Annotated in this window: 98 protein-coding genes, 1 tRNA gene, 2 rRNA genes and 9 pseudogenes (1 of these 110 cut by a window edge); 62 read left to right on the top strand and 48 right to left on the bottom strand. The window is 62.1% G+C overall.

What is annotated here, in order from left to right; genetic code table 11:
* Window positions 1-303 precede the first annotated feature (303 nt).
* The 3 genes from AC0IX7_RS00020 (at window position 304) to AC0IX7_RS00030 (ending at window position 3622) form a co-directional block, all read left to right on the top strand.
* Window positions 304-3096, top strand: a 23S ribosomal RNA gene (locus AC0IX7_RS00020).
* 218 nt (window positions 3097-3314) lie between these two features.
* Window positions 3315-3429: ribosomal RNA gene (gene rrf / locus AC0IX7_RS00025) — 5S ribosomal RNA — on the top strand.
* Window positions 3430-3545: 116 nt separating this feature from the next.
* A tRNA-Met gene (locus AC0IX7_RS00030) sits at window positions 3546-3622 on the top strand.
* Here AC0IX7_RS00030 and AC0IX7_RS00035 read toward each other — a convergent pair.
* From AC0IX7_RS00035 to AC0IX7_RS00050, 4 genes are all read right to left on the bottom strand, one after another.
* Window positions 3579-5192 (bottom strand): recombinase family protein, encoded by a 1614-nt coding sequence (locus AC0IX7_RS00035; RefSeq protein ID WP_471813670.1) that lies wholly within the window; start codon window positions 5190-5192, stop codon window positions 3579-3581. The two genes, AC0IX7_RS00030 and AC0IX7_RS00035, sit on opposite strands and share 44 nt — an antisense overlap.
* Before the next feature lie 320 nt (window positions 5193-5512).
* A complete protein-coding gene (locus AC0IX7_RS00040) occupies window positions 5513-6820 on the bottom strand; it encodes a hypothetical protein (protein WP_333922077.1) in 1308 nt (435 codons plus the stop codon).
* A 668-nt stretch (window positions 6821-7488) separates the two neighbouring features.
* Window positions 7489-8430, bottom strand: coding sequence for an SAM-dependent methyltransferase (locus AC0IX7_RS00045; RefSeq protein WP_333922078.1), 942 nt, complete (start codon window positions 8428-8430; stop codon window positions 7489-7491).
* Window positions 8431-8737: 307 nt separating this feature from the next.
* Window positions 8738-9436: a hypothetical protein gene (locus tag AC0IX7_RS00050; RefSeq protein ID WP_471809960.1), complete on the bottom strand. Its 699-nt coding sequence runs from the start codon at window positions 9434-9436 to the stop codon at window positions 8738-8740.
* Window positions 9437-9901: 465 nt separating this feature from the next.
* Between AC0IX7_RS00050 and AC0IX7_RS00055 the strand changes: the two genes are divergently transcribed.
* The 3 genes from AC0IX7_RS00055 (at window position 9902) to AC0IX7_RS00065 (ending at window position 14289) form a co-directional block, all read left to right on the top strand.
* On the top strand, window positions 9902-13669 hold the full coding sequence (locus tag AC0IX7_RS00055; protein WP_471809961.1) for a MobA/MobL family protein: 3768 nt from the start codon (window positions 9902-9904) through the stop codon (window positions 13667-13669).
* Window positions 13670-13834: 165 nt separating this feature from the next.
* The gene (locus AC0IX7_RS00060) at window positions 13835-14071 is read left to right on the top strand and encodes a hypothetical protein (RefSeq protein WP_471809962.1); all 237 of its coding nucleotides are present in this window, start codon (window positions 13835-13837) and stop codon (window positions 14069-14071) included.
* Window positions 14072-14112: 41 nt separating this feature from the next.
* Complete coding sequence (locus AC0IX7_RS00065) at window positions 14113-14289, top strand: hypothetical protein (protein WP_471809963.1); 177 nt, start codon at window positions 14113-14115, stop codon at window positions 14287-14289.
* Window positions 14290-14501: 212 nt separating this feature from the next.
* Here the strand turns inward: AC0IX7_RS00065 and AC0IX7_RS00070 are convergent.
* Window positions 14502-15328 (bottom strand): IS5 family transposase gene (locus AC0IX7_RS00070; RefSeq protein WP_471809964.1). Its coding sequence is split into 2 segments (ribosomal slippage): window positions 14502-15178 and window positions 15178-15328, totalling 828 coding nucleotides; the frame shifts between segments, so codons are not numbered across the junction.
* Between the two features lie 396 nt (window positions 15329-15724).
* On the opposite strand from AC0IX7_RS00070, the gene AC0IX7_RS00075 reads away from it, so the two are divergent.
* The 14 genes and pseudogenes from AC0IX7_RS00075 (at window position 15725) to AC0IX7_RS00140 (ending at window position 28881) form a co-directional block, all read left to right on the top strand.
* A complete protein-coding gene (locus tag AC0IX7_RS00075) occupies window positions 15725-16222 on the top strand; it encodes a hypothetical protein (RefSeq protein WP_333922083.1) in 498 nt (165 codons plus the stop codon).
* Window position 16223: 1 nt separating this feature from the next.
* Window positions 16224-16850: a hypothetical protein gene (locus tag AC0IX7_RS00080; protein WP_471809965.1), complete on the top strand. Its 627-nt coding sequence runs from the start codon at window positions 16224-16226 to the stop codon at window positions 16848-16850.
* 108 nt (window positions 16851-16958) lie between these two features.
* Window positions 16959-17303, top strand: a complete 345-nt coding sequence (locus tag AC0IX7_RS00085; protein WP_471809966.1) for a hypothetical protein — start codon at window positions 16959-16961, stop codon at window positions 17301-17303.
* 47 nt (window positions 17304-17350) lie between these two features.
* A complete protein-coding gene (locus AC0IX7_RS00090; RefSeq protein ID WP_333922086.1) occupies window positions 17351-17869 on the top strand; it encodes a hypothetical protein in 519 nt (172 codons plus the stop codon).
* A gap of 213 nt (window positions 17870-18082) precedes the next feature.
* Window positions 18083-19317, top strand: a pseudogene (locus tag AC0IX7_RS00095) (integrase).
* Window positions 19318-19657: 340 nt separating this feature from the next.
* Window positions 19658-20155, top strand: coding sequence for a GAF domain-containing protein (locus tag AC0IX7_RS00100; protein WP_471813672.1), 498 nt, complete (start codon window positions 19658-19660; stop codon window positions 20153-20155).
* Entirely contained in the window at window positions 20065-21021 is a 957-nt protein-coding gene (locus AC0IX7_RS00105; RefSeq protein ID WP_471809967.1) for a diguanylate cyclase domain-containing protein, read from the top strand. Before AC0IX7_RS00100 ends, AC0IX7_RS00105 begins: the two co-directional genes overlap by 91 nt.
* An 8-nt stretch (window positions 21022-21029) precedes the next feature.
* Window positions 21030-21452 carry an EAL domain-containing protein gene (locus AC0IX7_RS00110; protein WP_471809968.1) on the top strand — a complete coding sequence of 141 codons (423 nt, stop codon included), beginning with the start codon at window positions 21030-21032 and terminating at the stop codon, window positions 21450-21452.
* A 522-nt stretch (window positions 21453-21974) separates the two neighbouring features.
* Window positions 21975-23189, top strand: a complete 1215-nt coding sequence (locus AC0IX7_RS00115; protein ID WP_471809969.1) for a glycoside hydrolase family 27 protein — start codon at window positions 21975-21977, stop codon at window positions 23187-23189.
* A gap of 171 nt (window positions 23190-23360) precedes the next feature.
* Entirely contained in the window at window positions 23361-25100 is a 1740-nt protein-coding gene (locus tag AC0IX7_RS00120) for a galactocerebrosidase (RefSeq protein ID WP_471809970.1), read from the top strand.
* A complete protein-coding gene (locus AC0IX7_RS00125) occupies window positions 24986-25609 on the top strand; it encodes a 3-keto-alpha-glucoside-1,2-lyase-like domain-containing protein (protein WP_471809971.1) in 624 nt (207 codons plus the stop codon). The genes AC0IX7_RS00120 and AC0IX7_RS00125 overlap by 115 nt, the downstream gene beginning before the upstream one ends.
* Before the next feature lie 923 nt (window positions 25610-26532).
* The gene (locus AC0IX7_RS00130) at window positions 26533-26931 is read left to right on the top strand and encodes a winged helix-turn-helix transcriptional regulator (RefSeq protein WP_471809972.1); all 399 of its coding nucleotides are present in this window, start codon (window positions 26533-26535) and stop codon (window positions 26929-26931) included.
* A complete protein-coding gene (locus AC0IX7_RS00135; RefSeq protein ID WP_471809973.1) occupies window positions 26925-27785 on the top strand; it encodes an ROK family protein in 861 nt (286 codons plus the stop codon). The genes AC0IX7_RS00130 and AC0IX7_RS00135 overlap by 7 nt, the downstream gene beginning before the upstream one ends.
* Window positions 27786-27970: 185 nt before the next feature.
* Window positions 27971-28881: pseudogene (locus AC0IX7_RS00140) on the top strand (ROK family protein).
* Between the two features lie 155 nt (window positions 28882-29036).
* Here the strand turns inward: AC0IX7_RS00140 and AC0IX7_RS00145 are convergent.
* The 8 genes from AC0IX7_RS00145 to AC0IX7_RS00180 form a co-directional block, all read right to left on the bottom strand.
* Window positions 29037-29447, bottom strand: a complete 411-nt coding sequence (locus AC0IX7_RS00145) for a carboxylesterase family protein (protein ID WP_333981042.1) — start codon at window positions 29445-29447, stop codon at window positions 29037-29039.
* Window positions 29399-30493 carry a carboxylesterase/lipase family protein gene (locus tag AC0IX7_RS00150; RefSeq protein WP_471809974.1) on the bottom strand — a complete coding sequence of 365 codons (1095 nt, stop codon included), beginning with the start codon at window positions 30491-30493 and terminating at the stop codon, window positions 29399-29401. The genes AC0IX7_RS00145 and AC0IX7_RS00150 overlap by 49 nt, the downstream gene beginning before the upstream one ends.
* Before the next feature lie 73 nt (window positions 30494-30566).
* Window positions 30567-31262, bottom strand: coding sequence for a GDSL-type esterase/lipase family protein (locus AC0IX7_RS00155; RefSeq protein ID WP_471809975.1), 696 nt, complete (start codon window positions 31260-31262; stop codon window positions 30567-30569).
* A 10-nt stretch (window positions 31263-31272) separates the two neighbouring features.
* A complete protein-coding gene (locus AC0IX7_RS00160) occupies window positions 31273-33237 on the bottom strand; it encodes a glycoside hydrolase family 97 protein (protein ID WP_471809976.1) in 1965 nt (654 codons plus the stop codon).
* Window positions 33237-36179: a glycoside hydrolase family 2 protein gene (locus tag AC0IX7_RS00165; RefSeq protein ID WP_471809977.1), complete on the bottom strand. Its 2943-nt coding sequence runs from the start codon at window positions 36177-36179 to the stop codon at window positions 33237-33239. The genes AC0IX7_RS00160 and AC0IX7_RS00165 overlap by 1 nt, the downstream gene beginning before the upstream one ends.
* Before the next feature lie 84 nt (window positions 36180-36263).
* On the bottom strand, window positions 36264-37718 hold the full coding sequence (locus tag AC0IX7_RS00170; protein WP_471809978.1) for a tryptophan halogenase family protein: 1455 nt from the start codon (window positions 37716-37718) through the stop codon (window positions 36264-36266).
* Window positions 37657-39252 carry a tryptophan 7-halogenase gene (locus AC0IX7_RS00175; RefSeq protein ID WP_471809979.1) on the bottom strand — a complete coding sequence of 532 codons (1596 nt, stop codon included), beginning with the start codon at window positions 39250-39252 and terminating at the stop codon, window positions 37657-37659. The genes AC0IX7_RS00170 and AC0IX7_RS00175 overlap by 62 nt, the downstream gene beginning before the upstream one ends.
* On the bottom strand, window positions 39249-40763 hold the full coding sequence (locus tag AC0IX7_RS00180; protein WP_471809980.1) for a tryptophan halogenase family protein: 1515 nt from the start codon (window positions 40761-40763) through the stop codon (window positions 39249-39251). The genes AC0IX7_RS00175 and AC0IX7_RS00180 overlap by 4 nt, the downstream gene beginning before the upstream one ends.
* 244 nt (window positions 40764-41007) lie before the next feature.
* Here AC0IX7_RS00180 and AC0IX7_RS00185 point away from each other — a divergent pair, with 244 nt between their 5' ends.
* The 3 genes from AC0IX7_RS00185 to AC0IX7_RS00195 all read left to right on the top strand — a co-directional run bounded on the left by AC0IX7_RS00185 (window position 41008) and on the right by AC0IX7_RS00195 (window position 45440).
* Window positions 41008-44388, top strand: coding sequence for a TonB-dependent receptor (locus AC0IX7_RS00185; protein ID WP_471809981.1), 3381 nt, complete (start codon window positions 41008-41010; stop codon window positions 44386-44388).
* Between the two features lie 37 nt (window positions 44389-44425).
* The gene (locus tag AC0IX7_RS00190; protein ID WP_471809982.1) at window positions 44426-45004 is read left to right on the top strand and encodes a cupin-like domain-containing protein; all 579 of its coding nucleotides are present in this window, start codon (window positions 44426-44428) and stop codon (window positions 45002-45004) included.
* Between the two features lie 91 nt (window positions 45005-45095).
* The gene (locus AC0IX7_RS00195) at window positions 45096-45440 is read left to right on the top strand and encodes a cupin-like domain-containing protein (protein ID WP_471809983.1); all 345 of its coding nucleotides are present in this window, start codon (window positions 45096-45098) and stop codon (window positions 45438-45440) included.
* 46 nt (window positions 45441-45486) lie between these two features.
* Here AC0IX7_RS00195 and AC0IX7_RS00200 read toward each other — a convergent pair whose 3' ends face one another.
* From AC0IX7_RS00200 to AC0IX7_RS00225, 6 genes and pseudogenes are all read right to left on the bottom strand, one after another.
* Complete coding sequence (locus tag AC0IX7_RS00200) at window positions 45487-47301, bottom strand: glycoside hydrolase family 9 protein (RefSeq protein WP_471809984.1); 1815 nt, start codon at window positions 47299-47301, stop codon at window positions 45487-45489.
* Window positions 47298-49824, bottom strand: a pseudogene (locus tag AC0IX7_RS00205) (glycoside hydrolase family 3 protein). The gene AC0IX7_RS00200 and the pseudogene AC0IX7_RS00205 overlap by 4 nt, the downstream one beginning before the upstream one ends.
* A gap of 86 nt (window positions 49825-49910) precedes the next feature.
* The gene (locus AC0IX7_RS00210; protein WP_471813674.1) at window positions 49911-50891 is read right to left on the bottom strand and encodes an SGNH/GDSL hydrolase family protein; all 981 of its coding nucleotides are present in this window, start codon (window positions 50889-50891) and stop codon (window positions 49911-49913) included.
* Entirely contained in the window at window positions 50795-51004 is a 210-nt protein-coding gene (locus tag AC0IX7_RS00215) for a hypothetical protein (protein ID WP_471809985.1), read from the bottom strand. Before AC0IX7_RS00215 ends, AC0IX7_RS00210 begins: the two co-directional genes overlap by 97 nt.
* A complete protein-coding gene (locus tag AC0IX7_RS00220; protein ID WP_471809986.1) occupies window positions 51001-52008 on the bottom strand; it encodes a glycosyl hydrolase in 1008 nt (335 codons plus the stop codon). Before AC0IX7_RS00220 ends, AC0IX7_RS00215 begins: the two co-directional genes overlap by 4 nt.
* A complete protein-coding gene (locus AC0IX7_RS00225) occupies window positions 52008-53366 on the bottom strand; it encodes a glycoside hydrolase 5 family protein (RefSeq protein WP_471809987.1) in 1359 nt (452 codons plus the stop codon). The genes AC0IX7_RS00220 and AC0IX7_RS00225 overlap by 1 nt, the downstream gene beginning before the upstream one ends.
* Window positions 53367-53619: 253 nt before the next feature.
* Here AC0IX7_RS00225 and AC0IX7_RS00230 point away from each other — a divergent pair, with 253 nt between their 5' ends.
* The 5 genes from AC0IX7_RS00230 (at window position 53620) to AC0IX7_RS00250 (ending at window position 57172) form a co-directional block, all read left to right on the top strand.
* On the top strand, window positions 53620-53871 hold the full coding sequence (locus AC0IX7_RS00230; RefSeq protein WP_471813676.1) for a PadR family transcriptional regulator: 252 nt from the start codon (window positions 53620-53622) through the stop codon (window positions 53869-53871).
* Entirely contained in the window at window positions 53868-54515 is a 648-nt protein-coding gene (locus AC0IX7_RS00235) for a hypothetical protein (protein ID WP_471809988.1), read from the top strand. The genes AC0IX7_RS00230 and AC0IX7_RS00235 overlap by 4 nt, the downstream gene beginning before the upstream one ends.
* Before the next feature lie 268 nt (window positions 54516-54783).
* Window positions 54784-56367, top strand: a complete 1584-nt coding sequence (locus AC0IX7_RS00240) for a TonB-dependent receptor (RefSeq protein ID WP_471809989.1) — start codon at window positions 54784-54786, stop codon at window positions 56365-56367.
* Window positions 56368-56426: 59 nt separating this feature from the next.
* A complete protein-coding gene (locus AC0IX7_RS00245) occupies window positions 56427-56858 on the top strand; it encodes a hypothetical protein (RefSeq protein WP_471809990.1) in 432 nt (143 codons plus the stop codon).
* 122 nt (window positions 56859-56980) lie between these two features.
* On the top strand, window positions 56981-57172 hold the full coding sequence (locus AC0IX7_RS00250; RefSeq protein WP_471809991.1) for a hypothetical protein: 192 nt from the start codon (window positions 56981-56983) through the stop codon (window positions 57170-57172).
* A gap of 141 nt (window positions 57173-57313) precedes the next feature.
* On the opposite strand, the pseudogene AC0IX7_RS00255 reads toward AC0IX7_RS00250, so the two are convergent.
* From AC0IX7_RS00255 to AC0IX7_RS00265, 3 genes and pseudogenes are all read right to left on the bottom strand, one after another.
* Window positions 57314-58890: pseudogene (locus AC0IX7_RS00255) on the bottom strand (alpha-L-fucosidase).
* A 56-nt stretch (window positions 58891-58946) separates the two neighbouring features.
* Window positions 58947-59630 carry an SGNH/GDSL hydrolase family protein gene (locus tag AC0IX7_RS00260; protein WP_471809992.1) on the bottom strand — a complete coding sequence of 228 codons (684 nt, stop codon included), beginning with the start codon at window positions 59628-59630 and terminating at the stop codon, window positions 58947-58949.
* A 112-nt stretch (window positions 59631-59742) separates the two neighbouring features.
* A pseudogene (locus AC0IX7_RS00265) lies at window positions 59743-62023 on the bottom strand (glycoside hydrolase family 31 protein).
* Window positions 62024-62360: 337 nt separating this feature from the next.
* Here AC0IX7_RS00265 and AC0IX7_RS00270 point away from each other — a divergent pair.
* The gene (locus AC0IX7_RS00270; RefSeq protein WP_471809993.1) at window positions 62361-64004 is read left to right on the top strand and encodes a DUF5597 domain-containing protein; all 1644 of its coding nucleotides are present in this window, start codon (window positions 62361-62363) and stop codon (window positions 64002-64004) included.
* A 755-nt stretch (window positions 64005-64759) separates the two neighbouring features.
* On the opposite strand, the gene AC0IX7_RS00275 is transcribed toward AC0IX7_RS00270, so the two are convergent.
* Complete coding sequence (locus AC0IX7_RS00275) at window positions 64760-65077, bottom strand: hypothetical protein (RefSeq protein ID WP_471809994.1); 318 nt, start codon at window positions 65075-65077, stop codon at window positions 64760-64762.
* Between the two features lie 237 nt (window positions 65078-65314).
* Here AC0IX7_RS00275 and AC0IX7_RS00280 point away from each other — a divergent pair, with 237 nt between their 5' ends.
* Complete coding sequence (locus AC0IX7_RS00280; protein WP_471809995.1) at window positions 65315-65614, top strand: hypothetical protein; 300 nt, start codon at window positions 65315-65317, stop codon at window positions 65612-65614.
* Here AC0IX7_RS00280 and AC0IX7_RS00285 read toward each other — a convergent pair.
* Window positions 65565-66185 carry a hypothetical protein gene (locus AC0IX7_RS00285; RefSeq protein ID WP_471813971.1) on the bottom strand — a complete coding sequence of 207 codons (621 nt, stop codon included), beginning with the start codon at window positions 66183-66185 and terminating at the stop codon, window positions 65565-65567. The two genes, AC0IX7_RS00280 and AC0IX7_RS00285, sit on opposite strands and share 50 nt — an antisense overlap.
* On the opposite strand from AC0IX7_RS00285, the pseudogene AC0IX7_RS00290 reads away from it, so the two are divergent.
* The 4 genes and pseudogenes from AC0IX7_RS00290 to AC0IX7_RS00305 all read left to right on the top strand — a co-directional run.
* Window positions 66138-66320, top strand: a pseudogene (locus tag AC0IX7_RS00290) (SDR family NAD(P)-dependent oxidoreductase); the annotation flags it as partial. The gene AC0IX7_RS00285 and the pseudogene AC0IX7_RS00290 sit on opposite strands and share 48 nt — an antisense overlap.
* Window positions 66321-66430: 110 nt before the next feature.
* Window positions 66431-66853 (top strand): hypothetical protein, encoded by a 423-nt coding sequence (locus AC0IX7_RS00295; protein ID WP_471813972.1) that lies wholly within the window; start codon window positions 66431-66433, stop codon window positions 66851-66853.
* A complete protein-coding gene (locus AC0IX7_RS00300) occupies window positions 66850-67269 on the top strand; it encodes a hypothetical protein (protein ID WP_471809996.1) in 420 nt (139 codons plus the stop codon). The genes AC0IX7_RS00295 and AC0IX7_RS00300 overlap by 4 nt, the downstream gene beginning before the upstream one ends.
* A complete protein-coding gene (locus tag AC0IX7_RS00305) occupies window positions 67263-67475 on the top strand; it encodes a hypothetical protein (protein ID WP_471809997.1) in 213 nt (70 codons plus the stop codon). The genes AC0IX7_RS00300 and AC0IX7_RS00305 overlap by 7 nt, the downstream gene beginning before the upstream one ends.
* A 99-nt stretch (window positions 67476-67574) precedes the next feature.
* Here the strand turns inward: AC0IX7_RS00305 and AC0IX7_RS00310 are convergent, their stop codons facing one another.
* The gene (locus AC0IX7_RS00310) at window positions 67575-67940 is read right to left on the bottom strand and encodes a DUF4440 domain-containing protein (protein ID WP_253070044.1); all 366 of its coding nucleotides are present in this window, start codon (window positions 67938-67940) and stop codon (window positions 67575-67577) included.
* Window positions 67941-68174: 234 nt separating this feature from the next.
* Between AC0IX7_RS00310 and AC0IX7_RS00315 the strand changes: the two genes are divergently transcribed.
* Window positions 68175-68714 carry a DUF937 domain-containing protein gene (locus AC0IX7_RS00315; protein WP_471809998.1) on the top strand — a complete coding sequence of 180 codons (540 nt, stop codon included), beginning with the start codon at window positions 68175-68177 and terminating at the stop codon, window positions 68712-68714.
* Between the two features lie 394 nt (window positions 68715-69108).
* On the opposite strand, the gene AC0IX7_RS00320 is transcribed toward AC0IX7_RS00315, so the two are convergent.
* Entirely contained in the window at window positions 69109-69519 is a 411-nt protein-coding gene (locus tag AC0IX7_RS00320; protein WP_452656965.1) for a DUF3597 family protein, read from the bottom strand.
* Between the two features lie 153 nt (window positions 69520-69672).
* Here AC0IX7_RS00320 and AC0IX7_RS00325 point away from each other — a divergent pair, with 153 nt between their 5' ends.
* Window positions 69673-70263, top strand: a complete 591-nt coding sequence (locus tag AC0IX7_RS00325; protein WP_471809999.1) for a DUF4142 domain-containing protein — start codon at window positions 69673-69675, stop codon at window positions 70261-70263.
* A 396-nt stretch (window positions 70264-70659) separates the two neighbouring features.
* On the opposite strand, the gene AC0IX7_RS00330 is transcribed toward AC0IX7_RS00325, so the two are convergent.
* Window positions 70660-72006, bottom strand: a complete 1347-nt coding sequence (locus AC0IX7_RS00330; RefSeq protein WP_471810000.1) for an MFS transporter — start codon at window positions 72004-72006, stop codon at window positions 70660-70662.
* Window positions 72007-72760: 754 nt separating this feature from the next.
* Here AC0IX7_RS00330 and AC0IX7_RS00335 point away from each other — a divergent pair.
* Together AC0IX7_RS00335 and AC0IX7_RS00340 are read left to right on the top strand one after the other, a co-directional pair.
* Window positions 72761-73738, top strand: coding sequence for a TerC family protein (locus AC0IX7_RS00335; RefSeq protein ID WP_187503152.1), 978 nt, complete (start codon window positions 72761-72763; stop codon window positions 73736-73738).
* 160 nt (window positions 73739-73898) lie between these two features.
* On the top strand, window positions 73899-74732 hold the full coding sequence (locus AC0IX7_RS00340; RefSeq protein ID WP_279628956.1) for a MipA/OmpV family protein: 834 nt from the start codon (window positions 73899-73901) through the stop codon (window positions 74730-74732).
* Here AC0IX7_RS00340 and AC0IX7_RS00345 read toward each other — a convergent pair.
* A complete protein-coding gene (locus AC0IX7_RS00345; RefSeq protein WP_471810001.1) occupies window positions 74722-75219 on the bottom strand; it encodes a hypothetical protein in 498 nt (165 codons plus the stop codon). The genes AC0IX7_RS00340 and AC0IX7_RS00345 overlap by 11 nt on opposite strands.
* A 1194-nt stretch (window positions 75220-76413) precedes the next feature.
* Between AC0IX7_RS00345 and AC0IX7_RS00350 the strand changes: the two genes are divergently transcribed.
* From AC0IX7_RS00350 to AC0IX7_RS00375, 6 genes are all read left to right on the top strand, one after another.
* Window positions 76414-76566, top strand: a complete 153-nt coding sequence (locus AC0IX7_RS00350; protein WP_321163344.1) for a DUF465 domain-containing protein — start codon at window positions 76414-76416, stop codon at window positions 76564-76566.
* A 92-nt stretch (window positions 76567-76658) separates the two neighbouring features.
* Window positions 76659-77108 carry a hypothetical protein gene (locus tag AC0IX7_RS00355; protein WP_055876914.1) on the top strand — a complete coding sequence of 150 codons (450 nt, stop codon included), beginning with the start codon at window positions 76659-76661 and terminating at the stop codon, window positions 77106-77108.
* Window positions 77105-77848, top strand: a complete 744-nt coding sequence (locus AC0IX7_RS00360; RefSeq protein ID WP_471810002.1) for a TorF family putative porin — start codon at window positions 77105-77107, stop codon at window positions 77846-77848. The genes AC0IX7_RS00355 and AC0IX7_RS00360 overlap by 4 nt, the downstream gene beginning before the upstream one ends.
* 787 nt (window positions 77849-78635) lie before the next feature.
* Window positions 78636-80048: a sensor domain-containing diguanylate cyclase gene (locus AC0IX7_RS00365; RefSeq protein ID WP_187503153.1), complete on the top strand. Its 1413-nt coding sequence runs from the start codon at window positions 78636-78638 to the stop codon at window positions 80046-80048.
* 560 nt (window positions 80049-80608) lie between these two features.
* Window positions 80609-81283: a hypothetical protein gene (locus tag AC0IX7_RS00370; RefSeq protein ID WP_333922095.1), complete on the top strand. Its 675-nt coding sequence runs from the start codon at window positions 80609-80611 to the stop codon at window positions 81281-81283.
* 115 nt (window positions 81284-81398) lie between these two features.
* Window positions 81399-82073 carry a hypothetical protein gene (locus tag AC0IX7_RS00375; protein ID WP_471810003.1) on the top strand — a complete coding sequence of 225 codons (675 nt, stop codon included), beginning with the start codon at window positions 81399-81401 and terminating at the stop codon, window positions 82071-82073.
* Between the two features lie 885 nt (window positions 82074-82958).
* On the opposite strand, the pseudogene AC0IX7_RS00380 reads toward AC0IX7_RS00375, so the two are convergent.
* Window positions 82959-83293 (bottom strand): annotated as a pseudogene (locus AC0IX7_RS00380) (HPP family protein); the annotation flags it as partial.
* A gap of 519 nt (window positions 83294-83812) precedes the next feature.
* On the opposite strand from AC0IX7_RS00380, the gene AC0IX7_RS00385 reads away from it, so the two are divergent.
* The 4 genes from AC0IX7_RS00385 (at window position 83813) to AC0IX7_RS00400 (ending at window position 87006) form a co-directional block, all read left to right on the top strand.
* Entirely contained in the window at window positions 83813-85123 is a 1311-nt protein-coding gene (locus AC0IX7_RS00385) for a cation:proton antiporter (protein ID WP_471810004.1), read from the top strand.
* Window positions 85124-85296: 173 nt separating this feature from the next.
* Window positions 85297-85701 carry a DUF3617 domain-containing protein gene (locus AC0IX7_RS00390; RefSeq protein WP_471813678.1) on the top strand — a complete coding sequence of 135 codons (405 nt, stop codon included), beginning with the start codon at window positions 85297-85299 and terminating at the stop codon, window positions 85699-85701.
* Between the two features lie 49 nt (window positions 85702-85750).
* A complete protein-coding gene (locus tag AC0IX7_RS00395; RefSeq protein ID WP_471810005.1) occupies window positions 85751-86212 on the top strand; it encodes a hypothetical protein in 462 nt (153 codons plus the stop codon).
* On the top strand, window positions 86209-87006 hold the full coding sequence (locus tag AC0IX7_RS00400; protein ID WP_471810006.1) for an SHOCT domain-containing protein: 798 nt from the start codon (window positions 86209-86211) through the stop codon (window positions 87004-87006). The genes AC0IX7_RS00395 and AC0IX7_RS00400 overlap by 4 nt, the downstream gene beginning before the upstream one ends.
* 119 nt (window positions 87007-87125) lie before the next feature.
* Here AC0IX7_RS00400 and AC0IX7_RS00405 read toward each other — a convergent pair whose 3' ends face one another.
* Window positions 87126-87278 (bottom strand): hypothetical protein, encoded by a 153-nt coding sequence (locus tag AC0IX7_RS00405; RefSeq protein WP_471810007.1) that lies wholly within the window; start codon window positions 87276-87278, stop codon window positions 87126-87128.
* A gap of 106 nt (window positions 87279-87384) precedes the next feature.
* Here AC0IX7_RS00405 and AC0IX7_RS00410 point away from each other — a divergent pair, with 106 nt between their 5' ends.
* Window positions 87385-87822: a hypothetical protein gene (locus AC0IX7_RS00410; protein WP_471810008.1), complete on the top strand. Its 438-nt coding sequence runs from the start codon at window positions 87385-87387 to the stop codon at window positions 87820-87822.
* Window positions 87823-88065: 243 nt separating this feature from the next.
* A complete protein-coding gene (locus tag AC0IX7_RS00415) occupies window positions 88066-88500 on the top strand; it encodes a pyridoxamine 5'-phosphate oxidase family protein (protein WP_056418705.1) in 435 nt (144 codons plus the stop codon).
* A gap of 203 nt (window positions 88501-88703) precedes the next feature.
* Here the strand turns inward: AC0IX7_RS00415 and cueR are convergent, their stop codons facing one another.
* Together cueR and AC0IX7_RS00425 are read right to left on the bottom strand one after the other, a co-directional pair.
* A complete protein-coding gene (cueR, locus tag AC0IX7_RS00420) occupies window positions 88704-89087 on the bottom strand; it encodes a Cu(I)-responsive transcriptional regulator (protein ID WP_471810009.1) in 384 nt (127 codons plus the stop codon).
* A pseudogene (locus AC0IX7_RS00425) lies at window positions 89084-91344 on the bottom strand (heavy metal translocating P-type ATPase). The gene cueR and the pseudogene AC0IX7_RS00425 overlap by 4 nt, the downstream one beginning before the upstream one ends.
* Before the next feature lie 572 nt (window positions 91345-91916).
* Here AC0IX7_RS00425 and AC0IX7_RS00430 point away from each other — a divergent pair.
* The 7 genes from AC0IX7_RS00430 (at window position 91917) to AC0IX7_RS00460 (ending at window position 97882) form a co-directional block, all read left to right on the top strand.
* On the top strand, window positions 91917-92603 hold the full coding sequence (locus AC0IX7_RS00430; RefSeq protein ID WP_471810010.1) for an NAD(P)H-dependent oxidoreductase: 687 nt from the start codon (window positions 91917-91919) through the stop codon (window positions 92601-92603).
* Between the two features lie 47 nt (window positions 92604-92650).
* Complete coding sequence (gene adhP, locus AC0IX7_RS00435; protein ID WP_471810011.1) at window positions 92651-93688, top strand: alcohol dehydrogenase AdhP; 1038 nt, start codon at window positions 92651-92653, stop codon at window positions 93686-93688.
* Entirely contained in the window at window positions 93685-96090 is a 2406-nt protein-coding gene (locus AC0IX7_RS00440; protein WP_471810012.1) for a phosphoketolase family protein, read from the top strand. Before adhP ends, AC0IX7_RS00440 begins: the two co-directional genes overlap by 4 nt.
* A complete protein-coding gene (locus AC0IX7_RS00445) occupies window positions 96087-96965 on the top strand; it encodes an acetate kinase (protein ID WP_471810013.1) in 879 nt (292 codons plus the stop codon). Before AC0IX7_RS00440 ends, AC0IX7_RS00445 begins: the two co-directional genes overlap by 4 nt.
* Window positions 96962-97162: a hypothetical protein gene (locus tag AC0IX7_RS00450; protein WP_471810014.1), complete on the top strand. Its 201-nt coding sequence runs from the start codon at window positions 96962-96964 to the stop codon at window positions 97160-97162. Before AC0IX7_RS00445 ends, AC0IX7_RS00450 begins: the two co-directional genes overlap by 4 nt.
* Before the next feature lie 156 nt (window positions 97163-97318).
* Window positions 97319-97528, top strand: coding sequence for a hypothetical protein (locus tag AC0IX7_RS00455; protein ID WP_471810015.1), 210 nt, complete (start codon window positions 97319-97321; stop codon window positions 97526-97528).
* Between the two features lie 105 nt (window positions 97529-97633).
* Window positions 97634-97882, top strand: coding sequence for a hypothetical protein (locus AC0IX7_RS00460; RefSeq protein WP_471810016.1), 249 nt, complete (start codon window positions 97634-97636; stop codon window positions 97880-97882).
* 62 nt (window positions 97883-97944) lie between these two features.
* Here AC0IX7_RS00460 and AC0IX7_RS00465 read toward each other — a convergent pair whose 3' ends face one another.
* The 9 genes from AC0IX7_RS00465 to AC0IX7_RS00505 all read right to left on the bottom strand — a co-directional run bounded on the left by AC0IX7_RS00465 (window position 97945) and on the right by AC0IX7_RS00505 (window position 105738).
* On the bottom strand, window positions 97945-98355 hold the full coding sequence (locus AC0IX7_RS00465) for a low affinity iron permease family protein (RefSeq protein WP_471813679.1): 411 nt from the start codon (window positions 98353-98355) through the stop codon (window positions 97945-97947).
* 54 nt (window positions 98356-98409) lie between these two features.
* Entirely contained in the window at window positions 98410-100071 is a 1662-nt protein-coding gene (locus AC0IX7_RS00470) for an oleate hydratase (RefSeq protein WP_471810017.1), read from the bottom strand.
* A gap of 117 nt (window positions 100072-100188) precedes the next feature.
* The gene (locus AC0IX7_RS00475; protein WP_471810018.1) at window positions 100189-100608 is read right to left on the bottom strand and encodes a response regulator; all 420 of its coding nucleotides are present in this window, start codon (window positions 100606-100608) and stop codon (window positions 100189-100191) included.
* Between the two features lie 84 nt (window positions 100609-100692).
* Window positions 100693-101322, bottom strand: a complete 630-nt coding sequence (locus AC0IX7_RS00480; RefSeq protein WP_471810019.1) for a response regulator transcription factor — start codon at window positions 101320-101322, stop codon at window positions 100693-100695.
* Window positions 101315-102802: a PAS domain-containing sensor histidine kinase gene (locus AC0IX7_RS00485; RefSeq protein ID WP_471810020.1), complete on the bottom strand. Its 1488-nt coding sequence runs from the start codon at window positions 102800-102802 to the stop codon at window positions 101315-101317. The genes AC0IX7_RS00480 and AC0IX7_RS00485 overlap by 8 nt, the downstream gene beginning before the upstream one ends.
* A gap of 194 nt (window positions 102803-102996) precedes the next feature.
* On the bottom strand, window positions 102997-103128 hold the full coding sequence (locus AC0IX7_RS00490) for a hypothetical protein (RefSeq protein ID WP_471810021.1): 132 nt from the start codon (window positions 103126-103128) through the stop codon (window positions 102997-102999).
* Between the two features lie 103 nt (window positions 103129-103231).
* Window positions 103232-104221 (bottom strand): 2-hydroxyacid dehydrogenase, encoded by a 990-nt coding sequence (locus AC0IX7_RS00495; RefSeq protein WP_471810022.1) that lies wholly within the window; start codon window positions 104219-104221, stop codon window positions 103232-103234.
* 54 nt (window positions 104222-104275) lie between these two features.
* Window positions 104276-104455: a hypothetical protein gene (locus tag AC0IX7_RS00500; RefSeq protein ID WP_471810023.1), complete on the bottom strand. Its 180-nt coding sequence runs from the start codon at window positions 104453-104455 to the stop codon at window positions 104276-104278.
* The gene (locus AC0IX7_RS00505) at window positions 104455-105738 is read right to left on the bottom strand and encodes an MFS transporter (RefSeq protein ID WP_471810024.1); all 1284 of its coding nucleotides are present in this window, start codon (window positions 105736-105738) and stop codon (window positions 104455-104457) included. The genes AC0IX7_RS00500 and AC0IX7_RS00505 overlap by 1 nt, the downstream gene beginning before the upstream one ends.
* 388 nt (window positions 105739-106126) lie before the next feature.
* Here AC0IX7_RS00505 and AC0IX7_RS00510 point away from each other — a divergent pair, with 388 nt between their 5' ends.
* The 5 genes and pseudogenes from AC0IX7_RS00510 to AC0IX7_RS00530 all read left to right on the top strand — a co-directional run bounded on the left by AC0IX7_RS00510 (window position 106127) and on the right by AC0IX7_RS00530 (window position 111343).
* On the top strand, window positions 106127-106477 hold the full coding sequence (locus tag AC0IX7_RS00510) for a hypothetical protein (protein WP_471810025.1): 351 nt from the start codon (window positions 106127-106129) through the stop codon (window positions 106475-106477).
* The gene (locus AC0IX7_RS00515) at window positions 106396-107079 is read left to right on the top strand and encodes a L,D-transpeptidase family protein (RefSeq protein WP_471810026.1); all 684 of its coding nucleotides are present in this window, start codon (window positions 106396-106398) and stop codon (window positions 107077-107079) included. The genes AC0IX7_RS00510 and AC0IX7_RS00515 overlap by 82 nt, the downstream gene beginning before the upstream one ends.
* A complete protein-coding gene (locus AC0IX7_RS00520) occupies window positions 107076-107867 on the top strand; it encodes a P-type ATPase actuator domain-containing protein (protein WP_471810027.1) in 792 nt (263 codons plus the stop codon). The genes AC0IX7_RS00515 and AC0IX7_RS00520 overlap by 4 nt, the downstream gene beginning before the upstream one ends.
* Window positions 107816-109704 (top strand): annotated as a pseudogene (locus tag AC0IX7_RS00525) (cation-translocating P-type ATPase). The gene AC0IX7_RS00520 and the pseudogene AC0IX7_RS00525 overlap by 52 nt, the downstream one beginning before the upstream one ends.
* Window positions 109697-111343 carry a SulP family inorganic anion transporter gene (locus AC0IX7_RS00530; RefSeq protein ID WP_471810028.1) on the top strand — a complete coding sequence of 549 codons (1647 nt, stop codon included), beginning with the start codon at window positions 109697-109699 and terminating at the stop codon, window positions 111341-111343. Before AC0IX7_RS00525 ends, AC0IX7_RS00530 begins: the two are co-directional and overlap by 8 nt.
* Window positions 111344-111353: 10 nt before the next feature.
* On the opposite strand, the gene AC0IX7_RS00535 is transcribed toward AC0IX7_RS00530, so the two are convergent.
* The 7 genes from AC0IX7_RS00535 to AC0IX7_RS00565 all read right to left on the bottom strand — a co-directional run.
* Complete coding sequence (locus AC0IX7_RS00535; protein ID WP_471810029.1) at window positions 111354-111704, bottom strand: hypothetical protein; 351 nt, start codon at window positions 111702-111704, stop codon at window positions 111354-111356.
* A gap of 38 nt (window positions 111705-111742) precedes the next feature.
* A complete protein-coding gene (locus AC0IX7_RS00540) occupies window positions 111743-112141 on the bottom strand; it encodes a CBS domain-containing protein (RefSeq protein WP_471810030.1) in 399 nt (132 codons plus the stop codon).
* Between the two features lie 106 nt (window positions 112142-112247).
* Window positions 112248-112715, bottom strand: coding sequence for a glycoside hydrolase family 130 protein (locus tag AC0IX7_RS00545; protein ID WP_471810031.1), 468 nt, complete (start codon window positions 112713-112715; stop codon window positions 112248-112250).
* 35 nt (window positions 112716-112750) lie between these two features.
* Window positions 112751-113398 (bottom strand): glycoside hydrolase family protein, encoded by a 648-nt coding sequence (locus AC0IX7_RS00550; protein ID WP_471810032.1) that lies wholly within the window; start codon window positions 113396-113398, stop codon window positions 112751-112753.
* Between the two features lie 101 nt (window positions 113399-113499).
* The gene (locus AC0IX7_RS00555; RefSeq protein ID WP_471810033.1) at window positions 113500-114366 is read right to left on the bottom strand and encodes a universal stress protein; all 867 of its coding nucleotides are present in this window, start codon (window positions 114364-114366) and stop codon (window positions 113500-113502) included.
* Between the two features lie 49 nt (window positions 114367-114415).
* Window positions 114416-115141, bottom strand: a complete 726-nt coding sequence (locus AC0IX7_RS00560) for an alternative oxidase (RefSeq protein ID WP_471810034.1) — start codon at window positions 115139-115141, stop codon at window positions 114416-114418.
* 81 nt (window positions 115142-115222) lie between these two features.
* A protein-coding gene (locus AC0IX7_RS00565) for a GNAT family N-acetyltransferase (RefSeq protein ID WP_471810035.1) crosses the window boundary here: on the bottom strand, window positions 115223-115343 show its end. Its footprint extends 464 nt past the window's final position; only the last 121 of its 585 coding nucleotides appear in the window; the start codon falls outside the window, past its right edge — the gene reads right to left on this strand; the stop codon is at window positions 115223-115225.

The raw sequence follows: 115343 nt of genomic DNA on the forward strand, positions 1-115343 counted from the left end.
CGTGCGAGAGCACGGTGATTGACAGGTACGCCCGTCGTATTTGACATTGTGAATGGGTTTTTAAAATCGATGCCGTGAGGTGCTCGATTTTGGAGACGAGGATTGCTTCGGCGGTTCGTGAGGCACTTCTGTGCAGCGCGATCTCGACGAGCAGTTCAAGACTCCAGATATCGACATCATCATAACTAATAATCTGGCTGAGATTATAATCATCCGCACCTGACAAAGGCCAACGCGCACTGCTCTGCCGAGTTGGTGACCTCTTCGGAGGCACCCAGTGATGTCGTTGGTGGTGTGGACTCTCAAGCGTGAGGTAAGGGCAATTCGTGGATGCCTTGGCACATACAGGCGATGAAGGACGTGGCACGCTGCGATAAGCGTCGGTGAGCTGTGAGCAAGCATTGACCCGACGATTTCCGAATGGGGAAACCCACCTATCCCGATTAATTCGATCTTAGCGGCAACGCTTAGATGGAGTTAATTAGGTTAGGTATCACTTAGCTGAATACATAGGCTTCGTGAAGCGAACCCGGCGAACTGAAACATCTCAGTAGCTGGAGGAAAAGACATCAACCGAGATTCCGTTAGTAGTGGCGAGCGAACGCGGACCAGGCCAGTGCCTGATGGTGAATTAGCAGAAGCTTCTGGAAAGTAGCGCCATAGCGGGTGACAGCCCCGTATGCGAAAATGAAACATCAGGACTCGAGTAGGGCGGAACACGTGAAATTCTGTCTGAACATGGGGGGACCACCCTCCAAGCCTAAATACTCGTATGTGACCGATAGCGAACTAGTACCGTGAGGGAAAGGTGAAAAGCACCCCGATGAGGGAGTGAAACAGTACCTGAAACGGATTGCCTACAAGCAGTTGGAGGGCTTTTATGGCCTGACAGCGTACCTCTTGCATAATGGGTCTGTGACTTAATGTATCAAGCAAGCTTAAGCCGATAGGTGTAGGCGCAGCGAAAGCGAGTCTGAATAGGGCGCTAGAGTTTGATGTATTAGACCCGAAACCCGGCGATCTAGGCATGACCAGGATGAAGGTGCAGTAACATGCACTGGAGGTCCGAACCGATTAACGTTGAAAAGTTACCGGATGAGTTGTGTTTAGGGGTGAAAGGCCAATCAAGCCGGGAAATAGCTGGTTCTCCGCGAAAACTATTGAGGTAGTGCCTCGCACGAACACCTTAGGGGTAGAGCACTGGATGGGCTAGGGGGTCGCGAGATCTACCAAACCTAACCAAACTCCGAATACCTAAGAGTGATATGCGGGAGACAGACGGCGGGTGCTAAGGTCCGTCGTCAAAAGGGAAACAGCCCTGACCTACAGCTAAGGCCCCCAAATCGTATCTAAGTGGGAAAGCATGTGGGACTTCCAAAACAACCAGGAGGTTGGCTTAGAAGCAGCCATCCTTTAAAGAAAGCGTAACAGCTCACTGGTCTAAACAAGAGGTCCTGCGGCGAAGATGTAACGGGGCTCAAGATACGTGCCGAAGCTTAGGGTGTGCCACTTATGTGGTACGCGGTAGCGGAGCGTTCCGTAAGCCTGTGAAGCGATCTGGTAATGGGTCGTGGAGGTATCGGAAGTGCGAATGCAGACATGAGTAGCGATAAAGAGGGTGAGATGCCCTCTCGCCGAAAGACCAAGGGTTCCTGCGCAAGGCTAATCCGCGCAGGGTGAGCCGGCCCCTAAGACGAGCCCGAAGGGGTAGTCGATGGGAACCACGTTAATATTCGTGGGCCTGGTGGTGTGTGACGGATCATGTGTGTTGTCATCCCTTATCGGATTGGGATGGCTTCGAAATGGTTCCAGGAAATAGCCCCACCGTATAGACCGTACCCGAAACCGACACAGGTGGTCAGGTAGAGTATACCAAGGCGCTTGAGAGAAGTGTCCTGAAGGAACTCGGCAAATTGCCTCCGTACCTTCGGAAGAAGGAGGCCCTCACTATGCGCAAGCACTTTGAGGGGGCACAGGCCAGGGGGTAGCGACTGTTTAGCAAAAACACAGGGCTCTGCTAAGTCGGCTTCAAGACGACGTATAGGGCCTGACGCCTGCCCGGTGCCTGAAGGTTAAGTGGAGGGGTGCAAGCTCTGAAATGAAGCCCAGGTAAACGGCGGCCGTAACTATAACGGTCCTAAGGTAGCGAAATTCCTTGTCGGGTAAGTTCCGACCTGCACGAATGGCGTAACGACTTCCCCACTGTCTCCAGGACATGCTCAGCGAAATTGAATTCTCCGTGAAGATGCGGAGTACCCGCGGTTAGACGGAAAGACCCCGTGCACCTTTACTGCAGCTTCAGAGTGGCATTAGGAAGAAACTGTGTAGCATAGGTGGGAGGCTTTGAAGCATCGGCGCCAGCTGATGTGGAGCCATAGGTGAAATACCACCCTGTTTGTTTCTGATGTCTAACCTCGTTCCGTAAGCCGGAACAGGGACCCTCTGTGGCGGGTAGTTTGACTGGGGCGGTCGCCTCCTAAAGAGTAACGGAGGCGCGCAATGGTGGGCTCAGGACGGTCGGAAACCGTCTGTTAGAGTGCAATGGCATAAGCCCGCCTGACTGCGAGACTGACAAGTCGAGCAGAGACGAAAGTCGGTCATAGTGATCCGGTGGTCCCTCGTGGAAGGGCCATCGCTCAACGGATAAAAGGTACGCCGGGGATAACAGGCTGATAACCCCCAAGAGCTCATATCGACGGGGTTGTTTGGCACCTCGATGTCGGCTCATCACATCCTGGGGCTGGAGCAGGTCCCAAGGGTTTGGCTGTTCGCCAATTAAAGTGGTACGTGAGCTGGGTTCAGAACGTCGCGAGACAGTTTGGTCCCTATCTGCCGTGGGCGTCGAAATTTGAGAGGAGTTGACCCTAGTACGAGAGGACCGGGTTGAACATACCTCTGGTGTACCAGTCGTTCCGCCAGGAGCGCAGCTGGGTAGCTATGTATGGACGGGATAACCGCTGAAAGCATCTAAGCGGGAAGCCTCCCTCGAGATAAGATTTCATAGAGCCGTCGGAGACCACGACGTTGATAGATCGGATGTAGAAGTGCGGTAACGCATGGAGCTAACCGATACTAATTGCTCTATTCGCGCTTGAGAGTCTCACACCATCAATGACAACACTGGGCAACCAGCTAGCCATTCGATAGTGCGGATGATTAAGACGACGCCAGATTGCCAATCCCCTCGCCGTCGAGGGATTGGTCGAATACCACTACAAACCTTGCACGGTATCGATTTTAAACCCTCAGCCACGCTGCAAAGCAAAGCTGAGGGACCCAGATATGACGCAACGCATGTCGCACCGGCTCCATTGCCTGGTGGCTATAGCGTCGGTGTCCCACCCGATCCCATTCCGAACTCGGCCGTGAAACCCGACTGCGCCAATGGTACTATCGCTCAAGCGATGGAAGAGTAGGTCGTCGCCAGGCATTGAAGCCCGTGCAACATGCAGCACATATCGAAAACCCATTCACAAACGTCCCATACACCTATTCCCTCACGGGAACTCGGGCCCCATTAAAGTAACACTTTAATGGGATCTCGGCGCGGGGTGGAGCAGCCCGGTAGCTCGTCAGGCTCATAACCTGAAGGTCACAGGTTCAAATCCTGTCCCCGCAACCACCACCATAGAACTCGACATGCCGCCCTCACGGGCGGCGTTGTCGTTTGTGGCAAAGGCGACAAGGTCTGCGACCTTCGCGACGACCTCCGCCTCCGGGCCATCCGTGCCGTTCGGGTAGATCGTCACGCTTTCGATGAGCGTCGACAAGATCTCTGCCGCCTCGCCGCGGACCGTTTCAGCGTCGAGCGCCTCGCGCAAGCGGCTGACCTTTTCCTCAAATAGTTGCTGCACTGACGGACGCGACAGAATCGTCGCGGAGGGCGCGACCGCCATTGGCGTATTCAACTGTCCTTCAAGGCGCGCTTTCTCGGCCTCGCGGTCGCCAAGGAGCTTCAGCAGGGCGGGGCTCGCCACCGCGGCCAGCATGTTGGCGGCCAGCGTGTCGATCTCGCGGGTGACTACGGCGAGGCGGTCGATGATCGATTGATCCTGCCTCGCCGACGTGCTCGTCAGCCGCGCCAGCTCCCGCTGGAACTCGTCCGCGAACAACCGCGCATGATCCTCGGTCAGCAACTGGTGTTGCAAAATCGAGAGGGTCGCCGTTTCGAGAGGGCCCTTTCGGACCGAGACCGTGTTCGAGCAGGTGCCGCGCTCCTTCTGGCCGGCGCAGCGATAATAGTCCTTGCCCGAAATAGTGTAGCCCGACCCACAGCAGCTGCAGCGGATGAGTCCCGACAGCAAGTGCTTCCTGCGGTTCTGACGGGCGATCGGAACATCGTTGCTGGGACGCGAACGCTGCTCGATCTGGGTCTGAACCGCGCTCCACTGTGCGTCATCGACGATGCGCAGATCAGGTACGGCGACCTCGATCCATTCTGAATGTTCGCGTAGGCGATAGCGTCGCTCGCGCTTCTCGCTGTCCGGGTTGCGACGCCATTGCCGGCGTCCCCATACCAGCCGGCCAACATAAAGCGGGTTGTTGAGAATGCCGGTCGCCTTTTTCGGGTCGCCGCGGACCGTCGAGGCATTCCATTGCCCGCCGCGCGGACCGGGCACGCCGTCGGCATTCAGACTGGTCGCAATCTGGATGGAAGACGCTCCGGCCGCGAACTCGGTAAAGATCCGCTCGACGATTGCGGCCTGTGCCTTGTCGACCTCCAGCAGGCCGCGAACGCGCTCGCCGCGGTCGTCGAGGCGGATGACCCGCTTGTAGCCATAGGAGCGACCGCCGGCACACCGTCCCGCAAGCACCGCTGCCTCCATGCCGCGCAAGGTCTTGTCAATGAGGTGCTTGAGGAAGATCGCGCCCAGCAGCCCGGCGACGGCGAACTTGATCTCGTCGACATGCCCCTCGCTCACCGTGTGCAACTGCACCCGGTGGTATGCCAACTTCTTGCCGAGCCACGCCACATCCTCCGCGTCTCGCGCAAGCCTGTCGAGCGCTTCGCAGACGATCAAGTCGACTGTTCCCGACTCGATGTCCGCCAGCAGTTTCCTCAGGCCGGGCCGATCACGGCGATAGCCGGACTGCTCGGGGTCGTGATAGGTCGCCATCACCGCGCCGCCAACATAGGCGACAAGTTTCATGCACGATTCTGTCTGATCAATACTCGACGTAGCCGTTTGCATCGCGGTCGAGTGGCGCCCGTAGAGGACGATGCGGGGGCAGGGCGCATCAGCATGGCGGAGGAGCACCTTGTGTCAGGAGTACATTAAGCAGCGGGTGTGTCGGGATCATTGGTTGCCTGCGAGGCGGATGCGCAGCGTGCATAATGTTCGGCTGCCGCCTGCCTCGCCATCAGTCGGACGAGCTTTGTCATGCCGATGGCGAAGGCTGGATTGGCAGCGTGCGATGGGTTGGCGGGAGCAGGAGTGGCAGCGGGTCTCATCCATGATGGGATGAAGGCTCGGACGATGAGCGGACAGGGTACCTAAAACTGCTGCGGCGATCATCGCCGCAGCCACTCCGCGGGCGAGATCTGAAGCAGGGCCGCACCGTGCGGCGGCTTCGAGTCTGCCAAGAGCTTAATGACCCGCTGATGCAGTTTTCTGCCCGCCTTGTTGTCGGGGTCGGTGCTCGTATCGCCGATATGCCGGTCGCAAAGGCTGATCGCCTTCAGCGCGGTGGCAGTCCGGCGCACGCGGTTGGCGGTGCCAGGCAAGGCAGGCGGTGCCGGCGCCGCCATCGACACCTGCTGTCCTTCGTCGATGGCGCGGAGTGCCGCATCCAGTCGGCCGGGCAGGGCGATAAGGTTCATGGCCAGGACGGTAACGGCCTCGGGAACCGACAGTCCGAGCTGTGCCTGCGCGAAGCTCTCCTTACCCATCCCATCGGTGCGAAGCATCTTCGGGGTGATAGCGGTCAGCGGCGCGATCTCGGTCTGGATGCTTGCAGCTATGCGCAGATTCGCTGTGGCGACGAACGCGGCGGGACCGATGCGCTGGTAGATGCGGCGTGCCATCGAAAGGAGCCGATGATCATAGGCGAGCCGGCCGCTGGCGATCGCGCGATCCAGCGTTTTTCTACCCGAGCCGCCCCCTGCCATGCCGAGAAACTGGTCTAGGCGTCTAGAGGGTTTGACGAGCCGATCAATAAGAAGGGTGCCTTGCCTCGCCCAAGCTGGATCGTCATCGACGAAGCGCGGACCCATCGGCTCGGTCGCAAGGCGTCGTAGATACTCGGCGAGGAGTCGGGCGCGGACGACACCGAGGAGCAGTGCGTGGTCGCGTACGACTGCGCGGAGAAGCGTTCGCTGGTCGGGTGAGTCAGGTGCCAGCAGGTAGAGGCCGGCAAGATCACCTCGAAGGAGAAGCCGCCAGCCGATGGCAGACGAGGCGCGAAGTGCCTGCAGGTTTACCGTGTGCCGCACGATGTCGAACCCGAGATCCTTCTGTAGTTGGTCGACGTCGGCGATCGTCGTTCCGCCCGTCAGCATGCGCGTTACCCATACGCCGATGCTGCCGGGCAGGCGATAGTGGCGGGGAAATACCAGCGGCTTGAGAAGCAGCTCGCCGGAAAGATGGCGAAGGTCTCGCTGCCGGCCCTCGACAGCAACCTTCAGTGTGTATTTCCTCCAGGTGACGTCGGCGCGAAGGGCGGAAGGCGCCACCGGCTCTTGTCGCTGATCGTTCAGGACCGAGGAGATATAGGCAGCCGCCAGATCCTCGATACGGCTCAAAGGAGTGCCGCTGGAGAAGAGGGCGTGGTTTACGAGGCTCGCGGGGCGATGACGACCGACGAACGGCACCGTGTTCAAGTATGTGTTCATAGAGAATACTCAGGTCAGCGCATGCGGTCCCTGGAACCGTATCGATCAACCCCGAAGGGCGTTTGCTGACCCGCACTCGCAGCGGCGGGAGACGGAAAGGCGGGGTTGATAGCGCGCCCCGGCGACCTGCATGCAGCCGCTCCAGGTGGCGACCATGAACCTAGTGCTTCGTTCGCGCATCTCAAAACGAAGCGCTGGATCATTAATACGTGAGACGCCTCATGTCTACAGGCGATAAATCTTAGTTGCGCCAAAAGCACTTGGCGGACTGCATCCAAACGCAAGACGGGTAAAAAAAGTGCCACCGCAGGGTCGAACGTGATCGCATGTTATGGTGAAGCGCGAAATTCTTTTTCGAAGGGTACGACCGGTGACAGCGTAATCGCTTAAGCGTAGGCAAGGCATTGGGTGTCAAAAGATAGAACAATCGCTCTCTATCCCAAGCCGGTTATTCTGTTCTGGCGAGCCACTTTACGTCATCGATGTATGGTCGAAATAAGGATACGCTGTTCCGACACACGACCGAATAAATAGGTTGATTTCCCGACTGTCGCGATCTGGCGGCCACTGAAGTCTTTCCCGGTGGAATGCCGGTTGTATCCAGTGCTCGAGAGGAGGCGTAGCTTCAGCTGATAAAGTTGTTTGGTAATGGTATGCTAGCTAACGTTAAGTTTCGGATTTTTCTTTCGCCAGTCACGATACAGTGCGACGATCTCGGACTTCGCGAGGCTGGGATTACCTGCAACGTCGCCAGTGACTCTAGCGAAGTCAAGTTGTTCCATCACGTGCTTGACGTTCCCCTGTATGAAATAATGCGCAGACGGGCTCTTTGAAAAGTCCTGATGCACTCGACCGGCCTGTCCACCTACGCGCTGAATTGCGAAATCGGCACATTCCTTCGTCGTGAATTTGAAGTCGGGGTGTCGCGTCTGGACTGGGCGCAATTTGCGGAGTTCCGGCTTGCGACGCCAGATCTGGAATACCGCTGGCACATCGTACGGCTTGGACCGGAACAGGAATGCGTCGGCAGGCACATCCCATTCGCGCACCAGATGGAAGGAACGATCAAGCCGGTTCACGATCGATGCCTTCCGGAACGTCCTTGGTAGAATGAACGCAATTACGCTGGACTGGCGAGCAGCATGGTTAAAGAATCGGACTGCTGTGCTGGAGTTCTTGCCAAAAGGCGGATTGCCGATGATTGCAATTGGTCGGTCAGTTTTGATTATAACGTCGAGAAAGTTGGCGTTAATGATGCCAGGGTATTTAGGTTCGATATCAAAGGCGATACTGCCGCTGGGCAATATCTTGTAAAACGATCCCGTCCCGGCGCTAGGCTCGACCATTCTGTATTCGGAAGGATCGAAATATTCTTTGAAACAGTCGTAGAAAAAGGCGGCGACATCTGGTAGCGTATAGTACTGATCGTACTTCCTGTCTGACGCGCTATTGTCGTTGCTTGCCGCTCGTTTCGTCATGGCTGACGGCTTTGGTTCGAACGTCAACTTCGGGGAGGACGAGGCGGCCTTCCGAAGGCCGCTTACCGGATGTGTCGAAACCCTGGAGGCTGTGGTCTTAACGTCGTTGATCTTGCCCATCGTCTTTGCTCCTCATTCATGTCCGTATGTTCGACGAAAAAATCCCGGCTGCTCGACAACGTGAGCCGAGCAGCCACTCGCATTTGCTTCCCACGAATGAACTCACGCGGGCTCGTCGTTGTCATTGGAAGCGTCAGACCGCAGGCTCGCGAAGGCATCGAAAACATCGATGACGTCTGCCCGCGGTGCGGCCGGGTGGACGTCGCGCTGTTGCGCCTCGGAGGTGCGGCGTACCGCCTGTCGCTTCCTGACGGTGGGCAACCTCTGACCAGCTTCACGCGCTGCCGCGTTCTCGGCCTCCCTCTCGTCATGAAAGGCCCGAGATCACCTTCAGCATGGCGCGATGGAGCTTCAGTTCGAGCGCCTGCTCGCCTGCGTAGCGGTCGAGCCGGTCGAGCATCTCGCGACTGTCTTGTTCGCGGGTTTGGCGACGCTCGTTCAGGAGGATACGCCCCTGATCGTCGAGGGCGTTTTCGAACGCCAGATCCTGCTGCAGATAGGGTGAGACCGCGCGCGCGAGGGCATAGAGAGGACCCAGCGCGATACCGGATGCCTGACGGCCAATCTCGACCATGATTCGGTAGACGACCACAGCGCGGAGCTGGTCTGCACTACGTTGACGGTCTGCTTCGGCAACTACCTGTTCCTGCTTCGCCTGCACCAGCTGCGCTTCCAGACGGGCGACTTTATCCATTGCCGACTGATGCTTGGTCGTCGCTGCTTGCACTGCGCCACGTGCGGATGGCCGGGCGCTGTTCTCCGGGTTCTTCAGACTGGCCGGGACTGGCGGCTGGTCGCCCTGTATCCAGGCAATCCATTGGCCGGCATCGATCGTTGCAGGCAGGATGCCGAACAGCAATTCGGTGACGAGATCACGTCGCGCAGGCATATCGATCAGAGCGGCGATCCGGTCCATACTCCACGGTTGCCGATTGGCCGTGATGCCTAGTTCGACGGCGAGAGCAGCGAGCACATTCGTAATGGCGGGATCGGTTTTATCGGTCATTGTCTTTGGCTCCTGATGATGCGACAGTGCGTCATTGGCCGTGTCTTAAGGCGGCTGACCGAACCCCGGACAGGGTACCTAAATCTTCATTTCACACAGGCGCGGATGTGCGCGCCTTCACCCATGACGTGCTCACCCGCACATGCGTGTTCGCGTGCACGTGTACGCGAGGGGAGAAAACAGTGGGAAGTTCAGGTTTTTGTGCAAAGCTGCAAACAACGGCTCAAGCCGTTATTTGCGCGCGCTGCGCTATAATCGGATTTCCGCGTGCGGAAGTCGGGGGCAGGGTCGGCCTGCACGCCGAGCGCGCAGGGGTCCTCTGGCTGTGCCTCGGAAGGCGGGGCAGGGGCAGCATATCTTGGGCGATTGTTAGTTACCCATTACTGCGTATCGCCATACGGGCATGCTGGTTGTCGCACCATCATCCTGGACACCGAGATGCCCGTTCCCGCCGACATAACTCACATGACCGAAGCGTTGCGTCGACGTATCGATTGGCAGGAGCGGGAAGGGCTTGTCGGGACAGTCAGGCCTGGACGGCAGCGTGGAATCCAAGACGTGACAAGCCGGAAGTCTCGTTGGGTCGGTACCATCAATCTTCAACGACCGGCTGCCGGCGAACGGCCGACCGCGGCGAATGGCGCAACCAGTTTTCACACGCGCCTTTCGACGATCTCCAGAAGCGACAGCGCGACCGCAGCAGGCCGTAGTTCAGTTAATGCTGCGGTAGGGCAAGAACGGTATCTTACCGACAACTGGGCCCGTGAATTGTCGAGGGCAGCTGGTTCCGAGCGCTATGTCGTCGATGGTGATCAAGCCGATGATTCAGTCAACGACCCGGACTCTCGCGTCGTCTTCATTCACTCGAACATCTCGGACGTTGGTGTAGAACGCATCGCGTTCTGGGAAGAAGCTTGGAGGGTCGAACGCAAGGCTGGCGCGCCGCGCCTGCGATTGAACCTGACCACGATGAGCGAAAGCGATTGGGAGACGCTGAGCGCCGACCCGAACGCCCCGGCAGCCCTGATCAACATTGTTGCGGCGCTCAGGAGAGGGGAGCAAATTGATCAAGGTCGCTGCTACGTCCGCGACGGTAGCCGACTGCTGGAACTCGAGCTTCGACAAGAAGATCTCGACTGGGCAGGACAGCTTGGCACAACCTACGGCGCGGACCTGAAGACACGAGGGCTGCACTTCGTTCGACCACGTTTTGGGCAAGTGCAAAAACAGTTCGTAGCATCACTGCCAGCCGAGCTTGATGCCGCCGCGCATAGGGACATCGTCACACAGTTTGGTGCAGAGCTTGACACCCTTGGCCTCCCCTTCACAGCAGCACTTCACAGACCCAATGGCTACAACCACCGCGCCAATCATCATCCTCATTTCATATTCTATCCAGCGATATGCAGGCGCGGCGCGGACGGTCGGTTTGATCTTGCTTCGGGCCGCAAGCTCCGTCCTGGCGAACTGGCGGGCTGGACGAAGGAACGTCGGCAAAGCACGTTTCATCAAACCAGTGCCAGCGCAGACGTTGTTGCCCTGCGCAAACGTTTTGCCGACATATGTAACTTCCATCTCACGCGGGCACGTTCAGGACGGTTGTGCGATCCGCGCACCTACGAACAGATGGGCATAGCAGCGGCGCCGATGATGTCGCTCGGCAAGGCGGCTTCGGCGTTGGTGAAGGCGGGCATCGATGTGCCGAAAGATCGCGACAATGCGCAAACATACTGGTCTGCACGCAAGCTCGAGCTGGCCAATCATTCGCGCGAGCGCCGTGATCGTCACGTCGACATGCTTAAGGCCTTTCGAGCGGTCAAGCCGCGTGTTGGCGACGTGCCGATGGCAAAGCTGCGAGACGAGCTCACTGGCATATTTCAACATATCGAAGAAGGCCGTGATGCACTTGATGAGGTGGCTCTACAGCTTGAAATGGCTTTGTCAGCGGCAGTTCGGCTGGCCGAGAACTGCGCTCGCCTTATTGCGGATATCGATGCCGGGCTGGCGAAATCGGCGGATGTTCGAGAGCGGAGCAGGATCGCGGCCAGGCACCAGCTGGCGCTCGCCCACATAGACGAAATTGAGCAGGCCATCGCACCGTATCAAGCCACAGCGAAACACCATACCTTGGAAATGGAGCGCCTGGAAGCGCGGGCTCAAAAGCTGTGCGACCGGATTGCGTTAGAGCAGGCCTGGGTTGCCGGCTCGGTGTTGGCCGCGCGGCATATCACTCGCCTGTCACCGCATCGGCACTTCGACAAACTCATCCGATATATCCACCGGCATCCACAACAGGCTGATGACGCTACGACGTTTGTTCACCTGTGGCGTGAGGACGGGCGCACGCAGTTTAAGGGGCTCAAGTCGCTCGACCTTGAGTTGCTCGTAAACCCCGCCTTTGCGTTTCGTGCAGACCGTGCTCTTGAAGCGGCCATCTTGGCGCAGACCGACGGCGTTGAGCGCCTGCTCCGCTACGTCGCGAAAGACGGTGTTGACCAACTTGAAGCCCGGACACGGCACCCGAAAACAGCCAACGATGCGATAGCAACACTTAACCGGCGTTATGGGGCGCATCCGCTGTTTCTGCGAGGCCGCTTCGACGCTGACGTTGCCTTCGTCAACAGGAATGCGCCGAACGAGAAAATCCTGATTGGCGAGCCGCATGCGACGCAAGAACGCGGCGAGATGATGAAACCCGTAACGGATCACTCGACGGTAAAACTGGTGTCGGCACTCTCGCCGCTACGTGCCGGTTCAGACGGAGTCAGCGCTGCTGTTGTCCCAGTCGCGACCCGGACGTTTCGGCCAAACGACGCCGGGCTGTTCGCAAAACAACCGACATCTGCAGAGACCAAGTCTGTGGAAACTACGGCCCCGATTACCGCCAGATGGAATCTTGACGAGGATGTCAGGGCCGCACTGGGCGCAGCAAACTTCTACCCACGCTTGAGCGGCGAAGACGATGGTGGACCGGGATCGATTTCTAGGGCGGACGTCCAGGCCCATGCCATGGAAGCTCCAGATACGAGGGGGAAGGATATAGCCCTAAGCCAGCTCTCAGAGGTAGAAATAAGCGAGAATGATCAAGCCGAAAACGAGGCGAGGATCCATGATCGTCCCTTCCAAGAATCCGGAAACATCGATTTTACTGATTCGCCAAAACTGCCGAATACCGCTGACAAGCCGATGTCGGCTTCTGCCGCTTGCATGAAGCCGATCTCGGGCGATGCGGTTGGACTAATCGGTCCCGACAACGTTGCGACTAAAGCCGCGCTCCAGAATGAGCCAGACCCACACGCGCAAATTAACGGTCTCTCGTCGGACAATCCGCTGACCCGTTCATCAGATGAAGCTTCTCCGAATGGTTCGGCTAAGCAAGCGAGCGCCGTTGATCCCAATGAGCCAGCGGCGGAGCTAACAGACGATCGCATTTCACGGCGTCCGAAACGTCGTCCAATTTCGCCGGTCATCGCGATGGATCCCGCTTCCGTCGCAGATCAGGAGACGCCGCCCTGCGGGAAGAAGCAGTCGGAGACTGAAGAGACCGAAGAGACTGGAAGCGAGGACGGGATTCGCTCGAATGCAGACAACAGCCAGATGCCGACAACGCTGGCGAAATGCGAAATTCGTGTAAAGTCATCCACAGAGCGTGCCCGCGATATCGCTAAAACTCGGACGGTTGATCGAGCGGCCCCTCCGATGCCAGTAAAAGTTCAGAACGGTGCATTGCTTGACATCGCAGGTCGTCCTGTAGACGGCCGAGCAACGCCGACGACGTCGACGCGTGGGCAAGCGACGGCTCCAAATAGCAAACCTGTCGGGCGCGCTCACTTGGCCGTTAAAGAGGCACTTTTTCCTGAACCTTGGCTCTCCAATCAGCTAGCCGCCCACCGAGAGTCACCGCAGTATCGGGCGTTGCCAAGCCCGCAGCGCGATCTTCTCGATGAAGCGGCCGCGATGCCATTGCATTACCTTGGGGCAGGTCTTGGTGCGATCGTGCGAAGCGACGATTGCATCAATATCGGCTTCAGTTCTGCAGCGGTCTGGGAAAGCTTTTGCGCGTTACGGGACATTCCCGGTGGATGGCAAATGCTCAACGCCGTTGCGCGGCCATCGTCATCAAACGATAAATTTAAGTCCAATCTTCAATGGAACCGAATACTCATCGCAGATCAGGTCGAGGCAGAAATGCCGAGTTCTGGTATTGGTAGACCTCGCGATCGCGGGCGCTGACACCGTCAATGCCTGATTAGAAATATCAAGTCCAGCCAATGTCTCTGTCGTGATTGTCCTACTACCCAGAAGATCCCTGATACGAAGTTGAAGCCTGAGGAGCGTCGGGTCGTGATGGGAAGGAGCAAAAGGCAGTTCGCCTGGGCCCCGCGACGCGGAGGACATATGGACGGTCTCAACAACGTGCGGGCAGCGCACGAGTATTGGGCAGGTTTGCGCGGTATCGTCGCCCGGCTCGATGGATTTATCTCGTCACTGGCCGATCGAACGATCGCACAAACGGCCTGCGGCGGCGAGCAGGTCGAGTGGCGCATGACCATCACGGAGGTCGCATATCTAGCGGCGCTAGCGGAGATGGACTGTGCATGCGCGCGCCGCCAGATCGCTCAGGTGACATTGTGAGAGGCGGCCGTCGGCTTGTCCTACCGCCTCACTGGACGACCGTGCGCGGCTTGTGGCTGCGATCGTCCGGTCTGAACGGAAGTGTGCTGACAGACAGCGAAACGATCTGGACCTTTGAGCAGCGACGCGTGATTGAGGTGGATGTCCGTAGCTGGACCATCATCGAAATCATCGAGATCTTTGGCGACTTTAAAGACGCCACCCTTCGCTCAGCCTGAACTGCGTCATCTCGCGGCAGCCGATTTGGAACCTCTGGTCGCCTGTAAGGCAATCGGTCACATCGAGGCGCTTCGGCTCATGGCGCTCGTTCCTAGTTGGCAACCCTGAACTAAAAGCGTCGCCCAGCAGGGTAATCAATCGTCAATGAGATGGCTAATTGAGCCGAAGATTGGAAACCTGCATTGAAGGCGCGCGCGTCTTAGAGCCCGACTCATAATTCGAGTTTAGCGATACGGCGCGTCATTCGCCTGATGGATGAGACTACCATCCAGGCCTCGGACGAGGCGATGGAGGTCTCCCAGTCCTTGGCGAGACGCCGGCATCGGTTGAGCCACGCCAGGGTACGTTCGACCACCCAGCGCCGGGGCAGGACGACGAAGCCCACAAGGTCGGAGCGCCTAATGATTTCGATCGTCAGCCGATCAATGTGCGTAACGGCTGCTTTGAGTTTCTGCCCGGCATAACCGCCATCGGCATACAGTCTGATGAGCGCGGGATACGCGTCGCAGGATCGCTCGATCAGGCCGGGCGCCCCGTCGCGGTCCTGCACATCGGCGCCGTGCACCACACCTTCGAGCATATTGCCGAGCGTGTCGGTCACGATATGGCGTTTACGACCCTTGATCTTCTTGCCGGCGTCGTAGCCGCGCGGCCCGCCTGCTTGGGCGGTCTTAACGGACTGGCTGTCGATGATGCCCGCGGTCGGTTCGGCCTCGCGGCCCTCCGCGACCCGCACCCATGCCACCAGCACCGCGTTGACGACATCGAGCAGGCCGCTGTCGCGCATCCGGTAGAAATGGTACTGCACCGTCGTGAAAGGCGGAAAGTCCTTGGGCAGTTGTGCCCATTGGCACCCTGTTGATGCGATATACTGGATCGCATCAACAGGGTCCGCGCCCTGTGCTTGTGGGGGCGTCCCACCCTGGAGGTTCGCCTCAATGACGGCCGGACGACAGCCCATTCCTCATCGGTGCAGTCGCTTGCATAGCGCAGCCTGCTTCTGTCATGCTCGCGTCGAGCGGTTTCAGTCCAGCTCATGTGATCCTCGTGGTCTTCGCAACCCTCGGTGAATCACAAGCTACTGAAATCGCTCAACTCAATTTTCGGTCGGGCTCTTAGGCCACGAAGAAAGCCTGGACACGCACGCCCGCGTCCCGGCCAAAACTGATTCGAATTGGGCCTTCGGCTACTTACTGACAAGGTTTCAGCGCCTCAGCTCGCATGCTGGCGAACAGGCCAAATCTAGGCGAGCCAGTTTACAAGCCAAGATGATCTGCACGCACCGATGAGCCGGCTGCACCGCAGCGGCATGACGTTAACTTAGAGACGAGTGAAGAGAGGTGGGGGAGCCTTTCGGCTGGACCGGAAGGTGAAATGATCCCTGACAGGTGACGCGAACAGCCCGCGCGCCTGCTCCGTTGAGAGACGAACACAATGAACCATCATTCGAACGAGGCTGCCGCCATCGCGGCAGCGCTCATGGTTGCGCGCCTGGCGGCATTGCGCTTCGAACCGGACGTCGACGTGCCGATGTTGAAGATTCGCAACTACCTCCACGCGCGCACTGCGCGGCTGCTACTTGTGCCCTCAACCCTGTCGGACGGCAGCGATGCCGCCGCCGTGGGCGAGGTGATGGCGGCGTTCGGGTGCGACGCGCTGGTGGCGCGAGCAGATGGCGCCGATGCAAGGCGTGCCCGCTTTACGGTCGGTCTGCATGGACATCGCCTGTTCTGGTCGGCGCCTACCCGGCTGTGGCTCGGAGCAGCGGCACCGGCGCATTTTGTCCCCAATCATCCGGACGACACCGTCTTTGCCCTCTTCAGCGTAGGGCTGCGCGGTTGTGAGGTGCCACCGTGGAGCAGCGACGAGGAGCGCGAAGATGGATTCGCGCTCGGCGCCGACGCGCTTGCGGCCTTGATGGCGGGGCGCTGATATGAGCCAGCTCAAGGTGTGGGCTAGCCCCAGCGAAGCGTCGGACATGATGTTCGATGTGCGCCAGCCCGGCGTGACGGGGCTTGGTTACGCACTGTTGCGTCCCCGCTCCAAGGGGCAGGAGCGAAGTCTGTCGCGGCTTGCCTTCGCCAAGATGAATCCGATCGAGCCCGGACCGACCAGCCCGCATACCCGCTGCGGTATGCCGACGACCGCGCGCGATCACCGACTGCTGCTCGCGCCGGGTGTCGCAGACCCGGTGTCGCTCGAACGGCTGTTTGCTGATTATGACGCGGCGGTGCCCGAGCACCAGCGGCTGCTCGCTGCTGTCCTGACGCTGCCATTCGTTCGCGGTGAACCGCTGCACGATCAGTTCGACAAGGTGACCACCTGGGCGATGCTGCATCTGGCACGGGCGAGGCAACTCACCAGCCTTGCCGTGCTGCACGCGCCCGGTGACCAACTCGCTGTGGAAGCACCGCACGCTCACATCGTCGTGTTCAGCCGTATCCATGATGCGTGCGGATGGGCTCAGCTGCATCCGGACCTCGCTGAAAGCGAGCATGGCGCCTGGGCCGAGCGATGGCTCGACTTCTGTGAGGCTTGGCGTCGCAAGCCGGAGGCGTGAAGGTGAGGGTGCCGAGCGCCTCCGCCAATCGGCACCACCGGCATCCTGATTCCCGGTGGCGACGCTGGATGATCTCGATGGGGTAACAAGCTCGATGGAGAAAAGACGATGATCTCGCGCAATCCGCCCATGGTGTTCCGCGTCGCCGCCATGCTGCTGCTCAGTTCTGCTGCGCTCGGTCAGTGGTGGCAGCGGCAGCCGCTTGGCGCCGATGGCCATGCTTTGGTGACCATGATGCATTCCTATTGTCCTGGCGTCGGTGGCGAAGCTGGCCCGCTCACCGTGGCGGACAGCGCCCGTCTGCTAGACCGCTGGGGCTACGCCCTTCTCGGCGATCTGACCGGAAGGAACGGTAGGGATCGCTGCACGCTGCCGCGACCGCAGAAAGGGGAAGGGATCGGCAGGACAGGCAGGCGAAGCCCGGGAAGCGCAATGAAAAGCGAACGGGCCTGATCCGAACCAGTCGGTTCGGGGATCACGCCAAAAGAAGGCCTACCGTCATGCACCGCATGCTCCACGAACCACTGCCGTCCACGTCGAACGCATTGCTCGACTATTTCCTCGCCGCGCTCGGCGGCGAAACCTACTACCCGCTCGGCGGCAACACCGGCTTGCCCGCCGGCGCCCTCGAGAGCCTGGATCACAACGTCGTGCTGGCCGCCACCCCGGTCAGCGTCCGCGTTTTCGATGAGGCGCTGCTGCGCTCGGCTGAGTATCGTGACACACTCCTCGTGCGTCACGGCTTCTACCCCGAAACGCTCGACCCGGTGCGGGTCGATGTCGCCCTCAGGTCTACCACCGGGCCGATCCTTGTCCCCGACCTCAGTCTCTTCCGCGACATGGACGGGCAGCTCCATCTCGTGCCGCAGCACCAGGACCTGTTCCTCACCGTCGGCCCCGATGGGATCTGGGTGTCGCTCATCGCACCGTTCGACCGGTGGATCGATCGTGCGGCTGGGCTTGAGCGAGCCGCTGCCGATGTGGTTCGAGCCTGTTGCAAAGCACGAGCCGGTCAATAGGTACCGAAATGCGGGCGGGGCGGCATTACTAACGCCCCGCCTCAGACTTGGATTTCGTAGTGACTTCGATGCTCAATGCAGACGACATCTACTCTGTTTGCTTGGTTTTCAAAGAGCGCCGAAGCACTTACCATAATCGGACATTATGGTAAATACAGCGATGTGCTACACAGGCGGAATGCAGGGTAAATCGGACCAGCGGGCAGGTGCCGCATGAGCGAGATCGTCGTCCATCGCACCGACGGGGAGGGGCTTCCGGTCCGCGCGCGGCGTGGGATCGTCGAGCCGATCGATGCCCGCGTTACCCGGTTGTTGAGTCTTGCGCTGCCCGCTGATGCTGGCCCTGTCAGCGAGATCGGCTTTGCCGCACAACTTGGCGCGATGGCAGCAGCGAGCAAGGCGGCACTGGCGTCGGACCTTGCATGCTATCTGCGTTGGTGTGAGGACACCCGTGTCGCCCCGCTGCCCGCCGAGCCCGAAAACCTGGTCCGCTACATCGCCATGCTCGAGGCGCGGGGCGCCAAGCCCGCCACGGCCGCCCGGCGGGTTGCCAGTCTCGCGACGGCACACGGCCTGTCAGGCATGCAGGAGAGGGGCATGCGCCAACAAGCCACGTCATGGTCCGCGCCGCGCTCAAGGGCCTGCGCCGGCGTCGTGGCGCTGCGCAGCGCCAGGCCGCCCCGTTGCGCTTCGGGGCCACGCTCGATCCGCACACCAAGGGTTTTACGCTGACGGCGCTGCTCGGTGCCTGCGGCGGCGATTTGCAGGGCTTGCGCGATGCCGCACTGCTGTCGCTCGGCTATGACGCTGGCTTGCGCGTCAGCGAGCTCGTCGCGGTCACCGTCGCGCATATCGATCCGCACAGCGACGGCTCGGCGCTCCTGTTCATCCCATCGTCCAAGACCGATCAGGAAGGGCAGGGGGCCTGGGGCTGGCTGTCCGCGGACACGATGCGCCGGGTCGGCGCCTGGCTGGTAGCGAGCGCCATCACCGAGGGGCCGGTCTTCCGCCGCGTCGGAGTCGATCGGCGCCGTTTGCGGACCGCGGTTCCACCGATGGCGTACGAGGCAATCCCGGGGCACACGCGGCACTGGCAGGAGAAGCTCAAGGGCAAGAAGGCCGAACCGGCGCGGACGGTCTATACCGTTGGTACGACCTCACTGAGCCGGCAGGGCGTCAACGGGATCTATCGGCGGGTGGCGCTGAGTGCATTTGATCAGGGGCTGGTCGAGATGCCGATCGCCAAAGTCGAGGAGGCCGCGCGCGCGCTGTCGAGCCATTCGCTGCGCGTTGGGCTGACGCAGGATCTGTTTGCCGCCGGCGAGGACGGGGTTGGCATCGCCCAAGCGCTGCGCTGGTCTTCGCCCTCGACCGCGCTGCGCTACGGGCGCAAGCTTGCAGCCAGGAGCAATGTCGCCGCGCGCGTATTGTCTCGCATCAGAGCTTGAACTTGCAAAACCGATGCAGCCTATCTGGGTGTCGGTTGGGTTCGCTAGATATGAACACACTGTATTCGTCGTTGAGTCTCGCAATCAATCCGGTAAACGTTGAAACAAAAAATATGTGAGCGCTGATCGGATGCTGGCCAGTTATCTGAATATATTTAAATTGGGCCGAGACAAAACCGGCATGGGCAGTATTAGATTCCGCGTCGACTATGGCATTAAAGATATCTAAACCAGCGATTTGATAGGTTCCCGGTCCATGAGCCTTTCTGAAGAATCTCAGTATCAAGGAGGCGATGATACAGTAACCGTACTGCTTCATCTTCAGAACGCCATTCTGAAGATGATTGCCAAGGGCGCTGGGCTCGCACCAACGTGTACCACGCTGTGTGTGGAAGTAGAGCGGATCCTCCCTGACGTAATCTGCTCGGTTTTAACGGTTGATGCGGCAGGCCTGCTTCATCCGCTCGCTGGCCCGAGCCTTCCGGAAGTATATTCCCAAGCGTTGGATGGAATGTCCGTCGGCCCATTAGCCGGCTCCTGCGGAACTGCTGCCTATCTAAAGACAGAAATTACCGTCGTTGATATCGAGACCGACGTCCGCTGGGCGCAGTTCAAACACCTCGCTCTTCCCCTCGGGCTCCGCGCCTGCTGGTCCAGTCCGATATGTGATGCAGACGGTCGCGCGATCGCGACATTTGCTTCTACTATCGCAGCGCCCGCGGACCGACGGCTTTTGAGCGCGAGGTGGTGGCTAACTGCGTTAACCTCACGCAAATCGCTATCGAGCGACATGAGCGTGTCCTCGAGCACCAACGACGGGCTTTTACCGACGCCTTGACCGGTTGCCCCAATCGGGCTGCGTATCATGCCGCACTTTCCAAACTCGAGGGCGCTGCGGTGGGCAGTTGGGCACTATTCGTGCTGGATCTCGATAATCTCAAGGTCGTGAATGACACGTTCGGGCATCATGCGGGTGACGAGCTTCTTCAGATTGCCAGCGACAGGATATCAGCAACGGTCAGCCCCGGGCGAACGTTTCGCGTCGGGGGCGACGAGTTTGCTGTCATTCTCCAGGCTACCGATGCCCTTCGTGACCTGGAGAAGATCGCGGATGTGGTTCTAAGCGCGCTCTCGGTTGCTGCCGACTGCGGCGGGCATAGCATCGTCCCTCGCGCTACCATCGGAGGCGCTACGTTCTCATCGGACGACGCTGGGGTTGGGAGTGTTCGGCAGAATGCCGACTTTGCCCTTTACCACGCCAAGGAAACCGGTCGTGGCGGCTTCGTACGATACTGGGCAGGGCTCCGCTCGAACATGACGCGGCGTATGGGCGCGATCAGGGACCTCAGCGCGGCGTTGCGAGAGGACCGGATCGAAGCACATTACCAACCGATCTTCCGATTGGACACGCGGGAGATCGTAGGGCTGGAAGCGCTTTGCCGCATGCGCATCGGCGACAATCTGGTTTCGGCTGCCTCCTTTCATGAGGCGACTGCCGACGCCCAGGTTGCGACCTCGCTCACTGCCAGGATGATGACCTTGGTAGCGGCTGACCTACGTCGATGGCTGGATTTGGGTATTCCCTTTCAACACGTTGGTATCAATGTCTCGTCTGCGGATTTGAGTGGCGGGGCCGTCGGGCAGGTTCTCTCCGCGACGCTCGAACGCGAGCGGATCCTCTCGATCACGTCATCCTCGAGGTAACCGAGACGGTGTACATGGGACGTGGCGACCAAGCGATACAGCAAGCGATCAGGGCACTACGCGCTGACGGCATACGGGTCGCGCTGGACGATTTCGGAACGGGTTTCGCATCGCTGACGCACCTCCTCACCGTTCCCGTCGATGTCATCAAGATCGACAAACTGTTCGTTGACCACCTGGAACCCGACGGTGTCAGCGTGACCATCGTCGAAGGCCTTATCCGTACCGCGAAAAAGATGGGCATCAAGATCGTCGCCGAGGGGATAGAAACCGAAGAGCAAGTCGAACAGCTTCGCGCGATCGGCTGTGCGTTAGGGCAGGGGTACATATTCTCACCCGCGGTCAATCGCGATACGACGACCGCCCTTCTCCTTGGGCATGCGCAAGGCATTGCGCGACCGCCGATTGAGACGCGATCAGGTGCGGCCTAAATACGCGTCTAGCACTGAAGACGCTGTATTAGTAACGGTCAAGCTTGAGCTAGCAGTGACACTGAGCAAGTCGTCGTCAGGCAGCCTGCGGTAGGGCAGTGTCCAGTCGCGGCCGCCTACGTGTCGATCGCAAGTGCGAAGCGTTCGGCTTTGGCGAGTAACTGAGCATTCGTCAGGGCACGGTCGTCGATCCACCATTTGTCCTTGGTTACGTGTGTACAGACTTGGTGCCCGTTTTCTTCTGTCCTCGGTCGAGCAATGGACACGTTGGCGACTGCCCGGGGGACTTCACCTATCCGACCTAGAGACCGCCGCATGTCAGCAGAGGTAAGTCGATATGGGCAAAGACTGCGCCGTCACGTACCGTCGCTGCCGCCTGCTTGCCCTTCTTATTCGCAACGAAACAGGTGCGGCACTAAGTAATCTTCAACCGCGGGCTTTCCGCTCCTGCTGGCTGGCCAGGCCAGAAAGTTAGTGGATCGGTTCGTGCCCACAGTCTAACAACACAACGCGAGATTATCCATGCGCAGACATTTTCTGAATGCCATCACCTCCTTGGCCGTACTGGCGGCCAGCGCATCAGCCATCGCCCAGGAGACGCTCGACCCGGATCCGAACACTCTCGCGCCGTCGAAGGATCCCAGACGTCAAGCCAATGGTCTGGCGCAGAAGCCGCCGATGGGGTGGAACAGCTGGAACAAGTTCGCCTGCAACGTCAACGAGAAGGTCGTCCGCGACATGGCGGACGTGATCGTCGCCAACGGAATGAAGGGGGCGGGTTACGAGTACGTCGTCATCGACGATTGCTGGCACGGCACGCGCGACGCCAGCGGTTTCATCACCGAGGATCGCACGCGCTTCCCCTTGGGACTGAAGGCTCTCGGAGATTACATCCATTCGAAGGGTCTGAAGTTCGGAATCTATTCGGACGCGGGCACGAAGACGTGTGGAGGGCGCCCCGGCAGCCAAGGGCATGAATATCAGGACGCACAGCAATATGCTCGTTGGGGCGTCGATTATCTCAAATATGACTGGTGCTCGACCGGCGTACGCAATCCCGAGGAGGCCTACGCCTTGATGTCGGATGCGTTGAAGGCGAGCGGTAGGCCGATCCTGTTCTCGATGTGCGAATGGGGCAATTCCAAGCCCTGGCTCTGGGCGTCGAAGATCGGCAACATGTGGCGCACGACCGGTGACATCACCGACAAATGGCAGGGCAAGTACAACTACAGTTGGGGCATCGCCTCGATCGTCGACATGAACGAACCGCTCTGGCCCTATGCGGGTCCAGGTCATTGGAACGATCCCGATATGCTCGAGGTCGGAAACGGCGGCCTGACCGACGTCGAATACCGCGCCCACTTCTCGCTTTGGGCGATGATGGCGGCGCCGTTGATCGCCGGCAACGATCTGGCGACGATGACCGATGCGACCCGAACCATCCTGCTCAACCGCGACGTGATCGCGGTCGACCAGGATCCACTGGGAAAACAAGGCCACCGCGTAACCGACAAGGGCGATCTGGAAGTCTGGTCGAAGCCGATGGCAGATGGTGGACGCACGGTGCTGCTGTGGAACCGCGGAACTACGCCGGCTCGGATCGCGGCAGAATGGCCGGCCTTGGGGCTGCCCGGCAAATTGCGCCTGAAGGCGCAGGACCTTGGACGAAGAAGAATCTTGGACAAGTGTCAGCCCGCTACGAAGCGGACGTCGCTCCGCACGGTGTGGTCATGGTGAGGTTGAAGCCATGAGCTATCACCGCCGTCCCCCGTCGCGCTCCTGTTCTGCGCCGGCCGCGCACTTCGCGAACGGGTCCGATCAACGGGCGGGCGTGTGGCCGAGGGGATATCCGGCCGACTGAGATCGAAAATCGATGGGGCCGCAGACGACGGTACGGGAGAGAAGTCGATGGACGTGAAAGACCTGAAGCAGCCTGTTTCACTACAGCGCGGTTCAACGGACGAGTTCGATCGTTCTGTTCTATCGCGGCGAAACTACCTTCTGGGCAGCGTTGCAGTAGGGGTGCACCTTGTAGCACCCCTGAGCAACGCGGTTGCCGCGCCACGGACGACCGGCAACGCCGTCAAGCTTGACGGTTCTGCGGGCGGCAAGCGCTTCGACGGGATCGGCGTCGTGAATGGCGGGGGCGCCACCTCCGTGCTGCTGAAGGATTATCCCGAGCCTCAACGCAGCCAGATCCTCGATTTCGTCTACAAGCCCAAGTTCGGCGCATCGGTCAGTGCCCTGCTCGTCGAAATTCCCGGTGACGGCAACTCGACGCAGGGCTCGATGCCCAGCCATATGCACACCCGCGATGACCTCGACTACAATCGTGGCTACACATGGTGGATCATGAAGGAGGCCAAGAGGCGGAATCCCACGCTGTCTCTCGACGCCACGGCATGGAGCGCACCCGGATGGATCGGCGACAATAAGAACAACGAGGCCAATCAGGTTGACCGGGATAATGCCGACTTCTGGTCTCAGGACGCAGTCGAATATTATATCAAGTGGCTTGAGGGACTTCGTTCCGTTCACGGGCTCGAGCTGGACGCGATCGGCTGCCGGAACGAGAAGGGCGCTAGTGCCAGCTTCGCGAAGGCTTTGAAGAAAGCGTTGCTGACCCGCAATTTCAAGAACGTAAAGCTTCATGCTTTCGACAATTGGGGCGAAAACAAACTGGACTTCGTGTCCGGAATGCTCCGAGACAAAGAGCTGCGCGACGCGATAGACGTCATAAGCGCGCACACCTTCACCGAGATACCAGCCTCGCCTGCCGTGATTTCAGCCGCGAAGCAGATGGATAAGCCAATCTGGAATACTGAAGACCATGTCTATCTCAAGGGCTTCGATTGCGCGATCAGCATCGTTAACTGCTTCAACCGAAACTATCACGAAAGTGGCGCGACGAAGGTCGTTAACTGGTATGACATCGGCGGCCTATACCCCGTCGAGCCCTATGCAGAGGATCCACCGGCGGTGTTGGCCTGGGAGCCGTGGAGCGGGCACTATAAAGTTCGTGAGGCTCTGTGGGGGTATGCGCACTACGGGCAGTTTTCGGAGATCGGGTGGACCTACCTGAACGGCGGCAGCGGGCGGTTGGACAAGGGAGGGACTTACGTCACCTTAAAATCGTCAGATGGCGATTACAGCGTCATCCTGGAAACACGTGACGCGGAGGTCAACCAGACATTCCAATTGGAGATTGCAGGCAACCTTTCGACCGAATCTCTATGTGTGTGGCAGAGCAACGCTGCCGAACAGTTCGTGCGCAAGTCCGACTTGGTCATGCATGGCCGAGTTGTAACGCTCAGACTCGAGCCAAACACGATATATTCGCTGTCGACGACGCGGGGCAGCAGAAAGGTGGGTTCGACGGCATTCCCAAGTCGAAGCCGTTCCCCTTCCCGTATGTCGACGAGTTCGGTTCATACAATGATCCGCAGCAGAGCGGCTACCTTCCCCGCTATACAGCAGACATCCTGGGTGCGTTCGAAATTACCGATCGACCAGACGAGAAGTCAGGAAAGTGTTTGCGGCAGGTCGTGCCAGCGCCGACCCTCTCCTGGGCGCCGGAGTGGCAGCCCTATACCATCATCGGCGATCGCGAATGGTCAGATTACGAAGTCAGCGTCGACGTTTGGCTGAAGCCGGGAGACACTGCGGGTGTAATGGGGCGCATCAACCATGTCGGCACAGGTTATGGCGTCATTCCCAAGGGCTACTATCTTGAGCTTAAGCACTCGGGCGAGTGTCGGCTGATCGCTATCCGAGGCAAGAAGAACCCGAATGAAATAGTCGGTGATGCGGAACAGCAAAGACTTATCGCCTCGGGTAAATTCGAAGGCGAAGGGGGCGAGCTGGTGCTCGATAGCAGCAAGGCTACGCTGAAAAGCGGGAAGTGGGTCCGCCTGACGCTCCGCTTGGAAGGTGAGACACTTACCGGCTCAATAGATGGAAGGCACATCGTATCGGGAACAAGCCGCCTCTATAGGGCGGGCATGGCTGGCCTTCTCGTGGGGCAGGAAGCAGAGCGTACAAGTACGCCATTCTTCAAGAGCCTTCGAATTGACGCTGTTGGCAGCGAATCTTGCAAGATCACGTCCGCAGCCAACCTGAGGGCTTCAAAAGATCATCTTGATAGCGATGAAGTATAATCTGATCGTCCAGCCTAGCGATGTGTGAGGACGGCTCTCGTTACAGTCTCGTCGCCAGGAAGTGTTGCTCACAGTCTGTTCGCTCAATCGGCATAGGTATGACAGGGAACAGATCGAGCCTGTCACGCCCCGTCTCGCCGAAATGCATGCACGGCTGTTAATAAAGCGGTTTCACCGCCGCAGGAGGAACGGATCGTTCGATGGCCCGCCAAGCCGGCGCTGACCGGCGTGCGCCGATCACTTGGTCGGCGACGTTAAGGCCACCATCTCCCGAAGTCTGAGGATGCACTACGCCCGGAGGCCGCACGGCTAACGGCCAGCCTACGTACATGCTTTCCGCCGAGTTTTTGCGGCTAGCGGGTCCAGGAAACCCGGGCAAAGAAAGGGTCGCCAAAGCGACCCCGAAAGTTATTTAGGAGAGGATGCCTGAAAGGCCTGCTTTCAATATGACAGACGAAAGCGAATAGCGAATGCAAATTTGATTATTAGCGATTGCAGATGCTGCATCTGTTCACCTTCGGATGGGCGTGTATCAGACGGGAGTGCCATCATTCCCGTAAGCCAACCCTCGTGTTGCCTCGCTGCCACTACTGCGTTGGGTAGGGTGTCCAAGCGCTTCGGAATGCCAAATAAGCGGCGTGCCGGAAGTGCCGCACCCCACGAAACAAGGCAACCGACGATCGCCATGCTACATCCCCACGGTTCCTAATCATCAGGGTCTAAGTCGATGCGTAGGGGGCAGTCTCAGCGTTCCCGGTAGGGTTGCCGACGAGGACGCTTTGGCGTTAGCAGGTAGGTGGCAATATCTCGGCGGGACGTGGCTGCAATACCTCGATAGGATGCCACTTGTTGCAAGTAATGGCTAAGGCTGGCACGTTATAACCAGTATAAGACCACACGAAAGGGGCGGAACTCGCGACGGCATGGCGATACAGGACAGCGTACCGAATTCGAGTCACTTGACGGCAAAGCCAAGGTCCTTCGATCGGGGAGCGCGTCTGGGCATAAGCCTGTCCGGCACTAATCTCGAGCGCGCAGCCGACTACAATCAGCGTACCGTCCTACAAGCGATCCGCGTGAGCGGCGAAGCCAGCCGGAGCAATCTGGCGGTGATCACCGGTCTGACGGCGCCAACGATCGCGAACATAGCGAGAAGGTTGCTCGATGCCGGATTGATCAGCGAGGCAGGGCGACGACAAGGCCCGCGCGGACAGCCGGCTTCGCAACTCGTGATCAATCCCACTGGGGGTTCTCCATCGGAATTAACATCGACCGAGATCACATCACGGTCGTATCGCTTGATCTGGCCGGTTCGGTGCTGACGCGAGCGACACTGGAAGCGGCATTCGCGATGCCTGACGTGGTTGCGCGATGGCTGCGCGATCAGATTGCCGTCATTCGCGCATCGAAGCTGATCGACGAACGGCGCATGCTCGGCGTTGGCGTCGCGATGCCCGACGATCTGGGCCGGGTGACCTTGCCCCATCGACCTTCGGCGTATGAAAGCTGGAACGACATCGACGTTCAGGCAATGGTCGAGGAGATCGTCCCATGGTCCGTGCATGTCGACAATGATGCTGCTGCGGCGGCAATAGGCGAAGCCCAGTTCGGATCGGGCATGGTTTTGAGCAGCTTCTTCTATGTGCTGGTAAGCGCAGGCCTCGGTGGCGGATTGGTGATCGACGGCAACTATTTCCGCGGTGCCGGGGCGCGTAGTGGCGAAATCGGCTTCATGCCCGACATGACACGGCGCGCGGCGGGACAGACGGTACAGCAAACCGTGTCCTTGTCCGCGCTCTATGCAAGGCTGCACGCTGGCGGGTGCGAAATCGATGGGATCGAAGCACTGACCCGCGACGACAGCACGGTGGCGGCAATCGTCGAGCGCTGGATCGAGGACGCAGCGCAGTCGCTGATCGAGCCTTTGATCGCGGTCAGCTGCCTTATTGATCCCGGCGCCGTGCTGATCGGTGGGCGTCTGCCGGCAACGCTGGTCGATGCGCTCGTTGCGCGCTTGAACGTCATGCTTGCGGATTCAAAATTACCGTCTCCGGCGCGGGTCGTCCGTGCGACGATGTCTGACGATGCCCCGGCGATCGGTGCGGCAATCCTGCCGTTCCTCGACCACATCCTACCTTCGGAAGCGATCCTCATGCAGGTCGGCCACACGTCGTGAAGCGATTAATGCAATTTACCTTCCAATATGTGGCAATATAGGTAGGTTAGGCCCACAACAGCGGTCCGGCAGGGCGGTGATGGGAGAGGCAAGAGACGAGCGAGTGCAATCGCAGTGTCGAATGACGCGTACGCGTTCCACTCGATCCCCGCCCGCGTGACATCGGGCAGGGGGAAACACGGACGATGATCCAGATTGGTATCGATTTCGGCGGCACGAAGATTGAGGCGGCCGCGCTCGATGACAACGGGCGCTTCCTCAGCAGATTGCGGGTGCCAAATCCAGGCGATTATGACGCGGCGGTGCGCGATGTCCGCGCGCTTGTCCACGCGGTCGAAGTTGAGGCGGGCGGGGCGGCTAACGGTGCCGTGGCATCGATCGGTATCGGTACGCCGGGGTCGATTTCCCCCGAACCGGACTGATGCGCAACGCCAACTCATTGTTTCTGAACGGACGCCGGTTCCGCGAAGACCTGGAGACCGCGATCGGCCGACCTGTGCGGATGGCGAACGACGCCAATTGCCTCGCCTTATCCGAAGCCGTCGACGGCGCAGCAGCCGGCGCGCGCTCGGCGTTCGCAATCATCGTCGGGACCGGCTGTGGCGGTGGTCTCGTGATCGACGGGCGGATCGTCGAAGGGGCGAATGGCATTGCCGGGGAATGGGGCCATGTGCCGCTGCCTTGGCCGAACGAGTCCGAGTATCCCGGGCCAGAATGCTGGTGCGGGGAGCGCGGTTGCCTGGAAAGCTGGGTATCGGGAACGGGATTTCGGCGCGATCACGAGATCGTCACCGGCCAGGCGCTAGAAGGCGCGGCGATCATCGCGGCGGCGCGCGACGGCGATCCCGGCGCGGCGGCAACTCTGGAGCGCTACGTCGATCGCCTCGGTCGCGCGATCGCCTTGCTCGCCAATCTGATCGATCCCGACTGTTTCGTGCTCGGCGGCGGCATGTCGAACGTGGTCGAGATTTACGCCCAGCTGCCCAATGCGGTGCGTCGACATACCTTTTCCGACGCCTGGAATGCGAAGATCGTCCAGGCGGTGTGGGGCGACAGCAGCGGTGTCCGCGGTGCGGCAAGGCTTTGGCCAGTTTAAAGGAGTCCACACGCAGAGGAAGGATTCAAAATTTCAGCGCCAGTCGAATTCAGACTGTATGTATGGATACTTGTTTCCCCGCGAAGGCGGGGACCCACACTGGGCTGAGACCGTCCCGGGAGAACTACGCTTCGTTGCGCTGCGCCCGCTTGGCGCTAAGGTGCGCTACGCAAGCCGCACACTTCGCCGCGTAGATCCGCCCCCGGCTGCGGGCCACCGTTCACGAAGCCAAGATAACTCTTGGTTGCAAGATCAAAACGCTTCCACGCGGGTAGTCCGACAGCGTTCGGATCTCCGGTGCGCGCAAAGGCCAACCAATAGGCCTGCATTGGCGGCGCCCCGGGCTCCAGATCCTGCGCGCTCGTCATCACGTAGCGGATTTCGCTGCCGTGCGTCACGGGCTTGGCATCGGGAGCGCTGTAATCGAACTGATATTGCCAGACCGGCTGACCCGCGCGCGTGCGAGCGGCGGCAATTGTCGTTACCGGACAACGAAAGGTGATGTCATTGGACAGGATCAGGTCCAGATCACCCAGCCGCGGATCGGCAACGGGGATCGTGTCCACGCCATACACCTTGCGAGCGATTGCGGCGTTGTTGCCAAAGCTTCCGCGATCGCGTCGTCCGCGCGCGCGACACCACCGTGCAGCGTCAGTTCGCGGGCGTTGCTACCCACGATCAGCGGGGCGGGGTTGCCGCCCTTTACTAAGCTCGCAGCGGGCGACTCCGTCAGTACGCGGCCATCAACAACCGCCTGAAGCCAGATGAAGCTCTTGTCGGCGAGCCCTGGCACCTCGACGGCCTCGGTAGCTTCGATGAGCTTGGCGACGGGAAGCGCACGCAGCGCAGCAGTGGTCTGTGGGATGCCCGCCTTGACCGCGATCAATGTGCCAAGGCGTTCGTTTTCGGCCAGGCTGCGCGGTGGCGACCCGAAGCCAGGCGTCCCGCTCTCTTCGATCGCCTTGGCGAATAGCCCGCGCGATCCAGGACTGAGCAGATGCAGGCCGACGTCCATCGCGCCGGCACTCTCGCCGAACAGCGTGACGTTGGTCGGGTCGCCACCGAACGCCGCGATGTTGGCGCGCACCCATCGCAGCGCCGCTTGCTGATCCATTAAACCGTAATTGCCCGATGCACCGTTCCCCTCGCGGGTCAGCGCTGGGTGTGACAGGAATCCGAGCGCGCCGAGGCGGTATTGCATGCTAACAAGCACGACGCCGTTGCGCACCAAGCCGGACTGGATCGTACCCGCGCCGCCACCCGCATAGTTGGATCCGCCGTGAATCCACACCATCACCGGCAGCGATTTGTGCGGCTTAAGGTCGGGCGTCGCGACTTCGAGGTACAGGCAGTCTTCGCTCGCGAAATTTGCAGCCTGCGTGTTCCAGCCACGATCTACCTGTGGGCAGGACGGTGCGGATTTGGTCGCATCGCGCGGACGCTGCCAGCGGCGCATCGGTTGCGGCGATTTCCAGCGTAGCGGGCCGATCGGAGGCGCGGCGTAAGGTATCCCGCGGAACAGATGGCGGCCGTCCGCCGTCACTTCGCCGCGCAGGGCACCCTGAGGCGTCAAAACGATCGTAGCGGCAAGCAGCCCAGCGAGCAGGATCACCGCGCGATGATCGCGCGGGTGGGCGTGGGCTTTGCCAGCGCTGCTGCGAATGCGCGCTCGGCGACCGGCGCCATCACCGCATAGCCCGCGGGGTAGGATGAACGTGATCCGACGACAAGCCTGCGCGCATGCCGTTGGTGCCGGGTGCGACCAGTGCGGACCAGTAATCCGCGTAGGTCGAACCGGTCGCCGCGGCATAGGCCTTGAGCCACGTGTTCATCGCCACGATCTTGCTGCCCGTATCAAGCCCCGGACGCCAAGGATACTGGTCTGCCGGCGGGATCGAGGCGAGGATTACCCGGATGCCATTGGCCTGCGCGAGTTCCGTCATTGCGCGAATGTTCGCCTTGCTCTCGTCGGGGGTCATCGGCCCGGTATTGAAGGCGATATCGTTCGTGCCGGCCATGATCTGTACCACCGCGGGCTTCAGCTCGATAACGTCGGCGGGGAAGCGCACAAGCATTTGCGGCGTGGTCTGGCCACCGATGCCGCGACCTAACCGGCCGTCCTTGAAGAACGCCGGCACCTGGTCGAACCAGCCCTGCGTGATCGAGTCGCCGATCAGCACGATCCGTGGCTGGCCTTTGACGGGAGCAGGTAGGGCTGCGTTCGCATCGCGGTAGCGGCCGAGATACGCCCAGTCGGTGTGCAGCCGCTCCTCGGCCTCCTTGGCCCATTGTGCCTTCTGCTCGGGCGTAGGGTCGGCGGCGAGGGCAGGGAATGCTAAGGGGAAGGCGAGTGCGGCAATCAGCAGGCGGGTCGGTTTCATCGGAACTTCCTTATCGGATCGGAACGAGACGGATCGCGCCGCCGCCCGATGCTGCGAGTGTCAGGGTCAGCGTATCGCGTGCAGTGACAACGCGCGTGGTCGTAATGACGTCGGTGGGGCTTGCACCGTCCTGCCATATTGTCGCGGTGAAGCGGCCACTGCTAAGAAAATCGAGCGGTACGTCTACGGTCCGTGCCGTCTCGTTGGTCATTGCGCCGACATACCAATCTTTGCCCGACCGGCGCGCGGTGACTATCCGCTCGCCGATCTCGCCCGACACGACGTGGGTTTCTTCCCAAGTTGCCGGCACGGCACGGATGAAGTCGAATCCCGCCGCGCCCGCATAATTATCCGGGCTGTCGGATACGCCCATGAACGGGCTGTCGAACACGACGTACATGGCAAGCGCCTGTCCCCGCGTGGTCTGCACCATCGGCGTCTGCGGTTCGATCCGGAACGTTGCGGGCGTCGCGTTGCGGAAACCACCGGGGGTATAGTCGTAGGGTCCCGCCAGCCCGCGCGTGAACGGCAACGTGACGTTGTGCCGGGCTGTGATGCGCCGCGTCCATTTGTTATACTCCGCGCCGAGCACGCCCTCCTGCGTCAGGAACTGCGGCCAGGTTCGCGTCGCGCCGGTCGGATGATAAGCGCCGTGCAGATCGAGCATCAGATGATGCGCCGCGCTTGCTGTGAAGATCCGCTGGTAGAAGTCGACGATCTGCTGGTCGCTACGGTCCATGAAATCGACCTTGAAGCCCTTGATACCCATCACCGCATAGCGCGCGAACACCGCGTCCATTTTCGCATCGAGCACGCGCCAGTTCGCCCACAGCCACAGCCCAACCTTTCGATCCGCGGCGTAGCGGATGAGGCCGGGCAGATCGATCGCGGGGACCGTGGTCATGATGTCGGCGCCCGGATACACCACTGGCCCGCCGCCGCTGTTCATGTACCAACCGTCGTCGATTAGCATGTAAGGCAGCGCGTTTGCGGCGGCGAAGTCGATATACGCTTTGATCGTCGCGTCGTTCATGCCTGCGGTGGGCAGTGCCTTCAGCGTCGGGCCGTTCCACCAGTCCCATGCGGTCTTGCCCGGCTTTACCCACGAGAAGTCGCCTTTGGGAGCGGGGTTGAGGCTGGTCAGGATCGTCGACTCGATCAGCTTGCCGGGCGTGGCGCCGAGCATCACCACGCGCCATGGCGTCGTCAGCCCGGTGGTCCGGACATCGGTCTTCACTGCGATCGCGGGATCATCGAGCCGCGGGGTGAGGCGGGTGGCGAAGCCAAGCGCGCCTGTTTCACGACCGGTGAGATAGGAACCCGCATAATCACGCAGATCCGCTTCGGTCAGCGCGAAGCTGGTGTCGATGGTGCCGGTACGGCAGGTGATGGGCGTCTCGAACAGATTGTGCGGACGGACTTGCGACGCGTTCAATGGGTCGTATTCGCCCTCATGACTTGTATCGAACCGGCCGAGATTGAGCCCCCAACAGCGATAATCGGCGGGAAAGGCGAATTCGGTCAGCTCGCCCGCGAGCCGCAGGTCGGTGAAGCCGGGCTGGACAGGCAGGCGATAGCGGAACGCGACGCCGTCGTCATACGCGCGGAATACGATATCGAGCTTGCGTTGAGCGCCGCCGGTCTCGGTCAACCCCAGCGTCAGTTCGTTATACTGATTGCGCGCGGCCGACGTCTTACCCGCAATCAAGCGATAGCGTGTATCGGCGTTCGTGCGCGAAGCACCGGTAACCGCGGTGTCGGGGCCAAGCTTCTTGTAGCTCTCGAACGCAAGGCCCAGCGGCGACGTGCCGATCACCGGCCGCCCGTGAAAGGCGATGGCGTAGGTCGGACCCTTGGTCGCCGCATCCTGGCCGATCGTCACGTCGATCGCGCCATCGGGCGACAACAGATGCCGGTCTTGCGCCGATACGAAGGCGGCGGTGCAAAGGAGCGCAAGGGCGAGAAGCGTCTTCATCATTGTACCTTCACAGTGGTCGGCGTCACGTTCCAGCCGCGCAATGCGATCGTCGTTCGTCCCTTCGCCGCGGAGGCGGGGTAGCGGATTTCCACGCGGCGATGAGTGCCAGGGAGTAGCGATACGTAGTTATCGGTGAAGTACGCGGGGAGGACTTGCGCGCCGGCTCCGTTCATCACCGTCAGCTTGGTCGCGAGTGCGGCGACCGAGCCCGTGTTCGACAGGTTTAGCGTCGTCACGATCTCGTCCCCGTCCCGGCGGCTGAGGGCGGTGGCGGCGACACGGGCCTTGGCCATCGTCGTCATACTTCGATAGGCGGCGTCGTCGGCACCCTGCCAATAAAGATTTTCCGAGACGATCTTGCCTGCCGCGTCGGTGACGTCGAGCGACACCAGCACCATGCCCTTCGCCAGCAACGGCGCGAGATCGAGCGTGAACGCGTCCGCCACCAGGCCCGCCCCTGCGCTCAAGGTCGCACGCTGCTCAGCAAGCACGCGGTTGTCGAGAGACGTTACCTTGGCATGCACGACTGCCCCAGCCAGCGCCGGGCCGTTATTCACCAGCACCACCTTGTGATCGGGCAGGTTCATCTGGACATGGACCGGCTCCGACGCCTTCTTCGTCCCATAGAACGCGGCGTGTGTGTCATAATCCGAGGAGAAGATTTGCCACGCCGACGACGGCCAAGCTGGCTGCGTCATCCACAGCATCCTTGCGGAGTTGGTGGTCCACAGCCCGGCGTTGAACCCTTCGAAGATCGCGCGGTAGGAGTCGTACTCCATCATCTGCGCCTTGCGCTCGAAGTCGGGCAGGCTGGTGCCCGCACCATAACGCGTCGCCAGCGCATCCATGTACGTCTTGACCGCGCCGTTCCCGGTCTGGTGCCAGTCGTGATACGCCCACGTGTCACCGATCGGCCACAGGTCGGCCTTGGGTATCGCGCGCGTCCAGGCCTCTAAGGTCGGGAAGCTCGGCGTGCCGAGTTCGACCGAAAAGCCCTTGGCGTGCTCGGTGAAATAGCTCGCCTCCGGACGCCAGTTGTACGGCCCGCTGTTCTGCAGGTTCACGCGGTTCGACGAGCCCATGTACAGCCGCGTCCCGTCGTCGCGGTTGACGATCCCCTGCAGCGCCTCGTTGAGGATCGGCTGCGGCACGCCCTCGTTGCGGCCGAACCAGACCACGATCGAGGGATGGTTGCGGAACCGCTTGACCACGTCCTCGGCATTGGCGGTGAACAGCGGCACGTCCTGCGCCTCGAGGTTGTAATCCTGCGTCGACTCCCAAAAATCGTTGAGGATCATCAGCCCGTGTTCGTCGGCGAGATCGTAGAACGTCTCCTCGGTATTCTGGCCGACCCAGTTGCGGATGATGTTGAGGTTCGCATCCTGATGCAGCCGGAAAAACGGCAGCAGGCGCGCGCGCTCGGTCCGCTTCATGAAGTCGTCCATGCCGATATTGCCGCCGCGCGCGGCGATCCGCACGCCGTTGACCTTGATTAGCAGATACGGCGCGAGCCCGGCATCGCCTGCGATCGGCGTCACTGCGGGCGAGGTCTCGGCGCCGGGGACGAGCGACGCCGCCCAGCCATTCTCGGTCTGGCGGATACCTTGGTGCGTACCGTCGACGATCTGCGTGTGCAGCGCGCGCGCCTTGGATAAGTCGATTCCGACGCGGCGCAGCGTATCGGTCTTGTCCATCAGCGAAATCTCATAGGTCACCTGCCGCATGCCGAAGCGCAGCGTCTTCGTATCCGACACCGCGCCGCCGATCGTGCTGGTCAGCGTCAGGTCGTGCAGCGCCGGCGCGCCGTAGCCGTTCGGCCACCAGAGCTTCGGATTGCGCACCGCGAGCACCGGAAACTCGGCAGGCGCCATCGTCACGACGGCGCTCGCATGCGGTGCAAGCGAGACCGATTTGCTGACCGTTACGTCGTCGAACCTGGCAGTGACGATCGCCGTCGTCGGCTGGTCGGTCAGGTTACGGACGGGGACCGTGATCTCGACGTTCGCGACGCTGTTGTCGGCATTGGGCAACGTCGTGACGACCTGCGCATCGCCGAGTGCGGCGGGGCCGGTCGCGATCAGGTCGACGCCTTGCCACAGACCGGTATTGCGGTCGCGGATCGACGGGATCCAGTCCCAGCCCTCGGTCGCGACGAAGGTCGGGCCGTCGAGCATCTGCATGCCGCCGTTCTCGCCTACCCCTGCGGTCATCGATTCCTCATGCGCGAGGCCGGGATGCGGCGGCGGCGACACCTTCACGGCAATGACATTGCGCCCGGGGGCGAGCTTGCCCGTCACGTCGAACCGGCCGCGGATGAAGGCGCCCTTCATCGTGCCCAGACGCGCGCCATTGAGCCAGATCTCGGCGGCGTAGTTCACGCCCTTGAAGTTCAGTTCGAGATGCTTGCCGACGGTCTCGGCGGGCACTTCGATTTCGGTGCGGTACCAGTAATCCTGGCGGGCGAGGCGCTCGGGGATCGCCATGTTGTTCAGCCCGAAGGCGGGATCGGGATAGACGCCGCGGTCGACCAGCGTGGTCAGCACGGTGCCGGGCACGGTGGCGACGTACCAGGATTTGGCGTCATAGCCCACGCGCGATACTGCGGCGCCGTTTGCCCGAACGCTGGGTGCTTCGGCGAGCCGCCAGCCGCCGACGGTCCACGATCCGGGCGAGCGCTGCGCCAGTGCCGGACCAAGCGGTACGGGCTTGGCAACGGGCTTCGACAAGGGGGCACGGCTGCGCGGAAGTGTAGCCGGGTCCTGCGGTGCGACCTGTCCCAGCGACTGGCGAACCTGCACCGGCCATTCCGACCGAACCGGGTCGCGCTCGGCATAGCCTGGGAGGAGCGGGGCAGGAGGTGCTATCTGGGCGCCGGCGGTAGACGCGAGCAGCGACGCGAACGCAGTAGCGCCAAAGACACGGATCGAACGTTCGGTCATCAGTCATCCCCTTTTTCGGCAGCCGGATCTCTGGCCGGGCTGCACAATCAGGCCGCAAAAAGCACGCCCGGGGAAAAAGCCAAATTATTTGGCAAATTCCTGGTGGCGATCGAACGGCGCGTGCCGGGCGACGAATTCCGCATGGTCCGGCAGGGCTTTCGCGGTACGCAACGTCGCGGCGCGCATCTCGCGCAGCGCGTCGGCAACCCGATCGGCATCCAACGCATCCACGATCGGATCATAGCCGACCGGGGTGACGTGCTGCCCAAGCAACACCTGCACCCAGCTCGGAATGCCGAACAGCTCGTCATCGTAGCGGAAGATGCGGCCCTTTTCACGGAACAGCGCGAGCTTGCGCGTCAGGCTGTCGGGGATCGGCATCGTCCGGACACGCCGCCAGAACGCGGAATCGTCGCGACGGGTGGCATGGTAATGCAGGATGATGAAGTCGCGAACCGAGGTGTAGGCGTCGCCCATCAGCCGGTTGTATTCGTCGCGTTCAACATCGGAGAAACTGCGGTCGGGAAACAGCGCGAACAGCTTCGAGATCCCCGTCTGGATCAGGTGGATGCTGGTCGATTCGAGCGGTTCAAGGAACCCGCCGGCAAGGCCGAGCGCGACGACGTTGCCCTCCCACATTTTTGTACGCCGCCCCGCCTTGAAGCGAAGTTGTCGCGGATCGGCTGTCGGCTTGGAATCGAGATTGGCGAGCAGCAGCGCGCTCGCCTCGTCATCCGAGATATGCCCGCTGGAATAGACATGGCCATTGCCAGTGCGATGCTGGAGCGGAATCCGCCATTGCCAGCCGGCCGAACGCGCCGTCGCTCGCGTGTAGGGCAGCAGCGGTGCGCTCGGTTCAGTCGGGACCGCGACCGCCCGGTCGCAAGGGAGCCAGTGCGACCAGTCCTCGAACGGCACGCTCATCGTCTCGCCAAGCAGCAGGCTGCGAAACCCCGAGCAGTCGATGAACAGGTCACCATCGACCGAACGACCATCATCGAGCCGGACCGCGCGGACGTGACCGGTGTCGGGATCGCGATCGGCGCCAATGATCCGCCCTTCAATCCTAGTGACGCCACCGGCCTCGGCATGGCGACGAAGGAATGCGGCGTATAGGCCGGCGTCGAAATGATAAGCGTAGGCGAGCGGCTGCTGGCCGCTGGGCTGGCCGAACTTGTGCAGGTAGGCGGCGACTGCGGAGGGGGCGTACGCGTCGAGTGCGCCAATACCGGGACGATCGCGCAGTTTCAGCCAGAGCTGGTGGAAAGCGAGCCCCTGGATGTCGCGGCCATGCCCGCCGAATGCATGCATGTAGCAATCGTCGCCGGTGTCCCAGCCGACGAACTCGATGCCAAGCTTGAAGGTGGCGCCGGTCGCGCGGAGGAAGTCGCGTTCGTCGATCCCAAGCAGCGCGTTGAAGCCGAGGATCGGCGGGATCGTCGCCTCGCCGACGCCGACCGTGCCGATCGCGTCGGACTCAATCAGGACGATCTGGCGCTGGCCATCGTCGAGATAGCGGGCAGCCGCAGCAGCGGCCATCCAGCCAGCTGTGCCCCCGCCAACGATGACGACCTTCCGTATCGGGCCAAGGTTCGGAACGGTCATTGGCCACGCTCCAGTTGCGCGAGATAGGCGGGGTAGGGGGCAGGCGCGCTGGCAGGGCCGCGGTTGCCTCGGCAAGCCGCTTCAGCGTGGCGGCGATCGTGCCGGGGGCGGTGGCCGAGGCGATCGGGTCGGCAATGTGCGGCATCATGCCAAGCCCGAGCAGCAGCCCGTGCCAGTCGTCCTTGTCAAAGCTCTCATCCTCATAGAATGGCAGCCGCCCGCGGTGCGCGAATTGCTCAAGTGTATGGGTGAGGCTGTCGGGCCGGGGCAGGCGGGATGCCCTCTTCCAGAACGCGCCGCGCGTGCGCCCGGTCGGTAGATAATGCGCGGCCTGGTAGTCGCGAACCCGCTCGGCCTGGCGAACACTTTGGGCGTTATATTCAGCAAGTTCGGTCAATGCGCAGTCACGACCCGGGAGCAGGTCGATCGCGCGCAGGATGGCGGCGTGGGCGAGGTGCAGATTGGCGTTTGCCAAGGGATCGAGCACGACCGCGGCATCGCCCAACGCAAGGACGTTGTGCTTCCACGGTTGGGCGCGGACACCCGGCGCGATGGGAATGATCGTCTTGCCTGCGGGCAGGATGCGGCGTGCACTTGAATCCGACGTCTGATCAGCGGCGAAGGACAGGCCGGTCAATGTCCGGTCACGGAGTACGCTCGTAAACCGCCACCCTGCCGGCACCGCGATCAGTTCGTCGGTCGGCGTCGGTGCCTGGGCGGTAGCCGTTCCAAGCAGCAGGCGGTCAACCGGCAGCCACGTCTGCCAATCGTCCCACTGCGCATCCAATGTCGAGCGCAACGGCGCGGCGGGGCCCGAACAGTCGAGATACAGATCGGCCGAGATGCGCCGCCCGTCCGTCAGCATCAGCGACGCGACGCGCCCATCCGGGGAGCGCTCGACGCTGGCAAGGGCACCGGAAACAGAGAGGATGCCGATATGCCGGGAAAGTGTATGCAACAGATCGCGATAGCGGCGCGGATCTAGCCGCAATGCGTAGTCGAAACCCGAGATCGGTGAGTTCGTATCGTCGGACGGATGGACGAACTTGTCCGCAGACGCGAGCACGGCCGGCACCGAGAAGGCATCGAACCCAGCGATCTTGCCGGCGCGGCGTGCGTTCAGCCAGTGTTGGTGAAACGCGCCGGGCGCAATCGTACCACTGCGTTCGCCATGCGCGAGCACGAACGGCGCTCCGTCAGCGGTCCAGTCCGACAGCCGCGTGCCGATCCGATGCGTCGCGCCCGCCGCAAGCAGGTCGCGTTCGCGCAGGCCGATCCGGTCGTGAAACTCGGTGATCGAGGACAACGTGCCGGGCAGGCGATCGACCAGCGCTATGGGATCGTCGGGCGTCTCGATCAGCGTCACCGTCAGCCCGGGCAGCGCACGCGCGAACGCGACCGCTGCGGACAGACCGACGATTCCTGCACCAAGTACGGCGATGCTGGCTATCGGCGCGCGGCTGGTCACGCGGCGATCGTTGCGTTGCGACGCGCGATAAAGGCGGCATGGTCGGGCATTGTGTTGGCGGTCGAGGCGACAGTGTCGCGCAAGCTGGCGAGCGCGCGATCAAGACCGTTGAGGCCCGGTCGATCCGCGCGCTGGTCCCACGCCTGCGGGATGATCCCCTGACCGAGATACACCGCGATCCAGCTCGGTTCGAGGAACAGGCCCTCGCTATACTGAGTTACGCGGCCAGCACGGCGGAACAGCTCCATCTTGTCGGCGAGCGTCGTGGGCACGTCCATCGTCCGGACGTGGTTCCAGAATTCAGAATCGTCGCGGGTTGTGGCGTGATAATGCAGGATCAGGAAATCGCGGATCCGGTCATACTCCATGTCGACCATCCGGTTAAACTCGGCCCGATCGGTGGCGGATATACCCTCCGACCCGGCGCGCTGCGGGAACAGCTCGATCAGTTGGGTGATCGCCATCTGCGCGAGGTAGATGCTGGTCGATTCGAGCGGTTCTAGGAATCCCGATGCGAGGCCGATCGCAACGACGTTGCCGACCCAGCTGTTGCGGCGGCGACCGGCACGAAACTTGAGGAAACGCGGGTCGGCGAGCGGCGTGCCCTCGACCGACGCGACGAGCGCCTCGGCGGCAGCCTGATCCGTTATGTGCGCGCTGGAATAGACATAGCCGTTGCCGACGCGGTGCTGCAACAGGATGCGCCATTGCCACCCGGCTGATTTCGCCGTCGCCCGCGTATAGGGTTCGATGGGTCCGTCCGGCGACGTGCACGGCATCGCGACCGCGCGGTCGCATGGCAGCCATCTCGACCAGTCTTCCCAAGGCTCGGCCATCGCGTCGCCGAGCAACAAACTGCGGAACCCCGAGCAGTCGACGAACAGGTCGCCCTCGACGGTCTCGCCCAGATCTAGGCGTAGCGTACGGACATCGCCACTAATGGCATCCTGCTCGACCCCGACGATCCGCGCTTCGGTCCGGCGCGCGCCGTGCGCTTCGGCAAAGCGGCGAAGATAGGGGCCGAACAACGTCGCATCGAACTGATAGGCATAGCCGAAGCTCGCGGCCAGATCGTCGGGTGCGCCGTCCGGAATGGCGAAGCGATGGCGCCTGGCAGCGGCGACCGCGACCGAATAGTCGCCGATCGGGCCGGCTCGCCCCTCGGCTGCGAGCCGGAGCCAATAATGATGGAACCCGACATCGTCGAGCGGCCGACCAAACGTACCAAAGGGATGGATATAGCTGTCGCCGATCGCGCCGAAATCGCGAAAGTCGATGCCGAGCTTGAAGGTCGCATGCGTGGCTCGCATGAAGTCGGCCTCGTCGAGCCCCAGCCGTTCGACAAAGGCGCGGATATGAGGCAACGTCGCTTCGCCTACACCAACGATGCCGATCTCCGTCGACTCGATCAGCTGAACGGTACAGACGTTTGGCAACAGCCGGGTCACTGCCGCTGCCGTCATCCAGCCGGCCGTCCCGCCGCCGACGATCACAACATGCGTAGGCCTCATATCGTACATCATCCTCTTCTGTCATTTAGGACCGCTCCGAGAATGTAACATGAAAGTCACAGTTGGATTAAGTCCGGCATTATCTGTCAATTGATTTGTCTTATTCGACTTGTCTGGGCGAACATAGCTGCTTATCACGCTGACCAAGCGTGCGATTGTCGTTCGGCTTGATGGGGAAAGTCCGGTGAGAACGCCTGCTTCATAAGCGGCGACAGCCAGGCTTGTGGATGTTGAAGGGGTAATCATGGCTGGTGTTTCATCGCGCCTGTTTGGGGCGAGCGTATCGGCGCTCGCTATCGCGTTCATTGCACAACCGTCGTCCGCGCAGGTCGCTGACGCTGCATCGACCGATGCCCAGACGGTGCCGGCACCCGCCGGCTCTGGCGTCGCGAGCACGACGTCGGGCGCGACCAGCCTCGATGCAGCGACCGCGGGCACGGCGCCTGGTTCGGCTAGCAACACCACCGGCACCTCGGGCGCCGCGCAGGATGCCGGCAACCCGACCCCCGATCCCGAGCGCGAAGAGATCGTTGTCACCGGCATCCGCCAGAGCCTGGCGAACGCGCAGAACATCAAACGTAACTCCGACACGGTCGTCGACGCGATCACCGCGGAAGACATCGGCGCGCTCCCCGATCGCTCGGTCAACGAAGCGTTGCAGCGCGTTCCTGGCGTGTCGATCAGCCGTTTCGCCGCACCGAACGACTCACAGCATTATTCCGCGCAGGGGTCGGGCGTCGTCATCCGAGGGCTGAACTATGTACGCGGCGAGTTCAACGGCCGTGATGCGTTCGCCGCGGGTGGCGGGCGCGAGATCGGCTTCAACGACATTCCAGCCGAAGTCGTCGGGTCGATCGAGGTTTTCAAGAACCTTACGTCCGATCTGATCGAGGGTGGCATCGCCGGCACGGTCAACATCAACACGCGCAAGCCGTTCGATTCGACGAAGGACCTGATCTTTTTGTCGGGCGGGATTAATTATCCTGATCTTGAAAAGCGCAGCGCGCCGCAGGCCGTCGGGCTCGTTTCGAAGCAGTTCGATCTCGGCAGCGCCGGACGCTTCGGCATTCTCGCCAGCGGCACCTATCAGAAGCTCTATAGCCGTTCCGACTCGGTCTTCGTCTCGTCGATGCTGCCGCGCTACAATGACGACACGAACGGCAACGGCGTTCAGGATGCCGGCGAGGGCCGCGTGCTCAACGCTGGTACGCCGTACCAGTCGACGCTGTTCGACACCTTCCCGCTGCCTGCCGGCCGCAACGTCGTCTACGCGCCACTCGGCGGGGGATCGCGTACGCAGGACTTCGATCGCAAGCGTATCGCCTATTCGGGGTCTGCGCAGTATGAGAATGCCTCGCGCAGTCTGCTGATCACCGGCCAGTTCCTGCGCGCCGAATCGACCGAAGACTGGATCGAGCACACCGTCGAGCCGAACGTCTATTATAATGACGTCAACACGGTCTTCCCGGTCGGCGGCACTGATTTCACCTATGACGATGACGGCGTGTTTACCAGCGGCACGCTCGGAAAGCGCACCGGGCAGGTATTCGGCAACAATCCCGCCGGGTGCGGCAGAGATGCTAATGGTGTGCTGACAACCTATTGCCCGCTGACGCAGTTCTCGCCCAACGGCATCTTCACGACCCAGTCGAACCGTCACTTCTTCTCGAAGTCGACGACCCAGGATCAGTCGCTAAACATCAAGTTCGAGCCGGTCGATCGCCTTCATCTGAATTTCGACGGCCAGTATGTGACGTCTAAGGTCAAGGTGCGTGACGATATTCTCGACACCGCCACCTTCAGTCAGACGTCAATCGACCTGCGGGGCAATATTCCGCAGATCACCTCGATTACGCCAGGCTTCGATACCGCCAGCTATTTCGCCAACCCGAACTCGGTCTATTTCCGCGACGCCTTCAACGGACGCCAGGATAATAAGGGCGACGAATGGGCGTTCCGCGGCGACGCGCAGTTCGACGTCAGCGACGATGCGTTCCTGCGCAACGTCAGGGTTGGCGGTCGTTACAGCGACCGCAAACAAACTGTAAAGGCGGTCGACTACAACAACTGGGGCAACGTGTCGGAGACCTGGGCCGCGGCGGGGCCGGTAAGCTACACGGCGCTCGATTCTAGCCAGGGCCAACTTTACAACTTCACCAATTTCTTTCGCGGTGGCACGAACACGCCACCGAGCACGTCGTTCGTCTCCGACGCGGTACTTGGCGATCATGACGCATTCACCGATCTATTGCGTAAGCTCACCGCGCTCGGCGGCGGCAGTTATCAGCCAGCCGAGGATCGAACGGGCGTGACGGTTGACGGTGCGTACCGACCGAGCGAGGTCTATCGCAATCGCGAGCGTACGTTTGCAGCCTACGCCCGTGCCGATTTCGGCGTCGAGGATTTCGGCAACGGGATGAGCTTGACCGGTAACGTCGGCGTGCGTTTCGTTCGCACGAAGGACGACTCGAACGGCGCAATTACTTTCGCGCAGCAAAATACGATCTTCGATCCCACTAACCTCGGCAATAATGCGGCCGGCGTACCCTATTCGGCAACGCTCGGTGGTTTCTGTCAGCGCGCGTTCGATCAGCCGAACGGTCAAGGCACCGTGCCTGCGATCTGTACGGTGTCCCCCGCACAACAGGCGGCGATCGTGGCGTATTCAAACGGTGCCTCCACACCGGACATCGCCAAGCAGAAGTTCAACTTCTGGTTGCCGAGCGCGAACGTGAAGCTTCAGGTCACGCCGACGCTTCTGTTCCGTGCGGCTGGATCGAAGGCAATCTCCCGCCCTAATTTCGGCGATCTCCGCAACTATGTCGGCGTCGGCGCTTCCGGCGGCAACACGACCGGCAACTTCCAGTTCGCCGCGCAATCGCGGAACCCGTTCCTTCGCCCAGTCGAGGCGTTGCAATTCGATCTGACCAGCGAGTGGTACTTCTCCAAGGTCGGCTCGCTGACCGCAACGCTGTTCCACAAGACGCTGTCGAACATCATCGTCGACAATTTCGGCTATACGCGCACTCTGACGAACAACGGGCAGACGTTCGACGTGCAGGTCAACGGCCCCGCCAACGTGAAGGGCAAGTCGCGGATTAAGGGCGCGGAAATCGCGTACCAACAGACGTTCGACTTCTTGCCGGGTGCTCTTAGCGGCCTTGGCATGCAGGCGAACTATACGTACGTGAAGGCAGGCAAGATCCCCAACCCGGTGCCCGCCAATGGCGCCGCGGATGGCAGCCGTCCGCCGCAGGACGTCGCTGGCCTGTACGACAATCTTCCGCTCCAGGGCCTGTCGAAGCACACCGTCAACCTCGCCGGCTTCTACGACAAGGGTCCGTTCTATGCCCGTGTCGCGTATAGCTGGCGCTCAAAGTTCCTACTGACTAACCGCGATTGCTGCTTCCCGTTCCTGCCGGTCTACGCGTTGCCGACCGGACAGCTCGACGCATCGGCGTTCGTGACGGTGAACGAGCACTTCAAGCTGGGCGTGACAGCGGCGAACCTGCTCGACACCACGACCAAGACTACCTTCCTGCTGAACGGCGCGGGGCTTGAAGCGCCACGCAGCTTCTTCAAGAACGATCGCTCGTACACGTTGTCGGCACGCATGACCTTCTGAGGTAGCGGGATACAAGGCCAGGGATTACACGCATACGATGAGTGAAATCACTGGCCTTCCGGTGGCCGAAACGGGCTCGGTCGACGCGGCGCGGTTCGAAGTCGAGATCGCGCATAGCTATCACCCCGTCGTGATGCGCGGTTTGGCAGCGGACTGGCCGGCGGTGCGTGCGGCACGAATTTCCAATCGCGCAATTGGCGATCATATTATCAAGTTCGATGGTGGACGCTCGGCGGACGTTATGGTCGCGCAGGACCAGGTGCGGGGGCGGTTCTTCTACAACGACGACCTTAGCGGCTTCAACTTCGAGCGCGCCAAGGCACCGATCCCTACACTGGTCGAGCAACTGATCGCGCTACAGGACGTACCGGGCGCGCCCGCCATCTACGCCGGCGCCGCCGCAGCGGGAGAGTTCCTCCCTGGCTGGGCGGAAGCGAACGTCCTGCCGCTGCCGACGCCCAATGCAGTGCCGCGCGTCTGGATCGGCAACGAGAGCCGCGTTTCGACACATTACGACGTATCGAGCAACGTCGCGGTTGTGGTGGCGGGCAGTCGGCGGTTCTGTCTATTTCCCCCGAGCAGGGGCCGAACCTGTATGTCGGCCCGCTCGACGTGACGCTTGCTGGCCAGCCGGTTAGCCTGGTCGATCTCGAATCGCCTGACCTGCAGCGTTACCCCGCTTTGCCGAAGCGCGCCCGCACATGCAAATGACTGTGCTTGAGCCCGGCGATGCGATCTTTATTCCGTCGATGTGGTGGCATGACGTTAAGGCGCTCGGACGGTTCAACGTGCTGGTCAATTATTGGTGGGGACAGCCAGGCGCGCCGTCGCCGTTTCCTGCGCTGATCCATGGCATTCTGGCGATCCGCGACTTGCCCGCGGGCGAGCGCGAGGCGGTGCGCGGTTGGTTCGATCACTATGTGTTCGGCGACAACGCCCAGAACGCGGCCGCACATCTGCCCGAGGCGGTACGCGGCGTGCTGGGGAGCCCATCGCAGGAACGGACTGACGTGATCCGCGCTTATCTTGCGCGGACGCTGGAACGGCTTTAGCTCAATTCAACGACCCTTTCGCCGGCGGGGAAGGATCGGAGCGATTCTAGCGGCCCCGGGTCGCATCGAGAAACGCGCCGGTCCAGACGAGCGGGGCGTTCCAGTTGATTGCGACCTCGTTGACGGTGAACGCACGGTAATCGTCGATCCAGCAGGTTTGTGGCGCGCATCCTTTCATCGGACCGGGTTCGTTCGCCGCCGCCGAGTTGGGGCCGCCCGACAGCACGCCGGTAGGGGGCGGATAGCGCTTGTCCGCTGCGGTGGCCCAGAAGCGGTGGTGCGGGTGCTGCACCGGGCGCGTGCCGATGCCGGTGACGTAGGACCGGTCGAGCGGATTGCGGCCGAGGATATAGTCGAGGCTCGCCACGACCGCATCGCGGTAGGCTGGCTTGCGGTCAATCTGCCACGCGACGCCCAGCACGATCGCGCGGTTGAGGATCGAGCTGCTCGAGCCCCACGGGTAGTTGGTGCCGCCAAAGGGTATGCCGTAGCCGCTGCGCTTGCCTTCGGCGACGAAGCCGTCTGCGAGCGCGGTGATCCGGCTGCAGAGTCTCGCGCGATCATCGGCCGGGAGGTCGCCGGTGGCCGTCGCCAGCGTCAGCGCGCCTGCCAGCCTTAGCGAGCCCCAGCCGATATCCGTGCCAGGGTAGGTAAAGATCCGGTCCTTGCGAAGGCGATCGAGGAACGTGGGTTCGCGAGTGGTGGCGTAGAGTTGCGCGGCAGCGAAGGTGAACTCGTCGCGGACATCCGGGTCGCCGTAGCCGCCGCTGCCGGTGAAGTCGGAGCTGGTGAGGAGGTTCGGATGGCGGAGCGCTGCGGCCCAGCCGCGGCGGGCTGCGGCGAGGCATTTGGTGGCGAAGGCTGGATCGATCGTTTGCCAGATCCGTGCGCACTGCGCCGCGACGCCGACCATGTTCAGCGTTGCCGCGGTCGAGGGCGGGTACAGAAAGCGGGTCTGGCGGTCTTCGGCAGGCGCTGTCGGAAGCCCGGTCCAGTTCTCGTCGGCGATCTTGGTATGGACCAGGCCGCTCGCGTCGATCGTCTCGAACCGGGTGATGGTCTTGCCCGCGACGCCGGCGTCGGGCGCGACGGCCAGCTTCGTGCCGTCGGCTATCTGCATCGAGAGCAGGAACGCGACCTCGACGCGCGCTTCGTCGAGCAGGTCGTCCTTGCCGTTGCCGCGTTCGGGCAGCGCGAGGCGGCCATCGGCGAACGCGTTTGCGTCACCCAACGCGGGCAAGCGTTCGTAGAGGTCGAGCAACGTCCAGGTCGAGATGCCGCCGTTGACGACGTATTTGCCGTGGTCGCCCGCATCGTACCAGCCGCCGGTCGCGTCGATCCTGTAGCTGCAACCGGGCCATTTGACGCCCTTCTGGTCGCGGCCTGCAAAGCAGGTGGCGATGTCGGGGGCATGACCGGCGGGGCGGGCAAGGTCCTTGCGCTCGACGAACGCGGGCAGGATCGGCACGCCGCTGCGCTGTTGGTAGAAGAACGCCATCGCGGCGGTTACGACAGGCGCGAACGGGCGGTCGGCGATCGCGAAGGGGTGGCTGGCGGTCGCGCCGACGTGCAGGCGATAGCCGGTGCCGGGCGTCCTGAAGTTGCCGAAGTCGATCCGGTGGACGCTTTCGCCCGAAGCTGCGTCGGCGCCTACCGGTATCGTGTGTCCCGACGCGGCCGTCTTGCCGCTCGCATCGGTGAGCGTCCACGCGAGCGGCTTGCCCTGCGTGGATGGCAGGACGGCAATCTTGGGACCGCGCGTCTCGAACCCGGCCTGGTCGATCCTGATCGGCGCAGGCGGCGCTTGCGTGGCGGCGGTCGTCAGCAGGACGGCCGCCGCACCCAGAAGGAGCCGGCTCAATCGCCGCACTTCGTCATCGGCACGGGTGCGGAGTCGATCTTCACGTCAGAGATCGACAGGCCGAGTTTGCCGTCGGTCGCGATCACGAACGGCGCAGTGACGTGCGCCATGTCGATGCCGCGCTTGGCGAAGCATTGCAGCGGGACAATGACCTGCTGCCAGTCGCCGGGCTTGCCCGCCGCGAGCGCCTTCGTGATCGGGACGGTGACTACCTTCCCATCGTTGCTGACCATGCCGAGCCCGACGGGTGCGCTGCCGGCGCGGTCGACGCGGACATCGACGACGAGGCTCAGTTCACCATTGCTCTCGCGTGTCAGATCGAGCGGACCGGACGCCTCGACCCGGGCGTCCGCGGGACCACCGGTCCAGACGAACGCGCGCGCGTCTTCCTGACGGCGGCGATCGACGGCGGAAGCGGTGAGGCGTTTGCTCGCGGTGGTCGCGTTGACGCCAAGCAAGCGAACCTTTGACTGATCCTGCTCGACCAAGGTCAACGACCAGCCCTCGGGAACCCGGCCCTTGCCGAAGATCGTGCCGTTCGATGACGCGGCCATGCCAGCGGGGCGGGTTTCATCGAGCTTGGGGACAGTGCCCGGCTTGGCGTAGCTGAGCCCGTAGCCGAACGCGAACAGCGGGTCGTAGCCGGCGTCGGAGCGATTAAGGACATATTGGTCGGGGCGCTTGGGCCAGGAGAAGCTCAATTTGCCGCGGAAGTCGTTGGCGACGCTGCCGTCCTTCTTGCGGAACAGCACGTCCGCCACGCCGCCGCCTTCGCTGCCCGGCAGGAACGCCGCGACGAACGCATCGGACGCGTTGAGTTCGGCATTCACCCACAGCGGACGTCCCGACAGGAATACCGCAACGACGGGGACACCCGCGGCCTTCAACTTGCGCAACAGTTCGAGGTCGGACTTGTCTTCGGGGCTATATTCGAGGTTCGGGCGATCGCCCTTGAACTCGGCATAGGGCTGTTCGCCGAACACGACGATCGCCGCATCGGGCTTCTTGGCGAAGCTGCCGTCCGCCGACAGCGCCGCGGTGCCGCCGGCGTCCTTGACCGCGGTGCTGATCCCCGACCAGATCGTCTCGGCGTTGGGGAAGTTCGCGTTGGTGGTACCGCCGCCCTGCCACGTCAGCGACCAGCCGCCGGCCTGCTGCGGAATGTTGTCCGCACCCCCGCCCGCGACGAGAATGTTGGCGGAGGGCTTCAGCGGCAGCAAAGGCCCTCGTTCTTGAGCAGCACCATCGATTCAGCCGCCGCCCGGCGCGCGATCGCACGGTGGTCGGCGGCACCGATCAGGTTCATCTTGCCGGCGAGCGCACGCGACGACGGACGCCCGCGATCGAACGTGCCGGCGCGGATCTTCACGCGGAGGATGCGGCGGACCGCGTCGTCGAGCCGTGCGGCGGGGATCTCGCCCGACTGCGCCTGTTTCAGCGTGTTGGCATAGAGCGTCTTCCACCCGCTGCCCGAATACATGAACATGTCGAGGCCGGCGTTGATCGCGGCGGCGCAACTCTCGTTCGAGCAGCCATCGACTTGGCCGTGGCCGTTCCAGTCGCCGACCACGAAGCCGTCGAAGTGGAGCCGATCCTTGAGCACGCCGGTCAGCAGGCTCTTGTTGCCGTGCATCTTGGCGCCGTTCCAGCTCGAGAAGCTGGCCATCACCGACTGCGTGCCCGCCTCGATCGCGGCGGGGTAGCCGCCGAGGTGAATGTCGCGCAGCACGGTCTCGGGGATGAGGGCATCGCCTTGGTCACGCCCGCCGGTACCACCGTCGCCTAGAAAATGCTTCGTCGTCGCAATCACGCGGTCGGGGGCGAGGAACTCCTTGGTACCGACCTTGCCCTGGACGCCTTCGATCACCGCGCCGGCGTAATCGGCTTGGATCGTCGGCTCTTCGGAATAGCTCTCGTACGTCCGCCCCCAGCGATCGTCGCGGACGACGGCGAGCGTGGGCGCGAAGGTCCAGTCGATACCGGCAGCGGCGGTCTCGATCGCGGTCACGTGGCCGATCTCGCGCATCAGGTCGCGATCACGCGCTGCGCCGAGCCCGATATTGTGTGGAAGAGCGTCGCGCCGGGGATGTTGTTGTTGCCGTGAACCGCGTCGGTGCCCCAGATCACCGGGATCGCGGGACGCCCGTCGCTGCGCGCCATCGACGCATCATAGAAGTCGTCCGCGAGCTTCAGCCATTCGACCGGCGGTGCGAGATCGTTGCCGTGCGGGCCGGCATTGCCGCCGTTGAGGATCGAGCCGAGCTTGTAGGTGCGCAGGTCGGAAGGCTCGATACTGGCGATATCGACCTGGATCAGCTGGCCGATCTTGTCCTCCATGGACATGCGTTTCATGATCGCGTCGATCCGTGCCTCGACCTTGGGATCGCGCGAGGGTCGGGCGTTGGCGGTCGGCCAGATCTCGGGATGCGCGACGGGCGAAAGCGGCGCGGTCGGTGCCGCTATGGGCGCCGCCGCCGATTGCAGCAGAAGCGCGATCGTAAGGGTCGAAAAACTCGCAGACATCATACTCTCCCCGGTCGGTACGCGATCGTGATCCGTACCTTTGCCCTCTGCTACCGGGTGCCGGCAACAATATGCAAATCATTTGGCTATTTGTTCGTCCAGATCTCTGGATGCGCGTCGATATAGGTCGATAACGCAGTCCTGATCTGGGCATCGTCAGCGGTCGAAGGGTGCGCGTGGCAGCCGGTGAAGGCAAGTCCGGTGACGGGCACGAAAGCGACGTCTCGCTGACCCTCGGCCTTGAGGCGTGCAGCGACCTTGCCGACTTCGGATGCGATCTCGCCGTCGGCCATGTCGGTTGCCCACAGGAGTACATGCGCGTGCGGATTTTGTGCGCGCAGACGTGTGACGAAATCGACATAGTGCTGCTCGTAATCGGCATGCAGCGCATCGCGCGTCTTCCACGGTTCGCCGGGGTGGAGCGGCGTGGTGAAGTCGTTGGTGCCGAGCGCGATGACGAACAGGCGGGGGCGCCACGCCGGGTCGGCGTAGCGCGTGGCCTTGTCGAACAGCGTGAAGGGATAGGCCACGGGCACGGTATCGGCCGTCATGCCGTCGTAATTGCGGACGATGCCGCGGCCGGAGATCGCGTTGACCTGATAATCCGCGCCGTAGCGGCGCGCGGTCAGCGCAGGCATGGCCTGCGAAGCGTCGGTTGTCGCCCAGACTTCGTCCTGCGTGCAGTCGCGCTTGGTCGAGATGTTGCCGTAGCCGACGGTGTGGGAATCGCCGATGAACTCGATCTGGCGCGTGCGGGAGGGGGCGGGCAGGATGCCTGTTTCGGCACCGGCGTAGAAGCCACCGAATGCGGTCGGTGCACCCTGGCTTTCGCTGGCGACGTCGACCCGAATGGTATGGCGGCCGTTCGTGAGACCCGCGACGCGGTAGAGACCAGACTTCGGCTTGACGAGTTTGGCGACGGGGGCTCCATCGACGGAAACGCGAAGGATCACGTCGCCCGCGCCGATTTTCAGAAGTGCGCTCGTGCCGCGGAACGCCGCCTCGAAATACGTGCCCGGCCACTGGCGCGTATAGCCTTCCGCGGTCCGGGCGACGCGACCGCCGATGTGGAGGGGAGCACGGCGCCGGCTTTCCTGGTCGTCGGAGTTACCGTCGGTGGAGCGGCGATGGCCGACGTCGACAGCAATGTCGCGGCGACCAGCCCCAGGATCGTCTTCATGCCTCCACCTTTAACGATGCCGGGAGTTCATCCTTGGTCACGTAGCGCTTCGACGCGAAGTCGCGGCGCAACTGGTCGGGCGTGTTCTGGTCGGCGCCGGTGAGCCATCGGGTGTGCCACGTCATGAACCAGAGCCAGTCGGCGTTCGGGCCGAGGAGCGCCGGATCGGGGACCGGACCGTTCTCGTGCAGGCAGATCGGCAGCGTGTCGCCGACGATCGCCTTCACCTGCGCGAACATGGGCCCGAGATTGCCGTGGTCGTTCGCGTAGATGTCCGCGCCGACGACGTCGACCGTCGCACGGCCGGGATACCAGGCGGAGTCGACGTTCTGTCCGGCCCAGCCGAGTACCCAGATCAGGTTGTTGAGGCCGTGGACGCGCGTGAACTGGTCGTACATCAGCGCCCACAACGCCTTGAACGCGTCGGGGCCGTGCTTGCCCCACCAGAACCAATCGCCACTGAATTCGTGGAAAGGGCGCCACAACACCGCGACGCCGCGGTCTTGCAGGACCTTCAACAGGCGCGCCACCTCGGTTATGTCGCGCATCATCGCGACGTTCTGCGGCGTGCCTGGCTTTAGCGCGGCGGCGACGTTGAAATCCTTCTTTGAGTTCTCGTAGCCGGTGCCGATGTCGGGGGCGCCCCAGTGCCAGCACAGCGTGACGATACCGCCGGACCGCGCCCAGGCGGTTGCCCGGTCGTTCACCGCGTCGTTGTCGCGCGGGTCGATATAGTCGAGGCCGAGGATCGCGGGCAGCTTGCCGGTCACGCGCCGGAGATAGTCGAGTTCGCCGTTTGGGTTCGGCTGCGCGGAACCCTGTTCCTGCTGGCCGGTCAGCGTCTTCCTGCCGTACTGGCTCCACAGATAGGTGTAGAGTTTTTGTGCGGCCGGGGACGCGCTCGAGTTGCTGAGCGTATGGTTCGGGACCGCCGCCAAGGCCGGCACGCCGTGCAGCAGGCCCAGCGCGGCCGTCATCCCCAGCGTTTCGCGTCGGCTGAGCATCACAGTGCCGTCATCGCCGATGCGTGGGCGCGGATCACCGCTTGCGTCGTGGTGTCGCTGTCGAACACGCCGTACCAGCCCTGCGGTTCGTGCGGCGGATCGCCCATGTAGCCGAGGTCGCCGCGCTGGAACCGGTGATCGGCATGTGGCGTGCGCGCTTCGCCGTTCCACGCCCAGAAGTTCGAGCCTGCGAGCGGTCCGCCGGCCTTCGCGTTGGTTTCGATCGCGGCGTAGATCTGGCGGTAGAAGCGGTCCTTGTAAACCGTCGTGATGGTCGGGTCATACGCGGTCTTGCCGTCGCGTGGGTAGCCGAACTCCTCGATCACCAGCGGCTTGCCGAGCGTCGTGGCGAGCCGGATATGCGCGTCGATATAGTCGGCGACCTTGGCTGCACCCGCGTCGTAGGTGCCGGCGAGATCGCCTGCGTCCATCCAGGTCCAGTTGTTCGGCCAAATGTGGGTGGTCAGATAGTCGATCGACGTCGAGCGGTGTGCGGCGAGCACGACGTCCTCGCGCTCGATCGAGCCCTTCAGCCCTTCGGAGCCGGTCGAGACGAGATGGTTCGGATCGAGCGTCTTGATGTAGCGCGCGGTCTCGTCGATCCACCGATAGAAGGCGGGCAGGTTGGGGACGGCGACCGCAGCCCCGCCGGCGGGACGCGGTTCGTTCGCCAGCTGCCATGCCATGATCGTCGGATCGGCGGCATAGGCCACACCCGTCACGCTGTTGGTGCGCGAGACGACGGCGCGGATATAGTCGCGGTACATCGCCTGCGCTTGGCCGTTGGTGTAGAACGCGGCGTTCCAGTCGGCGAACGCGGGCCACGGGTGCGCGGGGTCGTTCATGTTGATGAACTTGCCGCCGTTGACCCACGACAGATACGTCATCATCCCGCCCGACCATTCCCAGAAGTTGGTAAGGTAGATGACGCCGGTCATGTCGCGCTTCGCCATCTCGGCGAGCGTCCAGTCGAGGCCCTTGAGCAGATCCTCGTTGTAAGTCGCGGTCTTGTCGCGGAAGCCGGGCGTGATCGAGTTCTTCAGCGGCGACAGTTCGGCCGAGCCGAGGATGCGCAGGTTGCGCACGCCGAGCGCCTTCAGCCGGTCGAGCTCGCGCCCGAGACGCGTTCGGTTGCCATAGGCGGTATCCGCGCCAAGCCATGCGCCGTACCAGATGTTCGCACCGGCATAGCGATACGGCCTGCCGTTGCGTTCGAAGCCGTGGCCCACGACAGTGACGAACGACGAAGCCGGCCGTGCGCTACCAAGCCCTCCGCTCGCGAGATGCGCCGCATTCGAGCAGCCAGCCACGAGAGCCACCCCCGCGAGCAACGCCGCGCGCCTGTCGATTACCGCCAATGCCAACTCCCCTGTAACGCCCGTGTTTCAGAACCGGTCGCGATCGTTCCGTATTGGATCGACCTTTAGGATTGCGCTCCGCCCTGCGCTACCGCGGAATGTATCGAATGGATTAATCCGACGAATCCGATGGCAACCGAGGTTCGCTCGCCGCATCCGCCGAGCGACTTGACTGCTAAGTCTACATATGTTGGATAGGAGCGTGACCCGTGATCGTCGACCCTCGAAACAGATGCTGGCGCTGTTGGCGACGATGTCCGACCGTCCCGGACACTGGCGGCACGGGTATGAGCTCATGAAGGATACCGGTGTCTCGTCCGGTACGCTCTACCCGTTGCTCATGCGCATGACGGAGCAAGGGTTGTTGGCCGCGGAATGGCGCGAACCGGTGCAGGCGGGGCGGCCTCCGCGTCATGCTTACCGCCTGACGGCCGCCGGTATTTCACTCGCGCGAAGCGTTGCCGAGAGTGAATCCGTATCCTCCGCGAGAATGGTCCGGATATGATCGCAATGCTCTCCCGGTGCGTGATGGCACTTGCGATCGCCGGTCTGGGCGAGCGTAATCACGAATGGGGACTTGCGATGCAGGGCGAATTCGAGGCCTCGATCGACGACGGCAGGCCGTTGTTCTTTGCGTTCGGTTGCCTGCTGGGAGCGTGGCGCATGCGATTGGCCGACCCGGACGGACGCTTTGCCTTGGCGAGTTATGCGCTCGCGGTCGGCCTGATTCTGCCACTGGCGTCGGTACTGGCCGTCGGCGCGATCGTCGGCTTTCCATATCTCGATTTCGCGCAGGACAATGTCGTCGGTATTCTGGCCATAGACGGTGCGCCGACGACGCTTCTCAACGACGGCAATCGAGCCGCCGCGTCGTCGCTGTCGATGGTCGTATTCCTGCTGGCGGGCACCAGCGTTCTCATCGCGTGGGCAATACTCGATCGCAATTGGGTCTGCGTTGCAGCGGTCGAACGGTTGACGGTGGCGGCGACACTGACGCTGCTGGTGTTCGTCGGGCTGCTCGGTTTCGACGAAACCCGCATGGTCTTGCCTATCCTGGGTTTCGTGGCCCAGCACGTCGTGGTCCTGATGCTGATGCGATGGCATTGGCGGCTGGACCGGGACACCGCGAGCTCGCATCGTCAAGACTAGCCATACTCGGTTCGTTCGACACTGTTGATCCTGTTAGCCCGCAAAAGGTAGCAAACCCATGCAGTCGCCCAAGAGTATGCGTCAGGATACTCGATGGGCGCCTCGCATTACCTTCGCAGCATGCCTGTTGTCCTGGTCGGCGGCAGGTATATCCCAGTCTGGAATGCCGTCGGACGTACCGGTTAAAGGCGATCCCGACGTATCGCGAGACCAGCCCAACGCGTCGAATTCCCGCCCTGATATCGTGGTGGTCGGCAGGCGAGGGCAGGTGGACACGGCGATCCAGCCGCTGGCGACACTCGACGCGGGGGCGATAAGCGCCACCGGGGCGACCTCGATCGACGAGCTGCTGCGGACGATCCGCGGCGTGACGCAATCAGGCGACGGGCAGGAGCCGGTCTTCTTGCTCAATGCGCAACGCGTGTCGGGATACCAGGAGATCGGCAACCTGCCGCCGGAAGCGATCGAGAAGGTCGAGGTGTTTCCGGAGCCAGTCGCGCTTCAATACGGCTATCCGCCGACCCGGCGGATCGTGAACTTCATTACCAAGCGCCGGTTTCGCCAGCTATCCTTGAAGCAGGCCGCCGGGACGTCGACACGGGGCGGTGCCGACAATGCGACCGCGCATGTCGATTACACGCGTCTGCGGGGCGACGGCCGTCTCACGCTGTCGCTGGACGCGCGACATACCGATGCGCTGTTGCAGACGCGGCGGCGCGTCTTGCCCGATCCGGACGTGCCGTTCGATGCACGCGGGAATATCACAGGGACGCTGGCGGGTGGCGAGATCGATCCGGTGTTGTCAGGCTTGGCCGGACAGTTCGTGACGATCGTCCCGGTGCCGAACACACCTCTACCGGTTGGCTCGGTCAGCCTCGGCAGTTTCGTGGCGGACGCCAATCGGCCGCGGCTGTTCGACCTGTCGCCGTTCCATACGCTGGCACCGTCCAACGACACTCTCCACGGCGAGGCGGTGATCGCCAACCGGATCGGGCGCAGGCTGTCGGGCTCGTTGACGCTGACGGGGGATCACAGTCGCGAACGTACCGTGTTCGGCCCGGCAAGCGCGACCTTGTTCATTCCCCGCGGCAATCCGTTTTCGCCGTTCGGCCGGGACGTGCTGCTCCAACGCTACCTCGTCGAGGCACCGCCGCTCAGCCAGCGCACCGATGCCACTACCCTGCATGCGGGCAGCGTGGTGCGCGGCGCGTGGCGGGGGTGGCAATGGGACTGGACCGGCACGCTCGACACGCAGCGCAAGGAAGGCATCGTCGCCAAGGCGATCGACACCACAGCGGTCACTGCGGCGATCGCCGCGGGTGGCGACCCGTTTCGACCGCTCGATCCCGCATTGCTGGCCAATCGGCTGGTCGATCGTACGGTGCAGTCCAGTTATGGTGCCGGCACGAAATTCGTCGCGACCAACCGTCCGCTGCGCCTGCCGGCCGGTCGCGTCACGCTGACGGCCACGTTCGAAGGCGAGCAGATCGGCACGGACAGCAGGACGCGCGGTGCCAACCCGTCCGCGATCGCCTTCGATCGCGGACGGGTCGAGGGGCGGTCGCGCTCGACCTGCCAATCACGTCGCGGCGCGAGGACGTATTGCCATGGGTCGGCGAACTGTCGGCCAATGTCTCTGCCACCGTCCGCCACGTCGGCGGTTTCGGCGATTTGTCGGATTCAACGCTGGGCGCGAACTGGGCGCCGTTCGCGGGTCTTCAGCTATTGGCACAGATCAAGCGCTCGGCCACCGCGCCGACGCTCGACCAGCTCGCCGCCCCGCAGATCTCTGCACCCCAGGTTCCGCTGTTCGATTTCGGGACCGGCCGTTCGACTCTGGTCACGTTATTAGTAGGCGGCAACCCCGCGTTGTCCGCCGAGCGTCGTCGATCGCGTTCGATCGGCGCGACGGTGAAACCCTTTGCCAAGAGCGAACTGCGGATCGGCGCCACTTACGAGACAACCGACATACACGACGGAATTCAGACCATCTTTGCGCTCACGCCAGCTGCGCAGGCGGCGCTGCCTGACCTGTTCGTGCGCGACGACGCTGGCGCATTGGTGTCGGTGGCATACCGGCCGATCAATGTCTTCCGGGAGCGCCGACGCACGCTGAACATCACGCTCTCCGCTAATGGCCAACTCGGACGCGCCAAGCCGCCGACGACGCCGGACGGTCGCCTACCCGACCGCCCGACCTTCTACGGCGGGATCGGCCCCACAGTCCGCTTTGCCGATAGGATCGAGCTGAGACCGGGTGCTCCGACGCTTGATCTGCTGGACAGCGATACGCTGTCGGGCGGCACTACGCAGCGCGTTGCCGGCTATGGCTATGGGGGCTGAGCTACCTCGGCAATGGCGGCACTTTCGACTTCTACTGCACTGGCGGAGCAACCGTTCGTGGGAGCGTCCCCGCATCTACGCTCACATTTGCGCCTCTGTGCAAGATCAACGTCACTGGCTCAGTGAGTATTCATCATTTCCTGGCTCGTCAGGATTGGACCCGACATCTGGGCTTCAAGATTGAGGTCGCTAATCTGACCGGCGCCCGCCAGCAGGTGCGCGACTCGACTGGCGTCATTCCCTACCGTTATCAGCCGGGCTTGCTCGATCCGGTGGGACGAAGTGTTGTGCTTTCGCTTCGCAAATTGTTTTAACTGTGTCAGGGTATCACCGCTGCTCCCTTGAGGATTGGCACCCGGTGGTACTGACAAACTTTGCATGGCAGATGGTTGGAACAATCGACTTGTAGGATATAGTCGCGATCGCAGTCGATAAGCGCTGGGCGAAAAGAAAAGCTAAACTAGGCCGCGGCCTTCGATTCTGAGAACCGGTACGAAACCCTCGCTGGGGTTCGCGGGCATCGTCAGGTGCAGACCGCGTTCATCGCGACGCTGCGCCACGCTGTCGCCGCTGAGCAGAGTGACGCGCTCGACCGCGCCGTCTGCGAAGCGGTTGCGTCCCAGTGCCTTGATCGTGACGTCGCCCTGCGGCCGGCCAAGGAACAGCGCATAGAGCGCGCCCTTGTTGGTGGTGAAGCGCACGTCGCGCGACGTGAACACGCCCGAGGACTGCTCGTTCTGCATCCCGGCCCGGAGCTTGGTCGGGCCTTCGCCGTAGATCCGCCATGGCCGCGAGCCGAAGATCGCCTCGTCGTTGACCGCGATCCAGCGGCTCATGCCGTCGAGGATCTTCTCCTCCTCGCCGTCGATCGATCCGTCGCCGGGCTGCGGGATCGAGAGCAACAGGTTGCCGTTCTTTGACACGACATCGGCAAGCCGCTGGATCACCTGCTCGGCAGTCTTGTAGCTTTTGTCGTTGAGCCGCGCGACGTTGTAGAACCAGGCGCAATGCAGGTGTCAGTCTGCCACGGCTCGTCCCAGAGATGGTCGGTGTAGCCGCGCTCGACGTCCTGCACGAGGCCGAACCGCGCATAGGGCTTCAACTGCTTGGCAGTCAGCACGACGTCGATCTTGCCGTGCCACGCGATCGAGCGGTTATAGTAATCCGCCGCTGCCTGGAGCCCGATCGGGCCGAACGGCAGCTCGTAATCGTCGAAATAGCAGAAGTCGGGCTTGTACTTGTCGATCAGGTCGGTCTGGCGCAGCAGCCATTTCGCGGCATAGCCCGAATCGTTCGGCGGCGGGGTCTCGACCCATTGGCCGTCGTTCGCGTCGTGCCACGCGTTCATCGCTGCGATCGTATTGATGCCGCTCGACAGGACCGCGTGCGCGCCGGTGTAGAGTTGTTGCGGATCGAGCCCCTCCCACCACTTGCCGCGCCCATCGGCGGTCCGCAGCGTGAACGCGTCGTAGCGTTGACCCTTCAGCGGACCGGTCGGATCATAGCCATACGCAGTCTGATACCAGTGCCAGCTATGCGCGGCGTGGTTCGAGACGCCGAACTTCAACCCGGCTTTCCGCGCGGCCTTTTCCCAGGTGCCGACGACATCGCGCTTCGGCCCGACGCGGAGCGAGTTCCAGGCGTGATAACGGCTGTCGTAGCAGTCGAGATTGTCGTGATGATTGGCGAGCGAGACAAAATATTTCGCCCCTGCCTTGGCGTAGCGGGCGATCAGCGCGTCGGGATCCCAGCGCTCCGCGGTCCAGCCGTTCATCACCTCCATCATCCCCGACTTGGTCGGATGGCCATAGGTCTTCAGGTGATGTTCGTAGGCGGGGTGGCCCTGCATATACATGAACCGGCCGTACCAGTCGCCTTGCTCAGGGACCGACTGTGGCCCCCAATGCGACCAGAGGCCGAGCTTCGCGTCGCGGAACCATTCGGGGTAGCGATAGTGATCGACCAGCGATTGCCAGGTCGGTTGCACCGGACCGCGCGCCAGCCCCATCGGACTCTGCGCGAGCGCGTGCATCGCGGGGCCGATGGCGGCGATCCCGGCGAGAACCGAGCGGCGGGTGAGGCCGATGCTCACTTGGTTGCGAGGGTCCGGCGGATCGCGGCGAGGGCGAGCGGGCGCATCACCGCATAGCCGGCGGGGGTCGGGTGAACGCCGTCGCTCGCCAGCCCCGGCTTCATCGCACCCTCGGGGGTGGCGAGCGCGGTGTAGTAGTCGACATAGGTGAAGCCGTTCTTCGCGGCATAGGCCTTCAACCAGGTGTTGAGCGCGCGGATCTGCGGGACCGGCTGCTTGCCCTTGCTCCATGGAAAGGCGGCGGCGGGCGGGGTCGAGGCGATGATGACCTTAATGCCGTTCGCACGCGCGAGGTCGGCCATGCTGGCGATGTTGCCCTGGACGATCGCCATCGTGGAGGCACCGGTGTTGCCGGCGATATCGTTGGTGCCCGCCATGATGTGGACCGCGCGCGGCTTCAGCGCGATCACGTCCTCGCGGAAACGCACCAGCATCTGCGGGGTGGTCTGGCCGCCGATGCCGCGATCGACCAGACCGCCGGTGAACAGCGTGCCGTCCGCGCCGATCCAGTTGTCGGTGATCGAGTCGCCCATGAAGACCACGCGGACCGGCGTGCGGGATGCCTTCAGCTGTTCGTTCTGTGCGCGGTAGCGGCAGACTTGGCCGAAGTCGCGCGTGAGCATGTGCAGCTTCCACGCCTCCCACCCGGCGCCGTCGGTCGGCGACGGATGTGCGGGCATGGGGCCGCGACGATCCAGACCGGATCGCCGGCATAGGGATCGTCCGGAACTTTGGTCTGTGCCGCGACGGTTGACGAGGCCATCGCCAGCGCCGCGATGGCGATCCCGCGCATCACTTGGCCGAGACGATCTGGACCAGCGACGCGGCATCCTGCCCGGTCGGCAGCTTGCCCGATGCGGTGAGCCTGCGGGTCTTGTCGTCCCAGCGCAGCACTGCCTTGCGGCCGCCCTTGGTCCGATAGTCGTTGGTCACGCCGTCGTCGTCGTACAGCGCGAAGCTTGCGTCCGCGCCGGGATAGACGCGGATGCTTTGCAGCGCCTGTGGGGTCGCGGTGCTCGGCACCTGGACGCCCATGGGGATGATCGACCCGGCGCGCACGAATAGAGGGATCTTGTCGATCGGCGCATTCGCGGTGACGGTCTGGCCACCGGTGAAGCGCTGGTTGGTCCAGTAGTCATACCATTCGGCACCGGCCGGCAGATAGACCTGGCGGCTGGTCTTGCCCTGTTCGGTGACGGGCGCGACCAGGAAGGCGGGGCCGAACATATATTCGTCGCCCATGTCGGCGACGTTCGGATCGTTCGGGAAATCCATGAACAGCGCGCGCATCATTGGCGCATTGTTCTCATACGTGTGGCGCCCGAGCGAATAGATGTACGGCATCAGCGAGTAGCGCAGCTTCAGGAAGTTCGCGAGGACCGGCTCGGCAGCGGCGCCGTACTGCCAGAGCGCGGTGGCCGGGCGCTGGCCGTGGATTCGCAATGTCGGCGTGAACACGCTGTACCCGAACCAGCGCGTGAACAGCTCGGGGTAGTCCGCATAATCGGGCGCCATCGCGGTCGCGCCGGCCGGATCGAGCAGCACCGGGCGTGTCGCCTTGGGCCCGTTGGGCCACTGCCACCCGCCGATGTCGCTGCCCCAATAGGCCATGCCGCTCGCGGTGAAGCCGAGCCCGGCCGGGATCTGTCGGTGCAGCGCCTCCCAGGTCGACTTGATGTCCGACGACCAGAACAGGCCGCCATTGCGTTGGGCGCCGAGATAGGCGGCGCGCGACAGGATCAGGTTGCGCATCGTGGGGCGATCCTTCGCCGACCCGTCCGCCACGCTCATCGTGTGGAGCAGCGGGAAGACGTTGTGATAGCGGTCGCCCGAGCCGATCGAATAGAAGCTGCCGTCGGGCACCAGATCGGGCTCGGTCTCGTCGAGCCAGAACCAGTCGAAGCCCTGGCTGGCGATGTTGTCGCGGATCCGGTCCCAGAACCAGTGACGCGCGTCGGGGTTGGTGCTGTCGAGCAACGCGCCCGCACGGTCGGAGCGGATCGGCAGGCCGTCGACGACATTGCCGTCCTTGTCCTTCAGCAGCCAGCCCTTGCTCGACAGCAGGTCGAAGTAGCGCGATTCCTTCTCGAACCGCGGCCAGACGCTGATGATCGAGTGCATGCCCATCGACTTCAGCTTGTCGTTCATGCCCTTGGGATCGGGGAAGTAATTCCGGTCGATGTCGAGCTGGCCCATGCGCGACCAGTAGAACCAGTCGAGCACCATGATGTCGAGCGGCAGGCCGCGGCTGCGATACCCGTTGGCGACGTCGAGCAGTTCCTTCTCGGTCTCGTAGCGCGCCTTGCTCTGGATGAGGCCGAACGCGGCCTTGGGCGGCAGCGGGGTGGTGCCGGTCAGCGTGGCGTAGCCGGCATAGATCTCGTCGGTGGTGGCGCCGGTGATGACGAAGAACGAAACGCGCTCGCCGACCTCAGACTGCCAGTGCGTCGCGCTGTGCAGGCCGGGGAGACGATCGTCGAGGACGGGTTGTCCCAGACGATGCCGTACCCCTTGTTGGTGACCATGAACGGCACGCAGACCGTCTCGCCCGCCGGCGCATCGTAATTGTGGCGACAGTCGATCGTGCGGCCGCGCAGGTCGAGCTTGCCCTCCTGGTTCTGGCCGAGACCGTAATAATGCTCGTCGGCGGGCGAGGCGAAGCTCGCGCCGACGCGGAACGTCTTCTCGCCGTTGACGGCGTGCGGCGCCATTTCCCAGCCGGTCATCTGCGTCAGCATCGTGCCGTCCGGCTTGCGGATCGTCACCGACACGGGCGGCAGCGACGGCGCGAAATAGCGCTCCATCTGCGACGGCGCCTTGGGCCAGGGCTTGGCGTCGACCGAGAGCGACAGCGCGGACGAGGCGAAAACGTCGGCGCCTGCATCGTTACGGTGCGTCCAGCCGGCGGCATCAGGCTTTGCGTTGGGGCCATCGCCGGGGGCGCGTTGACCTGTCCACGGTCGGTCGCGATCGTCACGCGGACGATGTTCGGCGCATAGGCTTCGACCGAAACCAAGCTGCCGTTGCGGTCGACCGTGGCGATTGGTGCTGCAATCGCGGTTGTACCGAGCATCGCCAGCGAAACCGCTACGCTTAACCGTGCGGCCAGCTGCGACGACCAGCCGAGCCGCGACAAGATACGGAACTGGCCACGCGACTGCGTGACGACACGGACTGGGGGAATGTGCATAGAGATCCTTTCACGGGCCTATATCCCGCGGCAGCACTAACATTACTGGAACAATATTTTTATCTCATAACTGCAGATATGGGATAGGGATCAATTGCATATCGCAAGTGGCTAGAATGCACTCACTAAACTGCGCGCGCCGGCATTACCTAGCGCATGTCTGTCGGTACCGATCGGGGGAGTCAGATCAAGCTCCGCTGCTAAACAGAAAGATTTACTGATGGTTCGTACGAGGAAGATCGTCGCTGGCTTAGCGCTTTCTGTATCGCTGCCCGTGTGGTTGATTGCCGGCAATGCATCGGCGCAGATGACGACAGAGGTTCCGCGGATGGTCGCCAAGGGTGGCCGGCATGCGTTGATGGTCGATGGCGCGCCGTTCCTGATGCTGGCGGGGCAGGTCAACAACAGCAGCAACTACGCTGCCGCGCTGCCGCAGGTCTGGCCGATGCTCGACCGGATACATGCGAACACCGTCGAGATCCCGATCGCGTGGCAACAGGTCGAGCCGGTCGAGGGCAAGTTCGATCTGAGCTTCCTCCAGACCCTTCTCGATCAAGCGCGCGCGCACGAAAAGCGAGTCGTACTGCTCTGGTTCGGGACGTGGAAGAACACCTCGCCCAGCTATACGCCGGATTGGTTCAAGGCGGACAACAAGCGCTTTCCGCGGATGAAGGCGAAGGACGGCACCGACCATTACGTCCACTCGCCGATGTTCCGCGCGACGCTGGAAGCGGACAAGCGCGCATTCGTCGAGATGATGAGATACCTCAAGGCGCATGATCCGCAGAATACGGTGATCATGGTACAGCCGGAAAACGAGGTCGGCAGCTATCGTTCGCCGCGTGATTACGGTCCGCAGGCCAACGCGGAGTTTGCCAAGCCCGCACCCGCCGAACTGGCGAAGGCGTTGAAGAAGCCGGGTGGGAGCTGGACGCAGATGTTCGGTGCGCAGGCGGATCGTGCGTTCAACACTTGGCATACCGCACGGTTCGTCGACGAGATCGCGGCGGCGGGGAAGGCAGTCAAGCCGTTGCCGATGTACGTCAACGCGTCGCTCGCTGGGCCGTCTAACGTTCCCGATCCGACCGGGGTCGCAAGCGGAGGGCCGCAGCAGGACGTCCTCGATATCTGGAAGGCCGCCGCGCCCGCGATCGATTTTCAGGCGCCCGATATCTATGACCGCGATGCGGGCCACGTCGCGTTGTACCTCGATGCGTATGCGCGGCCCGACAATGCCCTGATGGTGCCGGAGATCGGTAATGCGAAGGAGTTCGCGCGGTTCTTCTGGGCGGCGCTGGGGCGTGGTGCGATCGGCTACGCACCGTTCGGTATGGACGACACCGGGTACTTTAACTACCCGCTAGGCGCGAAGGCGCTCGACGACGAAACGCTCGATGCGATCGGGCTGAAATACGGCACCGTCGCGACGATGGCGCGCGACTGGGCGAAGATCGCGTTCGAGCATCCGACCTGGGGTGCGGTCAAGCCTGACGATGGCGCAGGCCAGACCACGACGATGGGCAACTGGACGATTGGCACCAGCTATGGCGAGTGGCAGTTCGGCCAAAAGGACTGGACCTGGATCAAGTCGGAGCCGCCTGCCTGGGGGAAGGAGCCGATCGGCGGTGTTGCGGTCGCCCATCTGTCGGCGAACGAGTTTCTTGTGGTCGGCGATCATGTCCGCTTGAACTTCGGCACGGTAAAGGATGGCCCGAAGAACGGCTCGGTATTCCGCGTCGAAGAAGGCCGCCTGGTCAACGGCCGTTGGGAGATGCACCGCGTATGGAACGGCGACCAGACCGATTACGGTATCAACCTCATCACGCCGGTCATCCTCAAGGTTACTATGGGCACTTACAAGTAACTACGGCAAACTCGATACATATCAGGTAGCAATGTTGCTGCACGCGTGTTGCCGAAAATCAGAGGCTGATAACGGCCTTACTTGGTGAGTATTATGGCACAGACAGCGGTCTCGGCAGCTGCCGAGGAAACCACGTCAAGAGGGCGTCTGACAGCGCCGTAGCGACAACGGAGGGATCGCCCGTTCGTGTGCCACTAGCGCGCACCGTGGTCGCCTGCCCCGTCCACACGACGTGATTGTCGCGGCGCAGCGATACAGTCACCTTGAGACGGGTTACGATCAGACCGCGCAATTGGTCCTTCCCCGAAGGCAAAGTCAGCGACAGGCCTCCGAGGCCCGCTGCCATGTCCGGTCGGTCTGATCGGTCGTTGCCGGACCGGACGACGCCGCGCTGTGTCTGCGATACCTCAACCTTGGCGACGTAAAGGCTGTGGTCCGTGTCGGGCAGGGGCAGGAAAGCTGTTCGAAGGAGGGTTCGCTGCACGGCGTCCGTGAACGTTTTCGTGATAGCGGGAGACGTGGTCGGACGATCAGCAGCCACGATCGATATCGTGCCCGGCTTCACCACGGATGCAGCAACCGGCGATTGTACGAACGTTGCGGCCGCAGCGAAAAGAAGAACGTACATCTGACAGGAGCCGATCAATTACAGGAGTGAGGAGCGCCAACGGCATCGGGCCGGCAATCCGCGTTAAAATTGGTGATGAACCGTGATCGAATGCCGATCGTGATCGCGCGCTCCGTTCGAGAGCCCTCTATTCGAGCTTCTCGGCGTGTCGATCAGCCCATTCCTTGCCCTCATCGCCTCCCCAGAGAAGCCAGGCGATATAGCCGGCAGAAGGATCAGTGTCCGATCCCCACTCATGTGTTTTGCCGTCTTTATCGACCTCGTGACGCGCGAAGTAGCTATGCATCGACTTCACATCTTCGGTGGTCACATCGGCCTGCGCTGCCAGTTGCTCGGCACGACGAATTCCGACGTCCGTACCGCCTCGTCCGAAATCGTCGCGCAACTTTAGCCCCTTCTTTGCATTGGCGGCAATTTTTTCAGTTGGTTTGAACGTATCAGGCATCATGCTCTCCCTGTGATAATGTTCAAACGCCTAGATTTTCGAACATATCCATACGGGAGGGCCGGCGGAATTTGCCTCTGATCCTCCCAGGTGATGCTGGATGACTTGGCTATCAGGTGGGGTGGGCCGAGACGGTATTCTTGGGGCTAGCTACCTCGACCGAAGAAGCATTTGAATCGTCGAATTCATGGGAAACTAGCCCCGCTTGAAAGGTTTAGATCGAACAAGGAGATCGACATGGCGACCGAACAGCCGAACATTGCACCTAACGACGTGAAGCCGGAGCCGAACGACGCGGATAGCGCTGCGACCGTTTTAGACGATGCGCAGATGACCGAAGCGCCGGGCGGCGGGGGTCTAGGCGGTGCCGACGCTGCGGATGTCTTGAGCGGATCGGGAAAGCTTAGCGGTGGTGCAACGCCGAACAGCCCTATCGACGTGCCAGTTCCGCACGGCGGTAGTGGAAACCCAACCCGCGAGGCGCAGGTCAGATCATTGAACGATGGCCCCAAGGAACCGCATACCAATCCGAACTGATCATCCCTGCAGCGATCCCGAGGAAGATCGTGCTGTCTCGGGTGGACACCCCGGCGCCTCCGGGACGTTGAGTGTCTATGCATGATGATAGGACAGTTCGTCTAACGCGCCCGCGTTGTTTTCCCGTAGGTGTAAAGGCAGCCGCCTTGAGCATTGTCCGATGAGCACTGATCGTAACCTGGCCGGGCGCCGCGTGGTAATCACCGGTGCATCGAGCGGTATCGGCGCGGCAACGGCGATGGCTTTCGCAAAAGCGGGAGCGCGGCTTGTCCTGGGGTCTCGCGGCAAGGACGGGCTGGACGACGTCGCGCAGCGCTGCGTCGAAGCTGGCGGCAGCGCAATCGTCCGACCGGTAGATTGCACCGACGCAGGCGCAGTGGCCGCATTCGCCGCTGAGGCGCGCGATCTGCTCGGTGGCATTGACCTGTGGTTCAGCTGTGAAGGCGTCGGTGTGCTTGGCCGGTAGGAAGACGTGCCGATCGCGGATCACGCCCGTGTCGTCGATGTGAACCTCGTCGCCCACATGAACGACGTCCATGCCGTACTGCCGATCTTCCTCGCGCAGGATCACGGCACTTGGGTAAACATGATCTCAGCCGGCGGTTTTGTCGCTACGCCTTATGCCGCGGCCTATTCGGCGAGCAAGTTCGGGTTGCGCGGATTCAGTTCCGCATTGCGCGGTGAGGTGTCGAAGCGCCCGCATATCCACATGTGCGACGTCTGCCCGACCTTCGTCGATACGCCCGGCGTGGACCATGCTGGCAACTATACAGGTGCCCGGCTTTCGCTTCCCCCGGTTCGCTCGCACCAGAGACGGTGGCGAAGGCCGTTGTGCGGCTTGCCACGCACCCTCGTAACCTTACCGCCGTCGGCGCGCCGGCAATCGCATTCAAACTCGGCGAGTTCGCGGCGCCGAATCTGCTGGCGGCGATCATGAGTGGCTTCTCGACTCCTGGTCGGCCCGTGCGGCCGACAGCAACGATAACGATGGGGTGTTGTTCGAACCTGGCGTCCCCGCCGGTCCAGATGGTGGCCGGCGCGATCCACACCGGGGCGCAAGGTGGCAGCCGCGGCAGGCGGTATGGCGGTTCTTGGCCTTGCGGGGGTCGGTGTCTGGCTCGGCCGTCGTCGGTGATTGAGGACGATCGCTATCTCGCGGTGCGCTCGGGCATACGGGTACGAACGGACGCTGTGGTTGCAAATACCGGCTGGTTTACTTGGCAGGGGTTCACCGCGTGACCGAAGCGATCGAGTTGGGACTGCCGGCGCAGGCCTTCGACCGACAGGATGATGGCGACGACCTTGGCTTCTACGCGCCCCCGCGTTTGGTCACGCACATTGACGAGGCAGCAGTAGGTGCACTGACCAGCCTGTACCGCGATGCGATCCCCGCTGGCGGGCGGGTGCTCGACCTCATGTCGAGTTGGGTGAGCCACCTACCGGACGACGTCGCCTATGGCGAGGTCGTCGGCCACGGCATGAACGCAGAGGAACTCGCCGCCAATCCGCGCCTCGATCGCTGGTTCGTCCAGAACCTGAACGATGTGCCTGACTTGTCCGAAGGGGACGCGCGCTACGATGCCGTACTGATCTGTGTCGGGGTCCAATATCTGCAACACCCCTCGCGGTACTGCGCGAGGTTCGTCGTGTGCTGAAGCCGGGAGGCCGCGTCATCATAAGCTTCTCGAACCGGTGCTTCCCGACCAAGGCCGTGGCGGTCTGGCGCGCTTTCGATACGCATGGCCACACCTCGCTCGTCCGCCTCTATCTCGAGACGGCGGGCTTTCGCGGAGTCACGGCATCCTTGCTCGCCGACGGTCGCCTGGGCGATCCATTGGTCGCGATAACCGGTCGCAGTTGAGGCTGTTGGGATTACACCAGCAATGGGGGCGCTGCCTTCCCGGTTTAGTACTGTCGCGCCTGTTACAGGTATGTATCGGGCGCAACGGCAAGCCCGCGGTCAGGCCTCGACGCTGGCGGTTAAGGGTGGCGTCTGCTGATGTTGGACGACCAGCCAATCGTCGTGTCCCCGCATCCGCAAAGTCGAGGTGCAATGTGCCTCGTACTTCTGGTCGCCGCTTGCGCAGCGCGCGGTGTACGCAACGACGATCAGGCCCTCTTGAGGTCGTGACACTCGTCGATCCGATAGCTCGACCGTATCCCAATCGGGCGTGACCTTGACCGCATCCTTCGCTTCCTGCCCCTGGAAGACATAAGGCGGACGGGGCAAGACCATGACGATCTCCTCGTCGATCCGGTTCTGGTAATGCTCATCGCTGGCATCCCATAGGCTCCCTTCGAATTCCCACACGCGCTGGTCGTCCATGCCGTATCTCCTTCATGGCTCAAGCGCGAGAGGATGGGGAGGGTTCCGGTGTCTCGGCACCATCGCGTCAATATCGACCGACGGATAAGACGTTTTGGCGCCCGTACGCCCGAACTCCCCGACTAGTTGCGCAGACAGCGCATGCCTACCGATCCATGGTCCAAGCGCGATCGAAGGGGACCGGACCTATAGGTCGCAGCATCTGTTAGTACCCGTCACAACAAGGAAGCTGCCATGAATCTCAATGACCTCCTCCCAGATGGTGGCATCGATGCACTCGCCGCCCAACTAGGCATACCGCGTGAGCAAGCTCAGCGCGGCGCAGAGGCGCTGCTGCCGTCGGTTCTAGGCGGCATGGGGAATAACACGACGCAGTTAGACGCCCATGTGAACACGCTTGGCGGCGCAGACCTTGCTTCGAACGTGTCGGGCAACGAGCCGACGCAGATCGATCGCGGTAATCAGATCCTCGGCGGTATCTTCGGGTCGAAGGACGGCAGTCGCGAGGTCGCCGACAACGCGGCGCAGAGCAGCGGCCTGGCGCCCGAGCTTCTGAAGCAGATGCTGCCGATCCTGGTCATGTTGGTGGCCGGCCATCTGACAGGGCGCTCGGGCGGGCAGCAAGGTGGCCTTGGCGGGATCCTTGGATCTGTACTCGGCAGCCTGGGTGGCGCTGGAGTCGCAGGCGCTGCGCCCGGGGGCGGTCTTGGCGGCGGACTGGGGGTATTCTTGGTTCGGTCTTCGGCGAGCGGCGATAGAGCCGTCCGGACATAAGACCGTCCTGCTCGATCAAACCGGTCGACTTGAGGTCCACGAACATCCCGTCGCCACGTGGCTACGGCACGGCGATACCATCGACGGCATGACTGGGGAACGCATGTGATGCCAAGACGAGGAAACAAGCGAGCCGGTCCTGCGGCAATTGTCATTTTCGTTATGATCGTGGCACTCGTCGTCACGATTTGCGGGCTCGTTGTGCGTGGCTTTCAGAAAGAGCCGAATGGACCGCCGCGTGGTAGTCAGACACTCCCGGCACAGGCAGCGCAGGGAACTGTCGCTGGGACGCCTCCGAACGCTAGTCCAGCTCGCTAGATTGAAAGACGGTTAAGCCAGCCGTCTAAGGCCGGAGGGGGCCGCATAGGGTGCGGTCCCCTCCGGATAGGGCGCGTTAGTTGCGCAGGCTGTCGGGAACGATACCGCCGTTATCGGCAAGCTTCTGCATCACTGCCTTATGAAGGGCGATGTTCTGCTCGGCTGAGCCATCGGCTGCTGCATGGACATTCAGCTCGGCAGCAAGTTCCTTGCGAGCGGTCAGACTGGAATCCAGGTCCAGCAGCTTCAAAAGATCGACGATCGAGCTCTGGTAGTTGCCCCCGCCATCTTTCATCGATGCCATCTCGCTGAGGACCGCACCGACGTCGACGGACTGCTGCGGCGTTGCGGGGGCCGGCTGGGCGGTAGTGGTCGGCGCAGCTTGCGGTGCAGCCTGCGGCGCAGCGGCGGGAGCTTGAGCCGGTGCAGCGGCTGGTGCGGCTTTGTGGTGAAAAACCTTGTTCATGATCGTGCTGAAGATGCTCATAGCCGTGTCCCGATAAGGCCGGCAGCTGTGCCGGCAGACCGCTAGAACGAACGCACCTCAGGAACGGTCCAGAGCTCGTTACTCGTGCGGAACGGTCCTCAGGAGGCACGCGTTGAGCAGGCAGCGGTAATATGCGAGCAGATGGAGAGTATGATGAACTTCAAGACCCTGGCACTAGTATCGGCAGCGACCCTGTCATTGGCCGCATGCGGCAAAAAGGCCGACGATACGACCGCCGTCGATAACAGCACCTACGCCAACACGACCGCCACGGACGTGAATGCAGCCGGTTCCAATGATGCCATGGCAGCACCGGCCTCAGGTGGGCAGGCTTTCGTCAACATAGCGGCTGCGAGCGATGCGTTCGAGATCGAGACCTCGAAGCTTGCTGTGACCAACGGCGCATCTGCTGCGGTGAAAAAGTTCGCTGGCCAGATGATCACCGCCCATGAGGGTTCGACTGCTAAGTTAAAAGCACTGACGGCAACGCTGTCACCAGTTTTGACGCCCAACCCGGCGCTGAGTGCCGAGCAGCAGCAGACGCTTGCTGATCTAAAGACCAAGCAGGGCGCTGATTTCGACACCGCGTACGCAGCGGCTCAGGTCGCCGGGCATCAGCAAACGCTCGATACGCTCAAGGGTTATGCCGCAACTGGCGAAGTGCCCCAGCTTAAGACGTTCGCGTCGGGCTTGGCACCGACGGTTGCAGCGCATCTCAACATGGCGAAATCGCTGAAGTCCTGACGTCGTGTCTCAGACGATGTAGTTCTAAACCAGGCGGTGCACCGCATGTGTACCTGTTGGCTTGGTCAGTCCTAACTGCAACAACACAGGACTTTCGCAGCATTGCCGCGGAAGTCCTGTTTTCTGCGACCGCGGCACGGAGTTTCGCGTTATAAAACTTTGATACTCGTCGCGTGGCTCACCAACGATCTTGTATCACGGGGGTGACGGAAAACACCTGTTTGTCGTGCAGTCGTGATTGCGACTGGGTTTTTCACATATCTGACCGCTGAGGACACTCCGCAGGCCTATGTCGAGCCGACAGCTAAGACGTTGCTTCCAGCTCGCGTAAGCTGCGGCCTCGCGTCTCTCTTCCTGCGCGCCCGATCAGTACCGCTGACAGCGTCATTGGTACAATTAGCGCGATTGCCGCGCCCCCATCGTCGGGATCAGCCCAGCGAAGGCGCCCAGCTGGACAGCAACGCCACCAAATTTGCTACTCCCCGCGATAAGCCCGGTGGCACGTCCACGGACGCGTAATGCGTAGTTTTCGGCTGCATAGGGAAGTAGCACGGCGATCAATCCGTTTGTGCCAACCACCAGCAACGCGATCACAGCAATGAGCAGTGGCGGCCAAGCCAACGTAGGCGCTGGCAGTAGGGCTCCGGCAAGCCCGGCGAGTGTGAGAAGCACGGTGCCGATCAGGGTGCGCTTGCTGCTCCACCGGCTGTAAAGGAAGGCCGCGATCATGATCGTGGGCAGGGCAACAAGTGCTGAGCTGGCGATGATGCCGCTCGCAATCTCGGCACTGAAGCCTCGATCCTGGAGATCGGAAGGCAACCATAGCAGCAAGCCGAAGTTGACGAAGCTCCAAGACAGGGCCGTGATCACCAGGGCGATAGTCAACTCGCGGTGGTGAGCCGCGGCGCTGCCAGCGTCCGCTGGCGCTGCTTGTGGCGCACGCCTGACGATTCCGAACTTTCGAGCCATGTCAGCTAGTTCGGCGTCCATACCCCGTTCCAACAGAAATCGCGGGGACTCAGGTATCCACCTTGCCATCGCAAGCAGCAGCAAACCGGTGGGAAAGCCCTGCAGCCACAAGCTACGCCAGCCGAACAGGGGCTCGAACAGATGCGCTGCACCGCTAGCTGCGAGGTAGCCACCGACCAGTCCCGTACCACCAACCAGCACAAGGACCCAGCTTCTGTGCCGCGGAGGCATGATCTCTGCCAACAGCGTGTAGACGACGGGCAGCATGCCGCCAGCCGAGCACCCCATCAGAAAACACATGACCAGGTTCCAGCTATAGGAAGGCATGGCTCCGCAGATGGAGGTCGAGACGAACAGGATCGTGGACAACAGGATCGACACACGCCGACCGTAGATGTCCGCAAGCCACCCCCACAAGAACGAGCCAACTGTGGTCCCCGTAAGGGCAACGAACGGAAGCAGGGCAACGGTCGATTTGGCGAGCCCATACTCGCCCCGCATGCCGGGAAGCACAAAGCCGAGCGTTGCTGGCTTCATCGTGTCGATGATGAGCCCGAGGGTAAGCACCAGCAGAACGGCAGCATGCGAGCGCGTCAGAGGGGTATCATCGGGCGCTTCATATGCGACGCCAACGGCTGCCCTATGATCAGGCCGTTTCTTGGGTAAAGCGCCAAATATAGCTGCCGGCACGCCGATACCGATCAGCGCCATGCCCAGGTACATCCATCCGTCCATAGGCATACCCGACAGGTGATTGCCCATCGTATGGGCCATCGCGAGCATTGGTAAGTGAAGGGCCACGCCAACGCTGATCGCCGCACAGCCTGCCCAGAAGAGCGGCCAGCGCTCGCCGACCAGCGAGTTTCCGCGGCTGCTACTGCCATTCGCCATTCATTTCCCCCACCAGCGGTAGCGACATAAGCCGCACGGCTTGCCTGCCGCAAGCAGAGTACCTGCCGGCGGGCACGTTGCGGCTCATGGCTTGGCGAATGGCCTTCAGGCTTGCGGATCGCCAAACTGAGTGTCCAGAAGCAAGTGTTTTCGACCGATCCCTTTTTCCGGTCAGCGTAATATTTTGGGAAGGGAAGTGCGGCAGTTTGAGTGCCGACTACAGTAATTATCAAACAGTGAAACAGCTTGATCACCGGGAGCCAGGTCCTATCTAGAAAGAGCGGGCCGGGCCCCTCTGACAGTTTCCCTCGGGTTATTGTGATGTCGGACCGCATCGGGTTATCTCGATATAGGCCTGGCCGCTTTGCCTCCTGTCGTCGTTGATGATCCGAGCTTTCGATCACCGATTGAAAAGAGGCTCTGAGCATGGAAACGAACAGATCGGCACAGCTCCATCAGCAGTTGGACGAGCACGCGCGTATCGCGATGGCGCGCCGAACCCCGACTTCTCCAATTGTGCTGCAATTGTAGCGCTTTGAGTTGGGTCTGAGAGGCCGCTTGTGCCCACCACACGCGAGATACCGGCCCTCCTGACCACTGATCTCGCCCCACGCCACCATGTTTGTTAGAGGTTCCCATGCCTGAGCTGCTCTCCTTGTTATTCCTTGGTACCCCTGTCTGGATGTGGCTGGCATTTCTCGGCATCGTCGCAACATTGCTGATCCTCGATCTGGGTGTCTTGCACCGCGGACAACGGGAAATCGGAGTACGCGAGAGTCTTGCATTGTCAGCAGGTTACATCACGCTGGGACTGGCGTTCGGCGGGTGGATTTGGTGGTATATCGGGCCTACTGCTGGCCTCAACTACGTGACGGGCTTCGTCATCGAGAAGAGTCTCGCCATGGATAACGTGTTCATCATCGCCATGATCTTCGGCTACTTCGCCATCCCAGGCATCCATCAGCACCGCGTACTGTTCTGGGGCATCCTAGGTGTCATTGTCCTGCGTGCAGTGATGATCGGTTTTGGCGCGGCATTGGTCGATCGGTTCGAATGGGTATTGTACGTCTTTGCTGCCTTCCTGGTTTTCACCGGTATCAAGATGTGGCTGACTGCCGACACGGAATATGACGTAGCCAGTTCGCCCGTTTTACGCTGGATTCGCCAGCGCATGCCGGTTACCGACCAACTTCACGGGGAACGTTTCTGGGTAAAAGAGCAGGACCCGGCGACTGGGCGCATGCGCCGGATCGCTACGCCGTTGCTACTGGCTCTGGTCATGATCGAATGCGCTGACGTCATTTTTGCGGTCGATTCTGTACCGGCTATCTTCGCGATCACAACGGATCCATTTATCGTCTACACGTCGAACATCTTTGCTATCCTTGGGTTACGCGCACTCTATTTTGCGCTCGCCGCAATGGTCGACCGGTTCCATTACCTGAAATACGCCTTAGCCGCGTTGCTGGTGTTTATCGGCTCGAAAATTTTCGTTGCCGACATGTTCGGGCTCGCCAAATTCCCGCCCGCAGCGTCGTTGGCGGTAACCTTTGCGATACTGGGTTGCGGCGTCGGCTGGTCCCTGTGGAAAACGCGAGCGGCTGCTTCGGCCTGAGTTTGAACGCGTCCGCCGGCATTGAAAGCGGACCGGTCATACGCTGTGGGTATAGCCGTACTCCATTTACCGAGACTGGCGTTTACGACGCACAGGGATAAGGTGGCTGCTGATTATGATCGTCCGGCCGTCCACCAACATGGTCAAAAAAGGGATCAAGATGCGCGCCGTTTTAGCCATCATCGCGCTAGTCTCTGCTCAACCTTGCTTCGCGCAAACTGACCCGAGGCCAGGCCCGCCTGCAGGTAGGCCTTTGGAGGCAGGCACTGCCGGATGGAGCATTACCGTTGGCGTCGCGCCAGTCCTCAGTCCTGCATGGCAAGGCTCGCGAGACATGGCCTTGTCGATTTTTCCCGACTTGCGGCTCAACTACAAGGACGTGATCTTTGCCTCGATTCCTGACGGTTTGGGCTGGAATGTGGTGAACCACGACGGGTGGAAGGCAGGACCTCTGGCCAAACTCCGCTTCGGGCGGGATGAGGAGCGCGGGGGATCGCCGTTCCTCATTACAGGCGGGAGTGACGCGCTACGCGGCCTCGGCGACGTAGATGCAGCTGTTGAGGTGGGAGGCTTTATCGAGAAACGGGCTGGGCCATGGCGTGGACGGATCGAGGTTCGTCGCGGCTTCGGCGGACATGACGGCGTTGTCGCCGACGGGTCAGTTGCTTACCAAGCGCGCCGGGGACGGACCATCATCAACGTCGGGCCTCGCGCAACGCTGGCAAGCCGCGAGTATATCGAGACGTATTTCGGCATCGATGCGGTCCAGTCGCAACGGTCCGGGCTTAGACCGTATTCTGCGTCAGGCGGACTATTGTCCTACGGTGTAGGTGGTACCGTAATTCGTCCCCTGAGCCGGCGAAGCGCCGTCACGCTTTTCACTGGCCTGGATCAACTAGGTCAGAACGCAGGCGATTCACCTCTCGTCCGCGAACGTGGGCGCCGGACCCAATTCACCCTAGGTCTCGGCTACGGATTTAGGTTCAACCTCTAATCGAATCAGACGCATATACCCTACGCCGGTAGCCAGCGACCAAGCCTGAAATAACGAGGATCGCGGCAGCGCCGGTTGCTACGGCAATAGGTCCTGCAGCTTGGCCACCTGCAGCGAAGATAGCAGCAAGAGCCCAAAGGAAAACAGCTGCGTACGGCAGATTGCCACGTCCTCGGACCAGCACGGTGGCCGCGATGAGTCCAGCAATCACGATCACCGCTGCACCGATTACCGGCGCGGCTGCACCGCCCTCCATGCCGTGATACCTCAGGCTAGCTGCGATGTTGACGGTGGTAGCGACGGTCAACCATGCGGCGAGCGCGCTCAACGGAAGGTACGCACACCACCACGCGGTTTTCGACACCGCCGCATTCGACAGGGCACGATAGGCAATGATCAGGCACGTCAGCGTGAAGGTAATGATCAGAACCGATACGAAGCTTAACCCGTAAAGCTGTGTGTAAGCAGCCCAGAGTGCGTTCCCCAAAATGCGCCCGCTGCCGGCCAGCGCAGGCGATGAAGCAATGCATTTTGGCGCTGTGCGGGCAGGGCCTGATAAACAGCAAACACCGTGGCTCCGAGGTAGAGCGCGCCCCAGATCGAGAATGCCCAGCCTGCCGGGGTTATCAAGGTTCGGACCGCCAGAGACCGGGATCCGATAGGCTCACCGATCCCAATCTGCGGTAAAAGAGGCGTTAGAATTTGAAGCGCTGCTGTCAGCAGCACCGCGAGATGCGGCAGATCGAACGCGGTCCGTTGGGGTAAGGTATTCGTTGCCATTTTTCCACAACGGCCGATCAGCTTACGCGTTGCAATGTCACAAAGAAACTCGCTCGCATTCAGCGCTATCGTACTTAAACGGTCCTCGGGCGCCTGACATATTGTCATTTACCCGAGGCTTCAGTGGGACGACCCAGAGGCCTTTATCCACGATCCCGGTTGCGACGCGAAGGCGGTATCTTATCGTGTTCTAAAGTGCAGAGGATAAGACGCAATATACCAGCACCGGTACGCCAACCAAAACGATTAAAAGTAACAGGTTGAGCTCCATAAGTCGGCTCAGCCAGTCCTTACCTTCATTCTGTCGGGCTTCGGCATCAGCCTTAGAATAGTCTTCTACAATCTCCAGATCGAATTTGTTCGAGAAAAACTTTGTGGTCGCATCCGCAAGAAAGGCTGAGGTGCTGGATTGGCAGCTTGATGCTGACGGTCATCCTGACACAAATCATCGGATTTCGAGACTTGGTTTTCCACTACACGGTTTCCACTTATTCGAGATCACGGGCGCGCAGAACGCGTCCCAAAGGTCAGATCGAATAAAGCCCGAACTCAAGCGGCAGTGGCCGCGAGCTCGGGCTAAGCGCGTGCGGCGAGTTGGCCGGCGTGGTCGCGGAAACGCTTATGTGTCGCAGGAGCGTACATGCCAGTAACATCGGGGACCCGTGTCCTAATGTCAACTCGTGCAAATCCATTTGCTCTACCTATTGACCTTGACCGGCTAAACCCTAGCTTGAGGGAGCGGGCCGGGCCCCTCTGGCGGTCGTCTCAGGACGAACGTGATGTCGGACCGCATCGGGTTATCTCGATGTCTAGGCCTGGCCTGTTTGCCTCCTTTCATCGCGACTGATCCGATCGTTCAATCGTTGGTTGGAGAGCGGCTTTGCCTATATTTTCTCACAAGTTGACCCAGTTGCATGCCCGGCTGGATGAGCAGATCCGCGTCGAGATGAAGCGACGCATGCCCGATACCTTGCGGCTATTTCGGCTGAAGCGGTTGCGTCTCGACGTGAAGGACCGCCTGCACGCACGCGCCTTGCGGCCGCAGTTCAGCTGAACCGACACGCTGAACCATCGTTGTATAATCATCGTCCGTAAGGATTGGCTTCACCGATCAGAATGGATCGGGATGGCAAAAGGAGAACGAATATGGCCTATTTTCTAACCGCCGGCTTGGTGCTTGCTGCTACCGGGGCGGCCCTCGGCATGACTGTCGATCATCAGAACCAGGTGGATCACCGCAGCGGTCCGGTCGCCGTCAAATATCGCGGTGACGTTGTCATCACGCACAAGCAGGTGGGCGCGGTTGCACCCGGCGGAAGACCGTCGTCGCTACGCTGCGACTGGGCGGCGAGCATGTCAGTGGCACGGCACGCGGTCGCGGCGTCGGGTACCAGGCTGGTGCGCAGCATCGACAGCGAACCGGTGATTTCCGGCACCCGGCCCGGCTGGTGCGTTGCGAGCCATGGCGCGATCAAGAAGGAGGTCGCGACGAAGTCCGCGGACATGCAGCAGCATCTGGTAAAGCTGGCGCAGGAAGACGAGCAGATGCTGCGCGTCGAGCTCGACCGGATCCACGGTCCGCAGCGCGCAGGATGATCCGGCGCGTTCGATTGGCGGGCGTGCTCGGTGCCGCAAGTTGCGGCCTGATCACGCCCACGTTTGCACAAGATGTCGGGTCGGTAACCTTGGAAATGATGAGCGAAGAGGAACGGCGCGGGCTGAGCTGGAGTGAGGGACGTGCCGCGCTAGCGGGCGATATTCGCGTCTCGCGCGGCCGGCTCGATGCATCGGCGCGCGTGGTAACGCTTCGGAACAGCGTGCGACACGGTGGCGCCGATGCGGTCGTCGACCTTTCGGTGGGAACCGACTGGGATCTGGGTGCGGTGCGTATCCGTACCGACGCCACCGGCCACGCATTCGCGGGCGCGCGGGGCCGCATGGACTATGTCGAGGCCGGCGTATCGGCAAGCTATGCCTATGGTCCGCTCTACGCCACGGCCGGCGTGATCGGCGCGCCGTCGCAGCGCGCGATCGGTGGCAGCAACGTGTATGTCTATGCGAACGCCAATGCCGGTATTCCTGGTACGCCGCTGACGATGCTGGCCGAAGTCGGCCACTCGTCCGGCAGCGTCCGCGACCCCAGTCGGGTGCAGCGTCTTCGTCCGGGCGGCAGTTACATCAACTGGCGGCTGGGTCTCGAGCATCGTCGTGACCGTCTGACGATCGGCGTCGATTATATTGGGACTGACGTCTCCCGCACCGCCACTGCCAGCAGGTTTGCCGATCAACGCAACGCCGGAGACAGAATCGTAGGGCGCGTACAGGTTTCGTTCTGACGATTACCGCGGTCAGTGAGTGCCCATTAACGCTGATGTGTATACGATCTGCCTCGGCAGAACCGTCTGTATATGTTAAACAAACGGCCGGTGCGGTTGAAAAATAGCCTGACGTCGCGCTCCTGATCGTATCGACCGGGATCGAGTCCGAGAACGCCCTATCCGTCTCGATCATCGTTCGTTTGCGGGATTAGAAGTCGCGGATGGTAAGTTTTGCTGGCGAGCGAACTTGTTTGCTGCCGCCTTCACGATATCGGGCTGATTGCTATTAAAAAGGCCGTGACAAACTATCGGGAATAGCACGCAACGCGATTGCCGTTCGAAGGCATTTATGAAGATGCGCGCCTACCAACGGTTGGTCACCAGCATCCGCGACCGCCAAAGCCTGACCGATAACCGTTATTAGACGTTCGAGGCGCTGAGCGGTTGTTTCGCCGTCCATCATGGCTTCAAAGCCTTGATCATTTTGGCGTACCCGGCAGCACGAGCCAGATGAGCGATGCGAGCTGAAACGTCGTTACTGGCTTCGGCCTGTTCCCGCGCGCGCGCTTCGTTACGAACAAGAGTGCTCAGATCGCTCGAGTTGGACACGTTTATGCTCCTATCAAGCGGGAGCGCTCCAGCGTCTCTCAGTCGCCGCCATGCCATTAACGAGTCGCGGCGATGTACCGACCCTGTACATGCCGTTAACCCGATGCCAACCTCACTTATGCTACCGTCCCCCATGGTAAACCTAACCGGCATAGTCGACGAGGTAGCGCGGCTGGACGCGCTTCGTGCTCTCGATATGCTCGACACTCCCCCTGAAGCCGAGTTCGACGCCATCGCTGTAGGGGCGCGGCACCTCTTTGGCTGCAAGTTCGCTTTCGTTTCGTTAGTTGACGCGGACCGGCAGTGGTTCAAGGCAGCGTGCGGCCTTGAGGCTAGCGAGACACCACGAGATGTGTCTTTTTGCACCCATACGATCGCTGCCGACGATCTGCTCGTCATTGCGGACACGCGCGAAGACCCGCGCTTTGCAACCAATCCTATGGTGGTGGAAACACCCTTTGTGCGTTTCTATGCAGGCGTGCCGTTGCGAGTGACACCACCAGGAGGAGGTGCCGCGCTGCCGATCGGCACCTTGTGCGTGGCTGACGACAAACCGCAGGATCCGACCCGCGAAAAGCTGGAGATACTCGCCGGTATGGCGCGGGTCGTCGAAGCGCTGCTTGAGGCGCGCCGGACCAGCAAAGAGAACCTACAGCTGGCGCTTGATCGCCAGGAGGCCCTCGGTGACATGGCCCGCACGCACAGACTGCTCCAGCACGCCGAACGCATGGCAAGGATCGGGTCGTGGCGCCTCGAGCTTGAAGGCGGACGGATACACTGGTCCGATCAGACCTACGCGATCCACGGCCTGGCACCGGGCTCGCAAGCGCAGCTTGCCCTAGCTATGCAGTTCTACCCCGAAGACGATCGTGCCAAGTTGGAAGCAGCGCTAGACCGCTGTGTGCGGCAAGGGACTGCATGGGATCTGGAGCTGAACTTCACAGATGCGCAGGGGCGGCCCCGTCGCGTGCGCACATTGGGTGAGATCGATGAGCGCGCCGGTAAGCGTGTCGCCGTCATGGGAGTGATCCAGGACATCACGGACCGGTACCAATTCGAGCGCCGCCTGGTTGCGGTAGCTCGAACCGACGAACTGACGGGCATACCAAGCCGACGCGCTTTTAACGAAGAATTGGAAGCTGCGCTCGATCGCGCCCGGGAAGGCGCACCGCTTGCTATCGCAATCATCGATCTGGATCGGTTCAAGGAGGTCAACGACCGGCTTGGCCATGCGACAGGGGACAAGGTTTTGCAGGTGATGGCCGCCAAGCTGCAAGCAGTACAGTATCTGGGCGATCACTCCATCGCCCGACTGGGCGGGGACGAGTTCGTGCTGATCCTACGCGGACGGCGTACGCACGAAGAACTCGTCCAAGACATCGCGCGATTGCTCGCAGACCTACGCTACGCCGTGCCTGACGACCGTAGCGTTATAACGGTGTCTGCGACGATCGGAGCCTGTGTCTATGGCGCAAGTTATGTCGATCGGGCTTCGTTGCTTAAAGAGGCAGACGAGGCTCTGTACCGCGCGAAGCGGATGCAGCGAGGCACGGGCGCTATTGCAGGCAACAGCGCCCATATCCAAAGTTTGGTTGGTGAGCCGCGATAATCTGCTTTGACCCCGGCACCTGGTTGGCGAGAATAGGATTCAGGCATTTTGCATGTGACAATGAGCCGATGAGCACCGGACTGATGAAGATCCCCGTCTTGCTGGTATCCGGTGTCCTGTACTGGCTTTTCGTCCGCTGGGTGACAGGCGCGGCGGAACCCTGGGATGCCGACGCCTACTGGCGTCTCTGGTACCCGTCCTCGTTGGGCCTAGCTGCGCTAGCAGGGGCAGCGTTCAAGACGAGGGGTGGATGGCAGGAGTTATCCTGACGTTTGCCCAGCTTCCTGTGATATGGCTCAACGCTGGGACTATCTCGCTCTGGGTAATCGGCCTGGCAATGTGCTGCGTCCTCGCTGTGCCGGCTGTCGCAATCTCAGCTTTTACCGGCTGGTTTGCGGCTCGCTCACGACCGTTGTGACAGGTCGCGAATGGATCCGCCGGTGCATCAGTAAAGATCATGGTAGGACCTGTTCGCCCGCGCTGGACGGTGCCCTTACCGTGTGCAGCGAGCCGGAGTGTCGACCGGAGGATGGATCGTGTTGAAGCGAGTTGGACCGGCGGTGGCGGCGATGGGATTGCTAGCCACCGCCGCGGCATCTGCCACGATACGGTCGCCCGTGGGTCTGCAGTGTACGGCGGTAACAACCTGGGCTTGCGCGGAAGCGAAGACCTGCAAGCGACGCGAAGGCGAGGCCAAGGAAAGCTACAGCTTCGACTTGGTAGCGAAGACGTATCAGGCACCGCATGATCGAGGAGCGATCGCCGCGTTCGAAACTGACGACGGCGGCTTCATGACCTTCCTGCTCAGTGGCGGCCCACGTTACGTCCACAAGAACGTCGACGCCGGCGATCCGATGACGTCGTTCCTGTACATGTCGTCGATGGATATGCGAGAACTGCGGTGCAATGCACGCTACGCGCCGGATGCATCAGCGGTTGCATCCGGCGCCAGTCGCAGTCTTACCGGTCATTACCACCTGTTAGGTGTGATGGAGACGGGATCGGAACTGCTGCTACGTCCAGATCAAAGCTTTGTCTGGTTCATGAGCTACGGCGCCGCGGATCAGGCGGCGGAGGGCAAGTGGCGGGTCAATGGCGACGCGGTCCTGCTGGAGGCCGGAACCGGACCCGGCGCTGCCGCAGAACCGGCCTTCCGGCAATTGCGGTTGCTGATTGATCATGGTGCGCTGCTGCTGAACGGCACGGATAAAGGCCGGTACGAGCGGCATGCGTAACGCTGGAGTTGATCCTGCGTACTGGCGGGGTAGTACCGCGAACATGGATCATCGTCACCACCGCGCGACCACGTCGCCGACGCGCTTCACCCTGAGGCGGTTTCCGGTGCGAGCGATGGTCGCCGTCGCGGTTGCCAGCGCGTTGGCGGCATCGCCAGCCGTGGCCCAATCCGAGCATGAGGTGCTGCCGACGCCGGCATCGCTAACGCAGGTCCTGTCCTGCCAGTCGCGCGACGCGCTCGGAACCTTCGCCGAGTTGCTTTTCCTGCAGTATCGCCCGCCAGCGTGGATGCGCCCGAGTAAACTTCCTAAGGCGCTCGACGGCATGATCGGGTTGTATGGCTTCGCGGTCGAGGGCAACGTCTCGGTGTTCGGGGAGCCGGTCGACCACGTCTATTTCATGAGCGACTGGGTCGTTGCGCTGCTACCCCGCGCAAGCGCCGAGCGGGTGATTGCTGCCCAGAAGATGACGCGGGCGCCGATCGCGATCACGGAACAATATTACCGCTTTGTCGATCCCGAAACCGGGCCGATGATCGGCGGGTTCGCGCCGACCGGTGATGCGATGGCGAAAATGTTAGTCGATGCCTTCGGCGGCGATCTGGCCGCGAAGTCTGCGAAGGTGCCGCCATCGACGGATCCGAAAATGCTCCTGGTCGGGTGCAATTACGCCGTGGCGTCGCAGGAAGATTTTCTAGATGCGGCACGTGGCGCCGAGGATACCATGCGCAAGGCAGGCGCGGATATCCGGCGGATGGCCGAAGAAGGTGAGGCTCGCCCGCCACGGTGATCGTCTTGCGGAAGGCGCAGCCGGGAGTACCGTAATTTCAGTGCGACCTGGCAGGATGCCTTCGGATTGCGCAGACCTCCCAATCGCCGAAAACCCGCATCCACGGAATGCATCATTCCGACCGTCTAGTCGACGGGAGTTGCCATCTAAAACACGGCGCGCCGATACGTCGAAGACTTTTACCGCTGTCGGACGGCCGAGAAACTAACGAAGATACCCCGAACTATTCCTGTCGCCAAACTCGGGCGAACGCCCAAGAGCAACCCTGACTAGTATCCCGAATCCTCTGGTATCCTAAACTCTCTTTAGACAGAGCAATAGCGTCATTTTCCGTCTACTTCTCGAATAATGGTGTGAAGCCACTTTAGCAGAAGCGTTGCTGACAAAATGGCAACCCAAGAAAATATAGGATCCGCTTCTTGGACTAAACCGACCTGAGCAATCCAAATTGTGGCGGTCAGTATTGCCATTGTAAGCGATGTTAACAATATTTTTCCCGCTCTCGCTTCCGATCGCCAGAGCAAATCGCAAAGCAACGCTATAAATAGTGCAAGAAGGATATTAATAGATTCTATAATCTAAAAAACTCCCGTTTGCATTACAAATATGAATTCAAAGTCAAGTTCGTGGGCGCCTGTCGAGAATTCCGCTTGCCGCCCGACTGGCCGCGTGGAACTCAACACGCCGGAACAGCAGGTCGAGGTCTTCCCGGCTCACATCGAAGGTTTCTCCGAGATCCGCGAGCGCAAGGTCGATGTCTAGGGGGTGCGGGATGCTTAACTCGGATGCAGCAAGCTTGTGACCTACTACCGGGACTGCGCGGTGCGGGTAGGAATGGCCCGAAACCCGGTGGAACGCGATGCCAGCCAAGATTAGGATCAGTGAATTAACGCCGACCGGGACGAGAGGGAAAGCGTAACCAGCTTCCAGCACTGAAGGCCCACCGATCACTGCTGTCAACGCAGCAGCCCCGCCGGGGGATGAAGGCAGCGTAGGAGCGACATGACCAGAATTGCCCCGCCCACAGCAACCCCTGCCGCCAGATACGGTATGGGTACGAAGCGGGCCGCTGTTACGCCGACCAGCGCCGATATGATGTTACCGCCGACCACTGACCAAGGTTGTGCCAATGGGCTCGCCGGGACGGCAAAAATTAGCACTGCAGAAGCGCCGATCGGCGCCACCAGCAACAGGAGCGGCCCAGATCCGTGCAGCGCCATAGCGCACACGAGGCTCGTCAGTGCGACCCCGATTACCCCCCAATACACGCAAAAAGGCGGTCACGCAGGGTTGCACCAGCAAGCATCATGGGGAAAAATGGCCGTCTCATATTCTCAGATTACCTACAACGATGGAGACCAAACCGCGGTAACCACATCAACTACAACTGCTCAATTGTTAGCAGAATTGCCAAGCTCGGTGTGTCGGATATGGCAGGCACGCGACTGAGCCTCCTTACGAACTGAGCTTACGCCGAACCGGACCCTGCAACGTTCTACCGATCCCTGTGCCATGGGGGCATGATCGCGGTCCACGCTGAAGGCGTGACATTAGAACGACTACCCTGTGGCGCTTGGGCAACAGAACCTGGAGCGATCATCAGGAATGCTTGAGTGCATGTACCATCTGCAATGCATCCGGCTTGAAATCGGCCCCGATTTGCGTCTTCTTCCGCGGTAGGTAGCGGCACCGCGGACACAATCGACAATCGATCGGCTGGCTGGCGCATGGGGGGACATATGGCTCTATCTGAGCTGAGCGTAGCATTCTTTTTGCAGGTCTTCGTCATCGTCGCCGCATGCCGTGCGATGGGCTGGATCATGAAGCGCTTCTTCGATCAACCGCAAGTCATCGGGGAGATGATCGCCGGCGTCATCCTGGGGCCGTCGCTGCTCGGGCTGCTTGCGCCCGACGTCCAGGCGATGATCTTCCCCAAGGATGCAAAGCCGGTGCTGTATGTCTGTGCCCAGCTCGGCGTCGGGCTCTACATGTTTCTCGTCGGCCTTGGCTTCCGCACCGACCATTTCCGATTGAACGCAAGGAGCGCGGTTGCTGTTTCAGTGTCTGGCATGGCCGCGCCTTTCCTCGTTGCCGTGGCGCTCACGCCGTGGCTCCTCAACCTCGATCTCTTCGGCAAAGGCATAACCAGCGTCCAGGCGACGCTTTTCATGGGTGCCTGTATCTCGATCACCGCGTTTCCCGTGCTCGCGCGCATCATTCAGGAACGCGGGCTGACGAAGACGCCGCTCGGTTCGCTGGCACTGTCTGCCGGTGCAATCGACGATGCCGGTGCATGGACGGTGCTCGCGATCGTCCTGGCGAGCTTTGGCGGAGGTCCGGAGGTCGCCATCAAGGCCATCGTTGGCGGCGGTCTGTTTGCCGCGTTCATGATTGTCCTGGGTCCAAAGCTGCTGGCGCCACTTGCCCGTTGGGCGGAGCGTGAAGGTAAGGTCACCCCGCAAATCCTGGCCGTCGTGGTCATGCTGTTTGGGTTGAGCGCTTGGGCTATGGACGCTGCCGGACTGCACTCGGTGTTCGGAGGCTTTCTGCTCGGTGTGGCAATGCCGCGTGGGCTGCTGACCCGTGAGATTAGAAAGCAGGTTGAACCGTTTACCACAGCGCTGCTCGTGCCGATGTTCTTCGCCTTCTCAGGGCTCAACACGCAACTCACAATGGTCAACAGCCTCAACCTGGCTGCCATCGCTACCGTGATTCTAGTGGGTTCGGTTGCGGCCAAAGGGTTGGCATGCTGGGCGGCAGCCCGTGTCACGGGTCAGGACAATGCGACCGCCATGGCGGTCGGCACGCTGATGAATGCACGCGGGTTGATGGAGCTCATCATCATCAACATTGGTCTGCAAAAGGGCATCATCGGTCCTGCGCTGTTCTCGATGCTGGTCGTCATGGCCATCGTGACGACGCTGATGGCATCGCCCCTGTTCGAGGTTGTGTATGGTAGAAAAGCGCGGGCGTCTGGCGAGCTTGGCCAGCTTAATGAGGCAGACGATAACGAGGACATAGTAGCCGCCCCTGCCAAAGGCCTCGCCTGACATCTCGCGTGGAGTACATATGAGTTAGGGCAGCGCCACCCGCCAACCAGCGAGCTGCTGCGATTCAAATCGGACCTTCGATTGTTCATACGCCACAACAGACGATGCTAATTATAAGCTGTCCCGGCTCAATCATGCGGTGGCTCAAGCTGCTACCGGGTGTTCTGATCTTCATGCCCGCGGTCGGCCAGGGGCAGCGGGCTGGATTATGGGAGACCCGGGTCAGCATCGCCGGTGCTGCGCAAGTTGCACCAGTCCGATCCTGCGTCGCTGCCGATGCACCGTTGCACTCGCTCAGTTTATGGCCTGCGAACTGCACTGCCGCCAAAGTCAGGAAAACAACTGCCGGGATCGTTTCCAGGGTGGAATGTGAAAATGGCCAACCCGGTACGCTGCTGATCATACAACGGGAGCTATCAGGTGATCTGGCCCGCCAGTATCGGCTTTCCACCGAAACCTTGGTGGCACGGGCAGGCATGCAGGCGGAGTTGGCTCAGTCCTTCGACACGACAAGCCGCTATCTGGGGCCATGCCAGGGGACGACCGCGAAGCGGTGTCCGACGAAGAAAAGTACCTGAAACCACGTGGACAGCCCTGGGGTTTGCGCTGGTCTTCGTCCTCCAGGGGATGGCGTTCGTCGGACTGGCATATGCGACGTACCGCGGGATGGCCTGGCTGTCGTCGCGGCTGGGACGTCGCGCCTACGAACGAGCCGTGGTTGCTAACATCACTGTCGACGGGGCAGGCGCGGCAACGATACCCGTGCTTGCGACCTTCACCGGAGTCCGCGGTCTGCCGTGGTGGTATGCGGTCGCGTCGAACAATGCCAAACCGCTGTTCGTGATCGAACCTGACGGCATTCGTTTCCGCGTCGCTCGCCAGCGGAAACGTCGTTATGCCGAAATCGAATGTGTCGATGTCCGGCAGGGCAGGGGCACCGTCAATCTTGACTTCACCTTCTACGGATCGCTGCTGAACTTCACGGCCAATCTCGGTGCCGTGCCGCTGGCCGCCCATGTGCTAGCTTTGCTGCCTGGAGCCGTGCCGCTGTCTGCGCGCGCCCTCGCCGTGAAGGGAATCGGCATATGAACGGACTTATTCTGTCCATGTTCGTCAGTACGATCCTGAGCGGCGTGATTGCCACTGTGAGGGATCGTTCTGTGATCCTGTGGACGATCCTAGGCGCGCTCACCGGCCCCATTGCCGTCGCGTTGCTCCTGTGTCTGCCATCGCTAAAGGCGGTCGTTACACCGACACCGATCCGGTCACTCGCTAGCGAAATTCGCGAACTACAGGAACTGCGGGAGCGAGGTCTTATCTCTGACGACCAGTTCGAGCAGGGCAAGGCACGGGTGCTGGCCTGGCCGGTCGGATCGACAGACCCACATGCGCTGGGATCAGCGCGGGCCTTGGCAGATAGCGGTTGGACATGGGCGAGTTATCACCCAGCCGCCCGCGCCGCCTTTGTCGATCTGGCGCAGCGACATCATCTTGATCTGCAATGGCCGGACGACGTGTCTTTCGAGGTCGTCTGCACCCTCCCCGTGCAGCCGGGGCTTTCCTTCGCGGTCACGCTGGCGCTCGAGAAGGGCTCGATCCATTGCTGGGGCGATGGGTGGGCGCTTGATGGGGCGGCCCCTGGAAATCCGGAAATCGGCTTGCCGGCTGACCTCGCGGAAGGGCTTGAAGCCTTGATAGCTGGATCAGGCCGATTGCTGGTGCGAACGGCCTACCGCGATACGTCGCCGTTTTGGACATCGTTGCAGGTGCAGCGGAACGGCCGCTGGCGAACGGTTGGGTATCAGGCGGGGATCCCCATCCTGCCACTGTGGCGGCGTATGATTGTCAAAAACGAAGCCGCCCTAACCATGCCACGACAATGAATTCCTAGCGCAAGTTCTCGTCGCTGACTGTTTGGGCAAGCAGGAAGCGGCGACCATGAACAACCACGCGGGTCTCCGCCGTCGTTAGACGATGTCACGACGGCGGCATGCTCGTCTGTTTACGGCTTCAGGTTATTCTCTTTGAGCGTTTTGCCATCGGTGGCGAACTCAGCGTAGTCGCTTTCCTTGATGTCATTGGTGGCGAGCTGCCCGTCGAAGTCGAGCCGCAGCACATGGAAGTTGCTGAGCGCGCCCGGCGACATCAGCCGCACGCCCGACCACGCGGGGCGCTGGCGATTTGATTCAGTGAACCTGCGCCCAATCTGCAAATTAGACCGTTGCGTTCATAACGTCCCGGAGCCGTATTGGAGAAGTGAAATGGCACTAGAAAACATTGTTAACGCGGCCAAGTCTGCTTTGAAGGATGTCGTCTCGTCGCCATCTGCTGACCCAATTTCCGACCGTGACGAGGTTTTGCAGGACTTACATCTGGCCGAAAAGGCATGGGCGACCGACGGTGTTCATTCAGGAGTATGGTTCGTCCGTGACGGCGAGCATGTTGCCTTCACGCCCACGACGCGAAATGGGGCGACACTGACGATCGGTGGTCAAACGACGAACTTCATTCCCGCTGACCGCTTTGCCGACTACCTAGTGAACATGCGGGCCGCTATCGAAGCAGGCGAATTTGATCGTGAGATAGCAGGTGCGCTCCATGGTTCGGCTAACGTCGGGGAATTGCCGAGGTTGCGCTTCCGCCGGCTAGAGAAGGCAGTCCGCAAGATATCCGGCAAGTGCAACAGGATGCTGTACTAATTCGTGAGGGGCGCAATCCGGACGGATCGTTATCTGCAGTCGTGAGCAGTGGTTCTTAGCAACTACTGCGAACAGAGGTGGCTCGGCAGAACTGGGGAGGGGCCTCTGTCTCACCTGTCCATTTTCCAAAAACTGTTCCCGATTGTACCGATAGTCGTATTGCCGCACGCGACCGTTATGCCACCATGTTCGTTGCAACCGCTTGGGCAAACTTTCATGGCCCCACATTGAAGGAGCAACACGATGTCGGACCTCAGCCTACACGACCTGTCAAAGAAGATGGCAAAGTTGGACTTCACGATGATGGCCACTCGCTCACCCAATGGCACCCTGACAGCCCGCCCGATGAGCAACAACGGCGATGTAGAATACCAAGGCGACAGCTACTTTTTCGCCTACCAAAACTCGCGAAAGATTACTGACCTGCGTGCCGATCCGCACGTCACGCTTAGCTATACCGGTGCCGTCGGTATGCTCGGCGGTCCCCCGCTGTTTGTAACTGTCGAAGGCGCCGCTGCGCTGATCGAGGACAAAGGCGCGTTCGCCGATCACTGGACCAAGGATCTCGATCGGTACTTTCCCGAGGGCATCGACACACCCGGTATCGTAATGATCCGTGTCGATGCAAAGGCGATCCGCTACTGGGATGGTAGCGATGAGGGCGAGATCACAATCTAAGCAAGTCACCTAAAGCCCGTATCACATAGGACTTCCGCGGCATTCTCGCGGAAGTCCTAACTTTCGCGACAGCAGGACAGCCGATTGCTGTGTAACCGTCGATGCTGATCGGCGCGGCTTGTCAGCGCTACATGCGACCCGCCCAAGTGTCGCAAAACACCTGTTTGTCGAGCATCCCAGAAAGCGACAGCGTTTTCCGCCACCTATTCTGCCAAGCGATCGATAATCGGACAATCCGGCCGATCATCGCCGTGGCACGCTTGGGCAAGATGGATCAGCGATCGTTGCATAATTTCCAGAGCGTGGGCCTTACGACCCAGCTCGGCTGCGCGAGATTCAGCCAGCGCCTTCACTTCCGCGCTCGATCGCGCCCGATCGGACCACAGCCCGAGCAGCGTGCGGATTTCCTCGATCGGAAAACCCAAGTCGCGGGCATTGGCGATGAAGCGAAGGCGATGAACGTCGCTATCGGTATAGTCCCGGTAGGTGCCGCGTCGAACTGGCGCGGGCACTAGGCCAATCTTCTCATAATGGCGGATCATCCGCTGCGAGATGCCGCTGGCACCCGATGCCGTTCCGATATTCATAGCTTCACCGTGTTCAGCCGCAGCGCGTTGAGGACCACGGTAAAGGACGAGAGCGCCATCGCTGCGCCGGCCAGCATTGGCGAGAGCAGAATGCCCGCCACGGGGTAGAGCACTCCGGCCGCGACCGGCACGCCGATACCGTTGAACAGGAAGGAGAAGAACAGATTCTGCCGAATATTCCGCATCGTCGCCTGCGCGAGCTTGCGCGCTCGCACGATCGCCGAAAGATCGCCGCGCGTGAGCGTCATCCCGGCGCTTTCGATCGCCACGTCCGTTCCCGTGCCCATCGCCAGGCCTACGTCCGCAGCTGCCAGCGCTGGAGCGTCGTTGATGCCATCACCGGCCATCGCGACCTTGGCACCGGACGCTTTCAACTCGCCGATGATACGCGCCTTATCTTCGGGAAGCAGGCCGGCGCGCACGTCGTCGAGCCCGCCAACCGCGCGCGCGACCGCATCGGCGGTCGTTTGGTTGTCACCAGTCAGCATGATGACGCGGAGCCCTTGTTGGCGAAGCGCGGCGATTGCCTCACTGGCATTGGCGCGAACCGGATCGGCGACCGCGAGCAGGCCGGCAAGCGCGCCATCGATCGCCACTAGAATGACGCCTGCACCCTCGCCGCGATGACGATTGGCGGCTTCATCGAGCGGCTTAGGATCAGCGCCGACCCGGTTCATTTGCGCGGCGTTCCCGATCACGACCGACCGACCGTCCACCGTGGCGCTGACACCCAGACCAGTTTGCGAGACGAAATCGGCGACCGTCCCGACCTGCAATTCACGTTCTTTAGCGGCGACGACGATCGCGTGGGCGAGTGGGTGTTCGGATTGCCCTTCAACCGCAGCAGCGAAGGCAAGCAGGTCGCTTTCCTCGACGGCACCGACCGTTTCGACCGCGATCAGCGACGGTTTGCCTTCCGTAAGCGTGCCCGTCTTGTCGATGACCAGCGTATCGACCTTTTCGAGGCCCTGTAGCGCTTCGGCATTCTTAACCAGAACGCCAGCCTGAGCCCCGCGGCCCGTCCCTACCATGATCGACATGGGAGTAGCGAGACCGAGCGCACAGGGACAGGCGATGACCAGCACTGCAATGGCGTTGAGCAACGCGTGACCCATCCGCGGCTCTGGCCCGAACAACGACCACACCACGAAGGTTGCGATAGAAACGAGTACGACCAGGGGCACGAACCAACCCGATACCCGATCGGCGACCGCCTGGATTGGAGCACGGCTGCGCTGCGCATCGGCGACCATGCGGACGATGCGGGCGAGCATCGTATCCGAGCCGACAGCGCGGGCTTCCACGACCAAGCTTCCCGTGCCGTTGACCGTGCCTCCGGTGACGGCCGTCTCGACTTCCTTGAGGACTGGTGCGGGTTCGCCGGTGAGCATGGATTCATCGACCGAGGAACGGCCCTCGATCACCACGCCGTCAACGGGGATCGCATCCCGGGGCGAACCCGCAGCCGATCGCCGGTTGCCACATCAGCAAGGCTGACTTCCTCTTCTGAGCCGTCCGACCGGACCCGACGCGCAGTCTTGGGGGCAAGATCCATGAGGGCACGTATCGCGCGTCCCGTTGCCGCCCTTGCGCGCAGTTCGAGAACTTGTCCGAGCAGCACCAGCGCCACCACGACGCCAGCGGCTTCGTAGTAAACCGGGACTACGCCCCCGTGCATTCGGAACGTCGGGGGGAAGATGCCCGGCGCAACCGTCGCGACCAAGCTGTAGAGGAAGGCAGCACCGACCCCGATCGAGATCAGCGTGAACATATTGAGATGGCGGGTCCGAAGCGAGGTCCATCCCCGCTGGAAAAATGGCAAGCCCGCCCACAACACTATCGGCGCGGTGAGCGCGAGCTGTACCCAAGGCGATGCGGCAGGACTGACGACATGGACGCCGAGCATTTCGGCGACCATCGAGATCGCCAGCAACGGCACGGCGAGCACGCCCGCTACCCATAGCCGGCGCGTGAAATCCACCAGCTCAGGATTAGGCCCATCGTCGAGCGACGGCTCTTCCGGTTCGAGCGCCATGCCGCAAATCGGGCACGTCCCCGGTCCCTCCTGACGGATTTGCGGGTGCATCGGGCACGTCCAGATCGCCCCTGGTGTTGCCTTGGGTTCCGGTTCTGGCGTGTCGCCAAGATATGCGTCAGGATTGGCGACGAACTTGGTCCGGCATCCGGCGCTGCAAAAATGATAGGCGTGTCCCGCGTGCTCGGCGTGATGCGCCGTTTTCGCTGAATCGATCGTCATCCCGCACACGGGGTCCGTGACTGTCGCCGCGCCGTCAGCGACCTTGCCGCCAGCGCAGCAAGTACCTGATCCGGGGTTTGTTCTGCCGTCACTGGCGTGCCCGAGCAGCAAGACGCGGGCGCAACAGCGGCCTCCGCCGCTGGCTTTGCCGAGCAGCCGCAACCCCCGGCATGGGAATGGAAATGAGGGTCGTTCATGACGTGAAACTCCTTCGACCCAAGGGTATGTAGGGTATAACACCATGTCAGGGTCAAGGCCCGGTACCGGCTATTCGCGATACAGTCCGAAAACACCTCTTTTCCCGGCAGGGCGGCTCCGGAACGCCACAAGCATTATGCGGGGGTAGTGACGCCAGCTTGGACGTATCGTCTATTGGCTCTTCGCTGACTTGCGTCTGGTGGCTGCGGGGACAGTCCCGCAATTTTAGGTACGACTGCGTAGTTTCCGAGGCTGACCCGAACGGCGGCAAACGCCTAGCTTAACGTCTCCTTGCAGCATGCGCCCAGCGTTCGGCAGAATGCTCTGCCCGGACACCCCGTGCGGCGTCGCTACGTAGAAGATCGGGTCTTACGATGAGCATACAGGAAGAGGTCATCGCCCGCGATGGGCGCCACGCGGTGATTGTCTGCCATCCCGACCCTGACAGCTTCAACCATGCGATCGCTGCCCGCTACTGCGACGAAGTACGCGCGGCGGGGCAGACCGTCGTCGTGCGCGACCTCTATGCCATGCACTTCGATCCCATCCTGAAGGCGGACGAGCGACCGACGCTCGCCGATCCGGTCCGATCACACGATGTGATGGCCGAGCACGAGATCCTGTTGGGGTGCGACGTATTCGTCCTGATCTATCCGATCTGGTTCGGGTCACCGCCTGCCATGATGAAAGGTTATGTCGAACGGGTGTTCGGCGCCGGCGTATCGCCTGACGACGTTCGTCATCAGGCACGTGGCGACCTGCTCGGCAACAAGCGGCTATTGAGTTTCACCACCTCGGCGATGTCGGAACCCTGGCTTGCCCAGGAAGGGCAGGAGATGGGTCTGGGCGCGGTCTTCGACGACTATATCGTCCACGCCTTCGGCATGCACTCGTGCGAGCACAAACGGTTCGCGCTGATTACCGACAAGACGGGTCAGCAATCCGCCGCCAGCTATCTCTGGGAGGTGGCACAGCAGGCACATCGGACCTGCGCACAGGTCGCTTTCGGCGACGAAGCGCTAATGCACGATCCCCAGCTTGCGCGGCGATTTTCACGATGACGGCCCCCACGACTGCCGCATCGCCCATCATATCAAAGGAAGTCTCTATGCCGCACATGATGCAGGCTGCCGTCGTCGAAGCCTTCGGCGAACCGCTGACCCTTCGACAGTTTCCAATCCCAACCGCCGGACCAGGGCAGATCTTGGTCAAAACCGAGGCGTGCGGGGTGTGTCACACCGATCTGCACGCCGCGCGCGGCGACTGGCCGGTCAAGCCGACCCCACCCTTCATCCCGGGCCATGAAGGCATCGGCATCGTCGTCGAGGTCGGTGCCGGCGTCGAGGTTGTGAAGCTCGGCGACCGGGTCGGCGTGCCGTGGATGTACTCGGCGTGCGGGCACTGCGAATACTGCCTGTCGGCCTGGGAGACCGTTTGTCCCGACATCCAGTTCAGCGGCTACACCCGCAATGGCGGATTCGCCGAATACATCCTCGCCGACCCGAACTATGTCGCGCGCATCCCGGATGGATTGTCTGCGGTCGAGGCCGCGCCGATCATCTGCGCCGGCATCACGACCTATAAGGGCCTGAAGGAAACCGGCGCAAAGCCCGGCGAATGGGTCGCAATCTCGGGCGTCGGCGGGCTTGGCCATCTTGCCGTCCAATATGCCATCGCAATGGGGCTGCGGGTCTGCGCAATCGACGTCGATGATGGCAAGCTGGCGCACGCCAAAGCGCTTGGTGCGGAAGTGCTGGTCAATGCGCGTAGCACAGACCCGATCGGCGAGCTGAAGGCCGCGACCGGCGGGGGCGCGCACGGCGTGCTCATCACCGCGCCGTCGCTCGCCGCCTTTAACCAGGGCGTGGCGATGACGCGCCGGCACGGCACCTGCGTGCTCGTCGGCCTGCCACCCGGCGAGTTTCCACTGCCACTGTTCGATGTGGTGGCGAACTGCATCACTGTCCGCGGCTCATTCGTCGGTACCCGAAGGGACATGGCCGAGGCGCTGGCGTTCGCCGCGACCGGCAAGGTGAAGGCGGATATCGAGCTGCAACCGCTATCGGCGATCAACGCCGTCTTCGACCGCCTCGAACATGGCCAGGTGCCCTCGCGCGTCGTCCTCGATTTCGGAAGCCAGTCATGAACGTGATCGAGACTCTACCGCACAGCCGTCGCGCCGAGCGGCATGCTCATACGCATCCGCTGACGCCGGACATGCTGCGGCGAATGGACGCTTATTGGCGTGCCGCCAACTATCTGTCGGTCGGCCAGATCTACCTGCGCGATAACGCGATGCTTGAGCGGCCGCTTACGATCACCGACGTTAAGCCGCGGTTGCTCGGCCATTGGGGCACGACGCCGGGGCTAAACTTCCTCTACGTCCACCTCAACCGGCTCATCGTCGAGCATGATCTGGACATGATAAACATTATCGGTCCGGGGCATGGCGGCCCCGGGTTGGTCGCGCACACCTATCTAGAAGGGTCGTACACCGAGCGGTATCCGGCGATCGAGCGTAGTCGTTCGGGCATGCACCGACTGTTCCGCCAGTTCTCCTGGCCGGGCGGTATCCCCAGCCACGTCGCGCCAGAGACGCCGGGGTCGATCCATGAGGGTGGCGAGCTGGGCTATTCGCTGGCGCATGCCTACGGCGCAGCGTTCGACAATCCCGATCTGCTCGTCGCGTGCGTGATTGGCGACGGTGAGGCGGAAACCGGCGCGCTGGCGGCGAGCTGGCATTCCAACAAGTTCGTGAACCCCGCACGGGACGGGGCGGTGCTGCCGATCCTGCATCTCAACGGGTTCAAGATCGCCAACCCGACAATCCTTGCACGCATCGACGCCCACGAGCTCGATGCGTTGCTGCGGGGCTATGGGCATGAGCCGATCTTCGTCGAAGGCAGCGATCCCGAGGTGGTTCACCAGCAGCTGGCGGTCGCGCTCGATCACGCGCTGGCGCGGATCAAGGCGATCCAGGCCGCGGCCCGCGTCGAAGGCACAATCCCGGAGCGCCCGCGCTGGCCGATGATCGTGTTCCGCACGCCCAAGGGCTGGACGGGGCCGAAGGTTGTCGATGGTAAGCTGGTTGAGGGAACGTGGCGCTCGCACCAAGTGCCGATCGCCGACTTCAAGGATCCAGAGCACCTGCGGCAGCTCGAGGCGTGGATGCGCAGCTATCGGCCGGAAGAGCTGTTCGACGCAAACGGCAAGTTTCTCAACGAGTACGCATCGTTGGCGCCGACCGGACATCGGCGGATGGGATCGAACCCGCATGCCAATGGCGGCGAGCTGCTAGCGCCGCTGTCGCTGCCGGACTTCCGCAGCTACGCAGTGCCGGTCACAGCGCCCGGGCAGGTCGATGCACCCGCCACGCGCGTGCTTGGCAAGTACCTGCGCGACGTGATGAAGCTCAACATGGCCACGGTGAACTTCCGCCTGTTCGGTCCCGACGAGACCGCCTCCAACCGGCTCGCCGATGTATACGACGTGTCGGGCAAGGTCTGGATGGCTGATATCGAACCCGTCGACGAGAACCTGACGACCGATGGCCGGGTAATGGAGGTGCTTAGCGAGCATCTCTGCCAGGGCTGGCTCGAGGGCTATCTGCTGACCGGCCGCCACGGGCTGTTCTCGTGCTACGAGGCGTTTGTCCATATTGTCGATTCGATGGTCAACCAGCACGCCAAATGGCTGAAGGTCACCAAGGGCATCCCGTGGCGCCGACCGATCGCCTCGCTCAACTACCTGCTGACCTCGCATGTCTGGCGCCAGGACCATAACGGCCTGTCGCACCAGGATCCCGGCTTCCTCGATCACGTCGCCAACAAGACCGCGGATGTGGCGCGGCTCTACCTGCCGCCCGATGCGAACACGCTGCTATCGGTCGCCGACCACTGCCTGCGTAGCCGCGGCTATGTGAACGTCATCGTCGCGGGCAAGCAGCCTGAAGCGCAATGGCTCAGCATGGATGCGGCGGTCCGGCACTGTACGGCCGGCGCCGGCATTTGGGACTGGGCAGGGGACGACGCTGATCCCGAGGTCGTCATGGCCTGCGCCGGCGACGTGCCGACGCTCGAGGCGCTAGCCGCGGTAACGCTGCTGCGCGAGTATGTGCCCGACATTCGCATCCGGGTGGTGAACGTCGTCGACCTGATGGTCCTGCAACCCCGCACGCGGCATCCGCACGGCCTCGACGAGCGCGAGTTCGACGCAATGTTCACGCGCGACAAGCCGGTGATCTTCGCGTTCCACGGTTATCCCGCACTGATCCACAAGCTGACTTATGCCCGCGCGAACCACGCCAACATTCACGTGCGCGGCTATCAGGAGCGGGGGACAACAACGACACCGTTCGACATGGTCGTATTGAACGATCTCGATCGCTATCGCCTGGCGCTCGACGCGATCGAGCACATCCCGCGCTTGCGTGACCGCGTGCCGGCGGAAACGGCGCGCTACTGGACGACGATGGAGCGTCACAAGCTCTACATCGCCGAGAACGGCGACGACATGCCGGAGGTGCGTGACTGGCGCTGGCCGGCATGATCCAACGTAGGATTGCGCTGGTGCTTAACAGCGGATCGTCGTCGCTGAAGTTCGCGGCGTTCGACTTGGCCGCGCCTGACCTGCCGGCGATCGTGACGGGACAGGTCGATCCGGCCGATGGCGACGCCGCATTCGCGGCGATCGACGCGGCGCTGGCGAAGGCCGGTGCGCCTTCGCCGATCGCGGTCGGGCATCGCATTGTGCATGGCGGACCGCAGCTGCTGCGGCATTGCCAGATCGATGCTGAGGTGATCGCTAAGCTGGAACAGGCTGAGCCGTTCGCACCGCTCCACGTGCCCGCGGCGCTGGCACTGTTGGCGACCGCGACCGCGCGCTACCCGGGACGTGCGCAGATCGCTTGTTTCGATACCGTGTTCCACGCCGGCATGCCCGACATCGCGCGGACGCTCCCGATCCCGCGGGCCCAGCGTGCAGCGGGGCTGCACCGGTATGGCTTCCACGGCCTGTCATGCGAGTCCGTCGTGCATCAGCTCGGGCCGAACCTGCCGGCGCGGCTAGTAATTGCGCATCTCGGCAACGGCGCCAGCGTCACTGCGGTGCGTGAAGGTCGGTCGATCGATACGAGCATGGGCCTGACGCCATCGGGCGGCGTCATCATGGGTACGCGGACCGGCGACATCGATCCGGGCGTGTTGATCCACCTGATGCGCACGGGCGGCTATGGTCCGGCCGAGATCGAGCAGCTGATCGACAAGGAGGCCGGGATGCTCGGCATCTCCGGCCGGTCGGGCGATATGCGCGTCCTGCATGATGCCTCGCCCGATGCCGACGCAGATCTGGCCGTCGCCATGTTCTGCCGGTCGGTCGCCAAGCAGATCGCGGCGATGATGACTGCGCTGGGGGCGCTGACATGATCGTGTTCACGGGCGGGATCGGCGAGCATGACGCGCCCGTGCAGGAGATGATCTGCGCAGATCTCGCCTGGGCGAGCGTAACGCTGGCCACGTCGGACGGGTTGACGCCCAAAGGGGTTTGCATTGCTCTCGCGCGCCCCTCACGCGAAGAAGCCGTCATTGTGCGCCATATGCGGGCGATCTCCCCCGAGGGCTGAGGTGGGCGAGTGCCGTTTCCGGTCCCGCGACGCCCAGACTGCGCCTCTATGTATATTCCGATCATCGAAGGTCGGGCAGCGAGGGGCTAATAGATGGGACAGCCATTCGAGGAACGATCATCGCGATCGCATGGCGCACCGATCAGGAGATCGTCGATGTACACGAACCCGGACGAAGCCGCATATTGCATCAACCGGATCGCGCGCTCTGAGGCCTTGGCTGCGGCATCGACCGACAGCTGCGCGCGTGCATCGCATGTCGGCATCGCCGAGGCCTATGGCGATCGGCTTACGTCGCTAACTAGGTCGCTGATACATCCTCGCCGCGCCGGAGCGACATTGGTCGAAACCACGGTCGATGCTTGAGGCCGCATCGCAGCCCCCCGTCGCCGTCTTTCGGGCGAGCGCGCTCGCGCGCTGGGATAACGAAGGTGGAGCATTGTCGCATCCCGCGCCGGTCAAGCCGCCCCGGTGGATATCGATAATCACCTATCTGATCAGGACATGGTCTGCCTGCGCAGCCGCGTTATCGCGCTGGAGAACATTGTTGTTGCAATGCTCGCTGGCGGATCACACGATCAGCGCGCCATCGTCCACGACATGGCAATGTTCGTCCGCCCACCGCTTGATGCAGTTCAGGACCGGCTGACGATGCATGCGGCCGACCTGATGGATCATCTCACCGATCGGGCGACGCGCTTCGCGCGTGTTCTGGCCTGAGCTTGAACACATCGCCCGACACTACCCCTGATGCAAACGTCGGGGCGGTGCGTTGGCAAATTTCAAAGGCGGTTTCTAAGATTGGCGAGACTGACGGCAGGCGACAGCTTGCCATCAGTCTCGCTGCATTCGCGTTCCAAATCTGAGCGCACCTTTTCGATCTCGCGATCGGTGAGGTGCTCGATACCGATGAATTGCGATCGCGCTGCATCGACCGCCCGGATCAGCTCATCGAGCTTGGCCTGCATGGCGGCTGCGTCTCGGTTCTGCGAGTTCTGGATCAGAAAGACCATCAGGAACGTGACGATCGTGGTCGCCGTATTCACGACCAGTTGCCACGTATCCGAATAGCCGAACAGCGGCCCTGTTACCGACCAGAGGACGATGATGCCGACCGCAGTCACGAAGGCACCGGGTTGGCCGGCAAAGCCGGCTATGCGGGTCGCCGTGGCAGTGAACATGCGATCGAGCATGTTCAGCATGCCACGGCAGGCAGCGGTGATCCCGCGCCAGGCTTCGTCAATCGATCAGACTGCATCGAGCACCCGTTCGGGCGGCCGATCGCCAAGGTCATGCAAGGCGACAAACGCTTGGAACAGTACCCGCGGGTCGTAGGCCCCCTTGTAGACGGGCGGCGGGGTGCGCTGAAGCCCGAGCAGCTCCGCCACTGCTGCCTGCGCTGATCGGATGGAGTATTCGACCGTAAAGACGACATCATCGGCCAGCTCACAGAACTGTCCGATGAAGCCGAAATTGACCGACTGTGTCGGCACTACCTGGGGACGGTCGCCATGCTTGCGCGGCAGGAATTGGCTCGTGATGAAGGGCATCATACACGGGATGCAATTCGAGGCTGTGAGGATAGCGTCAGCCTCCTCGACAATGCCGAGATGCCCCAGAATCTCGACCATGATCTCACGCCCAGTACAAGCGGACATCGGCTTCTTCACGAAGTCGCCGATCGCATCGACGGACAGGCCGTACCCCCAGAAAACGGTCACGTCCTCGGGCTGGCCGATGAAATGCGGCTGATGAGGTATAACGATCGACGCCAGCCAGCTCGACTGTGGGAAGGTGACGAGCCTGCCCTCGCCGGGCACGTTGCCGGTTGCATCACGGACCAGATCGAGGAATGTCGGATCGCTTAGCGTCGTCGTGAACGACACCCATTTGGACTGGTCGATGTGATCAGCGAACACTGACGGTCGGCCAAAATCCCCGCGGCCTGCCGCGATTTTTTCCCACAGCAACCAAGCCCCGCCGTCGGTCTTGCCCTTCAGTGCCGGCACCGTGTCCATGCCGCCAAGGGTCGATGCCTCGGTCATCGACCCCAGCGTGACGAGAACATAATCATCAATGCCGACCTCGATGCTATCCTCCACGCCGGCCTTGTCGATGATAATCGCCTCGACGGCGTCGCCGCCTCCCCGATGGGTGAACTCAAGGTTGACGACGCGCGTGCCCGTCTCGAACCGCACACCGCGATCGTCGAGCCATTTGCGCAATGGCAGCACCATCGAGTCATACTGATTGTAGACAGTCCGCATGATGCCGGTCAGTCGGTTGAATCCGCCGACCATGTGCGCGAAACGGACGAGATAGCGCTTGAACTCGATCGCACTGTGCCACGGCTGAAATGCGAACGTCGTGCACCACATGTACCAAAAATTGGTCTCGAAGAACGCAGGGTCGAACTGATCCGCGATCGTCGACCGGCCCAGCATGGCCTCTGGTTCAAGGCCGAGGCGCTCGATCGTCAGAATATGGCCCTCGGTGAGACCGAACGCTGGCGCCGTTCGCCGCTCGCCATCTATGAAGAGCCGCGACTTCGACGACGTCTGCATCGTCTTGTTCCAGTCAAGGATCTCCTGGGTGACCGTGCCGGTGCCGTCGAGCGTCGGGATCGATGCGAACAGATCGAACGTGCAGAGATACTTGTTCTCGATCATACGGCCACCCCGCAGGACATAGCCTGTCTCGGGGGTGCCTGATCCGTCGAGGCTACCTCCGATGATATCGGACTCCTCGATGATTGTGATGTCCGACCCCAGCATGTCGCCATCCCGGATCATGAACGCCGCTGCGGACAGCGAGGCGATGCCGCCCCCGACCAGCCACGCCTTGGCACCTGCCTGGGGGGCAGGGCGCTTGAACAGCAACAGCTCGGCGCCTTCTTGGCTGACGATCATGGCGAAATCTCCGTGCCGCTGCCGCTGGACCCGGGATAGGTCGTTGGGTCGGGCTGGGTGAGCCTTGTCAGTACCGCCCACTACGTGGTTCGGCCCAGCGTCGGGAACTACATACGCTCAGCCCTCGGCGTTCCAGCCGGCCCAACCGTGATCGACTGATGCCTCAATCGCGGTCAGCAGCGTCCGATCGCCGATATTGCGTGAAAGCACCGTGTCGCCGTGGCGCTTGGCCTCGATCAACATCGGACTGCCGGGATCGAGACCATCGAGCAGGATCGCCTTGCCGCGCCAGCCACTGGCTCGCATTTCGCGCAGAAGGGCGGGGCCGTCGATGTCCTCCATCTCGAGGTCGAGGATGATGCACGGATAATCGCGCGACCTCGGATCGGCGAGCAGGGCTGCGCAGGTCGCATAGGACCGGACGTCATAGTCTTCCGAGCGCAGCATCAGCTGTCGCGCATGCCGAATGGCGGAATCGCCATCGACGAGGGAAACGCCGATCATCTGCCGTGACGAGGGCTTGGTAGCGTTCTGCATGCGGATATCCTTGGGTTTCTCCAAGGATCGCATGGCGGAAGGCCCCACGTCTGTACGTAGAAAGCGAGGGGGAGGGGCCGGCAGTTAGCCGGGATGTGCTTCGCCAAGCCCTGCCGCGAACGCGATCCGCAGGACATCGGACAGACTGCGCGCGGCCAGCTTCTCCATCAGGTTGGCACGGTGAACCTCGACCGTCCGCGTCGCGATACTGAGGTCGAAGGCAATCAGCTTGTTGGGCCGTCCCAAGACCATGCCGTCGAGTACGTCACGCTCGCGCGCCGTTAGCGCCGCGAGGCGGACCGAGGCTTCCGCTGCCGCGAGCTGGCCGCGATCGTTTCGACCGGCTTGGCTTAACGCTTCGTCGATCGCCGCTAGCAACGCGGTCCGCTCGAACGGCTTCTCCAGGAACTCGATCGCCCCGGCCTTTACCGCGCGTACCGCGAGCGTCACGTCGCCGTGGCCGGTCAGCATAATGACCGGGAGCATGATACCCTGTTCGGCAAGCCGCGCCTGCACCTCCAGCCCGTCGATCTCGGGCATCCGGACGTCGAGCAGCACGCAACCGTGCGTCTCGCGCGTGGCGGTTTTCAGGAAATGCACGCCTGACGCATAGGTTTCGACGCTATGGCCGGCCTTGCGGAGCATGAAGCCTACCGATTGCCGGATCGCCTCGTCATCGTCGACGATGTGGACGGTGCGTGTGGATTCAGACATCTTCGGCTCCTGCCAAGGGCACGCAGAAATGGAAGGCCGTCCCCGATGTGGCGCCGGCCTCTGCCCAGATCCGGCCGCCATGCGCCTCGACGATCGTGCGGCAGATCGAAAGGCCAAGGCCCATGCCGTCCTCCTTTGTAGTTGCGAACGCTTCGAACAGGCGATCGCGAATTTCCGGGGACAGACCGGTGCCGGTATCCGCGACGGTCACGCGCACCCAGCCATCGCGATCGGGCGCGGTGGCGATCGTCAGCTCCTTGCAAGGCGAAGACGCCATCGACTGGATCGCGTTGCGGATGAGATTGACCAGCACCTGCTGGATCTGGACGCGGTCGACCAGCACCGTCTCGAGCCCCGCGGCGATCGTCATCGTTACGCTGACCCCCGCCTCATGCGCGCCGAGCAGGCCAAGGCTGGTGGCTTCCTCGACAATCGTGTCAAGCCGTTCGGCCTTGAAGCCGGTGTCGCCACCATCGACGAACGCGCGCAGCCGTCGCACGATCGTGCCGGCGCGGAGCGATTGGGCAGCCGCAAGCTCCAGAGCCTCTGCAATCTCGCCAAGCAGACCGTCCTCGGTCTCTCCGATCATAGCGCGGGTAGTCTCGAGATAGGCAGCGATCGCGGTCAAGGGCTGGTTGATCTCGTGCGCGAGCGTGGAGGCCATCGTTCCCATCGCGCTGACGCGGGAAACATGAACCAGCTCGGATTGGAGCTCCTTCATCCGAAGCGCCGTTTGATGCCGGTTAGTCAAATCGCGCACGAAGCCGGTGAAAATCCTTTCCCCACCGATCGAAGCCTCGCCGACCGCCAGCTCGATCGGGAAGGTTTCGCCGTTGGCCCGCTGCGCGGTCGCAACGCGGACATTGCCGATATTGTGGGGAACGCCGGTCTGCAGATAAGTCCGCAAATGGCCATCATGCCCGTCCCGGTCGGCAGGCGGCATCAGCATGCTAACATTCTGGCCGATGACATCTGCCTTTGCGTATCCGAACAATTGCTCGGCGGTGGTGCTGAACGACGATACGATACCGCATTCGTCCATCACGATCATCGCGTCGGGTACAGTCGCGAGAATCGAGCGCAAGTGATGCTCGCGCCGGACAAGTGCGGCTTCTGACGCCTTCTGGTCGGTGACGTCACGGATGACCTTGCCGAAGCCGCGCAGTTCGCCGGCGTCATCGCGCAGGGCGGTAAGCGTTACGCCAGCGAGAAACTCCGAGCCGTCTTTGCGCAGACGCCAGCTATCTTCCTCGATGCGGCCGAGAGCGGCCGCGCGTGCGAGATCATCGGCCGGTTTGCCGGCCGCAACGTCGTCCGGTGTGTAGAAGATGGCGAGATCGGCACCGATGACTTCCGCCTCGGTCCAACCTTTCATCCGTTCGGCGCCGCGGTTCCAGATGGTCACGCGACCCTCGGCGTCCAGCATATAGATCGCGTAGCCCGTTGCCCCGTCGATCAGCAGACTAAGCTCTTCGGCCACGACCGCATTCCTGCGCGCGACGGCATCAGCGTCCGACCGATCGCCACGGAATAGCCCCTCGTTCACGAAGGTGGTGCAGATTGTCTGTGGGTAAGAAAATCGATCATCTGACAGCTCGCCTCCGGCCGGGTAAAATCCCGAACAGTCGGCAACCCATGCCGGGTCAACGCTTGGTAAGCCAGTATGACGCAAGATCAGGTCAATGGCCTGAGAAGCGTCATTGCAATCTCGCCGGCAATCAGCAGCGAAAGAACACCGCCTCCGATTGAAACACGCGGACTCATAGTGATGATCGGCTTGAAGAACGTCTGGATTGCCGTGTGCATGATCGTCATCCCTAGTTGTTCAAGGGAGTGTTGGGCGATTGCTCGGCATGGCGATATTGTGGTTTCACACATCGCCGGTCGACCGGCGCTATACCCGTCAGGCCTATCCGGCCAGCTGATAGGTGGCACGCCCGACCGCCTCAAACGACGATAGATTGGCCATCGTCGTCTCGGCGATCGCGGACAGCGCTTCGTGCGTGAAGAAGCCCTGGTGGCCGGTGACGAGCACGTTCGAGAACATTAGCAGCCGCTCGAAGGCATCGTCCTGGATGACTTCGCTTGACAGATCCTCGAAGAACAGCTCTTCCTCTTCCTCATAGACGTCGAGACCAAGATGACCGATCTTGCCGCTCTTCAGACCTCGGATCACCGCAGCGGTATCAATCATGCCGCCCCGGCTCGTGTTAATGAGCATCACGCCGTGCTTCATCTGATCGATTGCAGTCGCATCGATCAGATGACGTGTCGCATCGGTCAGCGGGCAGTGGAGCGAGACGATGTCCGCCTCAGCCAGCAAGGTTTCGAGCGTCGTGTAGGTGACGCCGAGCGCGGCGCAGGCGACATTCGGTACGACGTCATAGGCGATCACCCTGCACCCGAACCCGAGCATGATCCGGGCGACGCCTGCACCTACCCGCCCGGTCCCGACAATGCCGACCGTCCGGCCGTGCAGATTGAAGCCTAGAAGTCCCTCGAGCGCGAAGTTGCCCTCGCGCACCCGGGCATAGGCGCGGTGGATATTGCGATCAAGCGACAGGATGAGCGCAACCGCATGCTCGGAAACTGCCTCCGGCGAGTAGGCCGGCACACGCGCAACGGCAATGCCGAGACGCTTGGCCGCGGCCATGTCGACATTGTTGAACCCCGCCGATCGGAGCGCGACGATTTCAACCCCGATATCTTTGAAGACCTGGAGAACGGCAGCATCGACCTGATCGTTGACGAACGCGCACACAGACGTCGAACCCTTCGCCAGGGCCGCGGTCGCGGCCGTCAGCCGGTCCTCCACAAACTTCAGGGTATGAAGGGAGCCTGCGGCCTCTTCCATGAAGGTGCGATCATAGGATTTGGTACTGAAGACGGTGACGATCATTGAGCATGCTTTCGGGTAAGTGCGAATACCGAGGCTTGGACGCCGGAAGGCGGTTCAAGTCGCGGCGAGTGTCGGGGAAGGCGGAGTGGCGCGTGATGGGCGATCTGCGACGCGCTCATGGCCCGTCTCCTTCAGGAACAGGCTGAGGCCGATCGCCACGACGACGCCCGCGACCAGCGGCAGGAACCCGTTCTGAAACTCCGGCAACGTGAGCGGCTTGCCCTGCGGGACCATCAGCCGGGAGATGAAGGGGAGACGATGCCGCTGGTCAGGAAGACGAGGAAGTTCATCACACCGGCAGCAGTGCCCTTGACTGCAGAAGGGTTGGTCTCTTTCATCATCGAGAAGGGGATCATCGCAGCCCCCGATGCGATGCCGAGCACAAGCGCAACGCTGTAGGGCGGAAGCAGGCCGTGCGGCACGTAGATCGCGGTCAGACCGGCCGCCAGCATCACCACTGCACCGGTGATCAGCACGGGTTTGCGACGGCCGAGCCGGTCGGCTACGAAGCCGAGCAACGGACATCCGATCACCCAGCCGATCGGCACCATCGAGGCTTCCGTGGCGGCAGCGGCCATCGACAGATCCTTTCCGCCGTTGAGGAACGACGTTGCCCAGACCAGCGCGCCGATCGTGGTAGGCAGGAAGAGCAACCCTCCGATTACCCCGGCAAGCCAGCTTTGCGGGTTGGCGAGGACCGTCTTGAAGGGTTGGACAAGGCTGGCGGCGGAAAGCGGGCCGTGATGGGACGCACTGTCACCGCTGTCGCGCGGCATGACGATCCAGGTGGCGACAGCCAGCACGAAGCCGACGACGGCGAAGCCGATCCAGACATACTGCCACGACAGATGAAGGCTTCCGGCCGGATCGATTAGCATGTGGACCGGTTTCGACCCGAACGCGGCACCGGCCATGCCGAGGCACTGCGTCAGACCGATAAACAACGCGAGCATCCGTGACGGCAGATACCGGGCCGCCACGTAGGATGCCCCGATAAAGGCGAAAATCGCACCCATGGCCTGGAGGACGAAACCAGCCATGCCGGCCGCTTCGCTGCCCTGGGCGAACACGAGGCACCCCAGACCGACGACGGCGATGCCGTAAGGTATCGTGCGTTGCGGCCCGTATCGATCGAGAAGGACGCCGGCAATCAGCGCCATCAGCGCGTAGGCGACGTAATAGGCCGAGATCATCCCGCCGATGTGATTGCCGCCCCATGCAGCCGAGAGTTCGTGCTGCATGACACCCGGCGCCGAACGGACGGCATATTGGAAGAAGTAGAAGACCGCGCACAGCGCCCAAGCCAGCAGGAACAGCGGCTTGAGCTGGACAGGCGGTGCGTCGGCGACCGCTGCTTGCGTCGGCACGCCAATGCGGGCTCCTACGGGGTCGTGGCTCGGCATGGATGGATCCTCGGCGAAATGACCCATAAGCGGGCGCGCGAGACGCATGACAGCGGCGAAAATGACCTTGCTGTCGGAAGCATCGTTGGCCTCGTTGGGTAGCGCGTCGAGCATTCCGGTCGCTACGCTCGGAAACTACGCAGTCGCCCGTACCTGCCGGCCAGGTCAGATCGCCCGCTCGGCGAGATCGCTGAACCCGCATGATATCTGCGTAATTTCCGATGGTGATGCGCGACCGGCCAGGCCGGTAGGCCTTCTTACCCCCGCCTTCCGCGAGGTGGGTGGAGCGGCAACGGCCGCAGGAATCGGACCCAACAGCCATGACGATCAACCACACTTCGGACGGCCCCGCCGCGGTCCCGCGCCGTCCCATTCTACACCTTGCCGAAGGTGCTGCGCGGTCAAATGCCCGTGCCTTCGATCCACTCCAGGTTCGCCGCCCCCGGCGCTTTGTGAAAGGCGCTGGCCTTATGTCCGGGCTGGCCGTGGCGGTCGACCTGACGTGACGGGCAAAATGATGATGGCGATCGCCTTGGCCCTGTCGATGCCGATCGCCGTCTCGGCGCAAACGCAACCGGTCCCTGCTGCAGACGGCAGGATAGAGGCGCTGAAGCCCGGCGAATATCTGTGGGCACCCGGGATCGCGCCCGAAGGACCGGTCACGATCATCGTCAGCCTCAAGACCCAGAAGGCCTATGCCTATCGTAACGGCGTCGCGATCGGAGTTTCGACGGTATCGACAGGAACGAAGGGCTTTGTGACGCCGACGGGGTGTTCACCGTCCTCCAGAAGGACGCGGACCATGTGTCCAACCTCTACAAGGATGCCGCCATGCCGTTCATGCAGCGGCTGACCTGGGGCGGGATCGCGATGCACGCCGGCAACCTGCCGGGCTATCCCGCCTCGCATGGCTGTATCCGGATGCCACTGGCCTTCGCCAAGCTGCTGTTCGGCATCACCAAGATGGGCATCACCGTGGTCATTACGCAGGACGCTCTGGTTCCTGTGGTGGTCCCGACCCCAGGCGTTCTGAAGCGTGACCAGCCCGCAACCAGCGGTGACCGCACTTTCACTTGGACCCCAGCGCGCGCTCCCACAGGTCCGGTATCGATCGTCATCAGCGGTCGCGACCGTCGGGTGGTCGTCATGCGCAACGGCGTCGAGATCGGATCGAGCGGAATCGACCTCGAGGTTCCTGTCGAAGAGACCGCGGCGTTCACGCTTCAGGCGATCGACGACGGGGGAGAGCATTGGTTGCGGTTGCCGCTGCCCGGGCAAACCCAAACGGGGGAGCTAAGCGACGCGGACCGGGCAAAGGGTCGTCTTCCCGATGGCTTCCGTGCAGCGCTGGCGACGGTGCTCACGCCAGGCACGACGTTGCTCGTCACGCGTGAAACATTGGCAAGCGCAGGCACTGGCAAGGCGGTGACGGTGATCGAGGCGGACCGGCCATGATAGCCGACCGCACCCGAGAGGAAACCGCCCCGGTCATCGCATGGCATGCAATGTCGAGCACCGACATCGCAGCCCGGCTCGGCACATCCGATCAGGGTCTTCAACCCGAAGAGGCGACCGCGCGTCTCGTTCGGGACGGCCTGAACGAACTGGCGCCCCCTCCGACACCTTCGATCATCCTGCTGTTCGTACGGCAGTTCAACAGCCCGCTGATCTGGTTGCTCGTTGCCGCAGCGGCCGTGTCGCTAGGCCTAGGGCACACGACCGACGCCGGTTTCATCGGCGTCGTGCTTATCGTCAACGCACTCATCGGCACGTTCCAGGAGGGCAAGGCTGCGGGCAGCCTTGCCGCTTTGCGCGACATGATCGGCCATACCGCGCCGGTCCGCCGCGGGGGATCCGTGTCAGTAATCGACACGCGCGACATCGTCGTTGGCGATGTCGTCGAACTGGAAAGCGGCATGGCGGTGCCCGCCGACATCCGTCTGTCGTCGAGCGCAGCCCTGCGGGTAGACCAGTCGACCTTTACTGGTGAGTCCGTCGCGGTCCTGAAGGATGAGGCTGCGACGCTCGTCGAGCGCACGCCGCCCGGTGACCGCACGACGATGCTGCTCGCGGGCACGATGATCGACGAGGGACGGGGGCTGGCGTCGTCGTGGCGACCGGTGCCGACACTGCCCTCGGCGCGATCGACGCATCGCTACGCGATACCGAGGCAACACCCCCGCCGCTGGTCGTGCGCCTCAACCGGTTGGCACGGCAGATCAGTATCGCCAGCATCGCGCTGATCGTGCCCTTTGCGATCGTGCTGCTCGTCCAGGGCCGCCCGGGCGACCAAATCCTGATCCTCGCCGTCGCGCTGGCCGTCGCGGCCATCCCGGAAGGGCTGTCGATCGCGGTTACCGTTGCGCTCGCGGCCGGGACGCGACGCATGGCGGCGCGCAAGGTCATCGTCCGATCGCTGCCGGCGGTCGAGGGGCTTGGCGCCTGTACCATCATCGCCAGCGACAAGACGGGCACGCTCACCCGCAACGTACTCTCGGTCGAACGCATCCTGCTGGCTGACGGCCGGGCGTTCGATCGCGCGGAGTGGGCGGAGAATGCAGACGCGCTTGTTGCCATCAGCCGCGCGGCCGCGCTCTGCAACGAAGCGTCGCTCGGTGCTGATGGCGTACCGGTCGGCGACACCGTCGACGTCGCCCTCCTGGGGTTCGCGCAGGACAATGCTGCTGATCTGGCAGCGATCCAAGCGATCGTCCGGATTGCAGGGCTGCCCTACGAGCCAGCCCGCAAATTTTCGACCGTGGCGGTCGACGAAGGGCAGGGCATCCGCGTGTTCGCCAAGGGCGCGCCCGAAGTCGTCCGGCCGATGTGCCGTCCGGTCGACGCTCCCACCATCGCCAAGGCCAACGCGATGGCTGCCGACGGATACCGCATCATCGCCGTTGCCGCGTCCGACGGATCGGCGACGGTCGACCCCAGATCACCGACGGGCCTCGTCTTCCTTGGCTGGATCGGTTTGATTGACCCGGTCCGCCCGGAAGTGCCCGCGGCGATCGCACGCTGCGCCGAAGCCGGGATCGGCGTCCGCATGGTGACGGGTGACCACCCTGGTACGGCGCTGACGATCGCGCGAGGCCTCGGACTTGAGGTCCGCGAAGATCAGGTGGTCACCGGCATCCAGATGGGTGCGTTGGCGGACGAACCGGCCAAGCTGTCAGCGCTGGTGCTGCAAGGGCGCGTGTTTGCGCGGATCGAGCCAGTCCAGAAGCTCGAGATCGTCCAGATCTTGGCCGCTAGCGGCGAGCTGGTTGCGGTGACCGGGGACGGCGTCAACGACGCCCCCGCGCTTCAGGCGGCGCATATCGGCGTCGCGATGGGCATCGCTGGCACTGATGTCGCGCGCGGTGCGGCCGATCTGGTGCTGGCAGATGACAATTTCGCCTCGATCGTGGCCGGCGTCGAAGAAGGTCGCGTGACCTATGCCAATGTCCGGCGGATCGTTATCATCCTGCTAGCGACGGGTATGGCCGAGATCGGCATGTTCCTCGGCGCCGTCGCCTTCGGCCTTCCGATGCCGCTGACCGCGGTCCAGCTTCTATGGCTCAACCTCGTTACCAACGGCGCGCAGGATGTGATGCTGGGGTTCGGCCGCGGGGAGGGCGACGAGCTGCGCCAACCCCGCGCGCGCCGGTCGAACCGCTGCTCGATCGCAGCGCGATCGCGCTGATGATCCCGCCCGCCGTGATAATGACCGGCTTTGCACTCTTCCTGGTCTATGCCCTGCGGCGGGACGGGCATCCCCTCGCCGAAATTCAGAACGCGGTCCTGCTGATGACCGTACTGTTCCAGAACGTCTATGTGCTGTGCATGCGCAGTGAGCGGCGTTCGATCTTCCGCGAGCCGCTGTTTTCCAACCCGTGGCTGCTGCTCGGCATAGGCATCGCAGTCGCGCTGCAGCTAGTCGCCATGTTCTGGCCCCCGTTGGGCGGCATCCTCGGCACCTCGCCGGTGGTAAACCGGACGCTCTGGTTCTGCCTCGGTGCAACGGTGTCGACGGTCGTCGTAACCGAAGCGACCAAGCAGATCGTGGCACGCTGGCAGCGCCACACCCGACATGGCTGACCGCACGCCGGGCACTTTCCTTCCCAAGCTCGTGACGACGATGCGAGAAGGTTATGGCTTCGCCAAGCTGCGGGCGGATGCCGTCGCCGGTGCGACCGTGGCCGTCGTGGCACTCCCTTTGGCGATGGCGCTGGGGATCGCAAGTGGCGCATCCCCCGACAAGGGTCTGATTACCGCCATCGTTGCCGGGTTCCTCGTCTCCGCGCTTGGCGGCTCACGCGTGCAGATCGGTGGGCCGACCGGCGCGTTCGTGGTGGTCGTCTTCAACGTCATTGCGCAGCACGGCTATGACGGACTGATCCTCGCGACCTTACTCGCCGGGATCATCCTGATCGTTGCGGGGTACACCCGTCTTGGTGATCTGATCCGCTTCATCCCCTACACCGTCGTCACCGGTTTCACTGCCGGCATCGCGGTCATCATCGCTTCCAGTCAAGTGCGCGACTTCCTCGGGCTGCGCCTGGCCAACGTCCCAGCAGATTTCCTGCCGAAATGGGCCGCCTATTTCGGTGCGTTAGGAACAGTGGATCTTGCAACGATGGCGATCGGAATTGGCGCGCTCGCGACGATCGTCATCCTGCGCCGGTTGTCTCCCAAGATACCGGGGTTCCTAGTCGCGGTCCTGTTGGCATCCATATTCGTGGTTGCAACCGGCCTGTCCGTCGAGACGATCGGCTCGCGCTTCCCTGACATGGCCAGTGGCATTGCGATTCCGGCGCTGCCGCTATGGACGCTGGCCAAGGTGCAGGCTGTCCTGCCGTCGGCCTTCACGATCGCCTTCCTCGCAGGCGTGGAGGCATTGCTGTCCGCCGTGGTGGCTGATGGCATGATCGGATCGCGACACCGATCGAACCAAGAGCTGGTCGGGCAGGGCTTTGCCAACATCGCATCCGCCCTGTTCGGTGGCCTTCCGGCAACAGGCGCGATCGCGCGGACCGCAACCGCCATAAAGGCAGGCGCGCAGACGCCGGTCGCCGGCATGCTGCACGCCGTTTTCATCCTCGTGTTCCTGATTTTCGGTGCCGACCTGATGGGGTTCGTACCCATGGCCGCGCTTGCCGCGATCCTGTTCGTCGTGGCCTGGGGCATGAGCGAGCACGATCGCTTCCTTGAGGTGCTGCGCATGCCAAACAGCGACCGGGCCATCCTGCTCCTGACCTTCACGTTGACGGTGCTCGTCGATCTGACGGTCGCGATCGGGGTCGGAGTGACGCTGGCATCGCTCCTGTTCGTGGCGCGGATGAGCGAAACGGTCAGCATCGACAGCGGCGACGCAACAGGCAAAGACGAGGTCGACCAGCGCCTGGCGTTGCCCGCAGACGTCGAGGTATTCCGGATCGACGGCCCGTTCTTCTTCGGCGTGGCCGCAGGGTTGATGGATGCCTATCGCAAGTTAGGGAGGATTCCGCGCGTGCTGATCGTCCGCCTGGAGAATGTGCCGGTGCTCGACGCGAGCGGCGCAGCGGCGATCGGCGAACTGGTCAGCCGTGCAGGAACAGCGGGCACGCGCGTGATCGTCTGCACCCCGCGACCCGATGTGATCGCCATGCTCGCACGCGCGCGCATCGACGACCGTCATGGCCTGCTGGCGCGAACGGCGACCTATGCCGACGCCCTTGCCAGAGCGCGGATGGCTTAGCGTGCGACCGCTACGGCTGGATCGTGCGGAAGTGGACCGCACGATCGACGAGCGATGTCATGTGACGGCCCGCCTCGATCGTCAGCGGGTGATGCGTGAAGCCTGGTCGCGGTGCGATGTACTCGGCCATTTCCCGTGCGACGGCGAGTTGGCGATCGGATCCCTCGGCCAACACCGCAATCAGCATGTTCTCCAGCGCGATCGTCCGGATGCGCAGCTGGATCAGTTCGGCCGAGGTAAGCGCCGCGATCGTGGGATGCGGATCAGGCGCTGCGACAACCGAGCCGCCTTCATTATCCCAGCGGGACAGGGTGCGGAAACGCAACTCGGCCGTGCTCGGATTCTGGTCTGTATCGGGCATCGGGACATCCTTTGGGGAGAGCAGTTCGTGGGTGCGCGTCATCGGTAGCCGATGCCTTTGACGTAGTTGACGAGTTGCGCTTCCTCATACTCGGCGTCGCCCAGCAAAACGCGCAGCACGGAACGGGCCGTGAGCATCCCGATCGGCCGACCTTCGGCATCGATCACAGGAATGTTCTTTAGGTGATGGCGCTTCATGCGGTCGGCCACGTCCTGCAGGGGGTCCGACGCGGTGCAGCTGGTGACGGCCGTGGTCATCACAGTGGTGACCGCGCAGCGGCAGCTTGTACCGTCGCACACGGCCATCTGACGGACGACGTCGGTCTTGGTGACTATCCCGAGCAGCATTCCGGCCGATCCGACGACGGCAAGAATGTCGGTCCCGGCGCCGAGCTGCCCCGCTGCTTTGATCAACGGCTGTTCGCTGTCGATCGTCACCAGCGTCGTGCGCCCGCTTTGGAGCATTCCTTCTACAAACATCGCTCGCGTCCTATCTGAGGTTGAGACGGCCTCGGCGGAGCCGGTATTGATCGTGGCACCATGCTCATCGCATCGCTGTGAGCAGGCGATCGACCGGCATCGTCGCGAATGTCGTGAAGCTGTCGGCGACCGCGTAGGGCAGGATCAGCGTGCGATCATGAAGGAGCGCGCCACAGCTATAGGTGACGTTCGGGACGTAGCCCTTACGCTCAGTCGCATCGGCGCGGACGAGGGGATAGGTCATACGCCCCAGCAGCTTTGACGGGTCGTTGCGATCAAGCAGGCAGGCGCCGAGCGCATAGTTGCGCATCGGCCCGACTCCGTGGGTCAGGACCAGCCATCCCTCGGCAATCTCGATCGGCGAGCCGCAATTGCCGATCTGGACAAACTCCCACGGCCATCGCGGTTCGATGATCGTCGCACCCGTGGACCATTCGTAAAGGTCGTCCGAATAGGCGAGCGAGATCGTTTCGTTGTCGGCGCGACCGAGCATGGCATAGCGACCGGCAATCCGCCGCGGAAACAGCGCCATGCCCTTGCCGGCGCCTGCCGATCCGTGAATCGTATCTAGGGCGAACGAGCAGAAGTCTGCAGTGCGCAGCAACTCTTGACGAATCCCTGGCCGCTATAGGCCGTGTAGGTGCCCAGCCACGAGACCGTTCCGTCATCGTCGGCAAAGCGAACGAGGCGCAGATCCTCAATCCCGTTGCGTTGCGCCGGGGTCGATGGGAAAATCACGATCTCGGAAAGGCTGTAGCCAGCCTCGCACTGCATTCGGACGCCCGCGGGTCGCGAGCCGCCCAAGGCCGCATCCGCGAGTTGCGGTACGATCGCCCGCGCGCCTTGGGGCTCTAGGACGATTCCGCCGGATGCGTCGCACAGGCCCGTCCTGAATGCGATCGAGGAGACATGACCTTCACCGACCGCGCGTAACGACAGAACGAAACGTACCGAGCCTGCGGGAACCTCCGACTGGTCCGGATGGGGCACGATGCTGGGGTTGAAGAGAGCAGCTGCCTCGTAGCCATATTCCTGGCAAAAATAGGCACCGATCAGCAACGCACGCGCATCGTCCACCGGGTAATCGTGACCGATAACCCCTTTGACCTCGGCATATCGCCGCCGGAACACAGCCTCGACCTGCGCATGATGCCCGGCAAAGTCGCGGGTCAGGTCGCGCAGCTCGTCCACGACGGTCGCATCGTCAAGCTCCATGACGCGAGACGCGATCCGTCGTGCACGCGCATGATCCCCGTCGGCGCCGGGGACATATGGTCGGATCACCACCCGCGAAGGATCAGGGCGCAGCTCTAGAGTCAGGCGATCGACGAAGGCAGCATTGGACAACCGGCAGTTCCTCTTGTGGGTCGGTCCGCATCGAGAGCGCTAGTGCGCCAGCAGCAGGGGATGCGGCTGTTGGAAAGCACCGCCTGGGTAGCTCCGCCCAGCAGAAACTCGGCGGTGCGTGAGTGACCATAGGCGCCCATGACCAGCAGGCTGGCACCCACTTCCTCGGCCACTTTCAGGATGGCACCACCGGCGTCACCGCTGTCCGCGGCGCGCCGGACGACCCGGGCTTTGATTCCATGCCGCGAGAGGTAATGCGCGCCTTGCTCGCTGCGGGTCCGCACGGTGCGGTCCTCAATCTCGATGAGATGGACCGATGCGGCCTTGCGCAGTAGCGGCAGCGACGCACGCAGCGCCACCGAAGACTCCGCGGAGCCATCCCATGCGACGGCCGCGATACCGGTAGGATCAAACGGCCTGTCGGATGGCGGTACCGCCAGCACCGGCGCGCGCGCCGTCGCTGCGACCTTCGCAGCGAGCGACTGCGCCTTCCGGTCCGATCCAAGGCTTAAAACAACAACATCGGCAATTGGTGCTCTGCGCAGAAGCGCGAGGTGCGCTTCGTCATCGACGTGGGTCCATTCCCACTCGGCAATTGAATTTCGCAGGCGCTCCTCGACCTTCAACCGCAGATCCAGAGCGAGCTGTTCCATCTTTGACGAAAAGTCGACGGGCAGCATCATCGCGGTGAAAGGATCGTTGGTCAGATAAACGCCATAAGGCGTCGTGTGCAGGCAGCTGATGTACCCATCGAATGCATGGGCAAGGATCACCGCCGCGTCGATACGGCCGTCGAGATCATCGTCGTCCTGAATATGGAGAAGGATGGACTGCATGGGTCTTCCAATCTGATCTAACGACGCCTGGACGGGTTTAGGACGGCGGTCAGCCACCGACGGCAAGCTGGGTCGCGTGAAGCGGGTAGGGGGCGATGGTGCTCGGATCGGCCGGTTTGCCGCCCAGCGTGCTGGCAAAGCCGTGATTGACGTCGCGGTGATGCGCCTCGTCGGCCCGGACGACGAGCACAACGTCGCGCAGCGTCGCATCGTCCGCCATCTGCCAATAGTGCTTGGCGATCGCCGGCGCCGGGACATTGGGCGACCGGCCTTCGTCGATCTCCTGGAGGTAGAGGGTGTAGCTGGTGACAGCCTCCTCCTCGAAGTAGCCGACGACCCGGTGCGCGGTGCGCGACGAGACCAGATACAGAATGGAGAAGCCGATAAGGAACACGCCCTGGACGCCGAGGATCACCATCCGCTCGAACCATGTCGGCTTGGCGATCTCGATGAACGTCATCAGATGCATGCGCTCGTTCTCGGCCTCCTCCATCAAGGTGCGGATCCAGCCTTCGTCGTCACGCATCCGCCGCAAGCAAGTCAGGTGGGTGAACATCGCACCGACCATGCCCGGCACGGCCGCGACCGTCTCGAGCACGATGGCACGATGGCCGTAGCGTTTGGCGAAGAAGGTATCGGCGCTGAAGCGCAGCAGCTTGGTGAAGCCGAGCGCGAACCGGTCTGAAAACCCCTTGGGGACGTGATGCACGACCGGCTCAGCTGCGCGTTCGTCGACCAGCGCGCGCGCATCGGGGGTAAGGATTGAATTGACCATCGTGATGTTCCTGCGTTCAGGCGTGGGCTGGTAGGCGAAGTCGGACGGCAGCGATCGGGCGTGCGCAGTATCGCTGCCCGATCAGGCTGCCTTGGGTTCGAGCGTCATGCGCAGCACGATGAGCGAGGAATCACCAGGACAGGGCGAGGCGGACCAGCCCATCTCGCGCTCCAGCTTGATCGCCTGATAGTTGTCGCGGCTT

It is taken from the genome of Sphingomonas sp. AC411 (genome assembly GCF_979253035.1).

What these genes read in the sequence shown, in the direction of transcription:
- AC0IX7_RS00035 (WP_471813670.1), bottom strand. Translation starts at nt 5,192, where the DNA reads ATGCAAACGGCTACGTCGAGTATTGATCAGACAGAATCGTGCATGAAA.
- AC0IX7_RS00045 (WP_333922078.1), bottom strand. Translation starts at nt 8,430, where the DNA reads ATGGGCAAGATCAACGACGTTAAGACCACAGCCTCCAGGGTTTCGACA.
- AC0IX7_RS00050 (WP_471809960.1), bottom strand. Translation starts at nt 9,436, where the DNA reads ATGACCGATAAAACCGATCCCGCCATTACGAATGTGCTCGCTGCTCTC.
- AC0IX7_RS00055 (WP_471809961.1), top strand. Translation starts at nt 9,902, where the DNA reads ATGACCGAAGCGTTGCGTCGACGTATCGATTGGCAGGAGCGGGAAGGG.
- AC0IX7_RS00060 (WP_471809962.1), top strand. Translation starts at nt 13,835, where the DNA reads ATGGACGGTCTCAACAACGTGCGGGCAGCGCACGAGTATTGGGCAGGT.
- AC0IX7_RS00075 (WP_333922083.1), top strand. Translation starts at nt 15,725, where the DNA reads ATGAACCATCATTCGAACGAGGCTGCCGCCATCGCGGCAGCGCTCATG.
- AC0IX7_RS00080 (WP_471809965.1), top strand. Translation starts at nt 16,224, where the DNA reads ATGAGCCAGCTCAAGGTGTGGGCTAGCCCCAGCGAAGCGTCGGACATG.
- AC0IX7_RS00085 (WP_471809966.1), top strand. Translation starts at nt 16,959, where the DNA reads ATGATCTCGCGCAATCCGCCCATGGTGTTCCGCGTCGCCGCCATGCTG.
- AC0IX7_RS00090 (WP_333922086.1), top strand. Translation starts at nt 17,351, where the DNA reads ATGCACCGCATGCTCCACGAACCACTGCCGTCCACGTCGAACGCATTG.
- AC0IX7_RS00100 (WP_471813672.1), top strand. Translation starts at nt 19,658, where the DNA reads ATGATTGCCAAGGGCGCTGGGCTCGCACCAACGTGTACCACGCTGTGT.
- AC0IX7_RS00115 (WP_471809969.1), top strand. Translation starts at nt 21,975, where the DNA reads ATGCGCAGACATTTTCTGAATGCCATCACCTCCTTGGCCGTACTGGCG.
- AC0IX7_RS00120 (WP_471809970.1), top strand. Translation starts at nt 23,361, where the DNA reads ATGGACGTGAAAGACCTGAAGCAGCCTGTTTCACTACAGCGCGGTTCA.
- AC0IX7_RS00130 (WP_471809972.1), top strand. Translation starts at nt 26,533, where the DNA reads ATGGCGATACAGGACAGCGTACCGAATTCGAGTCACTTGACGGCAAAG.
- AC0IX7_RS00155 (WP_471809975.1), bottom strand. Translation starts at nt 31,262, where the DNA reads ATGAAACCGACCCGCCTGCTGATTGCCGCACTCGCCTTCCCCTTAGCA.
- AC0IX7_RS00160 (WP_471809976.1), bottom strand. Translation starts at nt 33,237, where the DNA reads ATGAAGACGCTTCTCGCCCTTGCGCTCCTTTGCACCGCCGCCTTCGTA.
- AC0IX7_RS00165 (WP_471809977.1), bottom strand. Translation starts at nt 36,179, where the DNA reads ATGACCGAACGTTCGATCCGTGTCTTTGGCGCTACTGCGTTCGCGTCG.
- AC0IX7_RS00170 (WP_471809978.1), bottom strand. Translation starts at nt 37,718, where the DNA reads ATGGCCGCTGCTGCGGCTGCCCGCTATCTCGACGATGGCCAGCGCCAG.
- AC0IX7_RS00180 (WP_471809980.1), bottom strand. Translation starts at nt 40,763, where the DNA reads ATGAGGCCTACGCATGTTGTGATCGTCGGCGGCGGGACGGCCGGCTGG.
- AC0IX7_RS00185 (WP_471809981.1), top strand. Translation starts at nt 41,008, where the DNA reads ATGGCTGGTGTTTCATCGCGCCTGTTTGGGGCGAGCGTATCGGCGCTC.
- AC0IX7_RS00190 (WP_471809982.1), top strand. Translation starts at nt 44,426, where the DNA reads ATGAGTGAAATCACTGGCCTTCCGGTGGCCGAAACGGGCTCGGTCGAC.
- AC0IX7_RS00195 (WP_471809983.1), top strand. Translation starts at nt 45,096, where the DNA reads ATGACTGTGCTTGAGCCCGGCGATGCGATCTTTATTCCGTCGATGTGG.
- AC0IX7_RS00215 (WP_471809985.1), bottom strand. Translation starts at nt 51,004, where the DNA reads ATGAAGACGATCCTGGGGCTGGTCGCCGCGACATTGCTGTCGACGTCG.
- AC0IX7_RS00220 (WP_471809986.1), bottom strand. Translation starts at nt 52,008, where the DNA reads ATGCTCAGCCGACGCGAAACGCTGGGGATGACGGCCGCGCTGGGCCTG.
- AC0IX7_RS00230 (WP_471813676.1), top strand. Translation starts at nt 53,620, where the DNA reads ATGTCCGACCGTCCCGGACACTGGCGGCACGGGTATGAGCTCATGAAG.
- AC0IX7_RS00235 (WP_471809988.1), top strand. Translation starts at nt 53,868, where the DNA reads ATGATCGCAATGCTCTCCCGGTGCGTGATGGCACTTGCGATCGCCGGT.
- AC0IX7_RS00260 (WP_471809992.1), bottom strand. Translation starts at nt 59,630, where the DNA reads ATGCCCGCACATCCGTCGCCGACCGACGGCGCCGGGTGGGAGGCGTGG.
- AC0IX7_RS00270 (WP_471809993.1), top strand. Translation starts at nt 62,361, where the DNA reads ATGGTTCGTACGAGGAAGATCGTCGCTGGCTTAGCGCTTTCTGTATCG.
- AC0IX7_RS00275 (WP_471809994.1), bottom strand. Translation starts at nt 65,077, where the DNA reads ATGCCTGATACGTTCAAACCAACTGAAAAAATTGCCGCCAATGCAAAG.
- AC0IX7_RS00280 (WP_471809995.1), top strand. Translation starts at nt 65,315, where the DNA reads ATGGCGACCGAACAGCCGAACATTGCACCTAACGACGTGAAGCCGGAG.
- AC0IX7_RS00310 (WP_253070044.1), bottom strand. Translation starts at nt 67,940, where the DNA reads ATGGACGACCAGCGCGTGTGGGAATTCGAAGGGAGCCTATGGGATGCC.
- AC0IX7_RS00315 (WP_471809998.1), top strand. Translation starts at nt 68,175, where the DNA reads ATGAATCTCAATGACCTCCTCCCAGATGGTGGCATCGATGCACTCGCC.
- AC0IX7_RS00320 (WP_452656965.1), bottom strand. Translation starts at nt 69,519, where the DNA reads ATGAGCATCTTCAGCACGATCATGAACAAGGTTTTTCACCACAAAGCC.
- AC0IX7_RS00325 (WP_471809999.1), top strand. Translation starts at nt 69,673, where the DNA reads ATGAACTTCAAGACCCTGGCACTAGTATCGGCAGCGACCCTGTCATTG.
- AC0IX7_RS00330 (WP_471810000.1), bottom strand. Translation starts at nt 72,006, where the DNA reads ATGGCCCATACGATGGGCAATCACCTGTCGGGTATGCCTATGGACGGA.
- AC0IX7_RS00335 (WP_187503152.1), top strand. Translation starts at nt 72,761, where the DNA reads ATGCCTGAGCTGCTCTCCTTGTTATTCCTTGGTACCCCTGTCTGGATG.
- AC0IX7_RS00340 (WP_279628956.1), top strand. Translation starts at nt 73,899, where the DNA reads ATGCGCGCCGTTTTAGCCATCATCGCGCTAGTCTCTGCTCAACCTTGC.
- AC0IX7_RS00355 (WP_055876914.1), top strand. Translation starts at nt 76,659, where the DNA reads ATGGCCTATTTTCTAACCGCCGGCTTGGTGCTTGCTGCTACCGGGGCG.
- AC0IX7_RS00360 (WP_471810002.1), top strand. Translation starts at nt 77,105, where the DNA reads ATGATCCGGCGCGTTCGATTGGCGGGCGTGCTCGGTGCCGCAAGTTGC.
- AC0IX7_RS00365 (WP_187503153.1), top strand. Translation starts at nt 78,636, where the DNA reads ATGCTCGACACTCCCCCTGAAGCCGAGTTCGACGCCATCGCTGTAGGG.
- AC0IX7_RS00375 (WP_471810003.1), top strand. Translation starts at nt 81,399, where the DNA reads ATGGTCGCCGTCGCGGTTGCCAGCGCGTTGGCGGCATCGCCAGCCGTG.
- AC0IX7_RS00385 (WP_471810004.1), top strand. Translation starts at nt 83,813, where the DNA reads ATGGCTCTATCTGAGCTGAGCGTAGCATTCTTTTTGCAGGTCTTCGTC.
- AC0IX7_RS00390 (WP_471813678.1), top strand. Translation starts at nt 85,297, where the DNA reads ATGCCCGCGGTCGGCCAGGGGCAGCGGGCTGGATTATGGGAGACCCGG.
- AC0IX7_RS00395 (WP_471810005.1), top strand. Translation starts at nt 85,751, where the DNA reads ATGGCGTTCGTCGGACTGGCATATGCGACGTACCGCGGGATGGCCTGG.
- AC0IX7_RS00400 (WP_471810006.1), top strand. Translation starts at nt 86,209, where the DNA reads ATGAACGGACTTATTCTGTCCATGTTCGTCAGTACGATCCTGAGCGGC.
- AC0IX7_RS00410 (WP_471810008.1), top strand. Translation starts at nt 87,385, where the DNA reads ATGGCACTAGAAAACATTGTTAACGCGGCCAAGTCTGCTTTGAAGGAT.
- AC0IX7_RS00415 (WP_056418705.1), top strand. Translation starts at nt 88,066, where the DNA reads ATGTCGGACCTCAGCCTACACGACCTGTCAAAGAAGATGGCAAAGTTG.
- cueR (WP_471810009.1), bottom strand. Translation starts at nt 89,087, where the DNA reads ATGAATATCGGAACGGCATCGGGTGCCAGCGGCATCTCGCAGCGGATG.
- AC0IX7_RS00430 (WP_471810010.1), top strand. Translation starts at nt 91,917, where the DNA reads ATGAGCATACAGGAAGAGGTCATCGCCCGCGATGGGCGCCACGCGGTG.
- adhP (WP_471810011.1), top strand. Translation starts at nt 92,651, where the DNA reads ATGCCGCACATGATGCAGGCTGCCGTCGTCGAAGCCTTCGGCGAACCG.
- AC0IX7_RS00440 (WP_471810012.1), top strand. Translation starts at nt 93,685, where the DNA reads ATGAACGTGATCGAGACTCTACCGCACAGCCGTCGCGCCGAGCGGCAT.
- AC0IX7_RS00445 (WP_471810013.1), top strand. Translation starts at nt 96,087, where the DNA reads ATGATCCAACGTAGGATTGCGCTGGTGCTTAACAGCGGATCGTCGTCG.
- AC0IX7_RS00450 (WP_471810014.1), top strand. Translation starts at nt 96,962, where the DNA reads ATGATCGTGTTCACGGGCGGGATCGGCGAGCATGACGCGCCCGTGCAG.
- AC0IX7_RS00455 (WP_471810015.1), top strand. Translation starts at nt 97,319, where the DNA reads ATGTACACGAACCCGGACGAAGCCGCATATTGCATCAACCGGATCGCG.
- AC0IX7_RS00465 (WP_471813679.1), bottom strand. Translation starts at nt 98,355, where the DNA reads ATGCTCGATCGCATGTTCACTGCCACGGCGACCCGCATAGCCGGCTTT.
- AC0IX7_RS00470 (WP_471810017.1), bottom strand. Translation starts at nt 100,071, where the DNA reads ATGATCGTCAGCCAAGAAGGCGCCGAGCTGTTGCTGTTCAAGCGCCCT.
- AC0IX7_RS00475 (WP_471810018.1), bottom strand. Translation starts at nt 100,608, where the DNA reads ATGCAGAACGCTACCAAGCCCTCGTCACGGCAGATGATCGGCGTTTCC.
- AC0IX7_RS00480 (WP_471810019.1), bottom strand. Translation starts at nt 101,322, where the DNA reads ATGTCTGAATCCACACGCACCGTCCACATCGTCGACGATGACGAGGCG.
- AC0IX7_RS00490 (WP_471810021.1), bottom strand. Translation starts at nt 103,128, where the DNA reads ATGCACACGGCAATCCAGACGTTCTTCAAGCCGATCATCACTATGAGT.
- AC0IX7_RS00495 (WP_471810022.1), bottom strand. Translation starts at nt 104,221, where the DNA reads ATGATCGTCACCGTCTTCAGTACCAAATCCTATGATCGCACCTTCATG.
- AC0IX7_RS00500 (WP_471810023.1), bottom strand. Translation starts at nt 104,455, where the DNA reads ATGGTCCCGCAGGGCAAGCCGCTCACGTTGCCGGAGTTTCAGAACGGG.
- AC0IX7_RS00505 (WP_471810024.1), bottom strand. Translation starts at nt 105,738, where the DNA reads ATGCTCGACGCGCTACCCAACGAGGCCAACGATGCTTCCGACAGCAAG.
- AC0IX7_RS00520 (WP_471810027.1), top strand. Translation starts at nt 107,076, where the DNA reads ATGATAGCCGACCGCACCCGAGAGGAAACCGCCCCGGTCATCGCATGG.
- AC0IX7_RS00530 (WP_471810028.1), top strand. Translation starts at nt 109,697, where the DNA reads ATGGCTGACCGCACGCCGGGCACTTTCCTTCCCAAGCTCGTGACGACG.
- AC0IX7_RS00535 (WP_471810029.1), bottom strand. Translation starts at nt 111,704, where the DNA reads ATGCCCGATACAGACCAGAATCCGAGCACGGCCGAGTTGCGTTTCCGC.
- AC0IX7_RS00545 (WP_471810031.1), bottom strand. Translation starts at nt 112,715, where the DNA reads ATGGCGCTGTTTCCGCGGCGGATTGCCGGTCGCTATGCCATGCTCGGT.
- AC0IX7_RS00550 (WP_471810032.1), bottom strand. Translation starts at nt 113,398, where the DNA reads ATGGAGCTTGACGATGCGACCGTCGTGGACGAGCTGCGCGACCTGACC.
- AC0IX7_RS00555 (WP_471810033.1), bottom strand. Translation starts at nt 114,366, where the DNA reads ATGCAGTCCATCCTTCTCCATATTCAGGACGACGATGATCTCGACGGC.
- AC0IX7_RS00560 (WP_471810034.1), bottom strand. Translation starts at nt 115,141, where the DNA reads ATGGTCAATTCAATCCTTACCCCCGATGCGCGCGCGCTGGTCGACGAA.